Origin of the sequence: Paraperlucidibaca wandonensis (assembly GCF_042677145.1) — a bacterium.
GTDB lineage: Bacteria > Pseudomonadota > Gammaproteobacteria > Pseudomonadales > Moraxellaceae > Perlucidibaca > Perlucidibaca wandonensis.
In genome coordinates this window covers 1,035,090-1,149,847 of record NZ_JBHTIT010000001.1, presented here as the reverse complement: position 1 = coordinate 1,149,847, position 114,758 = coordinate 1,035,090, and the positions used below count along the sequence as shown (strand labels likewise).

Sequence of the window (114,758 nt, the reverse complement as noted above, 5' to 3'; positions counted from 1 at the left end):
GTGGTCGACACCAACTCCAACCCAATCGGCATTGACTATGTCATTCCCGGTAACGACGACGCTATCCGCGCCATCACACTGTATGTCAGCTCAATGGCTGACGCCATCATCGAAGGCCGCGACTATGCCTCGACACAAGGCGGTCGTGAAGCCGATGGTTTTGTTGAAGTCGCCGCTGCTGAGTAATTGTTTGACGAATTAGGGGGATAAACCATGGCAGTTGTTACCGCCAGTTTGGTGAAAGAACTACGTGAGCGTACCGGTCTTGGCATGATGGAGTGCAAAAAAGCACTGCAAGAAGCCGATGCCGATATTGAGCTAGCTATTGATAACCTGCGTAAATCAGGCCAAGCCAAAGCTGCTAAGAAAGCCGGCAATATTGCTGCGGAAGGTGCCATTATTTTGGCCGCCGACGGCAATACCGCTATCGCTTTAGAAGTGAACTGTCAGACTGACTTTGTTGCTCGCGATGCTAGCTTCACAGCATTTGCCAACAAAGTGGCTGGCATTGCACTGGCTGCTCGTGAAACCAATGCTGAGAAAATCGCAGCATTGGCTTTCGATGGCATGAGCGTTGAAGAAGCGCGCGTGTTGTTGGTGCAAAAGCTCGGTGAAAACATCCAAGTTCGTCGTGCCGAAATCGTTGAAGGCGCAGCCTTGGCGACTTATGTGCACGGCCTGAAAATTGGTGTCATCGTGGCTTTCAACAAAGCCGACGACGAAATCAGCAAGCAAGTGGCGATGCACGTTGCCGCTAGCAATCCATTAGTGATTAACGCTGAAGACATCCCAGCCGAAGTGCTCGCGAAGGAGCAAGAAATTGCTGCTGCTAAAGCCGCTGAGTCTGGTAAGCCTGCCAACATCGTTGAAAAAATGGTGGAAGGCACGCTGAAGAAATTCAAAGGTGAAGTGTCATTGACTGAGCAAGCCTTTGTCATCGATCCCGATCAGAAAGTTGGCGCCGTATTGGCCAAAGCTGGTTTGACCGTGACACGTTTTATTCGCTTAGAAGTAGGTGAAGGCATTGAGAAGAAAGAGGTCGACTTTGCTGCTGAGGTCGCCGCTACTCAAGCCGCTGCTGCAGCTGCTAAGTAAGTAACTCGTCAGTGATATGAAAAAGGCCCCTCTTTGGGGCCTTTTTTTGCGGTAAACTCTGCGCCACTTAATGCGCATTGCGCGATTTCATTACCGAGGTTTATTCACTATGACTGACCATCGTTTGGCCCACAAACGCATTTTGCTCAAGCTCTCAGGTGAGGCCTTAGCAGGCGGCGCCGAAGTGGGAATCGATCCTAAAGTACTGAAGCGTATGGCTTTGGAGATTGGTCAGTTAGTCGGTATTGGTGTGCAAGTCGGCATTGTGGTTGGCGGCGGTAATTTATTCCGCGGTTCAGAGCTGCAGCAAGCTGGCCTTGATCGCGTCGCTGGCGATCATATGGGCATGCTGGCAACTGTGATGAACGGTATCGCTATGCGCGACGCGCTAGAGCGCAATAACATCAAAACTCGCCTGATGTCGGCGATCCCCATGAGCGGCGTTGTTGACCATTACGATCGCCGTGCTGCCGTGCGCCATTTGCATGGTGGCGATGTCTGTATCTTTGTCGCCGGCACAGGCAATCCATTCTTTACAACCGATACCGCTGCTTGTTTGCGCGGCATTGAAATCACCGCTGATATCGTGATTAAAGCCACTAAAGTGGATGGTATTTACGATGCTGATCCGGTGAAATTTCCGGATGCAGTGAAGTACGACACACTGACTTTCGATGAAGTCTTATCTAAACAGCTTGGCGTCATGGACTTGACGGCTATTTGCTTATGCCGTGATCACAATATGCCGCTACGCGTTTTCAATATGAATAAACCAGGTGCTTTGCTCAATCTCGTTGTCGGTGAGCATGAAGGCACTCTGGTGACTCGTTGAGTAGGAGCTCCCCATGTTAGAAGATCTTAAAAAGGACTGCGCAGTTCGTATGCGTAAGTCGCTCGATGCATTAGAGCAAGCGTTTAGCCGTGTGCGCACCGGCCGTGCCCATCCCTCGATGCTGAAAGACGTCATGGTGCCTTACTACGGCACTGATACGCCGCTGATGCAGGTAGCTAACGTCAATGTTGATGACGCACGCACACTCATCGTGCAGCCTTACGAGCGCACCATGGTGGCGGCCATCGATAAAGCCATTCGCAACTCAAACCTGGGCTTAAACCCAGTCACTGCCGATGTTATTCGCGTGCCGCTGCCTGCGCTTACCGAGCAGACACGTAAAGACATGCAAAAGCTCGCGCGCAATGAAACTGAAGGCGCCCGAATCGCCATTCGTAACATTCGCCGTGATGTCTTAGCCGATATCAAAGAGCTGCAGAAAGAGAAAGAAATTTCTGAAGATGATGAGCGCCGCTCCAGCGAAGAAGTTCAGAAAATCACCGATAAAAGCGTGGCGGAGGCCGACCGAATGTTGGCCGACAAAGAAGCTGAGTTGATGCAGGTATAAGTCATGACAGCCTCGACTCCTGCCGAGACTGTGGCGCCAGATGCAGCCACTGCAACGAGCTTGCCCCGCCATATTGCCATCATCATGGATGGCAATAATCGCTGGGCTAAGCTGCGTGAGTTACCAGGTAATGAAGGTCACCGCGCTGGTGAGCTGGCATTGCGCCAAGTAGTTGAATTGGCAGCAAAAGTTCCTGTTGACGTGCTCACTGTTTTTGCTTTTTCTAGCGAAAACTGGCGTCGTCCACCCGATGAAGTTGCTGCTCTGATGCAGCTATTTTTATTTGCTCTCGATGCTCGTGTGCAAGAACTTGATCGTGCGCGTATTCGCCTGCGCTTTATTGGCGATCGCTCCGCGTTTTCCAGTGAGCTGCAGGCCGGCATGCAGGTTGCGGAGGCAAAAACGGCACATCACACGCGCATGACACTGATCATTGCGGTGAACTATGGTGGCCAATGGGATATGGCGCAGGCTGCTCAGCGCCTTGCCGCACAAGTAGAAAAAGGTGAGCTGAAAGCCGCAGATATCACGCCTGAGCGTTTAGCTGGGATGGTGGAGATGTCTGATTTGCCGCCAGTAGATTTGCTAATTCGCACTGGTGGCGAGTTGCGTATCAGTAATTTTGTGTTGTGGCAGGCAGCCTACGCCGAGCTGCATTTTAGCGATGCGCTATGGCCAGACTTTGGCCATAAGCATTTGCAAGCTGCACTGGAAGATTATGCCCAGCGCCAGCGCCGATTTGGCCGAACATCAGAACAAATAGAGGCCTTACATGCTTAAAGAACGTGTGATCACCGCCCTGATACTACTGCCGATTGTTTTATGGTGTGTTTTTGGTGGCGTTATTGGTGCCTTCCCAGTATTTGCCACCGTATTGGTACTTATTGCGGCATACGAGTGGACGGCCTTAATGCGCCTGACCTCATACGCTCAGCGCTTCGCTTTTATAGCAGTGGTAGCCTTTGGTTTAGCTTATTTTCAGCACCAGGGCTTCAACACCAATACAGGTCTGCTGATGGTGGCAGCTACGCTAGGGTGGTTGATCGCTTTGGGCTGGGTAATGCGTTATCCAACACAAGCTGAGCAGTGGGACACACCAGCGCGTTTGAGCATTATTGGTCTGTTTTTATTGCTGCCGACATGGGCTGGTTTAGTGGCTTTACACGCGCAATCACCATGGTGGTTGATGTATGTGCTGCTGCTGGTGTGGGGCGCTGATACCGGTGCGTATTTTGCCGGCCGACGCTTTGGTCGCGTTAAGCTCGCGCCCAATGTTAGTCCTGCAAAAACCCGTGAGGGCTTATACGGTGGCCTAGTTTTAACTAGTTTGATTATCGCCGGCGTGACTGCGTATTTATCTTTAGATGTGATGCGCTCAGTGCTGTTTATGAGCATTTCCTTATTGACGGTATTGGCGTCGGTGCTGGGAGACTTGTTTGAATCCATGGCCAAGCGCCGTGCGGGCATTAAAGACTCCGGTAAAATCTTCCCCGGCCATGGCGGTGCGCTGGATCGCATCGACTCCATTACCGCAGCCGCCCCAGTGTTTATGGCAGGTTGGTGGTTGGCGGGTGGCTTCTAATTCATGCCCCATTTGCCTAAGCAAAAACAGCAATCGCAACAGCAGCAGTCAATTACGCTATTAGGTGCAACTGGCTCTATTGGTCAGAGCACGCTCGATGTGTTGGCGCGTCATCCCGAGCGATACCGCGTTTATGCCCTTACGGCGCACCGGCAAATTGATGCTTTAGCGGCGCTTTGTGAGCGTTGGCAACCGATGGTTGCCGTCGTTGGCAGCGAGGCGGATACGCAGCGCTTGCGTGACATGCTGAAAGGCTCAGCACCAAGCACTGAAGTTCGCTTTGGTGCAGATGCCTTGGCTGAAGTAGCCCAAACAGAAGAAGTCGACACCGTAATGGCAGCGATAGTTGGTGCTGCAGGCCTATTGCCAACCTTGGCGGCCGTGCGTGCTGGAAAGCGTGTGTTGTTAGCCAATAAAGAAGCCTTGGTAATGTCCGGCGCGATCTTTATGGAGGCCGTGACTGAGCATGGCGCGACCTTGCTGCCCATCGACTCCGAGCACAATGCCATTTTTCAATGTTTACCCAACGGCACGCCGGTCAGTCTTGCAGAATCAGGTATTGAATCACTAATTTTAACGGCATCCGGCGGGCCATTTTTAAATGCCAGCGCTGAGCAACTTGCACAAGTCACGCCTGCACAGGCTGTGAAACATCCCAATTGGGCGATGGGCCAGAAAATATCTGTAGATTCAGCAACTTTGATGAATAAAGGCTTGGAGCTAATCGAGGCATGCTGGTTATTTTCGGCAAAGCCTGAGCAGGTCGAAGTAGTGGTGCATCCGCAAAGTGTGATCCACTCCATGGTGCGCTATGCCGATGGTTCTGTATTGGCGCAGATGGGCCAGCCCGATATGCGTACCCCGATTGCGCATGCCTTGGCATGGCCTGAGCGCATGCACTCAGGTGTTGCACCACTAGACTTTACTCGCCTCGGCGATCTCAGCTTCATGGCGCCAGACACTGAGCGTTTCCCTTGTTTGCGCTTGGCGCGTGAGGCGATAGCTGCTGGCGGCACCTGGCCCTGCGTTTTAAATGCCGCTAATGAAGTTGCCGTCGCTGCATTTTTAGCAGGCGAGTTGGTCTTTCAAGACATTGCCGTAGTAATTGAGTCAGTCATGCAGCAAATGCCCGTGCGGCCGGCTAGCGAATTAGCTACTATCCTGTCTGCCGATCAAGAAGCCCGCGCACGCGCGACCAAATATATTGCGTCGCTGCCAGATCACCCACGCGACTAAACGAGGACAAACAGATGTCATTTCTTACTATTGTTCTCGCCGGCATCCTAGTTCTAGGGCCACTCATTGCGATTCATGAGTTTGGCCACTTTTGGGTTGCTCGCCGGTGTGGTGTGCAAGTACTCACATTTTCAATTGGTTTTGGCCCCGCGTTGTGGCGTCGTACCGCTAAGGACGGCGTTGAGTATCGACTATCGATGATCCCGTTGGGCGGCTATGTGCGCATGCTCGATGAGCGTGAAGGTGATGTGCCTGATGCGCTAAAGCCGCGCGCGTTTAATCGTCAGTCGGTATGGGCGCGTATGGCCATTGTTGCCGCTGGCCCAGCTATTAACCTATTACTTGCTGTCGTGCTGTATTGGTTCCTATTCATGCAAGGCGATGGCGGTCTGCGTCCCATCGTGGGCCGCGTATTGCCCGATAGCCCAGCAGCCATGGCCGGCATGCAGCCTGGCGACGAGCTAATGCGCATTGGTGAGCGCTCAGTGAATAACTGGGAGTCATCAACTTATGCGCTTATCGACCATATGGGCGAGTCCGGAAAATTAAGTCTTGAGGTACGCCCAAGCGGTGCCACTAGCACGCAAGAGCGCACACTCACGCTGAATAAATATTTATCTGGCGCAGATGCTGACCCGTATCGCGAGCTCGGCATGCTGCCATGGACGCCGGTAATGCCACCGATTATTGGTGTGGTGCAAGAAGGTAGTCCCGCCGATCGCGCCGGTCTGCAAGCGCAAGACCGCATTTTGCGTATCGATGGCCAGGCCATTGCGCAATGGGCTGAGATTGTTGAGTCCATTGTTGCCAGCCCCGATAAAGCCATGACCTGGGACTTGGTTCGCGACGGTGAAACCATCGTCTTAACCGTGACTCCCGAGCTTGATCGCTCCGCGATGAATGGCTCGCGTGGCCGTTTGGGCGTCGGTGTAGCAGAGGCGCCAGTCGATATTCCAGCCAGTTATCGTCGCAATGCCAACCTAGGTCCAGTTGACGCGTTATTTGCTTCGTTAAACAAAACTGGGCACTTGATTAGCTTGTCGCTATCGTCATTGGGCAAAATGGTTACGGGACTGATTGGTATTGATGCCTTGAGTGGGCCGATTACCATTGTTAAAGTCGCAGGCCAAACTGCAGATATTGGCTGGCAAGCCATGCTCGGTTTTATGGCATTGCTGAGCGTGAGCTTAGGGGTGTTAAATTTACTGCCTATTCCCGTATTGGACGGGGGGCATTTACTGTATTACGCCATCGAGGCTGTCTGGCGCCGTCCGTTACCGGAGGCTGTGCAACAGTTTGGTTTGCGTGTTGGGGTCGCCATCATGGGTAGTGTCATGCTGCTGGCCATTTTAAACGACATACGCCGCTTGTTTTGACGGGAAATACTGAGTGATCAATCCGCTTCGGCCATCGTGGCCCGCTTTTGCTTTATTACCTTTGGCCGCTGCCTTGATCAGTGCCCCTGTCCATGCCGAAAGCTTTGTCATCAAAGACATTCGACTAGAAGGCTTGGGTCGCTTATCAGCCGCTAGTGTCTATGCCTTGCTGCCGGTTTCCAGCGGCAGCATGCTGACCGATGAACGTGGCGCTGACTCCGTGCGTGCGCTGTTTGCATCTGGTCAGTTTGAAGATGTGCAAGTGCTGCGCGATGGCAACGACATGATTGTGCGTGTGGTTGAGCGCCCTAGCATTTCCAGCATTGAGCTCAAAGGTAACCAGTCGATCGGCAAAGACGATCTCATCAAAGGCTTAAAGTCGATTGGTTTGGGCGAGGGCGAGGTTTACAAACGCGCCGCACTTGATCAGGTCAAGCTAGAATTACAGCGCCAATATGCAGCTCAAGGCCGCTATGGTGCCGTTGTTACTGCCACAGCCAAGCCATTGCCGCGTAACCGTGTTGCCGTAACCATCGACATCAAAGAAGGTGACACTGCGCGTATTAAGCGTATTAGTGTTAACGGCAATGATGTGTTTGATGATGCCGAGCTGCTCAAGCAACTGCAGCTTCAGTCCAGCCATCTGCTGTCATTTATTTATGGCGATGATAAGTACTCGCGCGAAAAGCTTAGTGCCGACTTAGAAACTCTGCGTAGCTACTATCTCGATCGTGGTTACTTGCGCTTCAATGTGGCCTCAACACAGGTCAGTTTGTCGCCCGATAAAGATCAGGTCTACATTGATATCAACGTAAAAGAAGGCGACTTATATAAAGTCGGCGACGTGCGATTGGCCGGTGAATTCCCCGTGCCTGAAAGCGAATTAAAGCCGTTATTGCTGACTCAGCCTGGTCAAACGTACTCACAAAAAATTGTCACTCTAACTAGCGATATCATCAATCGTCGTTTAGGTCGTGAAGGCTATTTATTTGCCGATGTACAAGGCGTTCCTGAGCTTGATGACGCCACCAAAACCGCTAAATTGGTCTACTACATCAATCCCAATCGCGTGATGTCGGTACGTCGCATCAACTTTACCGGCAACTTAAAAACCGATGACCAAGTGTTACGCCGCGAGATGCGTCAATTTGAAGGTGCGCAAGCATCGGGTGAGAAAATTGACCTATCGAAAGTGCGTTTAGAGCGCTTGGGCTTCTTTGGTGAAGTGAAAAGTGAAAACGTCCGTGTGCCAGGCACAACCGACCAAGTCGACGTCAATGTTGCCGTGGTTGAGCAGCCATCGGGCTCGATTTCAGCCAGCGTTGGTTATTCGCAAAACGCCGGTGTGGTGTTCGGTGCCAGCGTAAGTCAGACCAACTTTTTGGGTACAGGTAACCGTGTATCCATTGGTTTGAACCGCTCGGATATTCGCGACTCCTATAACTTTTCCTATTTAAATCCGTACTACACGCCTGAAGGCATTAGCCGCGGTTTCAACGTGTATTTGCGCCAAACTAAGTTCGATAACTTGAACATTAGCAACTACGCCACTGACTCGATGGGCGGCAATATCAGCTTTAGCTATCCCATTGATGAAACTGAGACCATCAGCTTCTCAGCGGGTTACGACATCACTGATGTGAAAATCGGCATCCAGCCATCGGAAGTGGTCTATAACTTCGATCAGAAAAACGGCAGCAGCTTAAGCACCTACTTAGGCAGTGCTTCCTGGCAGCGCAATACGCTCAACCGTGGTGTCTTCCCAACTGCTGGCGGATCGCAAACGGTCGCTTTGGAAATGGGCTTGCCGGGTAGTGATGTTGGCTTTTATAAGCTGACCTATAACGCACAGCGCTATATTCCTGTCACGGGCCGTTGGGTTGGTCGCGCCTTCACTCGTCTAGGTTATGGTGATGGCATTGGTGGTGGTGATGACCTGCCGTTCTATCGCAACTTCTTTGGTGGTGGCTTCGGTTCAGTGCGTGGTTATCGCGATAACTCCATGGGGCCAAAAAGTCGTTTGCTGAATACTCTTACGAATCCGCCAACATTGATAAATGGCGCAGTGGCAGAGTCGATTGGCGGCAATGTGCAAATTGAAGCAGGCATGGAGCTTATTTTCCCAACGCCATTTATGGAAGATAACAACAAGGTTCGTACCTTGGCATTCTTCGATGCAGGTAATATTTTCGATACTAAGCTGCAAGGGTTCGCAGGTGAAGACTACAAGCCATCACTCAGCAATATGCGCTACAGCGTTGGTTTAGGGCTGTCGTGGATTACGCCTATCGGGCCGCTAACATTTGCTATCGCTCAGCCACTTAGCGAAAAAGAGGGCGACGATACGCAAATGTTCCAATTTTCTCTCGGACAAGGATTCTAAGCTTAATGAAAAAACTATTAGCCAGCGTCGTGTTGGGCGCCACGTTGTTTTCAGCCCTACCAGCTTTGGCCGCCGACGGCACCAAGATCGCCATGCTTGATCGTGAGGCTGCACTTTTAGCGTCGAATGCCGCTCGTACCGCCCAAGAAAAGCTAAATGCTGAGATGAAGCCACAGCGTGATCGTCTTGATGCTTTGCGTAATGACATTAAAGCCATGGAACAACGCTTTCAAAAAGAAAGCGCAACCATGTCCGAGAGCAATAAAAAAGCGCTGCGTGATCAAGCAGATAAGAAGGCTCAGGAGTTCAATACGCTGATCCAGCAAGTGCAAGAGCGTACTCAGCAAGCGCAACAGGATTTACTTAAGCGCCTGCTGCCAAACTTAGAAGGTATTTTGGATGATCTGCGTAAAGCAGGCGACTATGACATCATTCTTGATCGTCGTTCGGCGGTCTACGTCGCGCCTGAGTTAGATCTAACTAAGCGTGTGGTTGATCGTTTAAACGCGGGTAAATAAGCCATGACTGCTGCCGACATCAGTTTAGGTGAGCTGGCAGCAGCAGTCGGTGCTGAGCTGCGCGGCGACCCCGAACAGCGTGTGAGCGCCATGAATACTTTGGCGGCTGCGCAAGGCCACGAGCTTGCCTTTTTAGCCAACCCAAAATACCGCAATCAGCTTATGTCGACTAATGCCGGCGCGGTCTTATTGCGCCCCGATGATTTGGGCGACTTCACAGGAAATGCCTTACTACTGGCTAACCCCTACTTAGCTTTCGCGACCTTGTCACATCGCTTTGATCGCACGCCTAAGCCCGCCACAGGCATTCATGCCAGCGCTGTTGTGGCTGAAACTGCCGTGCTCGGAGAGGGCGTTAGCATTGCCGCGCAAGTAGTCATCGGCGAGGGTGTACGCATCGGTGCCGGCAGCATTGTGGAAGCTGGCAGCGTTATTCATGATCGTGTGGTGCTGGGTGAGGGCTGCCGTATTCGCAGTCGAGTTGTTATTTACCACGACTGCCGCTTAGGCAATCGCGTACAAATTCATAGCGGTGCAGTCATCGGTGGCGACGGTTTTGGCTTTGCTAATGAGCGCGGTCACTGGCGTAAAATTGCCCAGCTTGGTGCTGTCGTCATACACGACGATGTCGATATTGGCGCCAATACCACTGTCGATCGTGGCGCATTGGAAGACACCGAGATTCATACCGGCGCGATCATCGATAACCAAGTGCAAATTGCCCATAATGTGGTGATTGGCGCGCATACGGCGATTGCTGCTTGTTGCGGAATTTCTGGCAGCACAGAAATTGGCGCGCACTGCATTTTAGCCGGCGGCGTTGGTGTGGTGGGACATATTAAAATTTGTGATGGCGTACAAATCACCGGTATGACCATGGTGACAAAGTCGATTACTGAGCCGGGATCATATTCATCAGGCACGGCTTTTGATCGCACAGAATCTTGGAAAAAAATGGCGGTGCGCCTGCGACGACTAGATGATCTTGTCACGCGCGTGCAGCGATTAGAAAAAGCCCGCGACTAAGAATGGTCGTTGTGTGGCTTTAGGTTCATCCTAGGCCGCTCGGAGAGAAAATATGTTAGATATTCAGCAGGTTATGCATTATTTGCCGCAGCGCTACCCGTTCTTGTTTGTCGATCGCGTGACTGAGATTGAAAAAGGTAAGCGCATTGTTGGCTATAAAAACGTCACTATTAATGAGCAGTTTTTTCAGGGCCATTTCCCCGCGAAGCCGATCATGCCCGGTGTTTTGATGATTGAGGCGATGGCGCAAATTGCCGGTATTTTAGGCTTTTACACCTATGAGAAAAGCCCTGAAACCGGCCACTTATATGTCTTTGCTGGCGCCGATAATGTGCGCTTTAAGCGTCAAGTCGTGCCGGGTGATCAGCTAGTGTTAGAGGCAGTTGCGACCGGCTCACGCCGTCATATTTATAAATTTTCGTGTCGTGCTCTAGTCGATGGTCAGCTCGCCGCGAGTGCCGACATTATCATTGCCGAGCAGACGCTATGACACAAATTCACTCGACGGCGATTGTCGATGCCAAGGCTGAGCTAGCAGATGACGTTTGCATTGGACCCTACAGCATTGTAGGCCCAGATGTAGTGATTGGTGCTGGCACTTGGGTTGGGCCACACGCAGTCATTACTGGCCCAACGGTGATTGGTCAGCGTAATCGTATTTATCAGTTCGCCTCGGTAGGCAGCGATTGCCAAGATAAGAAGTACCGTGGTGAGCCTACGCGCTTGGAAATCGGTGACGATAACGTCATTCGCGAGTCGTGCACGCTGCATCGCGGCACTATTCAAGACCAAAGCCTAACGCGCATTGGCAGCCGTAACTTGCTCATGGTCAACACCCATGTTGCCCATGATGTGATCATTGGTGACGATGGTATTTTCGCCAATAACGTCGGCATTGCCGGCCATGTCGTTATTGGCGACAACGTGATTATTGGCGGCAACTCCGGCATTCATCAGTTCTGCCGCATTGGCTCGCACGCCATGCTCGGCGGCGGCACCACTTTGTTTAAAGATATTCCTGCCTATGTCATGGCCAGCGGCAATCCCGCTGAAGCGCGTGGCATGAATTTCGAAGGCATGAAGCGCCGTGGTTGGTCATCACAAACGCTAAATGCCTTACGCAAAGCCTATAAAGCGGTGTATCGCGATGGCCTAACGCTAGAGGCCGCTTATCCAGTGCTAGAAGCTTTGGCCGTGGATGCGCCAGAAATTCAGCTGTTTATCGACACATTGCGTGAGTCCACCCGCGGCATCGCGCGTTAATACTGTTGATAAGTCTGCTGTTCTTATACGCATGAAGTGAGTGAGCTGATGAATTCGCCAGGCCCCATCTTTGGCATCGTCGCCGGTGAAGCCTCTGGCGACACGCTCGGCGCCGACCTCATTCGCGCCTTAAAAGTGCAGCATCCTAATGCGCGATTTATTGGTATTGCCGGCCCGCAAATGCTCAGTGAGGGTGCTGAAACATTAGTGCCGATGGAGCGCTTGTCGGTGATGGGCTTGGTCGAAGTATTGGGCCGCCTGCGTGAATTATTCGGCATTCGCGATCAGCTTATTGCGCATCTGCTTGAGCAAAAAATCGATGTCTTTATTGGCATTGATGCGCCTGATTTTAATTTACGCATTGCTGCCGAATTAAAAGCAAAAGGCCTGCGCACCGTGCATTACGTTAGCCCTTCGGTGTGGGCTTGGCGTCAGGGCCGTGTTCACGGCATTCGCGCCAGCGTTGATTTAATGCTGTGTTTATTGCCATTCGAAAAAGCCTTTTATGACCAACACGATGTCGATGCTGTCTTTGTCGGCCATCCACTCGCCGACTCAATGCCGCGCATTAATGACACCGCCGCTGCACAACAGCGTTTAGGCCTTACGCCTGCGCCTTATGTTGCGCTATTACCGGGCAGTCGTCGTGGTGAGGTGGCGAGTTTGTTGCCATTACTATTGGAAGCCGCGCGAGGCATCCACGCTAAGCGTCCAGACTGCGTATTTCTCATTCCTGCCATCAACGCCGAGCGCCGTGCTGATATCGATGCCTTAGTCGCAGACTATTCTGAATTAAGTATTCGTGTTTTCGATCAACGCTTAGGCGCTGGTGTTGGCCGTGAAATCATGGCCGCTGCCGATGTTGTTGCCTTGGCGTCAGGCACTGCCACGCTAGAAGCATTATTGCTAAAAAAACCAATGGTGGTGACTTATCGCCTGCATTGGCTAACCTGGCTAATTGCGCGCTTTTTGGTGCGCATACCATTCGTTAGCCTGCCGAATCTTCTGGCTGGTCGTCGCATTGTGCCCGAGCTTCTGCAAGGCCAGGCTAATCCGAAAAATATCGCTCATGAAGTATTGGCGTGGCTCAATGACCCCGTACGTGTGAGCGAGACAGCCGTTAGCTTTGAGCATTTTCATCAGCAATTAGCACGCAATGCCAGCGTTACCGGTGCGCACGCTATTACTGAGCTGCTTGCCAAGCCTGTGCGTGTGCCATGAGGCTAGTCGCCGGCGTTGATGAAGTAGGCCGTGGACCATTGGTTGGTGCAGTGGTCACGGCTGCGGTGATCCTGAACCCATTAAAACCGATAGCTGGCTTGGCAGACTCAAAAAAGCTCACCGCTGCGCGGCGTGAAGCCTTGGCCATAATCATTGAGCGCGATGCTTTGGCGTGGTCGCTTGGCCGTGCTGAGCCAATTGAGATCGATGAACTAAATATTTTACAAGCGACCATGCTAGCGATGCAGCGTGCTGTGGCGGCGCTTAGCCTTCAGCCAGACCATGTCTTGATTGATGGCAATCGCTGCCCGGTATTGCCGATGACAGCAGAAGCTATCGTTAAAGGCGATGGCACGGTGGCAGAAATCAGTGCCGCAAGCATCTTGGCGAAAGTCGCTCGCGACCGCGAGATGGCTGAATTGCACGCCACGCATCCGGGTTATGGTTTTGATCGTCACAAGGGCTACCCAACGCCTGCGCATTTGAGAGCGCTCGCTGAACTTGGCCCCTTGCCCCAGCATCGCCGCTCGTTTGCGCCGGTGCGTCAGTCTTTAGCGATGAGTGCTCCATGACCGGTTTTGTGCATTTACGCGTGCGTTCTGAGTTTTCCCTGCAAGACTCTATCGTGCGAATTCCCGCCCTAGTCTCAGCCTCATTAAAGGCCGAGATGCCGGCGGTGGCGATGGCCGACTTGATGAATGTCTACGGCTTGGTGAAGTTCTTTAAAGCCGCTCAGAAAAAAGCCATCAAGCCGATTTTCGGTGCCGATATTGTTATTCGCAATGGCGAGTCGCTGAACCTAGTGACGGCGTTAGTGATGAATCACGCCGGCTATTTAAACCTTATCGCCTTGCTGTCTGAGGCTTATATTTCAGGTCAAGAGCAAGGCCGACCAGTTCTGGCGTATAGCGAGCTCCAAGCGCGAAATAACGGCTTAATTTTTCTGCTCAGCCGCACCAGCGATGTCGGTCAGGCCTTAATCGGTAGCGATATTGCCCAAGCCGACAGGCTGCTAACAGATTGGATGACACTGTGCCCATCGCGCGTGTATTTAGAGTTGCAGCGCACCGGTCGTGAAGGCGAAGAAGATCATCTGCATGCCGCTGTGGCCTTGGCCGAACGGCGTCAGTGCCCAGTAGTGGCGACCAATGATGTGCGCTTTCTCACGCCGGAAGAATTCGAGGCACATGAGGTGCGCGTAAGCATTGCGCAAAGCTATACCCTCGACGACCCGCGCCGCCCACGTGAATACAGCTCCGAGCAATACTTCAAAAGCACGGAGCAGATGCAGGAGTTGTTTAGCGACATTCCTGAGGCTTTAGCCAACACGGTTGAGATCGCTAAGCGTTGCAGTTTGAGTTTGAGCTTAGGCAAAAATTATCTGCCAGATTTTCCGGTACCACCGGGCATGACCATGGCTGAGTATTTTTCGCAGCTCTCGCATGAGGGCCTGCAAAAGCGTCTCGATAAACTCTTCGATCGCACCCGCGCCGACATGCCGGAAATCGAGGCTGAATACAAAGCGCGACTGGAGTTTGAGCTCAACATCATTAATCAAATGGGCTTTCCCGGCTACTTTCTCATCGTCATGGATTTCATTCGTTGGGCGAAAGAAAACGGTGTGCCAGTAGGGCCAGGGCGGGGCTCTGGTGCGGGCTCATTGGTGGCGTATTCGCTATTGATTACCGACCTTGATCCGATCAAATACGACTTGTTGTTCGAGCGCTTCTTGAATCCCGAGCGGGTCTCGATGCCCGACTTCGATATCGACTTTTGCATGGAAGGCCGTGATCGCGTCATCGAATACGTGGCCAATCATTACGGTCGCCAAGCCGTGTCGCAGATTATTACCTTCGGCACCATGGCGGCAAAAGCGGTCATTCGCGATGTTGCGCGAGTACTCGGTAAGGCCTATGGTTTGGCCGATCGCATGTCGAAAATGATTCCTTTTACGCCCGGAATTTCATTGCAAGAAGCGCGTGAACAAGAGCCCATGCTGGAAGAGTTACTCAGCGTGGCTGATCTCAGCGATCACGACGACGCGCTCGAAATTTGGGAAATGGCGATTCGCCTCGAAGGCATCACGCGTGGCGTTGGTAAGCACGCCGGCGGTGTTTTGATCGCGCCGGGTAAGCTCACCGATTTCACCGCGGTCTATACCGACGACGAGGGTAAATGGGTCAGTCAATACGATAAAGACGATGTCGAGTCGGTAGGCCTAGTGAAGTTCGACTTCTTGGGTCTGCGCACGCTCACCATCATTGATTGGGCGTTAAAAGACATTAATGCCAAGCGTGCACGCCGCGGTGAGGCACCGATCGAGATCGAACGCATTCCGCTCAATGATCACGAGCCTTATAAGGTCATGTCCGAGGGTAAAACCACGGCGATATTCCAGCTCGAATCGCGCGGCATGAAGGAGTTGATTAAGAAGCTGAAGCCTTCACGCTTCGAAGACGTGGTGGCGCTGGTGGCGCTGTATCGGCCAGGGCCACTAGAGTCGGGCATGGTCGACGACTTCATTAATCGTAAGCATGGTCGTGCCGAAGTTGCTTATCCGCATCCTGAGCTTGGCCCGGTGCTGGAAAACACTTACGGCGTCATCCTTTATCAAGAGCAAGTCATGCAGATCGCTCAGGTCTTGGCAGGCTATTCGCTTGGCGGCGCGGACATGTTGCGCCGCGCCATGGGTAAGAAAAAACCCGAAGAGATGGCGAAAGAGCGCGTTAAGTTCATGGAAGGTTCGGGCGCGCGCGGTGTTGACCCTGCGCAAGCCGGTGGCATTTTTGACTTGATGGAAAAGTTCGCCGGCTATGGCTTTAACAAGTCGCACTCGGCGGCTTACGCCTTGGTGTCCTACCAAACTGCGTGGCTGAAAGTGAATTATCCGGCCGAGTTTATGGCCGCCGTGTTGTCATCTGAGATGGCCAACACCGACAAAATCGTAGTCTTCATTGAAGAGTGTCGCGCCATGGGCCTGACCATTCGCCCGCCTAGCGTCAATGAGTCGGCATTCCGCTTTGTTGCTAATGATGCCGGTGAAGTGATTTACGGCCTCGGTGCTATTCGCGGTGTCGGCGAGGGCCCAGTGGCATCGCTTTTGGCGGCACGCGAAGCTGATGGTGGCTTTAAGGATCTCTTCGATTTCTGCCGTCGTATTGATTTACGCAAGCTCAATAAGCGCGCGCTGGAGGCATTAGTTCGTGCTGGCGCGCTCGATGATCAAGGCGCAAATCGTGCTGTGATCATGGCATCGCTAGAAAATGCTGTTGCTGCTGCCGAGCAACAAGCGCGCAACGACGACTGCGGCATGGTTGACTTGTTTGGCGATGTGCTCGAAGCCGCGCCCTCCGGTGACTGGTCTGAGGCCATGGAGTGGAGCGAAGATGAGCGCTTGCAGGCCGAAAAAGAAACACTCGGGCTTTACCTCACGGGTCATCCAATTGATCAATATGAAGCTGAGCTTAGCCGCTTGGTAACTTGCCGCCTCGCTGAATTACAGCCCACGCGTCGTGGTCAAAATACGACTGTTGCTGGTTTGCTAATGGGCCATCGCATCATGAAAGGTGCTCGTGGTTCACGCGCATTTTTGACCATTGATGACCGTACGGCACGTGTTGAAGTGACTGTATTTAGTGAAGTTTTAGAGCAAGTTAGGCCGCTATTAAGCAGTGATAGCGTGCTCGTTATTGAGGGTGAAGTCTCGATGGATGAGTACGCGGGCATGCTCAAAGTCGTGGCTAAATCGATTCAACCTTTAGTCGATGCTCGTACACGCTTGAGCAAGGGCTTGGAGCTCACTGTACCCGTTGCCTTGGGTCTGCGTGGAGTTCACGACCTAACCGAATGGCTACAAACCCAGCGCCAAGCCGAGGGTGCTATGCTGCGTTTTCGTGTGCAACATCCAGCCGCGCAAGCTACATTACTGGGCAGCGAGCAGTGGCGAGTAAAACTGACCGATCCATTGCTGCGCGGTTTACGCCAGCGCCTGGGTCACGATAGTGTGCGTGTACTGTACTAAGTAGTGGGTTTGCGCGCCGCGCCGTGTCAGCTACACTCGGTGCATAGTTAATGAGAGCGTTTCATGAATCCCGATTATCTCGATTTTGAACAACCTATCGCTGAGCTTGAAGCCAAGATTGAAGGGCTAAAGCAAGTTGGCGATGGCACCAGCTTAAATATCGATGACGAGGTCGCCCGGCTGCGTAAAAAAAGCCTGGCTCTCACTGAAGATATTTTTTCCAAACTAACCTCGTGGCAAGTCTCACAGATCTCGCGTCATCCGCGCCGTCCTTACACCATGGACTATGTTCAGCGCCTATTTACCGATTTCGATGAGCTCCATGGCGACCGTAGCTTCTCCGACGATGCCGCACTGATTTGCGGTACTGCGCGCTTTATGGGCGAGCCGGTGATGATCATTGGTCATCAGAAGGGCCGCGATGTGCGCGAAAAAGTGCGCCGTAACTTTGGCATGCCGCGCCCAGAAGGCTATCGCAAAGCCTTACGCCTGATGGAAATGGCTGAGCGCTTTAGAATGCCCATCTTTACTTTTATCGACACGCCAGGCGCTTATCCTGGTATCGATGCTGAAGAGCGTGGCCAGAGTGAGGCCATCGCAAAAAATTTAGCGGTCATGTCGCGTCTGAAAACACCAATCATCTCGACTGTGATTGGTGAGGGTGGCTCCGGCGGTGCCTTGGCTATTGGTGTTTGCGACAGCTTATTGATGCTGCAATACAGCACTTACTCGGTGATTTCCCCAGAAGGCTGCGCTTCTATTCTGTGGAAAACCGCTGCAAAAGCACCTGAAGCGGCAGAGGCAATGAATCTTACGGCCTCGCGCCTACACTCATTAGGCTTTGTTGATGATTTAGTCAGTGAGCCTTTGGGTGGCGCACACCGCGACTTTGATCGCGTTGCCGATAGCCTGCGCAAAGCGCTGCTAAGCCAGCTGAAAAAGCTACGCAGCCTAGATCACGACAGCCTGCTAAATCGCCGCTACGATCGCCTGATGAGCTATGGCAATACCGAGCAGCTAGCCAGCGAATGAGCCCAGTTGCCGCGCTCGACGCGTTTTTGCGCGCGCGGCAGCTCGATGCCCCTAGCATCACGGGTCTTGTCGTAGCGCTTAGCGCCGGCCCCGACTCCTACGCTTTACTCTGCGCCGCTAAGCATGCTGCCTCAGCCTTAGACTTTCGGCTGCGCGCAGTGCATGTGCATCACGGCCTTCACCCCGATGCCGACAGCTGGGCGATGCTTGCTGAACAGCAAGCGGCGGCCTGGCAAATTCCTCTACAGATTTTGCGTGTCCAAGTGCCGGTGCAAGCTAGCATTGAGGATGCCGCACGGCGGGCACGCTACGATGCCATTGCCGCGCTTATGAGCGAGAGCGAAGCGCTGCTGCTGGCCCACCATCAGGATGACCAAGCCGAAACGCTATTGCTGCGACTGATGCGTGGTGCAGGTGTGCAGGGCTTGGCGGCTATGCGCGAGCAGAGTTTGTGGCGTAGCAGTAATACGCAGTTACCTGCGATGTTGCGCTGGCGGCCATGGCTTGGCCAATCGCGACAGGCCATCACGAGTTGGCTTAGCAGCATTAGTGAGCTACCCGTTGTAAAAGATCCTGCCAATGCCGATCCGCGCTTTGACCGCAGCTTATTACGTCATCAGCTATTGCCTCTGCTGCAACAGCGCTGGCCCGAAGCATCGCAGTTATTGGCTCGTAGCAGCCAACAAATGGCGCAGCAAGCCGATGCCTTAAATGAGCTTAGCGATGACCTTTTGCAGCAGCTCAGCGGTGATGGCAAAACTTTAGATATCCCAGCACTCAATGCGCTGAGCGAAGCCAGTCGTCAGGCGGTCATCGCGCGTTGGTTGCAGCGCAAGGGGGCGCCGGCATTACCGTATCGGTATTGGCCACGCGTGAAACTAGAGTTGCTGCAGGCACGCGCCGATGCTCAGCCGCAATTGGCTTGGGCCGGTTGGTCGCTGCGGCGTTATCGTGAGCGTTTATATCTGCGCCACGATGAGCTGATTAGCGAATTACCAGCAGCTATCAACTGGCCTAATCCGCTTGAGCCTATCGAGTGGGCAGGGCGCTTATGGTCGCTAAATGAGCTATGCCCGCATTTAAATAGAAACGACCAATTACTCGAGATGCCATGGCGTATAGCTCCGCGCGTTGGTGGTGAGCGGCTGCTGATTGACTCGAGTTGTCTTAAGGAAGCCTCTGCGCTAAAAGATCAGCAGCGCAGCGTTAGTCTGAAAAACTGGTGCCAAGAGCAGAGTATTCCGCCATGGCAGCGCGATCGCCTAATATGTATTTGGGCCGGTGAGATAGTGGTGGCGGTACACCTAATGACCGATGAAGCGTAAGTAAGCCCCATACATACTCTTGATTAGGAGCCAATACCATGACATCTGTGACAAAGGGCAGCGCCTTAGCGCTTGGCATATGCGTTGTACTGGGCCTGTCGGCCTTAGGCTATCAGCTGGCCGACGCCGCAGTATCGGTGAAAGCCATGGAGCGTACGGTGAGCGTGAAGGGCTTATCTGAGCGCGATGTTGATGCCACTACGGCGGCATGGCCGATCCGCTATCAAGTTGCTGAAAATGACCTAGATAAACTGTATTTAGACGTTGAAAAAAACCAACGCATGATCAGTGTTTTCTTGAAAAAGCATGGCTTAAGCGATGATGAAATTTCTTTGGCGCCACCAGTTATTGCCGATGCTTATGCCAATCAGTGGGGCGATAAAAGTCAGATTAAGTTTCGTTACACCGGCGAAGGCGATGTAACGGTATTCACCACCAAGGTAGATGCGGTGCGCAAAGCCATGGCGAGCTTGCTGGAATTGGGTAAGCAAGGCGTGGTGGTGTCAGTCACCAAAGAAGATATCCAGCGCGTGTTTAGCTATGAGGATTTAAGCAAAATTAAGCCAGCGATGATTGAGGAGGCAACTAAAAATGCCCGTGCAGTCGCTGAAAAATTTGCCCAAGACTCCAATAGCAAGTTGGGCAAAATCAAGTCAGCTCAGCAAGGGCAATTTAGCATCAACAACCGCGATGACAGCACGCCGCACATGAAGCGCGTGCGCGTGGTCACCACGGTTGAATATTACTTATCCGATTAAGGCTTAGCCTCGACCAAAGGCGGCTTTCAGTGGTGCGGTAACGCGACTAAGGCCGCTAGGTGCGCGCGCCGGCTTGCCATCGAACTGCAAATAGCCATCATCGATAGGCGTAAAGCGCATCAGCGGAACATCACGCAAGTAGTCTTGCACTACGCGAAATGGCGCCTTGCTGCCTTGGCGCGGCAAGTTGTCAGCTGCGCGTTGAATATAGCCTGAGCTTAAACTGCCGAGCACCGTATCTTCGGTGACCAAATTGTCATGGTCGTGAACTTCTACCGTGCGATAGCCTTTTTCATCCATATGGTTGATGAGACGGCAGACATATTCGCTGGCCAAGTCGGCTTTCAGTGTCCAAGACGCATTGGTGTAGCCAAACACCATGGCGGCATTGGGTATGCCTTCGACCAATACGCCTTTATAGGTCAAGCGTGTCTTAGCGGCCGCAGATTTATTGTCGACCTTCAAGTTCATGCCGCCGGTCATTTGCACATCGAGACCTGTCGCCGTGATGATGATATCGGCTGGAATTTCCTCGCCCGATTTCAGCAAAATGCCGTTTGTAGTGAATTTTTCAATGTGGTCGGTGGCAATGCTGGCTTTGCCTTCACGCAGAACTTTAAATAGATCGCCATTGGGCACTACGCATAGGCGCTGATCCCAAGGTTGGTAGCTGGGCGTGAAGTGCCTCATGTCGATGCCGCTACCCGCAAGCTGCTTCTTCACCATGCCTAGCAATAGGCGTTTGACTGCCGCAGGGCGTTTGCGGGAGGCCTGAAATAGCATGCGCTGTAGGCCGATATTGCGGATACGATTGAGGCGATAAACAGCCTTTTCGGGCAATACTTTTTGCAGTGCACGCGCTACTGGGTCAATGGCCGGCACCGACATAATGTAGGTCGGTGAGCGCTGCAACATGGTCACGTGAGCAGCTTTGTCGGTCATGGTTGGCAGCAAGGTGATTGCCGTGGCGCCGCTACCGATAATAACCACGCGCTTACCGCTGTAGTCGAGGTTTTCTGGCCAAAACTGTGGATGAATAATGTCGCCTTTGAAGGCTTTTTCATTGGGGAATGTTGGGCGGTAGCCCTTGTCATAGTTGTAGTAGCCGGTGCAGACCATTAAGAAGTTGGCGGTGAATTTCTCTGACTCGCCGCTTGCTTCGTCTTTGGCTTCGACAGTCCAAAGACCAGTTTTGGTCGAAAAGTTTGAGTTGATGACTTGGCGGCCATAATGAATTTTTTTATCTACGCCATACTCTTTTGCCGTATCAGTCATGTACTGCTTGATCGACGGGCCATCGGCCAATACGCGCGACTCAACCCATGGCTTGAAGCTGTAACCAAAAGTGAACATATCGGAGTCGGAGCGAATGCCGGGATAGCGAAATAAATCCCAAGTACCACCAATGGCCTGACGGCGCTCGAGTATGGCAATCGATTTAGTCGGGCAGTTGCGGCTGAAGTGGCAGGCTGCACCGATACCAGAAAGGCCGGCGCCGATGATCAAAATATCGTGATGTTGAGTGGACATTAATTAGGTCTCAGGAATTGAACTCGAGATACGCTAAAGTTTTTCCAATCAGTGGTCAATCAATTTTGACAGTGAGCACTGTAACATTTGTCAGGTTGGGGCTTTCTGGGGCGGCTGGGCGGCCGTGAAAGCCGCCCAGCACAAGGCTTAGAGCTTGCGCAAGACTAAGCTGGCATTGGTGCCACCAAAGCCAAAACTATTGCTCATGATGGTTTTTAAACCGGCATTATCAATTCGTTTTAAGGCAATTGGCAGGCCTTCAGCCTCTGGATCTAGTGTCTCAATATTGGCTGAGGCGGTGACAAAATCATTGGCGAGCATGATTAAACAGTAGATCGTTTCTTGAGCACCGGCAGCGCCCAAAGAGTGGCCAGACAGTGATTTTGTCGAGCTAATGGCGGGGGCTTTATCGCCAAAAACTGCACGAATGGCTTTGAGTTCGGCTAAATCGCCTACCGGTGTAGAAGTGCCATGGGTGTTTAGGTAATCGATAGGCGTATCGACAGTTTGCAGTGCCATATTCATGCAGCGCTCAGCACCTTCGCCGCTAGGGGCGACCATGTCATGGCCATCGGAAGTGGCGCCATAGCCAACGATTTCCGCCAAGATAGTCGCGCCACGAGCAATCGCGTGATCATAGGACTCGACGACAACCATGCCGGCACCACCAGCAATGACGAAGCCATCGCGATTGGCGTCATAGGCACGTGAGGCTTTTTCGGGAGTGTCGTTGTATTTGCTCGACATCGCGCCCATGGCATCGAACATGCACGACTCTTCCCAAGCTTCTTCTTCGCCGCCACCGGCAAATACCACGTCTTGCTTGCCGAGCTGGATGAGTTCGGCGGCATGACCAATGCAATGCGCGCTAGTCGCGCAAGCGGAAGCGATGGAGTAGTTCACGCCCTTGATTTGGAAGGCAGTGGCGAGGCAGGCCGACAATGTAGAGGACATGGTGCGTGGCACCATGTATGGGCCAATGCGCTTTACGCCTTTTTCGCGGGCGATGTCGGCGGCGGCCACTTGGTTGGTGCTTGATGCGCCACCAGAGCCTGCCACCAGACCGGTGCGGGGATTAACGATTTGCTCAGAGCTGAGGCCGGACATTTCGATGGCGCGAGTTAGTGCAACATAGCCATAGGCTGCAGCATCGCCCATAAAGCGGCGCATTTTGCGGTCAATCAAGGCATCTAGATCGAGGTCACGAATGGAGCCGCTGACTTGGCTGCGAAAGCCCATTTCGGTATATTTTTCATTGGCACGGATGCCGGAAATGCCGTTAAACAGGCTGTTTTTTACAGTTTCGGTGTCATGACCAAGGCAGGAAACAATGCCGTAGCCAGTAATGACGACGCGGCGCATAGGATGCTCCAATTAGAAGTTTTCAGTGCTGGTAAAGAGGCCAACACGCAAGTCGCTAGCAGTGTAGATTTCGCGGCCATCGAGCAATACTCGACCATCAGCGATGCCCATGACCAGCTTGCGTTCGACTACACGGCGGATATTGATCTCGTAGCGCAATACTTTTGCTGTGGGCAAAACTTGGCCGAAGAACTTCACTTCGCCAGCGCCTAAGGCTCGGCCGCGGCCAGGGTTGCCGCGCCAGCCGAGATAAAAGCCGAGTAGTTGCCACAATGCATCGAGGCCTAAGCAGCCGGGCATCACAGGGTCGGTTTCAAAGTGGCACTGAAAAAACCACAGGTCTGGATGGATATCGAGTTCGGCGATGATTTCGCCTTTGCCGTTTGTGCCGCCTTCGCGTGAGAGGTGAATGATGCGATCCATCATCAGCATATTGGGTAATGGCAGGCGGGCGTTGCCTGGCCCAAAGAGTTCCCCACGAGCGCAGGCAATAAGCTCTTCGCGGCTAAACTGGGTTTGCTGATAAACGTCGCTCATAGATTTCCTTAGGCAGTTTTTTCGTGCGCCCATGGTAGCAAGGGCATTGGGGGAGAATGCCGACCCATTAGTCTTAGAGTTGTTTCTAAATGTGTTTTTGGTTCTTTGCAAAGGCTTAACAAAGCAGCAATTTGAATGACTTAGCGGTGTAACTGGACAGGGTGGGCAGCGCAGGTATGATGGCGACCTGATACGCGTGCTGATATGGCATTAGGAGAACGTTATGTGGGTTGAACTCGGTCAATTTGCGCTGGTATTGGCAGCCATCGTGGCCTTAATTCAGGGCACCTTGCCGTGGTTGGGCATAGTACGCGGTGAGCCCCGTATTCAGGCTGTCGCACGAACAGCAGCCTATGCTCAGTTCGGCCTATTACTGTTGTCATTTATTGGCCTAACGGCAGCGTTTTTGCTGAATGACTTCAGCGTCGATTATGTTGCGCGCCAATCCAATACGCTGCTGCCATTTTGGTACAAAATTTCCGCCGTTTGGGGTGGCCACGAAGGCTCCTTATTGCTCTGGGTACTCGTGCTAGCGGGCTGGACTGCTGCTGTCGCACGCTTTTCGCAAGCACTGCCTTTGATCATGACCGCTCGTGTACTCGCCATTTTGGGCCTAATCAGCACAGCCATGATGAGCTTTGTCTTATTCACATCAAACCCATTCAACCGCCTATTTCCCGACTTCCCTATTGAGGGCAATGACCTCAATCCCTTACTGCAAGACCCCGGCTTAATCTTCCATCCACCCATGCTTTATATGGGCTATGTCGGCTTTGCAGTGCCTTTTGCTTTCGCGCTGGCGGGCTTGCTTAATGGCCGCCTTGATTCGGCGTGGGCACGTTGGTCACGGCCGTGGGCATTGGCGGCGTGGGCATTTTTAAGCGTAGGCATCGCCTTAGGTTCGTGGTGGGCATATTACGAACTCGGCTGGGGCGGCTGGTGGTTTTGGGATCCAGTTGAGAATGCTTCATTTATGCCATGGTTAGCGGGCACAGCCTTGCTGCACTCATTGGCGGTAACAGAAAAGCGCGGCGTATTTAAAGCCTGGACTGTGTTGCTGGCTATTATTGCCTTTGCTTTGAGCTTGTTGGGTACTTTCTTGGTGCGATCAGGCGTGCTGACTTCGGTGCATGCTTTCGCTTCGGACCCCTCTCGCGGCTTGTATATCTTAGCGATCTTGATTGTGGTGATTGGCAGCTCATTGGCCTTGTTTGCTTGGAAAGCGCCGAGTTTGCAAAGCGAGAGTAGGCACACCACGGTGTCGCGCGACTTTTTCTTGATGATTAACAACCTATTCCTGCTCACTGCGACCGTGACAGTTTTGCTCGGCACCTTATTTCCGCTAGTCGCAGACGCGCTAGATCTGGGCAAGCTATCGGTTGGGCCTCCGTACTTTAACTTGCTGTTTGTGCCGCTGACTTTGGTACTGATGGTGTTTATGGGCATTGGTCCGCACATCAATTGGAAGCGCGACACCTTGAGTAAGCGCCTGCTGCCCTTGTGGCGCGTGCTGATTGCCGCGGTAGTGGCGGCGATTGCGCTACCACTATTGGTCTATGGCGATCTGCCATGGCTAGTTGCACTCAGCATTGGCTTGTCGGCATGGGTCTTAGGTGCTTTATTTGAAGATGTACTGGTGAAGACGCGCCATGCCAGAACGCGTTGGCTGGGCCTAAAGAAACTCACTCCTAGCTATTGGGGCATGCAGCTGGGCCATATTGGTCTGGTCATGGTGGTTTTGGGTGTGGCAATGACCTCGCATTACAGCGTGGAAAAAGATGTGCGCTTAGCTCCCGGTGAGACACTAACTGTCGGCGATTATGTATTTCGTTTTGATGGCGTCGAAGATCATCGCGGCCCGAACTATACGGCGCAACGTGGCACCTTGGTGGTGAGCTCAGGCGCGTGGTCCGAAGTGTTGCATCCGGAGAAGCGTATCTACCGCGTGCAGCAAAGCCCGATGACTGAAGCCGCCATTACCGGCACGCTCTGGCGCGATCTTTACGTCGCTCTAGGCGAGCCGCTAGACAATGGTGCATGGGCGGTGCGTGTTTACGTGAAGCCAATGGTGCGCTGGATGTGGTTTGGCGCTTTGGTGATGGCCTTGGGCGCACTCATGTCATTGCTCGATAAACGTTATCGCCATCGTGTCAGTGCTACGCCAACGCCGCGTGCTAGCACAGGAGCGGCGACATGAAATCATCGAGTCGCTGGTTAGTTTTCGCGTTGCCATTGGCACTGTTTTTGGCTTTGGCGCTTTTGCTATTTAGCCGCAATGGCAGTGATCCTTCATTTTTGCCTTCTGCGCGCTTAGACCACGCAGTGCCGGCCTTTAACTTGCCCAGCCTTGCTGATCCCGAGCTAAAGCTTGACGAAAGCATCTTTAAAGGCAATGTCACACTGCTCAATGTGTGGGCAACATGGTGTGTTTCCTGCCTTATCGAAAATCCTGTCATGGTTGAGTTAGCAGGTCAAGGCGTGCGCATTATTGGTGTGAACTACAAAGATAATCGACAAGCAGCTCTGGCTTGGCTAAGCAATAACGGCAATGCCTTTGAGCAAGTCATTTTTGACGAAGATGGCAGCTTAGGCATCGATCTAGGTGTCTATGGCGCGCCAGAAACGTATCTAGTCGATGGCAATGGCATCATTCGTTATCGCGCAGTTGGCGTGCTCGACCCGAAGGCATGGCAAACCGAATTGAAGCCACGCTATGAGGCGCTATTAGCTGAATATGCGCAGGAGGCTAAGCCATGATTCGCTATCTATTACTCAGCCTGATGCTGATTTCTGCAGCAAGCTTTGCCTCTGTTGATGTCCGCGACTTCGATACGCCACTGCAGGAAACTCGCTACCGCGCATTGATTGATGAGCTGCGCTGCCCAAAATGCCAAAACACCAACTTAGCCGGCTCTGATGCAGGCTTAGCTGGGGACCTGAAAGACCGTGTTTATGAGCAAATTAAAGCAGGCCAAAGCGATGGCGAAATTCGTGATTATTTGATCGCGCGCTATGGCGACTTCATTACCTATAAGCCGCCTGTGCGCGCCAGCACGTTTGTGCTCTGGTTCGGTCCATTTATTCTGCTCATTGTGGCCGGTTTTACCATGTGGCGACGGACGCGCGGGGTGATTGCCAAGCCTAGGCCATTGTCGTCACAAGAGGCGGAGCAGCTGCAGCGTGTATTGTCCGGTGATCAGGAGCGTAGGTCATGATGAGTTTGGGTGCGGATCAAATGACCTTAGTGCCGATGGTGTTGGCGGCGATATTATTAGCGCTAGCCACGGCATTTTGCCTGCTCTGGCCATTACGCGGTGGTATGGCGGTGACAGGTCGTAGCGCGCAGGCCTTATCGAAGCAAATTTATCATGAGCGTTTGGCTGAGCTAAATGCCGATCACATGGCATCGCGCATCACCGCTGAGACCTATGCCGCGCTGAAGTTGGAGCTCGATCGCGGGCTATTAGCCGATAACCAACAAGTGGCAGATCAAAGTAGTCGGCCATTGAAAGTGGGTGGTTTGGCGCTGGCGTTATTGCTGATTGTTCCTGTCGCGAGTGTGGCGTTATGGCTTGGCGTATTTTTGAGCCCAGGTTTGGCGAAAGATACGCATAATGCTGAGCGCTTAGCGCCGACTATCGATAAGTTGCTGGCGGGGCAGGACATGGCGGAACAATCGCCAGATGCTAGTTTGCCGGACTTTATGCGTGCGCTGCAGCGTCGTGTCCAGGCCGATCCGCATAATGGCGAAGGCTGGCTAACTTTAGGCTTGGGCTTCATGCAAGCACGTGAGTTTGGTCCGGCAAAAGAGGCTTTGGCCCGTGCTGTGGAGCTTAGCCCTAGCGATATCCAAGTGGCGATGACCTATGTGCAAGCCAGCATCATGTCGCAGCAAGGCGCGATGGATTCTCTAGCAGCAAACTTGCTCAATGGTATTTTGCAGCGCGAGCCTGATCATCAAGGCGCCTTATTGATGCTTGGTATGGGCAGCTTGCGTGCTGGCGATAATGCCACGGCACTAGCGGTGTTAACGAAGCTACGAGCCCTGCGCGCGGCAATGCCTGCTGCTGAGGCAGATTCGGCGGCTGATCAACGCATTGCCGGCTTGATTGCAGAGGCCGGTAGCGCCGGTGAAGTCACGGCAGCCGCAGATACGCTATATCGCATCGAGGTCACGCTTGCGCCAGAATTGGCACGCGCCATACCCGCCGATGCAACCTTGTTTATTTTCGCTCGCGAACCTGCCGGTATGCCGATGCCGATTGCCGCCGTGGGGCAGCCAGTGGCGCAGTTTCCGATGTCGATTGCGCTCAATGATCGCCATAGCTTGAACTCAGCAAGACTGCTGAGTTCATTCGCGGATGTGGTTATTTCGGCGAGAATATCGACTAGTGGCGATGCCACTGGGCCCGGCTGGCAAGCAGTAGCAGTACCAGTGCAGAAAGCCAGTGATCAAATAGTGCGCCTGCGAATTAGCGAGAAAGTCGAAGCGCGATAGTCCGTTGGTCGCAGCTTGGCGGTGAAAGTCTTGTGAAAAGGCGGCTTGGGCGAGTATCCTTGCCGCCTTGAGATTGGGAGTAAAATGGATGCGTATTATTCTTTTGGGAGCGCCAGGTGCTGGTAAGGGCACGCAGGCTCAGAACATCATGAGCCGTTTTGGCATTCCGCAAATCTCCACCGGCGACATGCTACGTGCGGCGGTGAAGGCTGGCACAGAGCTTGGCATTGCCGCGAAAAAGGTTATGGATGCTGGCGGTTTGGTTTCTGATGACATCATCATTGGTTTGGTGAAAGAACGTATTAAGCAGGCCGATTGCGCGCCAGGTTTTTTGTTTGATGGTTTTCCGCGCACCATCCCGCAAGCGCAAGCAATGATTGATGCCGGCGTGTCAATTGATCATGTTGTCGAAATTCGTGTTGCCGATGAAGAAATCATCGCGCGCTTGTCAGGTCGCCGCGTGCACCCCGGTTCTGGCCGTGTTTATCATGTCATGCATAATCCGCCAAAAGTTGCGGGCAAAGATGATGAGACTGGCGAAGATCTTGTGCAGCGTCCAGATGACACTGAAGCAACAGTAGCTAAGCGCTTAGCCATCTATCATGAGCAAACACAGCCTTTGGTTGGTTTCTATCAAGCTCGTGATGGCCAAACGCCCAATGCGGCTAAATACCATTTAGTGGAAGGCGTGGGCTCAGTTGATGACATCACCAAACGTATGTTGGCAGCGTTAAGCTAAACACGTGTAGTGCTTGTAAACTAACGCCGCGCCCTGCGCGGCGTTATTGTTTCTGGCTCAGGCAGACCATTAATTATTTGGCCTGTATTATGCCCACGTGTTGTTTGAGAGAGTTGCTCATGAACTGCGTTAATGAATCTTGCTATTGCCGCGATAAAAGCCCTGCGCCGACCATCGAACGCACCAAAGTAGCGGTTATTTTGGCTAACCTCGGCACGCCAACAGCACCAACGCCGGCCGCTGTGCGCAGCTATTTACGCGAATTTTTAAGTGATAGTCGCGTGATTGAAGTGCCTCGGCTAATTTGGTTTTTTATTCTACGCCTGCTTATTTTGCCATCACGGCCAAAGCGCGTGGCCAAGGCTTATGCCAGTATTTGGACGCATGAGTCGCCGATGCGCGAGACGCTGTTGGCGCAAGTTGCGGCAGTTCAGGCGCGTGTGTCTGCTGCATTTCCCGCTCTCGATGTGCAGGTGTTGCCAGCCATGAGCTATGGCGAGCCATCATTGCGTGATGCCATGGCGCATTGCCATCAGCAGGGCATTGATCAATGGGTGGTGCTGCCATTATTTCCACAATATTCAGCAACCTCTACAGCGCCGCTGTACGACCAAATTGCGCGCTGGATTCCGCAGCAGCGGCGACTGCCATCGCTGCAAATCATCCGCGATTATCATGCTCATCCGCACTATATTCACGCGCTGACTGAGTCGATCAAAGCGCATTGGGCAGCAAATGGTCAAGCCGAAAAGCTGCTGTTTTCTTTCCATGGCATTCCTCAGCCCTATGCCGACAAAGGCGATCCATATCCCGAGCATTGCCGTGCAACCGCAGCTGCTGTGGTGCGTGAATTGGGCTTAAGCGATGAGCAATGGTGTGTGAGCTTTCAGTCGCGCTTTGGCTTGCAGGAATGGGTAAAACCTTACACCGATGCCACGCTCAAGGCCTGGGGCGAGCAATCGCTGGCCTCTGTTGATGTCATTTGCCCTGCATTCTCGGCCGATTGCTTAGAAACTTTGGAAGAGATCGCCGTAGAAAATCGGGAGTTTTTCCAGCAGGCGGGCGGTGGTCGCTACGCCTATATTGATGCGCTAAACGCCAATGAGCTGCACATCGACATGATGCAGGCGTTGTTGGCGCCGCGCTTGGCAGCGATAGAAAGTGAGCAGAGTGCTATTCCAGCTGCTTTACTTAGTTCACGCGCGACCTAATGCTTAATACCAGCATGACGCGCACGTCACTAAGCCACAGGAGCTGCGCCATGCAGGTAACGCAATGACGACCATGAGTGTTAGCCATGCACTCGGTGCTGATGGGCCTTTTGCTGAAAAAGTACCTGGCTATCAGCCGCGTGCGCCGCAGGTGGCGATGGCTCTGGCCGTAGAAAAGACACTGAAAGCGAAGTCGCAGCTCTTGGTTGAGGCCGGCACGGGTACCGGTAAGACCTTTGCATATTTAGTGCCGGCGATGCTTTCTGGGCAAAAAACCTTGGTCTCCACCGGCACGCGCAACCTGCAAGATCAGCTTTTTCATCGCGATTTACCGCAAGTGCGCACACTACTGGGCAAGCCTATTCGCACCGCGCTGCTAAAAGGCCGTAGCAACTATCTTTGCCCCTACCGCTTAGAGCAGCATTTGAGCGATGGCGAGTTAGAGAGCAAACAGGTCGTGCACGATTTGCAGCGTGTGGCGGCGTGGGCAGGCAAGACGCAAATGGGCGATATTGCTGAACTTATCGACATTGCTGAAGACTCTAGCGTCTGGCCATTGGTGACGAGTACGGCGGATAACTGTCTGGGCCAAGAGTGTCCCAAAATCGATGATTGCCCGCTGATGAAGGCGCGTGAGCAGGCGGCCGAGGCCGACATCATCGTGGTCAATCACCATTTATTTTTTGCCGATAAAGCCCTGAAAGATCGCGGCTTTGGTGAGCTATTGCCGGCGGTAGATGCGGTGATTTTTGATGAGGCGCATCAGTTGCCGGAAACGGCGGCGATGTTCTTTGGCCAGAGCCTATCGTCGCGGCAAATTAACGATTTGCTGGCTGACACCTTGCGCGAAATCTTGGCGGCTGGCGGTGATTTACGTGGCGCTAATGACTTGGTGTCGGTCATCGAGACGCGATTAGCGCATTTTCGTCTGCAGCTGGGTGAAGACTCGCGCAAGGGCGTGTGGGCCGAGGTCATTGAGCAGCCAGAGATGCCGGCCGCTATTGCGGCGGTGAACTTAAGCTTAGGCGCCTTACTCGATGCCTTAGCGGCGCTGAAAGATCGTAGCAAGGGTTTGGATAGCTGCCACCGCCGTGCCGAAGAGCTAGGCAAGGCCTTTGAAGAGCTCACCGGCGATACGCCAGACAACCAAGTGCATTGGTTCGAGACCTTCCGCAAAGGCTTTGTGCTGCAATGGACGCCGCTAGAAGTCTCGCAGCCATTTCGCGCGCTGATTGATCAAGACCCGATGGCGTGGATATTTACCTCGGCAACTTTGGCCGTGCGCGAAGATTTTCGTCATATTCGCCAGCAGCTAGGCTTGAGCGATGATATCGAGGCGATTCAGCTGCCTAGCCCTTTCGCTTATGAGCAGCAGGCCTTGTTTTATGTGCCGCGCGGCTTACCTGACACTGGCGCGATGGATTACACCAATGCTGTTTTGAGAGCTGCAGTGCCAGTGCTAAATGCCAGTCAGGGCCGCGCATTTTTTCTTTTCACCTCGCATAGAGCGCTGCGTGAAGCTGCCGAATGGCTGCCAAAGCAGCTCGACTTTACTTTTTTGGTTCAGGGCACGCAGCCGAAAGCCGAACTATTGCGCCGCTTTGCCAGCACTGAGCAGTGCGTTTTATTGGCCACGGGTGCATTTTGGGAAGGCGTTGATGTGCGCGGTCAGGCGCTATCGCTGGTTATTATTGATAAACTGCCGTTCGCCTCACCGGGTGATCCGGTGATGTCAGCTCGCCTTGATGCCTATAAATCGCGTGGCCAGAATCCATTTATGGCTTATCAGCTGCCATCGGCGATTATCAGCATGAAGCAGGGCGCAGGGCGTTTGATTCGTGATGTGCTCGATACTGGCGTGCTCATGGTCTGCGACCCGCGTTTAGTCGGTAAACCCTATGGCCAGTTGTTTTTGCAAAGCTTGCCGCCCATGCGTCGCACCCGAGAAATTGCTGTCGTGACCGAGTTTTTTGAGTTTATTAATGCCTTGGAGCCTGCGCACACATGAAGTTGCTGGCCTTAGAAACCACCACCGAATACTGTTCGGCCGCATTGCTATCGACTGAGTCTGGCGAGATGCTTTTTCGCCATCAATTTGCCCCGCGTGAGCAAACACAGCTCATCTTGCCGATGGTCGATGAGCTGCTCAGCGAGTCTGGCTGGGTGCTAAAATCACTCGATGCCATTGCCTACGCTAACGGCCCCGGCGCCTTTACTGGCGTGCGCATTGGCGCTTCCGTGGCGCAGGGCTTAGCGTTTGGCGCAGACCTTGGCATGGTCTGCATTTGCAGCTTACAAACCTTGGCGCAAGCGGCCTGGCGCGAACATGGCGTTAGCGATGTCATGGCCTGCTTCGATGCCCGCATGGGCGAGATTTACGCTGGCGTGTTTCATTGCGTCGATGGTTGGATGCAGCCAACAGTGCCGGTAGTGGTGTGCAAGCCCGATGCGCTACCTGCTGAGTGGCTCACCAGCAACATAGAGCGCGTTGGTGTCGGCAGCGGCTGGAGCAGCTATGGCGAGGTGTTATCAGCGCAAATGCCTGTCAGTCAGCAATGGCCAGATCTAGCGCCTAGCGCTGTCGATGTTGCCGGCCTAGCGGCTGAGTATCTAGCCGATAAACCGGCACTGGCGCCTGAGCAGGCCTTGCCTGTGTATTTACGCGATAATGTCTGGCGCAAATTGCCTGGTCGCGGCCTATGAGCAGCCCTAATTTTGACCATCCGCAGCAGCATACCGTCACCGTGCGTGTGTTGCCTGAACATATCGATGTCATGCGCCACACCAATAATGTTGTGTACTTACAATGGCTTGAGGATGTGGCGTGGTCGCACTCGTGTGCATTAGGCCTAGGCCCAGACGAATATGAAGCCTCCGGCCACGGCATGGTCGTACGCAAGCACGAACTGTCCTATTTATTGCCCACACACCTCGATGACGAGCTGATATTAGCCACATGGCTGACCGAGGTTGATAAACTTTCCACGCATCGCTGTTATCAGTTTATTCGTCTCAGCGATGGCCAAACGGTATTCCGTGGCAGCACCCATTTCGTTTGTGTCGATATTGCCCAAGGCCGTATTCGCCGCATGCCCAGCGCTTTTTATCAGGCCTACTCGGCCGCCGCCATTAGCACCGCACCATAGGATTTTTGATGGACTATCTACTGTATTTTCAAGCTCTACTCATGGGCATTGTCGAAGGTCTTACCGAATTTTTACCGATCTCCAGCACGGGGCATTTAATCCTTGCCGGCGAGCTGATGAACTTCTGGACTCACGATAAACGCGTAGTGTTTGAAATTTCAATTCAGCTTGGCGCTATTTTGGCCGTGTGCTGGGACTATCGTGAGCGTTTAAACCGAGTGACTCGTGGTTTCTTCAGTAAAGAGCCAGTGTCTACTCGCTTTGTGGTGAATATTTTAGTGGGCTTTTTGCCGGCGGCAGTTATTGGCTTCTTTGCAATTGGCGTGATTCGCGACTATTTATTTAGTCCTTTCGTGGTCGCTTTTATGCTGATCTTAGGTGGCGTCGTCATCCTCTGGGCTGAGCGCCGTGAGCATATTGTGCGCGTGCATGATGTCGATGATATGCGCTGGCAAGACGCGCTTAAGGTTGGCTTTGCTCAATGCTTAGCGATGGTTCCCGGCACCTCGCGTTCGGGCGCGACCATCATTGGCGGCTTGCTGGTGGGCTTGTCACGTAAAACAGCTGCTGAGTTCTCCTTTTTCTTAGCCGTACCAACCATGATTGGCGCCACGGTATATTCAGTCTTTAAACACCGTCACGAATTTATCTTGGCCGATCTTCCTGTCTTCGCCATTGGCTTTATTGCGGCATTCCTCGTCGCCGCTTGGGTGGTGAAAGCCCTGGTCGCCTTTGTCTCCACGCATGGCTTTACGGTGTTTGCTTGGTATCGCATCGGCTTCGGCCTATTCATCTTTATCAGCGCTTGGGCGGGCTGGATTAACTGGCTGTCATGAGTCTGGCGCTGTATTGCTTAACGCAGGCTCATGCCGAGCTTGCACAAGAGCAAGCACAAAGGCTGGGTGCGATATTCGTGGCTGGATGGCCTGAGCAGCCGTTGGCAGGGCGCGAGCAAAATCAGCATCGCCGACAATTATTTGCCGGACTGCAAACGCGCATTACTGAAGCAAATGATGGCAACTCTCAAGCCGATCACACAGATAGCGCCGAGTCTGTGCTTATTTATGATGAGCACGGCCTAGCACTACAAACGCTAGAAAAACCTTTACCTGGGCCTGTGCGCGTTGATTTTGCCGATGCAAGCTTGCAGCGACGCATTGCCAATGGTCATGGTGCCGGTGAGGCCGTTGCTCGCGCCTGTGGCCTGCGTAAGGGCGCCACACCTCGTGTGCTTGATGCTACTGCAGGCCTTGGTCGCGATAGCTGGATATTGGCTTCACTTGGCGCGCAAGTAGAAATGGTTGAGCGTGTGCCCTTGGTGCATGCCTTATTAGCCGATGGCCTGCGCCGCGCTCAGCAAAGTGCTCAGTTAGCAGGCACGGCTGAGCGCTTAATATTGCACGCCGATGATGCGCAGAGTGTGTTGCGCGCTAAGTTGCTACTGCCACCAGAGGCGCGCCCCGAAGTAGTGTATTTAGATCCGATGTTTCCGCATCGCGAAAAGTCCGCGAAGGTGAAAAAGGACATGTGGGCATTTCGCCATGTGGTTGGTAGTGACGAAGATGCCGATGCTTTGCTGGCATTGGCGCGAGCTGTGGCGACCAAGCGTGTGGTGGTTAAGCGTCCGCGCATTGCACCCGATCTCAATGGTGATGAACCGCACCAACGTATGCTCGGCCAAAGCAGCCGTTTCGATCTCTATACGCCAAGAGCGTTAAGCTAAGCCAGTTTCATGTGGGTAGAAAAAAGCCCCGCGGGCGGGGCTAGTTCCATGGATATGCAACTCTAAGGGATTCTCAGCACCAGACCATTATGAGTTGGCTTTTGCCGCGGCGCGTTGTTTCTTACGCTCTTTGCTGGCCTCAAGTGCGTCTAAAGCAATATTCACTTCCTCGTCGGTAATCAACGTCACCTGCAAAATGGCTTGGCGAATGCCGCTAGGCAGTACCTCCAAGGCTTCTTGCGCAAGGCCACCAAGGCGCTTATCGAACACTATCGTGCCTTGACCACAGACTTGAATGAAGCCTAATGCTTTCAGTGTGTCTAAAAAGCCCTTAAACAAGCCTTTATCGAAGAACTCAGGGGCACTGAACTCACGCACAAATGACAGGCGCTGAGCAAGTAAATGGCAAAGCTCTTCTAGCTGTTGCTGCGTTAGCTTACCGGTGCCGCGCTGGTTCAAAATCGTCACCGTCATGTGGTAACGCACCAGAGTCTGGCGCAGGCCACGGCTCAAAATATGCAAGCGAGCATATTCTTCGCTGCTGACTTTTGGTGGTGCTAGGCAGCCAGAGCGCGTGCGATTGACTAGTTTCAAGTCAATCATTGCGTCGATGTATTGCGCCACAACGTCGGCCAATTCGTCTTCATTCCAGCGTAAAAACAGCTCAGATTTTAAGAAAGGATAGACCGACTTCACGCGGCGTAGCAGCTCCTCGTCAGAGATGTCGCCACATTGCAGAAGTAGCACTGCGATCAATGAGGGCAGGGCGAACAAATGCAACGTGTTGTTGCGGAAGTACGTCATCAGCACGGCTTCTTCTTCGTGCAGATAAAGCAAGTCGCCGAGTGGATGCTTACGTCGCTGTAGGATTTTCAGCTCTTCACCGTATGCCACCATGGCCGGGCCATCGAGCTCGGTGAGGGTGACACGCTCGGTGTAAGGCACGGCAGCAAGCAGGGACTTATACAGCGCGACTTGTTCGGCGAGCTGATCTTCATCGATGGCGTGTTTCGGCGTCGATAACAGCACCAAGCTTAATAAGTTGATGGGGTTGACCACGGCACTGGCGTTAATGCCGGTGCTGATCTCAAGACCAAGCGCCATAGACGTTGGTATAAAGGCTGCTGAATCGGCAGCAGCAGGGCCATCAGCGCGCCAGTTTGGCATATGTGTGTCGAGATGCTGGTCTAGGTAGATCGGTGCGCCAAAGCTTAAATGCACACGGCCAAAGACTTTTTTTAGCTTGCGAATAGACATCACTAAAGAGAATAGATTTTCTTTCTCTTTTGGACGCCCCTGCATCTCACCAATATAGGTGCCACCTTCCATAAGTTTTTCATAGCCAATATAGGCAGGAATAAACACTAGCGGGCGCTTGTGGTCACGCAGATAGCTGCGCAAGGTCATATTGACCATGCCAAGTTTCGCCGGCAGCAGGCGTCCCGTGCGGCTACGGCCGCCTTCAACGAAATACTCCATGGGATAGCCGTGGCTTAAAATTTGGTGCAGGTATTCGTTAAACACCGCGCCATAAAGAAAGTTATCTTTGAATGTGCGGCGTAAAAAGAATGCGCCAGCGCGGCGTAGCAAGCTGCCCACCACCGGCATGTTTAAGTTCGCGCCAGCGGCGATGTGCGGCACCATATAGCCACGCGTGAAAATGGCATAGGACAGCAGCAGATAATCGATGTGGCTGCGATGGCAGGGCACATAGATAATCTCGTGATCGGCGACATGTTTTTCGATAACTTCGAAGTTGTTCACCGTGACGCCGTTATACAAGCGCGTCCACAGCCAGTTTAAAAACTTCTCAAAGAAGCGAATCACTGGATATGAGTAGTCCGAGGCAATCTCGTTGACGTAAATACGAGCCCGCGCTTCAGCAACATCGCGAGTGACATCGTGAGTTTCCATTTCTTTGGCGATGGCTGCTTGCACAACATCGGAGCCGATAATGTCGCTACGCATGGTGCGGCGGTGCGACATATCCGGGCCAATGGCGGCAGTGCGCTGGCGACGGAAGTGCACGCGTAACACGCGCGATACTTTGCGCAGGCTGCGCTCGCTACTTTGCGTGTCGTCGCAGAGTTGGCGCAGAGAAATGGGTGGGTTCATGCGCAAAATGGTTTGGCGACCATGCAAGATGATGGTGATGAACTGCTTCAATGCCGATGGCGTTGCCCATGAGTCAGCAAAGAGAATTTTTAGCCACGAGCTTTCTTTGTCGGGCGAGCGGCCCCACAAAATAGTCACTGGCACTAATTGCACATCGAGCGTTGGGTCTTCAAAGACTGCGTCCATCAATGACACTAGGCGTGGTGAATGCGCGTGACGAGGTTTTGCCAGCGGGTTGCGATGCTCTTGCGTTAGGCAAATCAATGAGTGCTTTTCGCGTAAGCCAAAGCGCCGCATCGAGCTCAATGGCCGAGGCATGCCGAGATGACTCATCTCTGCTTCTAAAACCAGCACGCTCGAGAGCAGACGGTTTTGCAAGACATAGCAAATGGGACGATTAGGGTCGATACCTAAAAGCTCGAGATCATTTGGCGAGACTTGCACGCGCACCCAGAGGTACATCAAGCTGCGGGTAATAAGTCGTAATAGGCGATCTAGACCGAGAAATCTCAGCATAATGCAGGCATCCTGTACAAAAGCTAGCGTCTAAATAAAGCAGTGACGCGTTAAAATCGAGCCTGAGTGTAACAAAAGCCGAACAAACGCACGCACGGCAATTATCATTTTGTCGAAATTGTGGCGTGGAACCGACCGAAGGAGTAAGCAATGTCTGTTGTAATGGAAGAGTTGTTATCGCTGCTGGACTTAGAAAACTTAGAAGTGAACCTGTTTCGTGGCCGCAGTCACGACTACTTTGGCCACAATGTCTTTGGCGGCCAAGTCTTAGGTCAGGCGCTAATGGCTGCTGGCCGCACGGTGGAAAACAACCTGTTGGCGCACTCGCTGCACGCTTACTTTCTCCGCCCCGGCAACCCTAAGTCACCCATCGTCTACTCAGTTGAACGTGTGCGTGATGGCCGTAGCTTCACCACACGCACGGTGAAGGCCATTCAGTTTGGTGAAATTATTTTCACCATGATGGCCTCGTTTGCCACCGAAGAGGCTGGTTTTGATCATCAATTCCCTATGCCCGATGTCGAAGGGCCTGAGGCCTTTACTAGCGAGCTTGATCTGCGCCGCATGATTGCGCCCTATGTGCCGGAAAAGCATCGCGCGTGGTTAGAACTGGAGCGCCCGATTGAGTTGCGCCCAATTGATCCTGTTAACCCGTTTGATGCACAGCCAAAAGAGCCAATGCGCGGGCATTGGATGAAGGCGCAAATGACCTTACCCGACGACCCATTTCTGCACCAATGCATGTTGGCATTTTCATCAGACTTTGCCTTGATGGGCACAGCTATGTTGCCGCATGGCGCGCATTTCATGCAGCCAGATATGCAATGCGCAAGCATCGATCACGCCATGTGGTTTCACCGTGAAGCGCGCATGGATGAATGGCTTTATTACCATATGGATGCGCCATCAGCCTCTGCAGCCAAGGGCATGAATCGTGGTTTGATTTACACCCGCGATGGCCGCTTGGTAGCCTCAACGGCGCAAGAAGGCCTACAACGCCGCCGCGCGCCTAGGCCGAAAAATGCGGAGAGTTCACCACCGATTGCCTAATGTGCTTAGCCCGCCACGAAAGCAGCGGCTTCATTCGGCTGCGCGGGCAAGCCAAGTAAAGTTCGCTTTTTCAATTGCGCTGGCTATCGCGACGTAAGTTGTAGACGTTGCTTGGTGGTGCATCGGCAGGGCGTAGAAACTCACGCAGCTCGACTTCACGCGCCCGCGTTTCACGGTAGCCCAAGGCCATTAACGCCTGCGTATAGTCGGTTTCAAAAAGTAGATAACTCAACACGTTGGAGCCGCCGCGCTTAGTCACACCCGCGCCGCGCACAAAGCTGCGAATAGCCGGTGGCAAGGAACTGGCGTATTGGCTGGCGAGCTCTTCGATACTGGCAAGCTCAGGGCTTAACACCAAATAATCCACTGGCCGTAAGCTGGTGGTGGCTTCGGCGGGCAGCTGTTTTACGGTGTTATTGATACGATGTAAGCGCTCAATATCCATCTCTAAGCTATCGGTAAACGAGCTGCTCATGATGTGCCCGATGATCTCAGCGAGGCTAGGATAGCCACTGCGCTTAAAGCGTTTTGGCTCAGGGCTTTGCATGCCAGAACCAATCACCAAAATTTTATCTGCGCCTAAGTGCAGCGCGGGACTGATGGGCGCGAGTTGACGTAATGCGCCATCGCCGTAGTATTCCTGATCGAGTTTTACCGCAGGAAATAGCATGGGAATCGAGCTTGAGGCCATTAAATGCTCAATGCTTAGGTCGCAGCGCACGCCGCGCCGCCGAGCACGCGACCAGTTATCTAAATCACTGGCACCTTGGAAAAAGCTCACTGAATCGCCGCGTGTGTAGCTACAGGCAGTAATGCAGAGCGCCCTTAAGTGACCTGCTTGGATGGCGGCGGGTAGGCGACTGAGGTCTATGGCTTCGCTGAGCAGATGGCGCAAAGGTGAGTTGTCGAGCAGTGAGACTGGCGTGCCGCGGTTAAACCAACCAAATGCTAAGTTGCAGAGCCAGCGGAAAGCGCCGCCGAGCACACCCGGCCAGTCGGTGCGATAGACCTGAGCGCTGTGAAAGCCGGCCCAGACTTCGCGTAGCGCATTTACACCTTCTTGGAAGCAGGCGGCGTGCATGGCTAAGCTCGTGGCGTTGAGCGCACCAGCAGAAGTGCCGCAAATAATTGGGAAGGGGCTGCCGCAATGGTCAGGCATCATCTCGGCAATTGCTTGTAGAGCACCGACTTGGTAAGCCGCTCGCGCACCGCCGCCAGAAAGTACTAAGGCGGTGTTTTTGCTTGTAGTGTTCGACTTATCCATGATGCCCTCCGCGGGTCATGTAGCTTTTTCTACTCTCTACTTAGAGATCGGTCGAGGCAATATTTTCTCTAGGCAAACTGTGTAGCACGAGAGTAGACCGTTTGTTACTCACACCCTATGCTTGTCGTCTACTTTTTTGCGGTTTGACTCACTAGCCCATGGCATTTTCTCTGTCTTATTCTTCGCCATTAGGCAAGTTCGCGCTAGCAAGTGCTGTTGCGGCCTTATTGGCAATGGCCTTGGCATACGATTTGCCCAATGGCGATTTAGGTGCCGAGATTTTTTGGCAGCTACGTTTTCCTCGGGTGCTCTTGGCGTTTATGGCCGGCGCTGGTTTGGCGGTGGCAGGCTTATGGCTGCAAACACTCTTTCGCCATGCCTTGGTTGAGCCTGGCTTACTCGGCGTTAGTGCCGGTGCGAGCTTGGCCGCTGTTCTGAGCTTATTGCTAGGCACGACCTATGCCTTGGTTTTGCCATTTGCCGCCTGCGTAGGCGCTGCATTGTCGCTATTAACGGTGTTAGCGATGGCTCGGCGCTATCAGTTACAAGCGGAAGCTTTGCTATTGGTTGGTATCGCACTCAATGCCGTGCTCTCAGCTGCCACTCAGCTGCTGCTAATTTTGGCTCCCGACAGCGGCCTTCGAGCTGGTAGTTTTTGGCTTATGGGCAGCTTTGCCAATGCCGAATGGCCATGGCTAGCGGCCAATGCGGTGCTCTTGCTGGTGCTTCTCGGTTGGGGGATAAAGCGCTGCACCAGCTTCGATATTTGGCTCTTGGGCGAGCGCGAGGCTGGGCATTTAGGTTTGAATGTGCGGCGCTTTCGTCGCCAAGTGATTTGGGCGAGCGCCGCCGTGGTAGCGATGGCCGTGGCGCAAACTGGCAGCATTGCCTTTATCGGCTTGATGGCACCGCATATTGCCAGTCGTCTTGTCGGTTCCATGCATCGCCAGCTGATGCCAGCAACCTTGCTCGTGGGCGGTGCACTGGCGATCTTCGCCGACACCTTGGCGCGCACTTTGATGGCGCCGCTGGAGTTGCCCGTCGGCATACTAACTGCGCTCTTTGGCGCACCATTCTTCCTGATTATTTTGCGTCAGCGGTGGCAGCGATGAGCGGCCTGAAGCTATCGCAGCAAACGCTTTTTGCCGCCAATAACACACCGGTGCTAGCGCTGCCGGAACTGAGCTTTTTGCCACAGCAATGCTGGGCGATTTTAGGCCCCAATGGTGCCGGCAAGTCGACGTTATTGCGTCATATTAGCGGCATAGACAGTGAGCAGGGCGCGGCCAATGTCTGTGCTGAGTGGCATGGCCAGCCCTTGCCAAGTTGGAATAGTCGGCGTTGGGCGCAGCAACGTAGTGTTTTGCCGCAGCATCATGGCTTGATGGCAGCGCTGTCGGTGGCGGCAATTGTGCAAATGGCGGCTTACCCTTGGGGCGGCTCGCATCCGCGCTTGGCGCATTGCCTCGATGACATTGTGCAAACCTGGGATATTACGCAGCTATTAGAGCGGCGCTGGCCAACATTATCGGGTGGTGAGCAGCAGCGCGTGATGCTAGCGCGCTCGGCCTTGCAGTTGGCTTTGGCTGAGCCAAGTGAGCCGCGTCTATGGCTGCTCGATGAGCCTTTGGCGGCCTTAGATTGGCCACATCAGCAAACGGTATTTCACGCCTGTGCGCAGATGACCGCGAGTGGCGCCACGGTATTGGCGAGCGTGCATGATATGAATGCGCCGTTCGCTTTCGCCACGCATGCGTTAGTGATGGGGCAGGGCGAGGTGCTATGGGCAGGAGAAGTTAGCGCTGATGGCTATGTGGCGGCGCTCGAGGCGGCTTTCGCGCTGCGTTTAACGCGCTTGAGCCACCCCGAGTATGCACACGGCTGGTTGGTACCGCTTAAGCCTTAGGTTTTGCCTTTGGCTTAATGGCTGGTTTCACCGCAGCTTTGCTGGCAGGCTTTGGTTTAGTCGTAGCCGCAGGCTTTGCAGCTGGAGCCGCTTTAGCTGGTGGCTTTGGCTTAGCCGCAGTCTTCGGTGCCGCTTTTACTTCAGGTTTTGCCTCAGCTTTAACAGCTGCCTTAGGAGCTGCCTTAGGTGCAGTTTTCACTGCCGGCGCAGCCTTAGGCTGAGCTTTAGCCGGTGCTAAATCAGTAATCGTGCCGGCCAAGTGTGGCTTGCCTTTACGCGCATCCGCCACCGTAAACGAAGTTTTCGTTGCACCGAGCTCATTGCTAAATGCGACTTTCGCCGGCAATAACACGGGCAGCTTAAACTGCACGCTCACCGTATAAGCTTTGGGTAAAATCGACTCCATCGCCGCCAAAGCTGCTGCTTTTGTCCACATGCCATGCGCAATAGCTTGCGGGAAGCCCAGTAACTTAGCGGTTACCGCATACAGGTGGATGGGGTTGCGATCGCCCGAGATAGCGCCATAACGACGGCCAATATCGGCTGGAACTTGCCAATAGGCATTCGCCGAACCGACTTTTTTCGCTTTCACTAAGGCGCGAGCTTCCGCCGTGCTTGGACGCTTCGTGCTGCCTGAGTCTTTGGCCACTGCTTGGCGGCGTAAATAAGTGCTAACGCCAGTCCAGACATGCTCATCGCCAACAAAAGCTTTGCTAAGCAGGTCAAAGGTCACGCCTTTGTCATGCGGCTGCAAGTTGGTGGCTGTTGTGGTGAAGCGCAGCACTTCATCGGCACGCACAGGGCGCAGCTGAGTGATGTCATTGCTGATGTGCACGAGGCCAAGCAGTGCAAATGGGAAGGCCTTGTCGGTCATCACGCGCATTTGCAGGTCGAACGTGAGCACATGCAAATAGGTCGATGGCAGGGTGTCGCGTACCGCGAAACCGCAGACACGGTTGTATTCGGTCAAATGCGCACGGTCGATGCGCACATCGCGCTGACTCACGGTGAGCGTTGGCAGTGCACCGCCTTTAGCGCTAAAGCCGTTGAGCACGGCCTTGGCGTAAAAACCTAAGGCACTTGGCGCATCCTTCATTTCAATAGCAGACATGACTCTAACCCTTAAGCGCCGATCAGGCTTTGGCCGCAAACGCGGACGATATTGCCGTTGACGCCGTTCGAGGCGGGGCTGGCATACCATGCAATGGCTTCAGCAACGTCGACTGGCAGACCGCCTTGCGACATCGAGTTCATGCGACGACCAGCTTCGCGGATGGCGAATGGAATAGCCGCAGTCATTTGCGTTTCAATAAAGCCTGGAGCCACGGCATTGATGGTCACGCCTTTGCTTTCCAGCAGCGGTTGCATGCTGTTAACCATGCCAATCACGCCGGCTTTCGAAGTTGCGTAGTTGCTCTGACCCATATTGCCGGCGATGCCGGAAATCGATGACACGCAAATGACACGGCCATTGGCACGCAAGATTTTCTTCGCAATCAATTCGTCGTTGATGCGTTCTTCCGACGATAAGTTGATGTCGATGACCATATTCCAGAGCTGATCTTTCATATTGGCCAAAGTTTTGTCACGAGTGACACCGGCGTTATGCACGATGATGTCCAAGCCTTTGTGGGCTTTTTTGCAATGCGCAGCGATAGCTTTCGGCGCATCAGCAGCAGTGATGTCCAGCGCGAGTACGGAACCATTGATGCTAGCGGCTACACGCTGCAAGTCGGCTTCTTGCTGTGGCACATCGAGGCAAATAACGTGTGCACCGTCGCGCGCCAAGGTTTGCGCAATGGCTTCACCAATGCCGCGTGAAGCGCCAGTGACCAAAGCCACTTTGCCGCTTAGTGGTTGTGCCCAGTTTGGTGTTTCACCGACGATGGCAGTGGCTTGCACGCGCACCACTTGGCCAGAAACATAAGCTGATTTTGGCGAGATAAAGAAGCGCAGTGTCGATTCCAAGTTGGCATCGGCACCTGGTGCAACATAGACCAACTGTGCGGTGCAGCCTTTTTTTACTTCTTTGCCGATGGCGCGCGTGAAGCCTTCGAGTGCGCGCTGAGCCGTGGTGTATTTGGCGTCATCGAGCAATTCAGGTGTGCGGCCAATAACAATGATGCGACCTGAGCCGCTCATTTTACGAATGACTGGGCCGAAGAAGCTGTGCAGTGCTTTTAGTTCAGCGCTGTTTTTAATACCTGAAGCATCAAACACCAAGGCTTTAAATTTCTGCGTGTCTTCGGCGCTTGGCGCATAGGCTTGAGCATTAAGGCCAACGCTGGCAGCGGCTTCTTGCACACCACTATCGGAAAAGGCGAGAGTTTCTGCGTTGATATTGCTTAGTACTTTAGCAATCGCATCAGTCAAGTCGCCGCCATTTGCAGCACCCAACAATACCGTGCCTTTTACCACTGGCGCGTTGGCATCAAAACGATCCAGCGGCATTGGGTTCGGTAGGCCAAGGTTTTTAGCTACTAACTGGCCAAAAGGGGAGTTCACAAAATCAATATAACGATCGCTCATGACGGGATTCCTCATCGATAAATGTGGCGGAGAGTGGCGTGCTGTTTGGCGCAATATGCGGTGAAACGGCAGGCGCAATAATTAGTGTGGACGCAGACTACCAAATCTCGAGGCCGCTGTATTTGCCCGCTTCTCTACTAGATGGTGTATTTCGGTCAATAGCTTGTCCGGCTTTTGTGCTAGCGTGTCGGGGTTTTCCACAGGAGTCTCAACATGACCACATTACGTAAGGTCGCCATCGTTGGCGCCAACCGCATTCCTTTTGCTCGTTCCAATAGTGTCTACGCCACAGCTTCCAATCAAGACATGCTAACTGCCGCTCTTGATGGCCTAGTTAGTCGCTGCAACCTCGACGGTCTGCGCATTGGCGAAGTCGTTGCCGGTGCCGTGCTTAAACATAGCCGTGACTTCAACTTAACTCGCGAATGCGTGCTGAGCACTAAGCTTGCGCCAGAAACAACCGCATACGACATTCAACAAGCCTGCGGTACTGGCTTGGAAGCTGCGATTTTGGTTGCTAACAAAATTGCTGTTGGCCAAATCGAATCTGGCATCGCCGGCGGCGTTGACACCACATCGGATGCGCCAATTGCGCTAAGCGAAGGCCTGCGCAGCATTTTGCTGGAAGTAAATCGTGGCAAAACCACCGGTGCCAAGCTGAAAACATTGTCGAAAATTCGCCCTAAGCATTTGATTCCTGATCTGCCACGTAACGGCGAGCCACGCACTGGTTTGGCCATGGGCGATCACGCGGCCATCACGGCAGCAGAATGGAACGTGCCACGTGCCGCGCAAGATGAGCTGGCCGTTAGCAGTCACCACAAGCTTGCCGCTGCTTATGAGCGCGGTTTCTTCGACGATCTAGTGACGCCATACCTTGGCCTCAAGCGCGACCAAAACCTGCGCCCAGATTCCAATATCGAAAAGCTGGCGACACTGAAACCATGCTTTGGTGATCGTGAAACCGGCACCATGACAGCGGCTAACTCAACACCATTGACCGATGGTGCGTCAGTAGTTTTGCTGGCCAGCGAAGCTTGGGCAAAAGAACACAATCTGCCTATTTTGGCTTATTTAGTTGATGGCGAAGTGGCTTCGGTCGACTTTGTGAACAAGAAAGAAGGCTTGCTGATGGCGCCTGCCTATGCCGTGCCACGTATGTTGGCTCGTCGTGGTTTAACGCTGCAAGATTTTGATTTCTATGAAATTCATGAAGCATTTGCATCGCAAGTGTTAGCTACATTGGCTTCATGGGAAGACCCCAAGTTCTGCAAAGAGCGCTTAGGTTTAGATGCACCTTTAGGTTCAATCGACCGCAGCAAGCTCAACGTCAATGGCTCGTCATTGGCCGCGGGTCACCCATTTGCTGCTACGGGTGGTCGTATCGTTGGCACACTGGCGAAAATCCTCAGCGAAAAAGGTAAGGGCCGAGGTTTGGTCTCGATCTGTGCCGCTGGCGGTCAAGGTGTTGTTGCTATTATCGAGCGCTAAGCATCGATAGGTATGGTGAGCTGTTTCAGATGCTTGCCATGCCGCGATTAAAAACTGCTTTTCGCAAGATGAGCAGGCATAAAAAAGCCCAGTCAAGACTGGGCTTTTTTACATCAGCAAGAACTTATTTCTTGATGTCTAAAAGTTCGACGTCAAATTTCAGCACTTGGTTAGGGCCGATTTTGCCACCAGCGCCTTGCTCGCCATAGGCAAGAGCGGCGGGGATAACAAACTCGTATTTGCTGCCAACAGTCATTAGCTGCACGCCTTCAGTCCAACCAGGAATAACTTGGTTGAGCTGGAATGTTGCTGGCTCTTTGCGGTCATAGGAGCTGTCGAAAGTTTCGCCATTGAGCAGCGTGCCTTTGTAATGCACGGTGACAGTGTCTTCAGCGGTTGGCTTAGCGCCTGTGCCGGCAGTCAACACGCGGTATTGCAAGCCGCTAGCAGTTGTTGTCACGCCTTCTTTTTTGCCATTCTCAGCTAAGAATTTTGCGCCACCAGCAACGGCCGATTTAGCTTCTTCTTCCTGCTTTTTCATGTGCTTTTCACGCAGCTTTTGCGCCACGGTGGTTTGGATTTCGCGGCGAGTTGCATCATCCATGGCCAATTCGTTTTTCGCCATTACATCATCAAGGCCTTGGGTTAGCGCGGCCATATCGAGGTCATCGCGGATAGTTTCCAAAGACTTGCCGATGTCGACGCCAACGGAGTAGCTGAATTTTTCAGTTTCGGTTTCTGGCGTGCTGCTACCGAAAGGGTTGCAAGCAGCTAGTAGTGCAGCGGCACCAAATGTAATCGCCAGCTTGGGTACTAGCTTAGAAGAACGAATCATATTGTGTCCTTTGTTCTTGGGGTAAGTGGTGGAGCGATTGAAGCGCATTGGTCTGCGTTTGTCATCGTTTCATCGGGATTTTTCTTGTAAGCGGCGCAATAAGCTGGAAGTGTCCCAGCGCCCGCCACCAAGACTTTGTACATCGGCATAGAAATCATCAATCATTTCGGTTGCTGGCAGTTGCAGGCCTAAGGCGCGAGCCTCGGCCAAAACAATAGCCAAATCTTTGCGCATCCAATCAACTGCAAAGCCGTGCTCATATTTATCGTTGAGCATGGTCTGGTAGCGATTCAGCAGCTGCCATGATGATCCTGCACCTTGGCCGATTAAGGGCATGACTTTAGCCACATCAAGGCCAGCTTGTTGCGCGAAGTGCATGCCTTCAGCCAAGCCTTCAATGACGCCTGCTACGCAGATTTGGTTGACCATCTTGGCTAATTGGCCTTGGCCGCAGCCGCCAATATGCGCTTGGGCTTTAGCGTAGGTAGCGAGCACGTCGTGCGCGCGGGCAACTGCCGCCTCGCTGCCGCCGCAGAAGATGCTCAGTTGGCCGTTTTCTGCGCCTTGTTGGCCGCCCGAAACAGGGGCATCGACCCAGTCAATGCCGTGCTCACTAACTTCCGCTGCGAGTGTGCGGGTGATTGCCGCCGACACGGTGGAATGATCAATGATGAGGCCGCCCGGCTTTAGACCAGCAGCTATGCCATCTGAGCCGCGCACGACTTCTGCAATGTCTTCATCGCGACCCACACAGGTGAGCACTATATCGGCCGCAGCCGCAGCTTCTCTGGCGCTACTGGCGCGCTGGCCATGATATTGCTCTTGCCAGGCGATGGCTTTTGCTTCGCTACGGTTCCATACAGTTACTTGATGTCCGGCGCGCTGTAAATGCCCAGCCATGGGGTAGCCCATGACACCTAGGCCGATAAAGGCGAGTGCGGCCATAAAGATGTCTCCAAAAGTAAACTGGCGATGAGACTAGCAGGGCGAATGCGGAGGCGAAAGTAAGTAGTACTTGCAAATACGAATCTATCTTATTTATACTTAGTACATCGACATGTACCGAGGGCGCCGCCCATGTATGTTTGCCTATGCCACGGAGTTACCGATCGCGCTATTACTCAAGCCGCGCGTGATGGGGTAGATACCTTTGATGCCTTGCAGCAACGCACGGGCGTATCAACGTGCTGCGGCGCTTGCCGTGAGCATGCTGAAGATGTGTTTGCCAGTGCCTGTGTCTCTGAAGCTGGTGCTACTGCCGCCACGATTACCGTTGGGCAATGGCAGCCTGCAGCGATGGCGCGTTAAGAATAATACTTACTGATTCAGCCTTTGTTTTGGAAGCTAATTAGTAGACACAAAAAAGCCGCGAATTTCGCGGCTTTTTTGTGTCGGTAAACTTAGCGTTTATCGACCGGTGTAAAGTCACGTTGTGTGTGACCCGTATAAAGTTGGCGAGGGCGGCCAATTTTATACGGCGCACTGTGCATTTCCAGCCAATGTGAAATCCAGCCGACGGTACGCGCTAGGGCGAAGATCACTGTGAACATTGAGGTAGGAATGCCAATGGCTTTCAAGATGATGCCCGAGTAGAAGTCAACGTTCGGGTACAGCTTGCGCTCAATAAAGTATGGATCGCTTAAGGCAATGCGCTCAAGCTCCATGGCCAATGCCAGTTGCGGGTCATCGATATTAAGAGCGGCTAGCACTTCGTCACAGGTCTGCTTCATGACTTTGGCGCGTGGGTCAAAGTTTTTGTAGACGCGGTGACCAAAGCCCATCAGTTTCACTTCTTTGGTTTTTACTTTTTCCATGAAGTCAGCGACGTTTTCAACGCTGCCAATTTCATCGAGCATTTTCAGTACGGCTTCGTTGGCGCCGCCGTGTGCTGGGCCCCAAAGTGCGGCGATGCCAGCAGCGATACAGGCGTAAGGATTGGCGCCTGTGGAGCCAGCCATACGCACTGTTGATGTCGACGCGTTTTGTTCATGGTCAGCATGCAAAGTAAAGATACGATCCATGGCTTTCGCCAACACTGGATTGACCTTATAGCCTTCATCAGCTGGTACGGCGAACATCATATGCAGGAAGTTTTCGGCATAGTTCAGGTCGTTGCGCGGGTACATGAACGGCTGACCAGACGAATACTTGTAGCTCATCGCAGCGATTGTTGGGATTTTCGCGATTAAACGAATAGCCGTGATTTCGCGATGTTTTGGATCATTAACGTCCAAGCCATCGTGGTAGAAGGCTGATAACGCACCCACCACGCCACACATTATTGCCATCGGATGTGCATCTCGACGGAAACCTTCAAAAAATTTGCGCAGTTGCTCGTTAACCATGGTGTGATTAGTGACAAGTTGCGTGAATTCTGCTTTTTGCTCGGCATTAGGCAGTTCGCCATTGAGCAGCAAATAGCAAACTTCTAGGTATTCAGCTTGCTCAGCGAGTTGATTGATTGGGTAACCGCGATGCAACAAAATACCTTTGTCGCCATCAATAAACGTGATCTTTGATTCACAGGCTGAAGTTGCCATGAAGCCTGGATCGTAGGTGAAGTAGCCTTTGGCTAAAATATCTTTAACATCAACAACATCTGGGCCTAATGTGCCTGATGAGATAGGTAGGTTGATGGTGTCATCACCAATGGTTAACGTCGCGGTTTTGGCCGTCATCACGGTCTCCTGAAGAGGGGTTCAGCGCTCAGCGAGGACTGCACCAGCGTCATCAAATTAAACTAACGCTCAGGGCGCAAGCATCAAGAATGGGGACAGCGTGGGAGCAGCTCTTTGCGGGTTGCGCTGTTAGCTTAAATCACGAGACAAAATTGTCAATAAATTAGCCGCTATCTTGTCAACCAATTCGACTGAAGTTGGAGTCAATCGGTGCAAATGCCCGACTTTCGTCTATAAAAATGCGTTTTTACTAGTTTGTATTACGTTCTGTGCGGGATTATACTTTCTCGCCAATCTGCTAAGCGCTCAAAAAATAAGCTAAAAATCTTGTTTTTCAAGTACTTATGCTAGAGGACATTACAAACATCAGCCACGCCCCTTAGGGCCCGACCAACAGGACGCTCTCTGTGAAAAGCAACAGACCGGTCAATCTATCGTTGGCTACTGTCATTGAAGTTAATCTTAAATCGCCAGTGGCAATCGCTTCTATCCTTCATCGCCTGTCAGGCATTTTGCTGTTTTTTGTGGTGCCGGGCTTACTTGCGCTACTGAGTTGCTCGCTGGCCTCGCCAGAAAGCTTTGCCTCGACCAAAGAATTGCTCAGCGGTGTTGCCGCTAAAGCTGTGCTCTTTGTTTCTCTGGCTGGTTTGGTCTATCACTTGCTCGCTGGTATCAAGCATTTGATTATGGACTGGGGTTTTGCTGAGACGCTGGAGGGCGGTCGTGCCTTCGCTACTTCTACATTAGTGGCCTCGGCATTTGCCATCGCCGCCGTCTTTGTATGGGTGATGTTCTAATGAAAAGTGCAACAAGCTTCTCTCGTTCGGGTCTGTCCGATTGGATCGCCCAGCGTGTCAGTGCTGTAATCTTAGCGGTCTACACCATTTGGCTATTTGGTTGGATCATTGCTCACCCAGGCCTTGACTATGAAACCTGGCATAGCTTTATGACCACCACGCCTATGCGTATTTTCACTTTGCTGGCACTACTGTCGTTTGTAGGCCACGCATGGATTGGCATGTGGACAGTCACCACCGATTACCTAACATCGATGCAGATGGGTCCGAAAGCCGATGTACTGCGCTTATTAGTGCAAATGGCCATGGCGATCGCATTGTTTGTGGTCATCGTGTGGGGCATTCAGATCATTTGGGGCAGCTAAGATCATGACAAAGATGCGTACAGTAAATTTTGATGCAGTGATCGTAGGCGGCGGCGGTGCCGGTATGCGTGCGTCACTGCAATTAGCACAATCGGGCTTCAAAACTGCCTTGATTTCGAAAGTATTCCCAACGCGTTCGCACACGGTATCGGCGCAGGGTGGTATCACTTGTGCTATCGCTTCATCCGATCCTAATGACGACTGGCGCTGGCATATGTACGACACCGTTAAAGGTGCCGACTTTATTGGTGACCAAGACTCTATCGAGTACATGTGTTCGGTTGGCCCACAAGCCGTGTTTGAGCTTGAACACATGGGTCTGCCATTTTCGCGTACCGAAGAAGGCCGTATTTATCAGCGCCCATTCGGCGGTCAGTCGAAAAACTTTGGCGAAGGTGGTCAGGCCGCGCGTACTTGCGCCGCTGCCGACCGTACCGGCCATGCGCTGTTGCACACGCTGTATCAGCAAAATTTAAAGCATAAAACCACGTTCTACATTGAATGGTTGGCGCTAGACATCGTGCGTAACCAAGATGGTGCGGTCTGCGGCGTTATCGCCATGGACATCGCCACTGGTGAGACTGTGTTCTTCAAGTCGAAAGCTACCGTGTTCGCTACTGGTGGTGCGGGCCGTATCTACTCATCGACCACTAACGCCCACATCAACACCGGCGACGGCGTTGGCATGGCGGCGCGTGCCGGCATTCCATTGCAAGACATGGAAATGTGGCAGTTCCACCCAACCGGCATCGCTGGCGCCGGTACGCTGGTGACCGAAGGTTGTCGCGGTGAGGGCGGTTACTTGCTCAATAAAGATGGCGAGCGCTTCATGGAGCGTTATGCGCCGAACGCTAAAGACTTGGCCTCGCGCGACGTTGTTGCTCGTTCCATGGCCTTGGAAATTCGTGAAGGTCGCGGTGCTGGCCCAGACGGCGAATATCTCTACCTGAAACTCGATCACTTGGGCAAAGACGTGCTGCATAGCCGTCTACCAGGCATCTGCGAGTTGGCACAAACCTTCGCACACGTCGATCCAGTGAAAGAACCAATCCCTGTGATTCCAACCTGCCATTACATGATGGGCGGTATCCCGACCAATGTGCATGGCCAGGCGTTGAGCACAGATGCTTCCGGCAAAGACTCGATCATTCCCGGCCTCTACGCTGTCGGCGAAATTGCCTGCGTATCGGTACACGGCGCCAACCGTCTCGGCGGCAACTCGCTACTCGATTTGGTGGTGTTTGGTCGCGCTGCTGGCCTGCATATCGAAGATGCATTGCGTCAAGGTATTGATCAGCGTCAGCCTAGCGAGTCCGATATTGAGCGTGCGCAATCTCGTATGGCGCGTTGGGATAGCTCAGTTAGCGGCGAATCAGTGCCTGCATTGCGCAAAGAGCTGCAAAAAACCATGCAATCGGCCTTCGGTATTTTCCGTCGTGGCGATGATATGGATACAGGTGTGGCCGCGGTTGCTGCACTGCGCGAACGTATTGCGAAAGCGCATTTGGGCGATAAGAGCAATGCTTTCAACACTGCCCGTGTTGAAGCGCTGGAACTCGATAACCTGCTAGAAACTGCGCAAGCTACTGCTTTGTCAGCACAAAATCGTACGGAGTCACGCGGTGCTCATAGCCGCGAAGATTACCCAGAGCGTGATGATGAAAACTGGCTAGTGCACTCCTTGTTCAATACCGAAACTAAAACGGTGAGCAAGCGTGCGGTGAACTTCGCGCCGAAGCAGGTGAAAACCTTCCAGCCCAAAGCTCGTACATACTAATTCAGGGGTGCATCATGCTTAAAGTCAGCATCTATCGCTATAACCCGGAAACGGATCGCGAACCATATATGAAGGACTATCAAATCGACACGCAAGGTCGTGATTTGATGGTGTTGGACGTGTTGAACTTGGTTAAAGAGCAAGACGATACCTTGGTGTATCGTCGCTCCTGCCGTGAAGGTGTGTGTGGCTCCGACGGCCTCAGCATGAACGGTAAAAATGGTTTGGCCTGCATCGTGCCAATTTCGCAAGCCACTAAAGGCGGCAATCATCTGATTGTTAAGCCTTTGCCAGGCCTGCCGGTTATTCGTGATTTGGTCGTTGATATGACCATGTTCTATAACCAGTACGACAAAGTGCAGCCATTCATTATTAATGACACGCCAGAGCCGGCGATTGAGCGTCTGCAATCGCCGGAAGATCGTGCCAAGATCGATGGTCTGTACGAATGCATTCTGTGCGCTTGCTGTACAACCAGCTGCCCATCGTTCTGGTGGAATCCTGAGAAGTTCCTCGGTCCATCGGCTTTATTACAGGCATGGCGCTTCTTGGCCGATAGCCGCGATAACGCAACAGCTGAGCGTTTAGCTAAGCTTGATGACCCATTCTCCTTATTCCGCTGCCGCGGCATCATGAACTGTGTCAGTGTTTGTCCTAAAGGACTGAACCCTACTAAAGCTATTGGTCATATCCGCAATATGCTGCTAACCGAAGGCTCATAAAGCCAACAGTTGGCGGTTCTAAAAAGGCTCTGTCGATATCCTCGGCAGAGCCTTTTTTTATTTTAATGAGTCGCGCTCGCATTTAGTCGGAATTAACTGCAATCACACTTTGGTAGTGGTTTATCCTCTCGAATATTCGCGCTAGACTGCTTCACGCGGTTTATACATAAAAGCGCTTAACATAGCGCTTATGTGTGGGTCGTAGTGCCCTAAAAGGGTGCTACGGGGACAGTCAAAGGAGGGCGGCGGTTATCCATCGTGCCAATCGCCTTGCGCACCTCCGCTTGGGAAAATCATCATGCAAGAAGGCCAGATGCTACGGCAGTTGAACTCCTCTCAACTCTCTGCCGAAAACGCCGCCTATGTTGAAGAGCTGTACGAGCAATACCTTGTAGCCCCCAATGACGTGCCGGAAGACTGGCGCAGTTATTTTGAAAAACTTCCCCGTGTCGACGGCGTAAGCATCGACACCCCGCACAAAGGCGTGCGGGAACAATTTTTACTTCTCGCTAAAAACAGTAGCCGTTCGCGCCCCGCGCCAACAGGCAGCGTCAGCAGTGGTCACGACCGACGTCAAGTGGGTGTGCTGCAGCTTATTGCCGGCTATCGTAACCGTGGTCATCAGCAAGCCAAACTCGACCCTCTCGGTCTCATGCCACGCCCAGCGGTTGCCGATTTAGATATTGCTAGCCATGGCTTATCACTCGCCGATATGGATACCGTGTTTCAGACCGGCAACCTAGCCATCGGTAAGGATGAATGCACGCTGCGTGAAATGGTCGATGCCATGAACGCGATTTATTGCGGCAGCATCGGCATTGAGTACATGCACATTGTTGATACCGTGCAAAAGCGTTGGATTCAGCAGCGCTTAGAAGGCAAGCGTGGCCAGCCCGGCTTTTCGACTGAAATCAAAAAGGATTTGCTTGAGCAAATCACCGCAGCCGAAGGTCTAGAAAAGTACTTGGGCACCAAATTTGCTGGCGCCAAACGCTTCGGCCTAGAAGGTGGCGAATCACTGATTCCCATGATCGATGAGCTGATCCAGCGCGCTGGTAGCTACAACACCAAAGAAGTCGTTATCGGCATGGCACACCGTGGCCGTCTCAACGTTTTGGTGAATATTTTAGGTAAAAAGCCAACTAATCTTTTCGATGAGTTCGCTGGTAAAACGTTTAACCAAAGTGGCTCTGGCGACGTTAAATATCACCAAGGCTACTCATCAAACGTGATGACGCCTGGTGGCGAAATGCACTTGGCATTGGCTTTTAACCCGTCGCACTTAGAGATTGTATCGCCAGTGGTTGAGGGCTCGGTGCGCGCGCGTCAAGACCGCCGTGGCGATAGAGTCGGTCGCTCTGTGCTGCCAATTAGCATCCATGGCGATGCCGCGTTTGCCGGTCAAGGCGTGGTGATGGAAACCTTCCAGATGTCGCAAACACGCGGCTATCGCACGGGCGGTACCATCCATGTCGTGATTAATAACCAAGTTGGCTTTACCACCAGTCGTATCGATGATGCGCGCTCGACTGAGTACTGCACGGGCGTGGCAAAGATGGTGCAACCACCTATTTTCCACGTCAACGGCGACGACCCAGAAGCGGTGCTGTTTGTCACGCAAATGGCTTTAGATTTCCGTATGGAGTTCCAGAAAGATGTCGTCATCGACATGTTCTGTTATCGCCGTCGTGGTCATAACGAAGCCGATGAGCCGTCTGCAACACAGCCGAAAATGTATCAAGTCATCAATAGCTTGCCGACTACTCGTGCGATTTATGCTGCGCACTTAGCTGAGCAAGGTGTGGTCAGCATTAGCGAGTCTGATGCTCTATCTGAGCGCTACAGAAAGGCATTAGAGGCTGGTAAGAGCGTCGTTAAACAGCTGGTCACTGAGCCTAATAAAAGTCTATTCGTGGACTGGACGCCGTACCTAAATCATCCCGTGGTCGATGATTGGAATACCGGTGTGCCGATGCCTAAGCTACTTGAGCTCGGTAAGCGCTTGGGGCAAGTACCCGAGGGCTTCGTGATTCAGCGCCAAGTGCAGAAAGTCGCCGATGATCGCCAGCGTATGTGGGCCGGCAACCTCGATTTAAACTGGGGTGCGGCTGAAGTAATGGCCTATGCCACATTACTCGACGACGAAACCTTGATTCGCATTACCGGACAGGACGTTGGTCGCGGTACCTTCTCACACCGTCATGCGGTTATATATAACCAAAAGGACAGCGAGCCATTTGTGCCTCTGCAGCAAATTAGCAGCATGCCACGTCGCTTTGAGCTCTATGACTCACTGCTGTCGGAAGAAGCTGTGCTGGCATTTGAGTATGGCTATGCGACCACAACGCCAAGTGCGTTGATCATTTGGGAAGCGCAGTTTGGTGACTTTGCTAACGGTGCGCAGGTCGTGATCGATCAGTTCATCTCTAGCGGTGAAACCAAATGGGAGCGTTTATGCGGCCTAACCATGCTCTTGCCGCACGGCTTTGAAGGTCAGGGCCCTGAGCATTCATCGGCTCGCCTTGAGCGCTTCTTGCAGCTGTGCGCTGAGCACAATATGCAGGTTTGCACGCCCTCGACTCCAGCGCAAATCTTCCACTTATTGCGTCGTCAAGCCGTGCGTCCGCTGCGTAAGCCACTGATTATCATGTCGCCGAAAAGCTTGCTGCGTCATAAGCTGGCCACATCGCCATTGGAGTCTTTGGAAAAAGGCCGCTTTGAAACGGTGTTGCCAGAAATCGATGCCATTGATCCTAAGCAGGTCAAGCGTGTGGTGATATGTGGCGGTAAAGTCTATTACGACATACTCGAAAAACGTCGCGAAATGGATCTTAGTGAAGTTGCAGTAGTTCGTGTCGAACAGCTCTATCCATTCCCCGATAAGCGTTTATTGGAAATCCTGGCGCCCTATAGCAATATCGAAGATGTGGTGTGGTGCCAAGAAGAGCCAATGAACCAAGGCGCGTGGTACAACACTCGTCATAACTTAGAACGTGTGGTGCGCCAGTGGCAGCCAGAGTTAAGCATTCGTTATGCTGGCCGCCCGCTATCAGCCGCCCCCGCGGTTGGATCGATGTATTTGCATGCGAAAGAACAGGCGGCATTAGTCGCTGATGCCCTGGGCGGTAAAACCGTCTAACTAACCGCCGAGTCATAAGGAAGATAACCATGAGTGTGGAAATTAAAGCCCCGATATTCCCAGAGTCTGTAGCTGATGGCACGGTGGCTACTTGGCATAAAAAGCCCGGCGAAGCGGTGAAGCGCGATGAGCTAATTGTCGATATTGAAACTGACAAAGTAGTACTGGAAGTGCTTGCACCGGCCGATGGCGTTATTAGTAATGTGCTCAAACAAGAGGGCGACACAGTCCTTTCGCAAGAAACCTTAGCAACATTTACTGAGGGCGCTGCCGCTACAACTTCAGCTCCGGAAGCAACTGCACCTCCGGAAGCAACTGCACCTACTGCCAGCACAGCAGCGACTGCATCAGCCGCTGCTGGTCCAGCTGCTCGTAAAGCAGCCGCTGAAAGTGGCGTATCGCTCGATAGCATTGAAGGCTCAGGCAAAGGCGGTCGCGTTACTAAGGCCGATGTGCAAGGCGCGAAAGCCGCTCCTGCACCAGCTGCGGCCGCTCCAGTTGCAGCTGCACCTGCTGTATCTTTAGCCGTTGGTGAGCGCGTCGAAAAGCGCGTGCCAATGACGCGTTTGCGCGCCAAAGTGGCCGAGCGCCTGCTCGAAGCTAAGCAATCTACTGCTATGTTGACGACCTTTAACGAAGTCAACATGAAGCCGATCATGGACCTACGTAAACAATACGTAGAGAAGTTTGAGAAAGTACACGGCGTGCGCTTAGGCTTTATGTCGTTCTTTGTGAAGGCCGCTGTTGAGGCGCTGAAACGCTTCCCAGCAGTCAACGCCTCCATCGATGGTCATGACATTGTTTATCACGGCTATAACGACATTGGCGTGGCGGTATCATCAGACCGCGGCTTGGTTGTGCCAGTGCTGCGTAATGCCGAATACATGAGCTTGGCAGAAGTGGAAAAAACCGTCATGGGCTTTGGTAAAAAAGCCCGTGATGGCAAGCTTTCCATGGATGACATGACCGGCGGCACCTTTACCATTTCCAATGGCGGTGTATTCGGCTCCTTGCTATCCACCCCCATTTTGAACCCGCCACAAACGGCTATCTTGGGCATGCACAAAATCCAAGATCGCCCAATGGCAGTCAATGGCCAAGTGGTTATTTTGCCGATGATGTATTTGGCAGTGTCTTATGACCATCGCTTGGTTGATGGCAAAGAGGCCGTGAGCTTCTTGGTGGCCATTAAGGAGCTGATTGAAGATCCAGCTCGTATGTTGTTGGAAATTTAAGCGGTTGTTGCAGCGAGCCGATTTGTCGGCTCAATTATTTAGAGAGAGATTATGAGTCAACGCGCAGATGTGGTCGTCATTGGTGGCGGCCCTGGTGGCTATGAAGCTGCCATTCGTGCCGCCCAACTTGGGTTATCGGTGATTTGTATTGATCGTCGCATTCACAAAGGCAAGCCAGCACTTGGCGGCACGTGTTTGAACGTCGGTTGTATTCCATCGAAGGCTTTGCTGGATAGCTCACACAAATATCATGACCTGAAGGCCGGTTACGAAAATCACGGCATCAGCACTGGTGAAGTGAAAATTGATATTGTCGCCATGTTGGCGCGCAAAGACAAAGTAGTCGACCAGCTCACAGGCGGCATTGCCGGCTTGTTGAAAGGCAATGGCATTACCTGGTTGCAGGGCAGCGGTCAGTTGCTGGCTGGTAAGCGTGTCGAGTTCACGCCACACGAAGGCGAGAAAGAAATCATCGAAGCTAGCCATGTCATTTTGGCCTCAGGCTCTAAGCCGATCGAAATTTCCGCAGCACCATTGGCCGATGGCATTGTGGTCGACTCCACTGGCGCTCTCGAGTTCAACGAAGTACCGAAGCGCTTAGGTGTTATCGGTGGTGGCGTTATCGGTCTTGAATTAGGTTCGGTATGGTCGCGCTTAGGCGCCGAAGTAGTGGTATTGGAAGCGGTTGATAAGTTCCTCACCATCGCTGATAAAGCCATCTCGAAAGAAGCCAAAAAACTGCTGACTAAGCAAGGTTTGGATATTCGTCTTGGCGCTCGCGTTACCGGTTCGGAAGTTAAAGGCTCACAAGTTACCGTGACTTATACCGATGCCAATGGCGAGCACAGCGAAATTTTCGACAAGCTGATCGTTGCCGTGGGCCGTCGTCCAGTCACTGGCGGTCTACTCAACGCCGACAGCGGCATTAACTTAGATGAGCGTGGTTTTGTTCATGTAAATGACCAATGCCGCGCTTCTGTGCCAGGCGTTTACGCCATTGGCGACTTAGTTCGTGGCCCGATGCTCGCGCACAAGGCGATGGAAGAGGGTGTGATGGTGGCGGAAATAATCGCTGGCCATCATGCACAAATCAACTATGACCTCATTATTTCAGTCATCTATACACACCCTGAAGTAGCGTGGGTTGGCTTGTCTGAAGAGCGCGCTAAGTCTGAAGGCTATGATGTTAAAGCAGGCCAATTTCCCTTCGCGGTTAATGGTCGCGCGCTAGCTGCCGACGATAGCGATGGCTTTGTGAAATTCGTCGCCTGCGCCAAAACTGACCGCCTACTTGGCATGCACGTCATCGGCCCAGGTGCTGGCGACATGATCCACCAAGGCTTAATCGCCATGGAGTTTGGTTCCAGCGTCGAAGACTTACAGCTGATGTGCTTTGCTCACCCAACCTTATCGGAAGTGGTGCATGAAGCTGCGCTGTCAGTTGATGGTCGCGCTATTCACGCGATCCAACGCAAACGCAAGTAATAGACTTATCGGGGCCGCAAGGCCCCGGTTCATTTCCGCCAGAATGACGCATTCTCGGCGGGCAAAAGCTTAGTAGTAGCCCTGCTAGGTCAAACACAACGAGTGGTGATCTCACGATGAATCTGCACGAGTATCAAGGCAAGCAACTGTTTGCCGACTATGGTCTGCCGGTATCCAAAGGCTTCGCAGCCTCAACACCGGAAGAAGCCCGCGCTGCTGCTGAGCGTATCGGTGGCGATGTTTGGGTGGTTAAAGCCCAAGTTCACGCAGGCGGTCGCGGTAAGGCCGGTGGCGTGAAATTAGTTAAGACGCTGGATGAGGTAGAGGCCTTTGCCCGCGAGCAACTAGGCACGCGTTTAGTGACTTACCAAACAGATGCCAAAGGTCAGCCGGTCTCGAAGATTCTCGTCGAAACATGCACCGACATCGATAAAGAGTTGTACTTAGGTGCAGTGGTCGATCGCGCCACACGCCGCATTGTCTTCATGGCTTCAACAGAAGGCGGTGTGGATATTGAGAAAATTGCTCACGAAACACCTGAGAAAATTCTCACTGCAGCCATTGATCCATTGGTCGGTCCACAAGCCTTCCAAGGCCGTGAGTTGGCTTACAAGCTTGGTCTAGATAGCAATCAAGTGAAGCAGTTCGTGAAGATCTTCATGGGCTTGGGAAAAATGTTCACTGATCTTGATCTGGCGCTGTTGGAAATCAACCCGCTGGTCATCACCAATGAAGGCAACTTGCACTGCTTGGACGCGAAGATCGTTATCGACTCCAACGCGCTTGGCCGTCATCCCAAACTCAAAGCCATGTACGACCCATCGCAAGATGACGAGCGTGAGCGCCGTGCCGCTGAGTGGGAGCTGAACTACGTTGCCCTCGAAGGCAATATCGGCTGCATGGTCAATGGCGCTGGTTTGGCCATGGCAACCATGGATTTGATCAAGCTCAAAGGCGGCCAGCCTGCTAACTTCTTAGATGTTGGCGGCGGTGCGACCAAAGAGCGCGTGACTGAGGCTTTCAAAATCATCTTGTCAGATGATTCAGTGGCGGCAGTTCTGGTCAATATTTTCGGCGGCATCGTTCGTTGCGACATGATTGCTGAAGGCATCATTGGCGCAGTGAAAGAAGTTGGCGTGAAAGTGCCAGTGGTGGTTCGTTTGGAAGGCAACAATGCCGACCTAGGCGCGCAAAAGCTGCGTGAAAGCGGACTCAATATTATTCCGGCCGCCTCGCTCGATGAAGCAGGCGAGCTCGTTGTTAAAGCTGTGGGAGCCTGAGCATGAGTGTTCTGATCAACAAAGATACGAAAGTGATCTGCCAAGGCTTTACTGGCTCGCAAGGCACTTTACACAGCGAGCAGTCGATTGCTTATGGCACGCAAATGGTCGGTGGTGTTACGCCTGGTAAGGGCGGCACAACGCATTTGGGTCTGCCAGTATTTGATACTGTGCGCGAAGCCGTTGAGAAAACCGGTGCTACGGCGACCGTAATTTATGTGCCAGCCGCTTTTGCTAAAGACTCGATTTTAGAAGCTGTCGATGCTGGCATTGAGCTGGTGGTGTGTATCACCGAAGGCGTGCCAACCATCGACATGCTGTTCGTGAAAGAGTACATCGTGCGTAAAGGCGGTGTGCGCTTAATCGGGCCAAACTGCCCCGGCATCATCACGCCAGGCGAATGCAAAATTGGCATCATGCCCGGTCACATTCACTTGCCAGGCAAAGTAGGCATCGTGTCGCGTTCCGGCACATTGACCTATGAAGCCGTGAAGCAGACCACTGACCTAGGCTTTGGCCAGTCAACCTGCATCGGTATTGGTGGTGATCCAATCCCAGGCATGACCTTTATCGATGCTTTGGAGCTATTCCAAAACGACCCGCAAACCGAAGCCATCATCATGGTTGGCGAGATTGGCGGTTCGGCTGAAGAAGAAGCTGCTGAGTTTATCAAAGCGCATGTTACCAAACCTGTCGCATCATACATTGCCGGTGTTACTGCACCTCCAGGCAAGCGCATGGGCCATGCCGGTGCCATCATTTCTGGTGGTAAAGGCACAGCGGATGAGAAGTTTGCTGCGCTAGAAGCTGCTGGTGTAAAAACCGTGTCGAACCCAGCGATGCTGGGTGCGGCCATTGCTGAGTTGACTGGCTGGAAATAAGCTTTAAGTCTGCAAAGCCAAAGCCCGCTTAAGCCTCATGTTTAAGCGGGCTTTTTTGTCCAAGCGGTGTTGACCCAATACCTAAACATTTATTAGATTCCTAGAGGTCACAAGGTCGTGACTTCATGGAAAAAATATAATGCATTTAATTAAAAAAATTGCTGCTGCTGCGGCACTGACGGCTAGCTTGTCGGGTTGTGTAGCAGTTGCTACGCCAACATTGGGCTTGGTATATACCAATGTTCGTGCGCCTATCATGGCCACAGAAAACGAAGCAGCCAATAAGCAGGGCACAAGCTGTGCAACCAGCCTATTGGGTCTGTTTGCTTTCGGCGATGCGTCCATTGAAAAAGCAAAGCGTAGCGCCAACATCACTAAAGTATCGTCTGTGAGCTATGACTCATTTTCGCTCTTAGGTGCTTATGGCCGCTTCTGTACGTTAGTGACTGGCTCCTAAATAATTACGGGGAGCATTTACGAGTGATTGCTTCTGAGTAAGTGCTCCTTTAGGCATGTTTGGAGAGCCCGCTTAAGCCTCATGTTTAAGCGGGCTTTTTCGTTTCTGCGCATTGAATAATCTGCGGCGTGTAATACTCACCGCCATTGCGTGACTAAGCAGTAATGATCGATTGTGTTGAGGGCGTGCATGTCTGTATTTTCTGGATTTTTTACATTATTAGCCGCCATTATTATTGGCTTGATGCTGTGGACGGGTATTGGCCAATGGTGGCTAGAGCGTGAGCATCCGCCGATTGGGCAGTTCATCACGGTAGATGGCATTCGCCTGCACTATGTCATTGCTGGGGAAGGGCCGGGCATTATTCTCGTTCATGGTGCCAGTTCAAATTTGCAGGAGTTCACTAGCAGCATATTGCCGGAGCTGGCTAAAACGCATCGCGTTATCGCCTTGGATCGCCCGGGTTATGGCCACAGCCAAGCGCCAGCGGATGACGCGTGGTTTGATCCAGCCGCTGTAGCAGACCTATTGCTGAAAGCCTCGGCAGAGTTGGGTGTGAAAAAGCCACTGGTCTTAGGTCATTCTTGGGCAGGCTCAGTGGTGATGGCGGCGATGGTGAAATTTCCTGAGCGCATTAGCGGCGGCATTTTGCTCAGCGGCGTGGCAGGGCATTGGGCAGGACCTTTGAATTGGACTTATGAGATCGGCGATAAGCCGCTCATTGGGCCATTGTTTGCTTGGACGCTGGTGTACCCGCTGGGCTCATTGGTGTTGGCGAATAACGTGCAGGAAGTGTTCACGCCTGACACCATGCCAGAGGGGCATTTAGATCGTGCCGCGGTGGCCTTGGCGTTACGACCAGCGACATTTCAGCGCAATGTGCGCGACATGAACCAACTCAACGAATATATGCAGGTGCTGAGTCCGCTCTATGATCAAGTGAAGCAGCCATTGCTGATCATCCACGGTGAGGATGATATTTTGGTGCCGTACTGGAACCATGGCCGGCGTGTATTGCCAGTGATTAAGCAGGCGAAAGTGGGGTTGCTAGCGCATACAGGCCATGCGCCACATCACACGCAAACGGCGCGGGTGGTGAAGGAGATTAATGACTTTGCCACAGGCTTGAAGTAGCCATCACGTGCAGAAACAAAAACGCCCCGATGATCGGGGCGTTTTGCTTAGGCGCTAAATTCTAGCTAAGACCTAACTCAGTGGTGGTGACCACCAGCGCCATGAACATGGCCGTGCTCTAGCTCTTCAGCCGATGCAGCGCGAACTTCAGTCACGGTGACGTCGAAGTGCAGCGTTTGGCCGGCTAATGGGTGGTTGCCATCGACGGTGACTTCTTCACCATCGACTGCTTTCACAGTGATGACCTGCATGCCTTGCGCAGTTTGCGCTTGGAATTGCATGCCAACTTCGATGTTGTCGACACCTTGGAACAGGTTGCGCGGCACAGTTTCGAGCAACTCTGGGTTCAGTTCGCCGTAGCCTTCAGCTGGTTCAACGCTGACTTTTAAGCTGTCACCAACGACTTTACCAACCAAGGCATTTTCCAAGCCTGGGATGATGTTGCTGTGGCCGTGCAAGTAGGCGAGTGGTTCGCCGCCTTTTGAGCTGTCGATGACATCGCCGGCATCGTTGGTGAGTGTGTAGTCGATGAGCGCGACGCTGTCTTGAGCAATTTGCATAAAAAACCTATGGGGTTATTGGGTGTGGGAGGCCAAATGGCTGGGCGATATGGTATCTGATTTGGCCGCGAATCAAAAATAGCGATGCCATTGCAAGCTAATAGTGCTCAATGCATCGGCGCGCCATTCGCGATTGAGGCTGAATTCAATGGCTTGATTGCGCTCATAGGACCATTGCAGGCCGCTGCGCAACTCGTGGTCTACACGCTTGGCTGGATAGGCGTAGAGATTTTTCACATCGACTAGCCAGCGCAGTTCACGGCCTGAGTCGGCAATGACACCGCCGGTGCAGCCAGAGCGTAGGCCGGTGCTTGCTTCCCAGCCATCGCTCAAAGCTGAGCCACCTTGCAGGCGACTATGCGATTGGCTATAGCACAGTGCATTGCCAACGCCCCAGCCGATACCGCCACCGCCTTCGAATGTTGTCGCAGAGTGGCGTTGGCGATCGGCGCGAGCAATATGCTCATCACTCAAGCGGCGATCAGCACCGAGGCGAACCGACCACGACAGCGGCGAGCTGAGCGCGTTTATTGGTGCTAATGAATCGATGCCAACCACGGTAAATTGCTCGATGTGCAGGCCATCATCATCGGCGCGCAAGCTGCCGCTGAGGAAGTCGATGCGGGCGCCAGCGCGATAGCCAGCCGTGCTGTCTAGCCAGTCGTGATAGGCCGGGCGAAATGCTAAAAGCGCGTAGGCTTTGTCGTCATAACCTGCGCCAATACTGACTCGGGCTGTGCCGTGGCCTTGGCTTGGGTCGTGGGCCGGTCTTTGTGCCTCGATGCGTTGATTGGGCACATTCACTGCCGCGCGTTGGGTTAGCAAGCTGCGTAGTTGCAATGGCGCGTCTGCGCTGGCCTTGTGATTAACGTGGCGTGTGTATAAATCGTCGTAGGCAACTTCCAAAGCACGAGCGCGTTGTACCGGTGCTAGCGAGGAAACATCGGCCTTGGCATCTTGGCTTAAGCGCTTTGCGGCAGCGTTAGTGGTTGAGTCATTGCGCGCGAGACTCGCCTGTAACTGAGTGCCACTGGCTGCTCGCCACGTCACACGCTTGAGTAGGTCTTTCTCTTTCAATACCGCGCGCACGGTATCGGTGGGGATGACTGCCACCGGGAACTGCGACTGTAAGTCGAGGCCTGGTCTTGCCATCTCAATGAGACCTAACAGCTCATAGCTGCAGTTGCGGCTGAGAAAGTAATACGGCGAGCTAATGCCGCGCCAATCCCAAAATACCAAGAGCATTTGCCGTACTTCGGTTGGCGTTAATGCTAGTTCGTACTCCCACAAGTCGCGGCTTTCCCAGTCGTTATATTCTTTAACTTTTTCGTAGTAGGGCAGCAATGAGTAAGCGCCAGGATAGCCGCCAGTAAGCCCTTTGATGGCAAATTCGAGGCCGTTATTGGTATTGGTTTGCGCGGAGTAGTTGATGGCGTAAGAAAGTAGGCGGGTGTCGTCACTTTGGCTGGCGGCGTCGATGCGCATCAGCGTGTGGCCAAACATCGACGATGGGTTGTTTAAATAGTCGCTGGCAAATACTAACGTCACTTGGTTGGCATCAAGGCCAGTTAGCCAGGTGTTGAGTTCGGGGCAATCGGCCTTTGGCCATTGTGCGGCGAGATCGGGACGCTGTTGGCTGAGCCAGGCGTGGCGGCCAGGATAGCGACAGGCGGACGCGGTATCGACGGCGCTGCTTGTAGTCACGCTTGGCGTAGTGGCTTTGGCAAATTCATTGGCCGTGGCTTCTAGTTCAGCCAATGCGTTATTGGAGCCATTTGGGCTAAGAAAAAAGCCATCGAAACTGACGGCACTAGAGTAGTTGTCTGAGCGCGGGTTCTCATCGCGCAATAAAGATCGCCAGTAAGGCGATTGCGCCAGCTCAGCTAAGGCCGGGCGCTGTGCGGCTTCAGTTAAAGCGAGTGCTGAGCTCGCAAAGCTAGGCATGGCAATCGAGCAGGCCATCAATGCACTGGCATAGATGCCGACATATTGCCGCCATTCGCGATTCAAAATAAAAGAACCCCGCCGAAGCAGGGTTCCTTGTTTTGCATGACTCTTTACACCGCTTGAGTTCACGCTTTTACGTAGCCTACCAAGGTGCTGTCAGCAGCCATGACATTGTTCAGTGCGTCTAGCACTTGGCCAGCAGTAACATTTTCAGGAGCGAAAATGGTGCCGAAGTTGTCGCGAGCTGCTTGGAAAAATGCAGGCTTGTCGGTTTCTGGCACGCCCATCAGGTCTGCCAGCACGTTTAGGCTTTCGCCTTGGCCAACAGACATATCACGCGCTAATTTTTCGATGTTGGAACCGGTGTACATGCTCAAGCGTACGCGTGAGCTAATGACGCCGCTTTGTTGGCAGCCCAAGGTGCCGGTGGAGATACCAAAAGTTTGGTTGCCCAATGTGCCGTTAGTGGTTGCTGCCAACACTTTAGGAACTAAGCCAGATTGACCAGCCCACAAGATTGTACCAATACCGCAACCTACATCTTGATCTGCTGATGCGACGGTGCTCATGCTAGCCAATAAGGCCACTGCGAGTAGTTGCTTTTTCATGAAAAAACCCTCGTTCATTGAGAAGACGCCTGCTAGAGCTGAAGCCCAGCGACGCGTTCGAGTGTACCCCGATTGGCGAAAAACAAAACCTGACGCGTGCCCGTTTTATAGACAAACGGTTGTTTTAAGTGAGCTATCTAGGCTTGTGCTTCAGGCTAGCGATATTTCTACCCTTGAGATTTATCAAAACGACCTCATATACAAACTATTCGCCATGAGCGTGAAAACTTCCTGCACTAAACCTATTTGCAATAAGGAGCTGCTATGACTACCGCCGCCGACCAATCTGCTGCTGACAAACCTGCCGCCGATAAAAAAGAAACCCGTGGCTTTGAGGCCGAAGTCTCGAAACTGCTGCATTTAATGATCCACTCGATGTACTCCAATCCCGAAATCTTCCTGCGCGAATTGGTCTCTAACGCCTCTGATGCCGCCGATAAATTACGCTTTGAAGCGCTCTCTAGACCTGAGCTACTTGGCGATGATAGCGAGCTAGGCATTTGGATTAGTGTTGACCCTGAAGCGAAAACACTGACTTTGCGTGATAACGGTATTGGCATGAGCCGCGATGAAGTCGTGCAAAACCTCGGCACCATTGCGCGCTCTGGCACTAGCGATTTCATCAAAAATCTCAGTGGCGATGAAAAGAAAGATAGTCAGCTCATTGGTCAATTTGGTGTTGGTTTCTACTCAGCCTTCGTTGCCGCCGATCGAGTGGTGCTAACGACACGTCGCGCCGGTGCAGCAGCGACTGAGGCCGTGCGCTGGGAGTCGGAAGGCACTGGTGAATTCACGGTAGAAAACTTCGAACAAGCTGAGCGCGGCACCACCATCACCTTGCATTTGCGCGAGTCGGCTCAGGAGTTTGCTGAGGCATTCCGTGTCCGCAGCATCATCAATAAATACGCTGAGCACATTGCGCTGCCGGTGCACTTGCTGCAAAAAGCTGAGGAAGAAGGCGAGGCCGATAGCTGGGAAGTTGTGAACCAAGCGAAAGCGCTATGGACACGCCCACGTTCGGAAGTTAGCGACGAGGATTATCAGGCCTTCTACAAGCATGTCGGCCATGACTTTGAAAACCCACTGAGCTGGAGCCACAACAAGGTTGAGGGCAAGCTCGAATACACCTCGCTGTTGTTTGTGCCTGGTCGCGCACCATTTGACCTGTATCAGCGCGATGGCGCGCGCGGCCTCAAGCTCTATGTGCAGCGCGTGTTTATTCGCGATGACGCTGAGCAGTTTTTGCCGCTTTACCTGCGCTTCATTAAAGGCATCGTTGATTCCAATGACTTGCCGCTAAACGTTTCGCGTGAACTGCTGCAATCATCCGATATTATCGACTCGATGAAGTCTGCCCTAACCAAGCGCAGCCTAGATATGCTGAGCAAACTCGCAGGCGATCCAGAACAGTATGAGAAGTTCTACACCGCCTTTGGCCAAGTACTGAAAGAAGGCTTAGCCGAAGACTTTGCTAACAAAGACAAAATTGCCGGCCTACTGCGCTTCGCCTCGAGCACTACGGGCGAAGGCAAAGCTGAAGTTTCACTAGCCGACTACATCGGCCGCATGAAAGAAGCGCAAGACACGATTTACTACGTTACCGCCGAGAACTACGTCACCGCCGCCAACAGCCCGCACCTCGAATTGTTCCGCAAAAAAGACGTGGAAGTGTTGCTGCTCACCGATCGTATCGACGAGTGGATGATGAGCTATTTGACCGAGTTCGATGGCAAGAAATTCCAGCACATCGGCAAAGGCGAAGTGGATTTAAGTGCGATTGCTGGCGAGAGTGCCGAGCCTGAAGTGACTGAGGAGCAAAGCAAGCAAGCCGAAGCATTGGTTGAGCGCCTACAAAAAGCCTTGAGCGAGCGTGTGAAAAGCGTGCGCACCACCACGCGCCTGAGCGAGTCGCCAACTTGCTTGGTGCTAGATGCCTTCGATCCTGGTTTCCAAATGCGCCAGCTGATGGAAGCTGCTGGTCAGAAAATGCCGGAAGTGAAGCCAATTTTGGAGATCAACCCAAGCCATAGCCTGATTAGTCGTTTGGCTGAAGAAGGTGATGACGCACGCTTTGCCGACCTAGCGATGGTCTTGCTAGACCAAGCAGCATTGGCTGAAGGCGCTCAACTCGATGATCCAGCCGCCTATGTGCGCCGTGTACAGCGACTTTTACAGTCTTAACTGATCAGTTTCTGACGGATCGTCCGACAGAAATCGGTTTTCATGAAAAGGGCATGGGTATACTCGCCATGCCCTTTTTTTATGTACAGTGCGTTTCCAAGGGCGTCTTTTGAGGATTTTATATGTCGACGCTTAGAGTCGCCGTTTTAGGTGGTGGCAGTTTTGGCACCGTGATCGCTAACCTTGCAGCGAGCAACGGCCATACCACTACACTCTGGTTGCGTGACCCAGAACAACTTGCCGATATGCGCGCAAGCCACGAAAACAACCGCTACTTACCAGGCTTTTCACTTTGCCCAGAATTGCAATTTAGCGATGACCTACTGACAACCGTAGGCAACGCAGATTTAATCTTTGTCTCTATTCCCAGCAAAGCCTTTCGCTCAGTCATTACCGCCGCCAAACCAGCACTACGTCCAGATCATATGCTTGTAAGCACCACCAAAGGTGTGGAAAAAGGCAGCTTCGCTTTAATGAGCGAGATCTTGCGTGAAGCCTCAGGCCTTGAGCGCATTGGTGTTATTAGCGGGCCAAACCTAGCCAAAGAAATCATGGCTAAGCAGATTGCCGGCACGGTGGCCGCTAGTCATGATGAAGGCTTGCGCGACGCCGTGCATCAAGCGCTGTCATGTCCATACTTCCGCGTCTTCGCCAATACCGATGTTTATGGCGTCGAGCTTAGCGGTGCATTGAAAAATATCTATGCCGTGGCCTCAGGCATTGCTGCTGCGCATAAGCTTGGTGAAAACACTCGCGCTATGCTGCTCACACGTTCATTGGCTGAGATGAGCCGATTTGCCGTGCATTTAGGCGCTAACCCGCTAACGTTCTTAGGTTTGGCGGGCGTTGGTGATTTGCTCGCAACCTGCTCGTCATCATTGAGCCGTAACTACCAAGTTGGTTTTGCCATTGGTTCTGGTCAAAACATTGAAGAGATAGTCGAAGACCTTGAGCAGACTGCCGAGGGCATCAACACCATCCATATGGTCAAGCACAAGGCCGATGAGATGGAGATTCGCATGCCGATAGTTAGTGGTCTCTACGAAATCATTTACAACGGCAAAAGCCTCTACGACGTGGTGTTAGCGATGATGCTGGCGAGCCAAAGCAGCGATGTTGAATTTGTCCTGCCTAAGCCCGGCGAGCATTAAGCATGCGCCTATATTTACTACGCCATGCCGACGCCGCTTTCGAGGCTGAGCGCGATGAGCTTCGGCCTTTAACCGAGCGCGGTTGGGCACAGGCACAAAATGTCGCGGATTGGTTGTGTAGCCAAGTTAGTGGTCAGGTGCGCATTGCAACCAGCCCTTTATTGCGCGCACAGCAAACGGCGTCGGTGGTGAGTCAGGCATTGGGTTTGGAGCCAGCCTTACAAGTGCCAGAACTAACGCCAGATGGTGATCCATTGCGCGCTGAAACTGCGCTGTCGCTGCTAGCAGGCGAAGGTGTTGAAGACTTTATCGTGGTCAGTCACATGCCATTAATTGCCAGCTTATATGCCTGGATTGCTGAAGGCACACTGACCACCGGTGATGCCTACGATTTAGCGGAAGTGCGCGTGCTCGCGCTGGATATTATTGCGCCAGGCCTAGGCCAAGTGGATGGCTGTTACCGCCCTGAAATAGCTGAAGCTTCGGGCGATTTACGCAGCTTTATGACACGCTTTACCGGCGATAAGTGAGGCAAGGGCAATGATTTTTATAGCGATGTTATTTACGGCAGTACTATCGAGTGCACTGACACTATGGGTTGCGCGCTGGTGGTTGATGAATCAGGGGCAGGCTACGTGGTCGCGTGAAATTGATGCCTTGCATGAGTCATTGGCACGCACGGTGGAGATTCGCGTTAAGCGCGCGATGATCGAGAGCTTGGCTGAAACTCGGCAAGATGAAGACTTACGCGAAACCACATGGAAGGCTGCGCGCTCTGGTGGTGAGCTGATTAACGAAAGCATGAAGTCGTGGTTGAAGCGCCGCAAGGTGCCTAGCGAATAAAGCGCATTAAAGGCGCGCTATTTGCGCCAAGTCCGACTCGCGACTAACGCCACCGCCAAGGCAATTGCCATTAACTCTGCCTGACCTATGCCGCCAAGCCTTACGCTGAGGTCTTCGCCGGGCAGCAAAGTGGCGAGTAGCGCCAGCAGCACAAAAGCCATGCTCAACATATCCCAGCGTTTTTGCTTAGCCCACGCGGCTTCGCGTTCGGCCCAGGCCTTTTCTTGCTCAGCTAATGCGGTTTTTAGGCCCTGAATCTCGCTTAGCGCTTCGCGTAACATGCCCGGCATCGGCATGAGATCGCTAAGCCAGCTTGGGTCATGGCGACGAATTTTCTGCCACAACTCGGTAACGTTTAAGTGCTCACGCAGCCAGCGCGCAAATACGCTGCGCACATTGGTTTCTTGCAGGAGATCGACCAGCCAATTAACCGCTTCGCTATCGCCCCAAAGGCGGATACGCCCAGGGTTATCGAGGCGTTGTTGACCGGTGAGGACACCAAGTAGCGAGAGTAATGAGCCATTGATGCGGACACTGGCGCGACCGGGGCTACGGCTGCTGATTTCGATGCCATGGGCGGTGAAGAGTAAATAGGCGGTTAGCGCGGGATCGTTAGATTTAACGCGCACAACTAAGCCCTCGCGTGACAATACTTGGGCGCGGGTGAGCTCATCGTGTTCGATGCAGGCGTTTAGCAGGCTTTCAACCACACCTAAGCCGAGCTCGGCCATTAGGCTAGGCGCTAAATCGCGCTCTGTGCTGTCATTGTCGCTAGCATGGTCGAAGGAATTGTTATTATCAGTCATTGCCAGCCTCGGGCGCCGCCGTGTGCTCCGGCGTCTGTGTATACTGCGCGATTATCCGACCAATTCTGCGCGATTTTTCGGTCTAATGCTTCCCATTTTCACAGGAAATAGATGAACGACTGGCTCACCGCATGGCTCGAACAGCCACAAGCCTATACCTACCTAGCCATTCCCGTGGTGGCGGCGCTGGTTGGTTGGTTGACGAACTGGCTAGCGTTAGCGATGACCTTCAAGCCCATCGAGTTTGTTGGCTTTCGCCCATTACGCCTCGGTTGGCAGGGTATTGTGCCAGCAAAGTCGGGCAAGATGGCGGGTATCGTCGTCGATAACGCCTTGGCTAAATTGGCGGATTTATCTGAGCTATTTCAGGCCATGGAGCCGGAGAAAATAGCTGAGCACATCGCTAAGAGTATTGATGAGCGCATCGAAGATTATATCGATGAAGTGATGCGCGAAAACCACGCCGTGCTCTGGGAGCGTGTGCCACTGATGGTGCGCCGTCGCGTTTATGCGCGCACACGGCGTCAACTACCCGAGGTCATGGACAATATTGTCGAAGACATGGCGGCGAACATCGAGCAATTAGTCGACTTGCGCGACATGGTCGTGCGCATGATGCGTGCCAATAAAGCCCTAGTGGTGCGAGTATTCACCGAAGTGGGCGCCAATGAGCTGCGCTTCGTGGTGCGCTCGGGCGCCTACTTTGGCTTTCTTTTCGGTCTGCTTGAGCTAGGTATTTACCTTTATTATCCCGAACCATGGCTGTTGCCCTTGTTTGGCTTTGTGGTCGGCTACCTAACCAACTGGCTGGCGCTAAACCTGATTTTTCGCCCAGTTGAGCCGATTAGCTGGGGGCCGCTGCATTTGCATGGCCTATTTATGCGCCGTAAATCCGAAGTTGCCGATAAACTCTCGGCGCTGACCACGGCGGAAATTATTAATTTACGCAATCTCATGGTCGAAGTGCTCACAGGCCCGCAAGCTGGCAAGACGCGCGCCATTGTGAAGCGGCATTTGCGGCCCTTGCTAGACTCATCGGTGATTCGTGCGGCCTTGCAGCTGGCCATGGGTGCCGAGGCTTATATTGATCTGAAAAACACGGTGACTGACCGCGCAGTGGCGATGTCGCTAGACTCGATTACCGAGGCGAGCTTTTCTGATGAGCGCTCGCAAGTGATCGATCGCGTGTTTAGCGGGCGCTTAAAGGCCATGAGCAATAGCGCCTTCCAAGACTTGCTGCGTCCAGCCTTTAAAGAAGATGAATGGGTCTTGATCGGCCTTGGCGCCTTACTCGGTGGTGTAGCAGGAATGCTGCAATGGCTCTTGATGGTTGGTCTATAAAAGCCGCACACTATGGCCTGAATTGAGGTATTTATGACTAATGATGCAAAACAGGCCGCGCGCGGTCGACTGAAATTATCCCCTGCAAAAGACTTACGTAAATACACCCAGCAAATTTGGCTGGCGGGCTTAGGTGCGTTTTCACGCGCAGAAGAAGAGGGCGGTAAGCTTTTTGACAACCTCGTGCAGATCGGCGAAGAGTTGGAGCACAAAACCCGCGACTTGGCCGACAACGCCGCTGAAGAGATCAAAGATAAAGTCATTGAGAAGGCCAGCGACACGCGCGAGAAAGTTGAGCGTGTGATCGACGAGCGCCTAAGTAGCACCTTGTCGCGCTTGGGTATTCCCAACCAAAAAGACATCGAAACGCTAACTCAACGCATGGATGATTTGACGCGCGTCATCGAGCAGCTCGCTGTGCAGCTGTCGAAGAAAAAATAGCGCCCAGACAGTGTTGACAGCTAGTGGCGGCCTCTTTAGAATTCGCCACCACACAGAGACAGCATGTCTCGCGCGGGTGTAGCTCAGCTGGTAGAGCGCGACCTTGCCAAGGTCGAGGTCACGAGTTCGAGCCTCGTTACCCGCTCCAAATTTCAGAACCCCTATGCTTCGCGGCTTAGGGGTTTTGTCGTTTCAGGGGCTAGTTTTTCACTTGTGAGCAGACCCCTCTGGCCGTTACCATTGGCGCCTTATTTATACCGTCCGTGCCCCAGTGGAGAGCCGCATGATCGTTGGTAGCTTAGTAGCTTTAGTCACCCCCATGAAAATCGATGGTTCGGTAGATTGGACTGCGCTCAAACACTTAGTCGAATGGCATATCGCCGAAGGCACGCACGGTATCGTTGCTGTTGGTACGACCGGTGAAGCTCCAACGTTGTCGGTTGAGGATCATTTGAGCGTTATCCGCACGGTCATTGAAGTCGCGGCTGGTCGGGTCTCTGTTATTGCCGGAACCGGCGCTAACGCCACGGCTGAGGCCATTGTGCTGACGCGCGAAGCTGCAAAACTTGGTGCAGATGCTGCCTTGCTAGCGACGCCGTATTACAACAAGCCTACTCAAGAAGGTCTGTATCTGCATTACAAAGCAGTGGCGGAAGCAGTTGATATTCCTCAGATTCTTTATAATGTGCCGGGCCGTACTGGCGTTGATATGCTCAATGCCACTGTGGCGCGCTTGCTCGGCGTGCGTAATATTGTTGGCATTAAAGATGCCACGGGTAATCTCGAGCGCGGGCGTGAGCTGATTGGCTTATTGGGCGCGGGCATGGCGGTATACTCAGGCGATGACGCCACGGCTATTGATCTAATTTTAGCGGGCGCTAAAGGCAATATTTCTGTAACGGCCAATGTTGCGCCGAAAGTTATGGCTCAAGCTTGTGAGGCTGCATTGATTGGTGATGCTGCTCGTGCCCATGCCGAGAACGATAAAATCAAACCACTGCATACGGCGCTGTTTGTCGAAGCAAACCCTATCCCTGTGAAATGGGCTCTAGCTGAAATGGGTCGTATCGAACTGGGTACGCGCCTGCCACTCACTGTGTTATCGCCAGCGGCTAGACCTGCTGTGCGCGCCGCTTTAGTGGCATCTGGAGTGCTGTCATGAAACGTTTTGTGTGTGTGTTGCTAGCAGTGTCGGTTTTGCCCGCGTGCAGCAGCTTTTTTCGTGACCGCAGCTTGGCCTATGTCGATGCTAAGTCGTCGCCGCCATTAGTTATTCCTGGCGATGTATCTACGCGCCCAATCACGCCGTTATATCCTATTCCTCGTGTTGCGGCGGAGCCGATTAAAGCGCCTGCTGAAGCACCATTTCCCCCTGAGATGAAAGCTCGCGTAAACGTTGAACTTGCTGCATTGCCAGATGCTCCCGGCCGTACGCCAGTAAAGTTCGGCACCGATGGCAACGGCGTGCCTGAGCTGCGTGTGGTTGGCCCGCGCGAACGCGTTTGGGATGAGCTTGGCCGCACTTTGAAAGCCATCGATGTGAAAATCAAAGATCGTAATCAGTCGCTGGGCATCGTCTACGTCACCATTAGTGATCAGGATTATCAGCTGCGTATGATCCGTGCCACTGAAGCCTATGTGATTAGCGTGCAACGCGATGACGAGACTCTGGCACCGGTTGCCTTGTCGCGTAATTTGCTCGGCACCTTACAAGTTCGTTGGCCTTAATTTTAGCTGTAGCGGCGGAGAGCCTCATGGAAAAACGCGATTTGTTATACACCGGCAAAGCTAAATCAGTTTATGCCACCGACGACGCTGATCACGTGGTGATTTTATATCGCAACGATACTTCTGCTTTCGATGGCAAGCGTATTGAGCAGCTCGACCGCAAGGGCATGGTGAACAATCGCTTCAATGCTTTCATCATGGATAAGCTATCCGCAGCTGGCATTGCCACTCATCATGAAAAATTGCTGTCGCCTACCGAGTCTTTGGTGAAGCGCTTAGAGATGATTCCTGTTGAATGCGTGGTGCGTAACTTTGCCGCTGGCAGCCTAGTTCGTCGCTTAGGCGTGACAGAAGGGCAGGCTTTAAACCCGCCAACCTTCGAGCTATTTTTGAAGAATGACGCACTTGGCGACCCCATGGTGAATGTCTCGCATTGCGCTACTTTTGGCTGGGCTACAGCCGATCAGCTTGCCGCAATGCAAACCCTGACCTTGAAAATCAACACCGTGCTATCGGAGCTTTTTGACGCCGCAGGCATGCTACTCGTCGATTTTAAGCTCGAGTTTGGTCTATTTCATGGTGAAATCGTTTTGGGCGATGAGTTCTCGCCAGACGGTTGCCGCTTGTGGGATAAAGACACGAAGAAGAAGCTCGACAAAGATCGCTTCCGCCAAGGCTTAGGTGGTGTGATCGAGGCATACGAAGAAGTCGCCGCGCGTTTGGGCGTAATTATCGAATAATGTGAGTCCGCGTCTGACTCGCAGACAATAAGAGGTGAGTGATGACGCAAATAAAAACCCCTGTTCGATTAGTTGTATTGGCCGTATTAGTGAGCAGCCTCAGCGGCTGCTTCCTCACCAAGCTGGTCACCATGCCAATGCGTGTAGGTGGCTCACTGCTTTCGGTGGTCGGCGCCGTAGTGTCTGTTGTGCCGGTCGTGGGCGATAGTGTTGATGAGGCGCTAGAAGCGGCTGACGCAGGTATTGATACAGCTGCAGATGCTGTCGATAAAGTACCCATTTAAACGCCTTTGGGCTTGAGTTTTCCGGTCGCTTCCGCTACATTTCGCGTCCTTCGGAGAAGTGGCAGAGTGGTTGAATGCACCAGACTCGAAATCTGGCATACGGTTCGCCCGTATCGAGGGTTCAAATCCCTCCTTCTCCTCCAAATGAGTTACCTAAAGCCCGCCTAAACAGCGGGTTTTAGCGTTTCTGGGATTAGCTTTCCTTTTCGCTTTTCTCATCACACGGCGGCTTGTCAGAAACTTAAACAAACAAGCATTCACTTTAAGCCTGCAAGAAATTTTGCTTGCCAAAATTAAAGGCTGTTTGGTAAAAGCTAGCTGTAGCTTTCGCAGGGAATGCGGCCGCACACCACTTTCGCCAGTCTATTGGCATGGATGTGCCAACCACCTTCTTCGCAGTGACTTTAAGGGTGGGCCTTTCTCATTGCGGCAATACATCATTTGAACTTAACCGGCGCACTAGACACTTATATTTTGAAGTGCCTTGAGGGCTTTCGATCGTAAGTGTTCTTGGCCTTTAACCAAGAACTCAGCCTAAGAGTAATGTTAGTAATGTCATGCGATAGCTGTCATACGGGCTTAGCAATCGGTTATTTATACTAAGGGTGTAATTGCATTAGCTAAACGAAAGCCTTAGTTCTAATAATTAGCCTGGTGTTCGGATCACGTGAACAAAGGAATGTTTTCGGTTAGATGCTTTTACGTCCGGCGGCTAACCATTGAATTCACAGGACGTGAGGATGGAAGATGAAAAGAGCACTACTCGCGACAGCTGTAACCTTATCGCTATTATCTGGCTGCGCATCTGTACCCATGGCATCACCTGAAACAACCGCTAATATGGTTGACTTCAAGAAGCCAACAGAGGGTTTCTCAGGGGTTTATATATTTCGCAAAAACTCTCTCGCTGGTGCCGGACTTAAAAAGGATATTTGGATTGATAAAGAGTGCATTGGTGAGTCGGCCAAAGGCGTTTTCTTTTACAAGGAAGTAGAGGGGGACATGAAGCACACAATTTCAACTGAATCTGAGTTTTCACCCAACGACCTAACGATTAACACAAAAGCGGGCAATCTGTACTTTGTGAAGCAGTACATTAAGTTAGGCGTATTCGTTGGTGGTGCTGGACTTGAGCAATACAACTTTGCCGATGGCAAAAAAGAAGTATCTAAGCTAAAAATGGCTAAATTGGGACACTGTAGTTCGACTAGGTAATGGGTGTGGTGCCGTAGAGAGCGCACTGCTTAGTAAGGCTTTCTGGCGGCACCAGACTACACCATTAGGTTTTAGCCATGCCTTCAGTTATGAGTCGGACGCAGGCTTCGCCATAGGATGTGAGTACACTGGTATTGTCTGGGTCGGCCAACAGGCGAAACATGCCGGCCATGATTATGCCGACAATGGCGTGGCCGGTGTTGGTGGTATCTAAGTCCGATCGCAAAAAACCATGCTTCACGCCATTAGCTAAATATTCGGCGGTGAGCTGGCCACCGGTGTTAATTAAAGCAAAGACGCGTTGCGTCATGTCAGCATCAATCGATGTGGCTTCAAGCAAAACCAAGCGCAGCATTTTAGGATTAGCGTATGCAAATTCGCTAAATCGTTGGGCAATGCGCTGGCATTGCTCGCGATACTCAGCGAGTGTTTGCACTGCATTCGGCGCATTTTCAGCGGCGAGCAGGGCAATTAATTGCATCGCCGTATCGTTAATCACATGCTCCAAAATATCGCGCTTATTGTCGAAATAGCGATAAAACGTGCCATGCCCAATACCTAAGCGCTGCGCAATATCAGCGATAGCCGTTTGGTGATAGCCACGGTCGGAAAACTCAATAAATGCCGCCTGCAGAATATCTGCTCGTAATTGCAGGCGATTGCGTTCGGCTCGAGATAGGGGCTTGTCTTCAGTCATGGAGGAATCTTAGCTGAGGCAGGGGGTAGTTGACGATAGCAGATTATATTGACGATTTATTCATTAAGTGACATTGTGTTCCGATAATGGCTAGTCAGTCACAAACTATAGGTGTTGCATGAGTGTCAGCATAAAAATGCACGAAGTCATTGTTGTTGGTGGCGGCTTTGCCGGTATAGGTGCCGTTATAAAACTGCGAGAAGCAGGCATAAATGATGTGCTGCTGCTCGAAAAGGCCGATGAACTAGGCGGTGTTTGGCGTGAAAATACGTATCCGGGATGTGCTTGCGATGTGCCATCTGCGTTGTATTCGTTTTCATTTGCACCAAACCCATTGTGGAGCCGAGTATTTGCGGGCCAAGCTGAAATTAAGGCTTATTTACAAGGCGTAGCAGAGTCTTATCGCGTGTTACCGATGGTGAAGTTTCAGCACGAAGTCATCACGGCGGCATGGTCAGACACGGACGCATGCTGGCATTTACAAACAAATCACGGCGAATTTCATGCGCGCTTTGTCATCATGGCTGGTGGTCCTATGCACGAACCCGTGCTGCCAAATGTGCCGGGCTTAAGTGAGTTTTCCGGTGATGTGTTTCACTCATCGCGCTGGCGCCACGATATCGATTTGAACAATAAACGAGTTGCTGTGATTGGCACGGGCGCGTCTGCCATTCAGTTTGTTCCAGCGATTCAGCCGACTGTTGGCAAGCTCACGGTATTTCAGCGCACGCCGCATTGGGTTTTACCGAAAATGGACCAAGCTTTGCCAGGCATTGTTCAGCGCCTATTTAAGCGCTTGCCGTTGGCTCAGCTCGCTGTCCGTGGCGCCGTTTTTGGCATATTTGAAACGCTCAATGGCGGCATGCAAAACATCGCCGCGATGAAGCAGTTTCAGCGTCTAGCGAAGTTTAATTTACATCGCGCAGTCAAAGATCCGATGCTACGTAGTCGCCTGACTCCGCAATACACCATTGGCTGCAAGCGTGTTTTGCAGTCGAACGACTGGTATCCAGCATTGGTTCAGCCCAATGTGGATGTGGTCAGTAGTGCATTGGCTAAAGTGACAGGTAATACGCTAGTTGCCGCCGATGGCAGCACTTATGAAGCAGATGTCATCATTTTAGGCACTGGCTTTGAGATTGCTGAGCCACCGATTGCCAAGCGTGTATTTAATCGTTATGGCCAGCGAATGTCAGATGTTTGGCAAGGCAGTCCCGAAGGCTATATGGGGACAATGGTGGCCGACTGTCCCAACGCCTTTCTCATGTTTGGTCCCAATATCGCAGTGAGTTCATCGGCGTTTCTGATTATCGAAGCGCAGCTGGCCTATGTCGTGGATGCTATTGAGAAGGCGCGAGAGTTGAATCTTCGTAGCATAGAAACGGATCCGCTTCGCGTTGCTGATTTCAATGCTCGAGTGCAGTCGGCTCTCGAAGATTCTGTGTGGAATCGCGGAGGTTGCACTAGCTACTTTATTGACCGTAATGGCCGTAATAGTACGGTATGGCCATGGAGTACGCTGGAGATGAAGCGCCAGCTGAGTCAGTTTAATTTAGATGAATATCGAGTTACCCGCGCTTAATAATGAACTTTTGGAGCTAGTACCATGACATCACCTCGTAATGCTTTAGTTGGAAAAGTCATCGCCATTACGGGCGGCGCGCGCGGCATCGGGCTAGCTATCGCCGAGGCATTAACAGCGCAGGGCGCTAGAGTTAGTATCGGCGATATTGATCTGGAGCTGGCGCAGCGCGAGGCTAAGCGTATAGGGGCTCATGCTGGACGTTTGGATGTGCGTGAGCGTGAGTCTTTTGCGCAATTTATTGCTGAAACGGAAGCGGCACTGGGCTCGCTGTATGGGCTTATTAACAACGCAGGCATCATGCCAATGGGTTATTTTTTGGATGAAGATCCAGCGTTAGCCGATGCGCAAATCGATATTAATTTCCGTGGTGTGATCCATGGCATGCAAGTGGCCTTGCCGAAGCTCTTGGAGCGCCAGAGTGGGCATATTGTCAATATTGCGTCACTAGCGGGTCGCTTTGCTTTACCGGGCTCGGCGATTTATTGCGGTACTAAGTTTGCGGTAGTGGGCATGACTGAGTCGGTGGCAGGAGAGTATCGCGACAGTGGCGTTGAGTTCACCTGCATCATGCCTTCTAAAGTACTGACTGAGCTTACAGCGGGTACCGATAAGGCGGCGAGCATCATCCCTGCTGTTACACCAGAGCAGGTGGCAGATGCCGTAGTTGCGTCACTTATCAAGCCACGCCTGATGGTTGCTGTGCCTGATTATTTACAAGTGGCTCATCGCGCCTACACCTTAATTCCGAGTTGGCTACAACTGCGTGGGCGGCGTCTCATTGACGATACTCGTATTCTTAATGAGCTCGATCATGAGGCGCACGCGGGGTATGAGCAGCGTATCAATTTACTTAAACGAAAAAGCAAAGTGAGTAAGGTTGGATGAACGTATCAGCGGCGGTTGCATCAACATTAGTCAAGGCTGCATTAAGAGCCAGCTTTAAACTGCCAAGTCGCTTGCCGATACCGCTCACGCTGTTGCGTTCAGCAATGGAGGGTGGTGCGGCGCTCTTTCGCGTGCACCCAGATGTAGCTATCGAGGCCGCGACATTAGCCGGAGTGTCGGTGGAGTACATCACACCGTTGCAGGCTGATCGCGTGCTGCTGCATTTTCATGGCGGTGCTTTTTTTGCAGGGTCAGCGAATACCCATCGTGCGCTGGGAAGTGAAATAGCCGTTCGTGCGCAGTCTAAAGTGGTCATGGTCAACTATCGCCGCGCGCCTGAGTATGCCTATCCGGCTGCCATGGTCGACGGTTTAGCTTGCTATCAAGCTTTGCTTGATGCGGGTTGGCTTCCTAGCCAAATTAGTTTTGGTGGCGATTCTGGTGGCTGCGCAATTATCTTATCGATGGCACAGACATTACGCGATCGCTCACAAGCGTTGCCTGCCGCACTACTGATGATTTCGCCATATGTTGATATTACTTTGAGCTTGCCATCGGTCACCCAGATGGCAGGGCGCGACCCCATGGTGACAGCGCATGCATTGCGTCGTGGCGGAGATAGCTATCGCGGCGATATTTCTGCTAGCGACCCTCGTGTATCGCCATTATTTGGCAGTTTACGTAACTTGCCACCGATGTTGGTGCAAGCTGGTAGCGAGGAAATTTTGCTGGATGATGCGCGGCGCCTAGCGCGATATGCGAGCGAGGCTGGGGTTGAGGCGCAATGCCACATTTATCCTGGCATGTGGCATAACTTCCAAATGTTTAGTGCATTCATTGAAGATGCCAACCTAGCACTGGATGAGATTGCTGCATTTATTCGGTCGCACTAAAAACTCTCAGATGCTACTTCGTCACTTGCTGGCGATACTCATTCGGTGAGACCTGAAACCAGCGTTTGAATGCGCGACGAAAGTTCGCGTTGTCGTGGTAGTTCAGTAGGGCGGCGATGGCATCAATAGAGATGTCGCTATTGCGCAAATAGCTGCTGGCTTGCTGCGCCAAGATCCTATCTCGTACTTGCCGATAAGCCGTACCTTCTTGCTCTAGTCGCCGAGCGAGCGTGCGCTTACTCATAAATAAAGTGGCGGCGGCGTCTTCTTCACTGAGCGTGCCTAATGGGTGTGACAGCATCATTTTTTGCACTTGGTAAGTGAAGCTGTGCTTTTGCGAGTTCAGTTGCGCGAGCATTTTTTCGCACTGCTGCATGGCCAGGGCATAGCTGTCGTGGTTGGCTGATGCATTGGGAATATGACAGGCCGCCATGGGGATTTTTACGCGCAAGTGAGGCGCTGAAAACTCATAGCTGCCGGCTAAATAGTCCGCATAGTGTTCGACGTAGGCGGGCTGCTTATGCATAAAGCTGAGGTGTGCTTCTGTTAATGGCCGCCCGATAATAAATTCTGCGCATTCGAAAAATACCACTGCGCAGGTTTCCGATAGTGCGCGATGCACTTCAGGGCTGAGCTCGGCATCAAAGTAGATATGGCACTCTAGCCAAGATGCGCTGCTGTCTAACGTGAGCCGCGCAAAGCTTATGCGTGTTGGCAAAAATGCTTGAAACGCCTTTAGCGCCATGAGCAGATTGGGGCTACTGCTCGCTAAAAAGCCCATGGCGCCATGAGTTGATGGCGTTAGGCGCTTGCCCAGACGTAAACCAAAAGCTTCATGCTCCGAGAGTTGTAAGCCATTTTCGAGAATTTGAATTTGCTGGCGACTGGTTAGGAGTGTGTCTTCCTGCATAAGTTGCTCACCGCTGAGTTGCGTGAACTTCAGCAGTTTGGGTAGGTCGCGCACTTGTAGCTCTAACTCGCGGCCAATTAAGCGTGAATAGTTGGATGGAATATTTGGCGTATCCATGTCTTGTGCTTTGCTCGTGTGGAGGTTTATGAAGCGCAGCTCTAGGCCGCTTATTTGGCACAAATTGTCTTGAAATGACCCTGTGTTGTCAAGAAATGACCTCACGCACTGCGGCAGATCCACCTAATCTGAGATTTCTAAGTGTACGCGTGGATTTTCTGCAGCAGCGGCATCACGCCAGATGCAGTCATTATTATCGGAGATGAACTCATGGGTAGCATTACGTTTGTTGAGCATGATGGAACACAGCATGAAGTAGAACTTGAGACAGGTAAGTCGCTCATGCAGATAGCCATGGACAATGGCGTGCCCGGCATCGATGCCGACTGCGGCGGCGCCTGCGCTTGCGGCACTTGCCACGTCATCGTGGATGCTAAATGGATTGGGGCAACCGGTAGCGCTAGCGCCGATGAGTTGCAAATGCTCGATATGACGCCAGAAAAGGCCGTCACCTCGCGCCTTTCCTGTCAGATCCAGGTGTCCGATGCCATGGCCGGCATGGTCCTGCATCTTCCTGAATATCAAATGTAAATCACCTTACGTATTGCTAGGAAAAAACTATGACGCTTATAACCTCAGTCATCGATAGAGCAAGTGCCCTCGTGCCAATTCACTTACAAGTGAAGGGCATGCACCTATTTCAGAAAGCCAAAAAGCGCGTCACCAACGCGAAGGGTTTCCCTGATTTTGTGGAAACGCCGATTCCCGATGTGTCGACACTAGCGCTCGAAGATATTGATCTAAGCAACCCGTTTTTATACAAGCAAGATCGCTGGCAGTCTTATTACAAGCGCCTGCGTGATGAAGCGCCTGTGCATTTCCAGAAGAAAAGCGCATTTGGCCCATTTTGGTCGGTGATGCGTTATGAAGACATTTTATTCGTCGATAAAAACCATGAGTTGTTCTCTTCTGAGCCGGTAATTTTGCTGGGTGATGCACCGGAGGGGCTAGAGGTTGAAATGTTTATTGCCATGGATCCGCCTAAGCATGACTTGCAGCGGCAGGCCGTTCAGGGCGTAGTGGCACCGAAAAACCTGAAAGAAATGGAAGCTTTAATTCGCACCCGTACTCAGGATGTTTTGGATAACTTGCCGGTTGGTGTGCCCTTTGATTGGGTTGAGGAAGTATCTGTTGAACTGACTGCACGCATGCTCGCAACTTTGTTTGACTTCCCTTATGAGCGTCGCCGTAAATTAGTCTATTGGTCAGACTTAGCCGCTGGCAGCCCTGAGACAACTGGCGGTCCTGCAGATATGGACGAGACCTTTATTGGTGTTGCCGATATGGCCAAACAGTTTTCAGAGCTTTGGCATGCCAAGGCAGCCATAAAAGCTGCGGGTGGCGAGGGTGGTTTCGACTTGATCAGCCTGCTGCAATCCAACGAAGCAACTAAAGATTTGGTGCGTCGCCCGATGGAGTTTATTGGCAACCTCGCGCTGCTCATTGTTGGTGGTAACGACACCACACGAAACTCCATGACCGGTGGCATTTTAGGCATGAATCGCTTCCCCGATGAGTTTGCCAAGCTGAAAGCTGACCACAGTCTTATCCCCAATATGGTTTCGGAAATTATTCGCTGGCAAACTCCGCTGGCTTATATGCGCCGCGTCGCGACACAGGATGTTTTGCTGAATGGTCAGCTAATCAAGAAGGGCGATAAAGTCCTCATGTGGTATGCCTCTGGCAACCGCGATGAGCGCATGATCGAGCGCCCAGATGACTTCATCATCGATAGAAAAAATGCACGTAGTCATCTGTCATTTGGTTTTGGGATACATCGCTGCATGGGCAACCGTTTGGCTGAAATGCAGATTCGCATCCTTTGGGAAGAATTGTTGGCACGCTTCGACGATATCAAAATGCTATCTGAACCCGAGCGCGTGCAGTCTAACTTTGTCCGTGGTTACTCGAAGATGATGGTCACGCTGACCGCGAAAAAATAAGGCAGGCCATCATGAAAAAAACAGCCCTTGTTATTGGTGCCAGTCATGCTGGCGCGCAAGTAGTCACTAGCCTGCGCCAAGAGGGCTGGGATGGCGATATCGTGCTGATAGGGGAGGAGCCGCATCTGCCCTATCATCGGCCGCCGCTGTCGAAGACGTTTTTGGCAGGCGATAAAACCACTGCCGAGTTGGCGATTCGTCCAATATCATTTTATGAAAAAAATGATATTCAGTTTCGCCAAGGCCGTGTAACGGCGATCGATAGGCAGCACCAAACCATCACCTTGTGTGATGGCGCAGAGTTGGCCTATGACAAGTTGGCTCTGTGCATGGGTGCTCGCGTGAGACGAGTTGAGTTGCCCGGTAGCGAGCTCAAAGGTGTGCATTACCTGCGCAATATTGCCGATGTCGAAGGCATTCAAGCCGAGCTGGCTCAGGCCAAAACTGCCGTGATTATTGGCGGTGGCTATATTGGTTTAGAGACCGCGGCATCGCTGCGTAAACAAGGCCTGCAGGTGGTTGTGCTGGAGATGGCTGAGCGCATTTTGCAGCGTGTCACCGCGCCTGAGTTGTCGGCATTTTACGCCCGCGTGCACGGCGAAGAAGGTGTGCAAATTCATACCGGTGTATCGGTTATGAGCTTGCTTGGCGATGGCCGAGTGGAAGGTGTGCTGTGCGGCAACGGCGCTATTTTTCCTGCCGATATCGTGGTCGTTGGCGTTGGTGTTATCGCGAATGTTGCGCTTGCGGAAGCGGCTGACATTGCCGTGGAAAACGGTATTATTGTCGATGAGTTTTGCCGCACCAATGATCCATCGATAGTTGCTGCTGGCGACTGCGCCAATCATTTCAACCGAATCTATCAGCGCCGCATGCGCCTTGAGTCTGTGCCCAATGCCGGTGAGCAAGGCAAAGTGGCCGCAGCAACGATGTGTGGGTTGAGCAAAGAGCACAAAAACCTGCCGTGGTTTTGGTCTGATCAATATGATCTAAAGCTGCAAATTGCCGGCCTTAGCCTAGGCTACGATCAGCTAGTCATTCGCGGAGATAAAGAGACTGGCCGAAGCTTCGCCGCGTTTTACTTTCAGGCAGGCAAGTTGATTGCCGCCGACTGCGTGAATAGGCCACAAGAGTTTATGCTCAGTAAGCGAGTGATTGCCGAGGGTCTTGCGCTGGATGTCGCACGCTTGGTCGATGACGGTGTTGCGGTTAAGGAGTTGCTGGCGGGTGTTGTTGTCGCGGCTGGGTACTGACAAGTTAACTTGCTGGTTGAGATAACTTGTCGATCAACACATACAAACGACATCGCTTTCATCCCAGCATCACCAGCTGTGCGGTATGGGCCTACTATCGCTTCAGCCTGAGCTTTCGTGACATCGAAGATCTACTGGCTGAGAAGGGCATCTCTGTCAGTTATGAAGCGATCTGACTGTGGTGTATAAAATTCGGACCTGCCTATGCCCGCAATCATGGCGGCGAACCACGAACGATAGTCACTGATAAGTTGGCAAGCTATAAGGTTGCTCAGCGCGAGCTAATGCCAACTGCTCATCACAATACTGCGATGTACGCGAATAACAGAACTGAACAATCGCATGAGTCGACGCGATTTCGGGAGCGAGGCATGAGGCGTTTCAAGTCGCCGAGCCAAGCTCAACGATTCCTAACGAATCATGCAGCAGTATCTAATCTATTTAATTTAGGCAGACATTTAACATCAGCAAGCCATTATCGACGCAGTAGGACAGCCGCGTTTGCTACGTGGAGATTGGTGGTCGCGTAGAAATGTGAAGGGCAACTATTGCTGAGTTCAAAGATTAACTTGTTGGTGCTTAGCGCTGTGAGTCCAAGACTTCATTTTGAGTGATAACTTCCTGCGCCTTAAGATAGCTTTCAATCAAAAGTTGGTACGGTGGGAACACTGCGCTGTATGCCTCGGCCCACTGCTGTGCATCATCACGATGCCATGTTTTCTGAATTTCAGAGCAGACGGCTGCAGTATCCATTGGGATAACACCTGCCTGTACGATGCGGGCAAGAGTGATTTCTTGCGCCATTTTTGAGTACGTGCCGGAGGCATCGATGACTGCAAATACTCTATATCCATCATAAATTGCACTGATGCTCGGAAATGCCATGCATACGCTGGTAATCGTGCCAGCGATAATGAGCGTGCCTCGACCCGTGGCCTTCACGGCGGCAACAAAATCAGGGCTATCCCAAGCGTTTATTTCACCTTTGCGTGCGACATATTGAGCATGCGGTGCAAACTTATGCACTTCGGGAATCAATGGGCCGTTGGGGCCTTGCGGTACTGAAGCAGTGGTGATGACTGGAATATTGGCTAGTGTTGCAACTTTTGCCAGTGTGGTGACATTGCTGCGTAGCTCAGTCATCGGCATATCTTTCACGGTCTGAAATAAGCCGCTTTGGTGGTCGATGAGTAGCATGACCGCATCGTTGGCATCGATTGTCGGCTGACGTCCGTTGAAGTTTGCTACGTTATTGGAGAATGTGATGCTCATGGTTTCGTCTCGAAAAGGCTATATGTGCGAGGAATGAGGCAGTAACAATGCGAAAACTATGGAGGGCTAGACTTAGCTAAGAAGCATGAAAGTAGCTCCTAATCAGGCTAAAGCAGCGACGTCCTTGTCGCTTTTTGTTTTCGTTACTTGCCGCTTGTTAGCGTGGTGTAGCTGGTAATCAAATTACGATAGTCAGGGATGTGATTGGAAAACAGCGCACCTAAACCTTCAATATCGTTGCGCCAGTCACGGTGTAGCTCACAAGCGGCACCAAACCATGTCATCAACTGCACGCCTGCTGCTTCCATGCGACGCCATGCCGAATCGCGAGTCATTTCATTAAATGTACCGGATGCATCGGTTATGACGAAAACGTCATAACCTGCCTCAATCGCCGATAGGGCGGGAAATGCAACACAAACTTCAGTCACAACGCCGGCAATAATCAGCTGCTTCTTGCCTGTAGCCTTCACTGCTTTTAGAAAGTCTTCGTTGTCCCAAGCGTTGATTTGCCCTGGGCGTGCAATATAGGGCGCATCAGGAAATATCTCTTTCAGTTCTGGCACTAACGGACCGTTCGGGCCAGTCTCAAAACTTGTGGTGAGAATAGTAGGCAGCTGGAAGTACTTAGCTAAGTCAGCTAGGGCTAACACATTATTCTTAAATTTGTCAGGATCGATATCGCGTACGAGTGAAAGCAGGCCGGTTTGGTGGTCGACTAGTAAGACTGCTGCATCTTCTTTATTTAACCGCACATAGGGTTTGCTCATGATCGTGGCTCCTTGTTATTTAACGTCAAAACTCTCGGTAACGAACCGTCAGTTTCATTGATTATCAATGCTACGAAAGCAATGCAATGCGAGACGATCCTATGACTTTGGCTAGTACTGTAAAAGTACCTTTAATGCGAACACGGTGTTCTGATTTGCAGAACGCAAATCATGATATGTTCGCTTAAGCACATATTGACCACTGACATAGCCACGCCTTAACGCCGTAATACAGAGCACGAATATGCGATTTAGACTCGATTATATTGAAACGTTTATCACTGTTATGGAGGCCGGAAGCCTAAGTGCAGCTGGTCTACGTATGGACTTGTCTAAATCAGTCATAAGTAAGCGAATTAGCGATTTAGAAAATAGTCTTAATACACAGTTGTTAAGTCGCTCAACGCGCGGCGTGCATGCCACTGATAAAGGCCAAGAGTTTTATGCCCGAGCGCGGCAATTAGTGCAGCAGTTGGATGATGTCGTTGAAGCTACACTTGATGACAATGCATCGCTCAGTGGCCAGATTAAAATTGCAGCACCGATGTCGTTTGGCACCATGCATCTAGGCGCGATGCTTTTTGATTTCCTCAAGCTGCACCCTAGCTTAGAGCTCGCACTCACACTCGATGATAAAAAAATCGATATCGAGGGTAGCGGCTTTGATATCGCGATCCGAGTAACACAAATGAAAGACTCCACACTAATCGCGCGCAAACTGGCGCTGAGTAAGCGAGTAGTGTGTTGCAGTCCAAGCTATTCCGCGATGCACGGGTTACCTATCTCAGTCGATGATCTTAGTAATCACAAATGCATTGGTTACACAAATCTCTACTCAGGCCAGCTTTGGCAGTTTGAACCACTGGAGCAGGCGGGACAGGTACGTTCGATTCCTTTGAAAGCACACTATGTTTTTAACAATGGCGAAAGTATGCGTGATGCCGCCATTGCTGGCCTTGGGCTATGCCTTATTCCCTTGTTTATTGCTAGTGAGGCATTGGCGGATGGGCGCTTAATTAATGCTATGCCTAATGATTCACCAACGGTAGATACTATCTACGCAATGTATCCACAATGCCGCCATCAACCACGCAAAGTGCGTGCAGTTATAGATTACTTAGCCGCTAAATTTGCCGGCATATCAGCTTGGGAGGCATCTTGCCAATAGGTGAGTGCTTAAAGTGGTACTGACAAGTTAACTTGTCAGTACCTTATTTTTTAAGTGCTTGTCAGTAAGGCAAATAGTAGGCGACTATTCGGTCACAGCCCTTTGGGCTAAAGAGGATAATAAAAATGACAGCATTCTTAGGCAAAGTATCTGCAATATCTTCCAGCTTGGCGGCTATTCTGCCAATTCGGCGTGACCTCAGATTCAATCTTCCCGCGGATAGAGTGCTGGATTGGCACCCTGCGGGCGGCCCTGGCTTCGCTGCTTTTTTAAACACGTTCTCGCTTTTTTTGCCAGTTGGTGAGCGCTTCTTTATTGATAGTGTGCGCGAGTATCGCGATCAGATTCATGACCCCGAACTGAAAAAAGCCATTACCGCGTTTATTGGGCAAGAAGCCATGCATGGTCGCGAACACGAAGAGATGAATGATGCACTCTTCGCTGTCGTACCGATTGCACCAAAAATTGAGCGCTTTGTGAAAAATGCACTGGATACTCTCGGCAAGTATTTTGGTAAAGAAATGTCGCTGAGTGGCACGATTGCGCTGGAGCACTTTACTGCGCTATTGGCCGATAGCATCTTGCGTGAGCCACGCCTAATGGCGGGTGCGGAGCCGCACTATGCCGCGCTGTGGCGGTGGCATGCATTAGAAGAGACTGAGCATAAAGCCGTGGCTTTCGACACATGGACAGCAGTTATGGGTCGTGGCCCACGTGCTTACGCGATGCGAGCGACAGGCATGGTTTTGGCGACTGCCATCTTCTGGTTAATTATGATGCCGGCACTGTTAGCGGTGCTGAGAAGTGGTGGGCATCTGACTGATTTGAAATCGATGCGAAAGCTGCTTAAGTTCACTATGGGTGAATACGGCATAATTCGTATACAACTTCGCGATTATATTGATTACTTCCGCCCAAGCTTCCATCCATGGGATCACGATAACCGTAAGTACTTGCTGCAAATCGATGATTTTTTGGCAGAGCAGGAGCGCTTAGGCTACTGACAAGTTAACTCGCCGATTGAGATAGTTTGTCGATGAACACATACAAACGATATCGCTTTCATTCCAGCATCATCAGCTATGCGGTATGGGTCTATTATCGCTTCAACTTGAGCTTTTGTGATATCGAAGACTTGCTGGCAGAAAAGGGCATCTCTGTCAGTTATGAATCGATCCGTTTATGGTGCATTAAGTTTGGACCTGCATACGCTCGCAAGCTCAAGCAAAGACATGGTGGGTTCGGCGAGCCGTCGATCAAGATGGTGAAGTGGTCGATGTTTATGCTCAGAGTAGGCGCAATGGTGAGGCGGCAAAGCAATTCTTTAAGCGCTTGTTGCATAATCATGGCGGTGAGCCACGAATGATAGTCACTGATAAGTTGGCAAGCTACAAAATTGCGCAACGCGAGCTAATGCCGACTGTTCATCACAATACAGCTAAAACAGGGCAGAGCAATCGCATGAGTTGACGCGATTTCGAGAGCGAGGCATGAGGTGTTTCAAGTCGCCGAGCCAAGCTCAGCTATTTCTTACGAATCATGCAGCAGTATCTAATCTATTCAACCTTGGAAGGCATCTAACTTCAGCAAGCCATTATCGCCGTATTAGGACAGCAGTGTTTGCAACGTGGAGAACGATGATTGCGTAGCGATGTTCAGGTCAACTATTGCTGAGTGTAGAAGTTAACTTGTCAGTACCGTGCTGGGCTATAACTGCACGACCGATGTAATCGATAGGCTGTGCAAATATTTTGGCTGCCAAGTATCTGACTTGATGGAGCACATCAGCGAGTGATGGCTCTTAAGGCCCTAAGCTAGAGCCTGAAATTAGTGATATTTGCCTTTAATAACAAATAGTTGTGCGGGAAATTGGCGTCAAAATTTGGGGTAGGGGTCAAAAACGAGTGTTTTCTGATCATATCCATTGTCGAAAATCAGTGACCCCTACTTTTTGAGTCTGAATTTTGGTCTCAGAATGGTCTCGATTTGGTCCCTGTAGAGTTTTATGGCTTCTAGCCGCTCTGTTTTTCAAACCCCAGAAAGCACAAAACCCGCTAGGCGCAAGGCTTAGCGGGTTTCGGTATTTGGTAGACACTAGCAGACTCGAACTGCTGACCCCTACCATGTCAAGGTAGTGCTCTAACCAACTGAGCTAAGCGTCTAATGTGGCGCGCATGATACCCAAGGTGGAGGTTACTGACAACACATCTGATAGGGGATTGGCGAAAATTTCGGCAAATGGTGTAACGTGAGAAATAGTTAGACAAAAGTTAACCGAATAAAACGAAATTATTTGCTGCGCTTACAACTTGGTGGTTGCAAGCGCAGCATGCTTACAGCCATTCTCGGTTAGTTGTGCTCATTCGAGTTTAAAGCCACCGTTGGTGTAATTATGATTCAGTTTCTGACAGGTCGGAATCACATAGCGTTGTCGCTTGCCAAGGTCAACCCGTTGCTCTCCGCAACGCTGTTGTTGCTCATCAGCTTTTTACTAGCAGTAATGACCGGTCAGAAAGTTTTAGAGTCAAACATCGAGCTTAGTCAGTCGCGCTTAACCGACTCATCGCAGCAGTTTAAAACCTTGCTGAAAGAACGTTTAGAGATTTACGAGCGAGGTCTCATTGGGTTTCGCGGCGCCATGCATGCCTCTGGTGGTAATATTTATAATCGAAGAGAGTTTCAAGGCTATGTGCAAGAGCTAGATATGCATCGCACATTTCCTGGAGCGCATGGGTTTGGATTTATCAGGCGAGTTCCAAAAGAAAGTGAGAAAAGCTTCATTTCAAGCTTTACTCAGGAGTGGGACACTGAGTATGAAATAAATCAAATATCTGAGCATGATGATGATAAATGGATTATTGAGAGGTTAGAACCACTAGAAGGTAATGAGAAAGCGATTGGCTTAGATATAGCATCGGAATATCGCAGATACGAAGCAATTAGAACTGCAATTGAAACTAATAAGCCTGCGCTAACGCCACCAATCACTCTGCAGCAAGCAAAAGACAAGCCTAATATGGGCTTTTTGCTCGTTATGCCAATTCGCTCGAGTAAAAAGCCATTCGATATTATTGGGCTTACCTATTTGCCACTTTTGATAGATGAGGTTTTGTCTGGTTATGTTATGAGCAGCGGTGAGTTTATTGTTAGGTTATCTGATATATCTAGAAATAAAGATGCTAAGTATTTTTATACAAATGAATCTGCTGATGACAAGGTGGCTGACGATTTATATCAGGTTATGGATGTTAATGTTTATGGAAGGCAGTGGCGAATTGAGTTAAATGCGACAGAATTATTTGTTAAACGTTTAGGTCTTGCATCTCCCATTAGTTCGGGCGTGCGAGTTTTTACAGTTGGAATACTAGCGACACTGCTGCTATATATTTCACTTTTATATATTCGTCGACAAGCTTATGCACTTAATCAAAGAACTCATGAATTGGATCGAGCAAGACGTGACTTACAAACAGTTTTTGATGCGGTTCCATCCATAATAGGATATTGGGATTGTGATTTGCGCAATCGCATGGCTAATAGGTCTTATTTAGCATGGTTCGGCCATGATCCAGAGGTAATGGCTGGCATGCAAATGCATAAAGTTATTGGTGATGAGCTATATAAAAAAAATGAGCATTATATAATCGGTGTGTTACAAGGTGAAGCTCAATCATTTGAGTCACGTTTTAAAGACCCTAATGGTCGATCTATTGCATCATCAGTCAACTATATTCCAGACTTTGTCGACGGTGAACAAAAAGGATTTTATGTTATTGGCCATGATATAACGGACTTTAAAGATAGTCAGCATAGATTAGAGCAGGTTTTACGTGAAAACGAAGTTTTGCTAAGCACTTTAAATCAACAGCTTTTATATTCAGTTACAGACTCTAAGGGTGTAATTATTGAGGTTAACGATAATTTTTGTGGAATTAGTGGTTATTTACGTGAAGAGTTAATTGGTAATACGCATAAAATAATTAACTCTGGAGAACATGATAGAAAGTTTTGGCAAGATGTTTGGCGTAACATAGCACTAGGTCACGCATGGCATGGAGAAGTGTGCAATCGTTCTAAGAGTGGTGATTTATATTGGGTAGATACAGTTATAGCGCCATTTATTGGTGCTGATGGTAAGGTCGAGCGCTATGTGTCTATGCGTACAGACGTAACTGCACGCCATCAACTTGATATTAACCTGCGTGATGCAAAGTTAGCCGCTGAGGAGGCTAATCAAGCAAAAAGTGAATTTCTTGCTAATATGAGCCATGAAATAAGAACACCAATGAACGGAATTTTAGGCTTTGGCTATTTACTTAAGCGCCAAGCAATGTCTCCTGCAGCTTTAAGCATGGTGCAAAAAATTCAAAGCGCGAGTCAATCACTGCTGGGAATTATTGATGATATTTTAGACTTCTCTAAAATTGAGGCCGGCCATTTATCATTAGATGAGTCACCTTTTGATCTATGCGAGGTGATTGATCAATTGGCGAGCTTAATGTCTGGCTCGGTTTCAGATAAGTCAATCGATCTGATTATAGATTCGCCACCAAACAACACGAGATATTTAATTGGAGATATGGTTCGCCTAACTCAAATTTTAAGAAATCTGGTTAGCAATGCTCTCAAATTTACTTACTTAGGTGAAGTTTCTGTTGCGATTGATGTGGTGTCGAAAAGCACTGTAAATAACTCTGTAGTTTTAAAGTTCACAATCAAAGATACTGGAATAGGTATTAGTTCTGATAAACTTGAAAACATTTTCAACTCCTTTAGTCAAGGTGATACTACAATTACTCGTCGATTCGGAGGTACTGGCCTGGGACTAACTATTAGTCAAAGTTTGGCCATGCTAATGGGAGGAAATATCTCTGTTTCCAGTATTGAGGGAGGCGGCAGTGAGTTTGTTTTGACTGTGCCATTCCTCCTTGACACTGAGAGCATGTTTACGAAAAATAAAGACTTGAGTTTAAGAGCACTTTTTGGCTGTGATGAGCGTAGCGGCGAGAACTTTACAAAAATGGCAGCCAGTTTAGGCTGGCAAGCTGATGTTGTTACAAGTGCAGCCGCTATGCTGCAGGCCGTTCAAGGTAATGCTAATTACGATATTATTTTAGCCGACTGGCAACTGCCAGATGATAATGGTTTAAATGCTTTAACAAAAATGCTAAAACTTGCAAAAAATGTAAACCCGCCTGTTACTTTGGTAACTGTGACGCCGCAATCCACTGATACTCTGCATATGCATGACGCTAGTGAAAAGATTGATTCAATTATTATTAAGCCTATTACTTGCTCTGCTTTGCAAAATGCAGTTTTAAATGTACTTAATTACCGTGCTCATCCAGAGCTTGGGCTGACTCATTTAGGCGAGAAGCTGTCTGGTATTCGTATTTTATTGGCAGATGATAGCCAGCTTAACTTAGAAGTGGCTGAGCATATTCTACGTAATGAGAGTGCATTAGTGACTACAGTGAACAATGGCCAGATGGCTGTTGATTTACTTGAGCAGCGGGCTAGTGATTTTGATATTGTTTTAATGGATATTCAAATGCCCGTAATGGATGGTTTTACGGCGACACGCGTCATTCGCGAGAAATTAAGTATTCGTGAGCTACCTATTATTGCTTTAACCGCAGGCGCTCTGAGTACGCAAAAGCAGCTTGCGCTTGATGCCGGTATGAATGACTTTGTTACCAAGCCTTTTGTGGTCGATGATTTAGTCGCTATCGTGAAAAGAGTGGCCGCAAAAAGCCTAGTAGTAACATCCACTCAGGTACTTACAGGGAGTGCCGCTACTGTTATTTCAGCGCAAGAGCTGGAAGCCGGCGATGAGTGGCAAGAGATTATGGGGCGCTTTCGTTCCCGCTTCTTTGAAGAGCGCGTGCCGGCATTCCGCGACGCCTATAGTGCGCTTATCGATAATAGCGAAGGCGATTGGCAAGATGACTTAAAGTTTCTGATACATAAGCTTGCTGGTGAGGCCGGCTTTGTTGGCTTCACCGAGATTAGTGAGTTGTCGAAACGTATTGAGCAATGTTGGGACTTAAACGGCCTGAATGATGAGGTGCGCGAGTTGCTGCAAGAGCTATCATTCAACCTAGATAATGCGGCTTAGCTAGGTTGAGTAAAGCTCTCGATTAGGCGCTCGATGGCTTCTGAAACTATGCGCCGAGGTGCGGCCAAATTTACTCGCATAAAGCCGCGACCAGCTTCGCCAAAAAATACGCCGGCGCTTAAGCCCAGCTTGGCTTTTTCGACAAAGTGCCTTTGTAGTGCTTGATCATCTAGGCCTGTGTGGCGGCAATCTAACCACAGTAAGTAGGTGCCTTCTGCAGCAATGCCCTGAGGTGCCTGTGGGTGCTCGGCGAGTCGCGCTACGACTTCATCGTGAGTGATTTTGACATAGTTAAGCAAGGCGGCGAGCCAGTCGTGGCCATGCCCGTAGGCGGCTTCGGTGGCTACCATCGACAAAGGGTTATTCACATGGATGGCGAGCTTGGCGTATTGCGCCTTAATGGCTTCTCGCTGAGCGATTTCTGGTGCCACTAACCAAGCCAGACCAAGGCCAGGCATATTAAAGGTTTTGCTTGGCGCCATTGCGGTTATTACACGCTTTTCTGCACCTGGTAGTGTCGCAAGTACGGTGTGTGGCACAAACGTGAGGTCGGCGTGGATCTCATCGGAAATGATTATGAGGTCGTGGCGCTCGGCAACATCGAGTAGTCGCGCTAATTCGCTGCGTGTCCAAACACGGCCAACGGGGTTGTGCGGCGAGCAAAACAGCAGCATTTTTGCTTTTTTCGCGCATAGCTCAAGGCCATCCCAGTCGATTTCGTAATGCAAAGTTTGTGCGGGTGCGTTGAGGTATTCGGCGCCTTTATCGACGCTCTGACTTTGATCACGATGCGTGATGAGCAGAGGATTAAGAATGAGCTCGCGCTGATTATCGCTGACGGCTTTAAACAGCGGTGGATATACTGGAGGCATGACGATGATGCCATCGCCAGTTTTCGTGAGCGCATTCACCGCAGCGTAAAGCACGGGCACCACGCCGGGCGAGAGCAATATTTCATCTTGGTTTGGGTGCCAGTCGTAGCGCTCGGCTACCCAGCGCTGCAGATTACTGAATAAGTGCTCGGGCACCATGCTGTAGCCGTAAATCGGGTGCATGGCGCGCTTTTGGATGGCCTCGCTAACGCAGGCTGGCGCGGCAAAATCCATGTCGGCGACCCAGAGCGGAGTTATGTCATCGCTACCAAATAGCCGTTTACGTGCATCGTATTTTTCGCTGCCAGTGCCGCTTCGATCTAACTCTTCGTCGAAATTGAAACTCATCGCACACGTACCCAAAAGCTCGCCTCACTGACACTGTGCTGAAATTTCCGGCGTGTTTCGCGAATCACAAAAGGCACATCCATAGGCTCGCGCAGCGGTTCAAAATGCGCGCTTAAATGATCATGCAGCGCATCGAGGGTGGTGTAGGTTTCGCCATCTTTCTTGAAACCACCTAGCCAATCTTCGCGCGGCGTATGTTCTGCGAGCCATGTGTAGGGCGAGGTAATCATCAGCACGCCGCCGATATTTAAGCGCTCATGCACCTGCGCAATAAACTGTGCGGGGTCATAAAGCCGGTCGATCAAGTTGGCTGCCAATATGAAGTCATAGCCAGTGAAATTAGGCTTTAAGTTGCAGGCGTCGCCTTGGCTAAAGCGGACTTTATTTGCCGACTCGCTCAGACCTAACTCATCTAGCGTGCGAGTTTTATAGCTGATCAATTCACCTTCATCGACCAAGGTGTAGCGTACGCTGCCGCTAGTGGCGAGATTGGCAGCGAGATCGATAAAGCGGGCCGAGAAGTCGATGCCGCTTACCTGGTCAAAGGCGCGGGCGAGCTCAAAGCTTGAGCGCCCAGTGGCGCAGCCAAGATCTAGTGCGCTGCGCATTGGGCGGCCAGCACAGGCCTCAATGGCGATATCTGCTAATGCTTTAGGGAAGTTATCGACCCCGAAAAATGTATCGCCGTAATGAAACTCGGCGTATTCGGCGAGTTGGCGGTCGGTTTCATAATATTGCGGGGTCACGGTGGGCTCCTGTGAGCTCTGCACATAGCGAAAGCCGGCGTGCTGGAAAAAGTGGCGGCGAAAAGCGTAGCGCGCGCTGCGGCGAGATTCATTGCCGCAGGATATCCATGAGCCACCCATCATTAGGTTGTGGCGATCATCGAAGGTAGGCGTGGTGAAGTCGTCGTAAATGGCGTGAACATCGAAGCCAGGAAAAGGATAGGTCGGGGTTTGCGTCCACTGCCAAACATTGCCCGAAACATCGTAAAAGTCGCCGTGAGCAAACTGGTTAATTGGGCACGAAGAGGCGAAGTGATCGAGATGAATATTGGCATTGGCTGCCGTGCGCGCCGGTGTTTCTTTACGCCCGCAAGCATCGGCTAAGCGATGCCATTGATCTTCGGTCGGCAGGCTAATGCACTGGCCAGTACTTGCGCTTAGCCATCGGCAAAATGCTTCAGCTTCTAAGCAGTTGACCTCAACTGGCCAATCCCACGGCATGGCAAACTCTTCAGTCATCAAGCGTAGGCGATAGCCGTGTGAGTCTTTACGCCAGAAAGTTGCTTGTGTGGCACCGCTGAATTCGCGCCAATGCCAACCTTCATCGCTCCAATAGTCTTTGTTGAGATAGCCGTCCGCCTCTACAAAGGCCAAATACTCTTGGTTGCTGACTAAAAATTCGCTGGCCTCAAACGCCTCGACACTTGCCTGGTGATGACCGTATTCGTTATCCCAACCGTAGTAATGATCACTTCGAGTTTTGCCTAGCTCTACAGTGCCAGCGCTAACGGTTAATAAGCGGTTGTTCGGCGCGACGCCGTGTTGACGGCAAGGAGCCCAAGTCGCTTGCGGGCGTACCAAATGCAAATCATGTTGGCGTATGAGTACCGACGAGGTTTCTAAGTGAATTCGTTCGTGTTCAACACCCATGATAATTGCCCACCACGGGTGATCCCAAGTGATAGGGCCGGTGAGCGGCATGGTGTCGATGACGTGCAGCACTGCTTTGCGAACTTGGCGGCGATATTCAGCTACTTCAGCAACTGTCGGCCAGTCGTAATGGGCTTCGTCTAAGTCATCCCAACTCATTTCATCGACGCCAACGGCAAACAGCGACTCAAAGTGGGCATTAACGCGTGTGTCAATTAACCGCGCCAACAAAAACTTATTAATGAAAAATGTGGCGGTATGGCCGAAGTAGAAAATGAGCGGATGGCGCAGGCTAATGGACTTGCGGTAATAGGCCTCATCGCAAGCTAGCGTGTCGAACAGGCGCTCATACAGCGTAAAAGTGCTATCGAAATAAAAACGTATCTGCTCGCGCAATGACGCTAAGTCGGGGTTATCTAGGGCGGGTGTACGCGCACAAAGATGAGAAAAAGTTCCGGCGCTCATGCGATAGGTCCTTAGCAATTTTGAAGCAGACTAGCAGCTGAAAAGCCACAAGTGTCCTCTACAAGGCTAAGGTTAACGCAAGAGTGTGAGCGTCTCTTAGCTTTTTGTGCTGCTCGAGTCTGCATTAGGTCCGAGGTCGGGTTTATTCATAATCAACGCCCAGACGCTAATCATTAGTAAAACTAGGGTGAGGGCAGAGGCTAGGCTATTCATGATATGTGCTCGCTATACTGTGTATATGGACAGTATAGCGAGTCAGTTGGTGGTAACAAGTGGATTTGCAGTTACTGGTCGGATGATCAGTGGTATTGCTAGGTGGTTAATGCGGGCTCCTATTACTTATGTGGGTTCGTTAAAACGTTTGCCTTCAATCGGCTCCGCGATTAATGCCCAAATATTAAACAGCAGCAGTGTTGCTAGGCTTAACCCGGTCAAAACAGTCATGTGATGCTCCCTGCTCTGTGGCGACACACTGACTCTTGCATGAAGGCTTGCACTTGGCCAAAAACAAATCGTGCTATGGGCGCCTGTAGATTCATCGAGAGAAAGCACTGCTTAAGCATCAGCCGCTTGCGTTTGCCTGCTGGCGTGACTCGAATTTGATAGATGCTTTGGCTATATGAGCGCGTATTGCCTTAGCGATAACACATAAAAAAGCCCTGACTATGCAGGGCTAAGTGCTTGCTAAATCGATAGATAGTTGCGACTACTAAGTCCACCTAAGTGGCCAGTAACAAGCCTTACCGTTGGTCAGCCGACTAAGACGTTTGACTTGAGGCTTATCGCTCACGAGCGATAAAAATCACCTACATGTTCATTTTTCTTAAAGCGCTTATAGGTCCACTGATACTGCTCTGGAGCAATCGCGACTAAGGTTTCCATGGAACGATTCATGGCTGCAGCCGCGCTGGCAAGGTCGTCGTCATGCACGGCAGGGTCGGCGGGCAAGATATAGAGGTCAAAGCCATGGCCATCATTGCGGCGGATGCAGCCCATCACAATAACGCGGCATTTTGTGCGCTGAATCAACTTTGGCACCATCACGCCAGTCCAAGTTGAGGTGCCGAAAAATGGCGCGAAGATCCCGCCATTATCGTTAGGTGTGTGGTCCGGCAAAATCGCCGTGAAACCACCTTTGCGTAACGCCTTAAAGGTGGCGCGCACACCGCTGTCGTCAGTGGGCACAATGTTAGCGCGTAAGCGACTGCGCGCCTCCCAAACTAAAGCATCTACCCCTGGCTGTTTGCCCGGCTTGTACATGATGGTTGGAGCCGTGTGTTCATTGACCCAAGCGTTCATAAATTCCCATGTGCCCCAGTGCGGCACGATGCACATCACGCCATCGCCGGAGTTTATTGACTCCAAAAAAAGTTCGCGGCCATGCACATCGCGGATTTGCTTATAGCTGTACTCCGGTGGCATGCCCCAGGTTTTGGCAAACTCCAACGCAGTCATGGCAGTGCTGACAATACTGGCTTTAGTTGTGTGCTGGTGCCATTGCCGGCTTTGCTTGGGATGCGCGCGTTCGATATTGCGTAAGACCGTGCGGTAAACGCCGGTGTGCGGAAAGGCGGCGACAAATTGGCCAATCAGCTGCCCTATGCGTTGCAGCATTGGCAAGGGCAGTTTCGCCAGCCATTTTAATGCAACCATCGATATACGATCTTTGAAGTCTAGATCTGGGGGCGCTAGCGGTGGGGTATTCATATTGCGGCTACTAAATAAAAGTGGCGCCAAGCATAGACGATGATTTGCCGTGCTCCAAGATAGTGCCGCTTTCGCTATACTGCAGGCCACTTGATTTTGATGATAGCTAGCTCATGAGTTCTGATTTTCTTCAGCCCGTACGTGATTTTCTCGGCGCGGCCACTACCGATGCCTGGGTGCAGGCTGCCGTAGCCGATCTACCGACACTGCTGCAAGACCATGCTAATTGTGAAAAAAAGGCCGCAAGCACGGCGCTGAATATGCTGTTTCGTTACAACGATCGCGAGCAGTTACAAACCGAGCTGACGCAATTGGCGCGCGAAGAGCTACTGCACTATGAGCAAGTACGAGAGCTCATGGCTAAGCGTGGCATCAGCTATCGACCATTGTCAGCGAGCCGCTATGCCAACGGTATGCGCCAGCATGTGCGCACTTACGAGCCTGCGCATTTGGTCGACCTAATGATTATTGGAGCTTTTGTCGAAGCGCGCTCTTGCGAGCGTTTTGCGGCAGTAGCGGAGTATCTCGACGATGAGCTTAAGCGCTTCTATAGCTTTTTGTTGCGCTCTGAGGCGCGGCATTTCACTCATTATTTAGGCTTGGCGCAATGCTATAGCAGTGAGCCTATCGCTGAGCGCGTGGCATTTTTCCGCGAAGTGGAGGCTGAATTGATTTCTACGCCCGATGTTGAGATGCGCTTTCACAGTGGCGTGCCGCAAATTCAAGTGCAATCTCAAACGCGAGCACAAGCATGACGCCGTGGCGCTGCCCGCTCTGCGCAGCAGCATCAATAAGGGCAGCGAACACAGTGCCTGATGCTGCCATTGGCGAGCAAGACTCTGAGCCGTTAGAGGTCACTGAGTCGACTCATGAGCTGCGTTTGGAAAGCACTTCGCCAACTAGTAAAAGTTATCGTTGTGAGGCTGGGCATTGCTTTGATATTGCGCGTGAGGGCTATGTCAATTTACTGCCAGTGCAGCAGAAAAAATCACTATCGCCCGGCGATACCATAGAAAGTCTCCAGGCTCGGCGGCGCTTTTTAGATGGCGGATTTTATCAGCCGCTGCGTGATGCCCTGACTGAAGTCATTACGCCGTGCCAAACACTAATTGACCTCGGCTGTGGTGAGGGCTATTACACCGCAGCATTAAACGATGTTGCCTGCGAAGTTATCGCGCTCGATATTGCTAAACCGGCGATACGCATGGCGGCGAAAACGTATCCGGCGCTGCGCTGTGCGGTGGCAAGTGTCGCCGCCGTACCGCTAGCCGATGCCAGTGCCGATGCCATCACCAGTATTTTTGCGCCAGTCCCGCTTGCTGAGATGCTACGTTTGCTGAGGCCGGGCGGGCAGGTGGTCATTGTCACGCCAGCGCCTGCGCATTTATTTAGCTATCGCCAAGCCTTGTTTGAGCAAGTTCATGACCATGAGCCAAGCAAGTTTGCTGAGGCCGCGAGTGAGCACTTTCAGGTCGTGTTGCAGAAGGAAGTGCGCTACGACATCAGCCTTGATCAAGCCGCTATCAATGACTTGTTGTTGATGACGCCTTACGCATGGAAAGCTAACCCTGTACGCCTGAGTGCGGTTGCGCAGTTGCAAAGTTTACACACAGAGGCCGCTTTTAGCGTGTTAGTGTTGAGCAAACCAATGTTGGATTTAGGCGGCGCGTGAGCTATTGGCGCTAGATTTATCGCCGCTATGGCGGTTATGGATGACGAATGAATGGGGCGTAAACGGTGAAGATGGGAAAAAAAATCAGTTACGCTGAATTCGGCCACAATTTTATTCATCAAGTGGTCACGGCACGGCGTATTGGTACCGAAATTGAGGCAGCGTTGGAGTCGACCATGGCTGGCTCCATTCGCAAGCTGCCCGCTGAGCTTTTTGTTGTTTCCTATGTTTTTGAATTAAAAGATATTCGTGTAGACCCAGATCTTGAGAAGTTGCCAGAAATCAGCTTTTTGCTAGCGATTCAGGGCAATCTAAAGCTTGATGTTGAGATTTTTGGCTTGAGTTTGCGCTATGCGCTCGATGTCACCATTACGGTTAATATTGATGTTGAAACTTATGAGCCAGTGCTGCTGCGTATGGTGCCGCATTTGGTCACCAGCAAAAGTGTCAGCATTGTACTCGTTGGTGAAAACCCACCCAGCGAAGTGCTGGATAAAATGAAATTAGTACATCCTGTAGTGCGCGATCAAATCGTCAAAGAAGTGAATGCACGCATTCAAGATGAAGCGATTCAGTCGCTATGCACGATCGATGTATTGGCAGTTGTAGAGACAGCACGTGGACCTGCGGGTAAGCCCGAAGGCGATATTTTCCCGATGCAAGACCCTGCTGAAGATGTCCATAATTTGTTGGACTTGCGGCCGCCAAAAGGCGTTTAAAAGCGAAAGTCTTCTAAATGAATACCACTGTCGTTAGCCCAGGCAATCACGGCTTGGCCTTCAGCTTCGCGCCAATCGCCTAAGACAAAACGTGTCGCTTCCCGGCCATCGGCTAGTAAGTGAGGATGTTGTTGCGGGCGGTGCGTATGGCCATGCACAAGTGTCAGCACATTTGCTTCCGTGAGCACGCGCACGACTTCATCTGCATTCACATCCATGATGTTTTCGGGCTTATTGCTGTTGGCCGCTTGGCTTTGCATACGCCAAAACTCAGCTAATTGCATGCGTTGGTCCAACGGCTGCGAAAGTATGCCTTGCTGCCATGCCTCGCTGCGCGCTTGCGCCCGAAACGCCATGTAAGCGCTGTCATCTAAGCAGAGCTGGTCGCCGTGCATGAGCAGCACAGGCGTGCCATGCAAGTCGATGACCTCGTGTTCAGCCATTAGTCGGCCACCGACACGTGCGCTAAATGCTTCGCTGCCAGCAGGGCCAGCATCCATTAAGAAGTCGCGGTTGCCGTGGCAAAATAACAACTCCACGCCACGTGCGGTAAGACGCTTAAAGGCAACCTCTATGGCGCTCAGTGTGGGCGAGGCAAAATCATCGCCTACCCACACTTCAAATAAGTCGCCAAGCACGATGACTCGATGGCAGTTAGCCGGCAGCGTATCAAGCAAATGCATAAAGCCTGCGTTGACGCGCGTGAGGTCGGCACTGATGTGCACATCGGAGACCAGCAGTGTTTGGCTCATGGCTTATTCAGCGATGATTTCAGCAGACTCGATCACCACGCCATCGCGCGGTACGTCTTGGTGGCCACCGGCATTGCCTGTGGGCACGCCTTTGATTTTATTAACCACTTCCATGCCTTCGGAAACTTTACCAAACACGGCGTAGCCCCAACCTTGTGGGTTTTTGCCGCTGTGGTTTAAGAAACCGTTGTTACCAACGTTGATGAAAAACTGTGCCGACGCTGAGTGTGGATCCATGGTGCGTGCCATGGCGACAGTGCCGATCTCGTTGGTGAGGCCGTTGTCGGCTTCGTTTTGAATCGGTGCATTGGTAGGCTTTTGCTTCATCTTGTCATCGAAACCACCGCCTTGGACCATGAAACCGTCGATGACGCGATGGAAAATCGTGCCGTTGTAGTGACCACTTTTTACGTATTCAGCAAAATTAGCCACAGTTTTTGGGGCTTTTTCGGCATTGAGTTCTAAGACAATACGGCCGTAGTTCGTGTTAAGCGCAACCTTCATGCGAGTGCTCCAAATGATTAGCGGCGGCAAACGCGCCTTATTGGTTGAGTGGCTGATGAGCCGCGGGGTAGACTCCCTTCTTTAATTTTGCCAGTCAGACCATGCTAGAAGCCAGCGATTTTATCCGAACCCGTATATCCGACGACTTATCCAGCGGTAAAACCACTCAATTGGTCACGCGATTTCCTCCAGAACCCAACGGCTACCTACATATTGGTCATGCGAAGTCGATTTGTCTGAATTTTGGTGTTGCGCAGGAAGCTGGAGGTGTTTGTAACCTACGCTTCGACGACACCAACCCCGAAAAGGAATCTCAAGAGTATATCGATGCGATTTCGCGTGATGTGCAGTGGCTTGGTTTTCAATGGGCCGGCGATATTCAGTATGCCTCGAGCTACTTTGATCAGCTTTATGCCTTTGCTGAGCAGCTGATCGAGCAGGGCGATGCTTACATCGACTCGCAAACACCTGAGCAGATCCGCGAAGGCCGTGGCACGCTCACGCAAGCAGGCACTAACTCGCCGTATCGTGATCGACCTGTCTCGGAGAGCTTGGACCTGTTCCGGCGCATGAAGGCAGCTGAGTTTGCCGACGGAGCTCATATTTTGCGTGCGCGCATTGATATGGCATCGGGTAACTTCAATCTGCGTGATCCAATTCTCTATCGCATCCGCCATCAGCATCACCACCAAACTGGCGATACCTGGTGCATATACCCGATGTACGACTTTACGCATCCTATTTCCGATGCGCTCGAAGGTGTTACGCATTCGCTCTGCACCTTGGAGTTTGAGGCGCATCGCCCACTGTATGACTGGCTGCTCAATAAACTGCCGCAATTGCCACATCCGCAGCAAATCGAGTTCGCCCGCCTGAATCTGAACTACACGGTGACCAGCAAGCGTAAGCTCAAACAATTGGTTGACGAGCAGTTGGTTGGTGGCTGGGATGATCCGCGCCTGCCTACGATTTCTGGCCTGCGTCGTCGCGGCTGCCCGCCGGCGGCGCTACGTAATTTCTGCGAGCGCGTTGGCATTAGCAAAAGCGATGGCGTGGTGGATATGGCCATGCTCGAGTTTTGCATGCGCGACGAACTAGAGCTCAGCGCACCGCGTGCGATGGCCGTGCTCAAACCCTTGAAAGTGACGTTGACCAATTTGCCAGCTGATCATCTGGAGATTTTGCGTGCTAGCCGCCACCCCAATGTCGACATGGGCGAACGCGAGATTCCGTTTACTCACGAGATTTTTCTCGATCGCAGCGATTTTGAAGAAGTGCCGCCGAAAGGCTTTAAGCGTCTAATTCCCGGCGGTGAAGTGCGTCTGCGCAATGCCTACATCATTCGTTGTGATGACGTAGTGAAGGATGCCGATGGCGTGGTGGTTGAGCTCAAATGCTCGGTCGATCTCGCCACATTAGGTGTGAATCCGACTGACCGCAAAGTCAAAGGTGTAGTGCACTGGGTCTCGGCCAGCCATTCGCTGCCGGCAGAAGTGCGCGTCTATGACCGTCTGTTTATTGATGCCATGCCGGATCGTAGCGAAGTCGATTATCGCGAGCTGATGAACCCAGAGTCGCTGGTGGTCTACGCCGATGCCCGCGTTGAGCCATCATTGGCGAGTGCGGAGCCAGAGCAGGCACATCAGTTTGAGCGTGAAGGCTATTTCTGCTTAGACAATCGCGATGCCAGTGCTGAGCATTTGGTGTTTAACCGCACCGTGAGCCTGCGCGACACCTGGGGTAAAGCCAAGTGAGTCTATTGCCAGCCGCCACCAACCTCGTTCTGCACAACTCTGAGCTGCGCCGTAAGCAGCCGTTTGTGCCACGCACGCCGGGCGAAGTCAGCCTCTATGTTTGCGGCATGACGGTGTATGACTACTGCCATATCGGTCATGCGCGGGTCATGGTGTCGTTTGACATCATCACGCGCTGGTTGCGTCACTTGGGCTTTAAAGTCACTTATGTGCGCAATATCACCGACATCGACGACAAAATCATTCGTCGCGCGCAAGAAAACGGCGAGGGCATAGATGCGCTCACCGCTCGCTTTATCGCCGCGATGGACGATGACGCTGCCGCACTCGGCACACTGGCGCCGACGCTAGAGCCGAAAGCCACCGATCATGTCGATGACATCTTGAACATGATCACCAAGCTGGTCGATAAGGGCCACGCCTATCCGGCAAAAAATGGCGATGTCTATTTCGATGTCTCGAGCTTCCCGCGCTATGGCCGCTTGTCGAACAAAAAGCTCGATGATTTGCAGGCTGGTGCCCGCGTTGAGGTCGACGAGCTGAAATCTGACCCAATGGATTTTGTTTTGTGGAAAGCAGTTAAGCCAGGCGAGCCATCATGGCTTTCGCCTTGGGGCGAGGGCCGTCCGGGCTGGCATATCGAATGTTCAGCGATGTCGACTTGCTGCTTAGGTTCGGGCTTTGACATTCATGGCGGCGGCGGCGATTTATTGTTTCCACACCATGAAAATGAGATTGCACAATCTGAAGCCGCCACTGGTGAGACCTATGTGAATGCGTGGATGCACGTGGGCTTTGTGCAAGTAAATGCGGAGAAAATGTCGAAGTCCTTAAACAACTTCTTCACCATCCGCGAAGTCTTAAAAGACTATCACCCGGAAGTGCTGCGCTACTTTATTGCCGCTAGTCATTACCGCAGCCCGCTAAATTACTCTGATGCGGCGTTGGATCAATCTAAACAGGCACTAGAGCGCTTCTACGCCACGCTAGGGGCTTTTGTCGATGCCACGCAGGGCGAGCCAGCGACAGCGGCTGAGTTCGAAGCACGCTTCAGCAGCGCCATGAACGATGATTTCAATACGCCAGAAGCATTGGCGGTGTTGTATGAGCTAGTTCGCGAAGCTAACCGCTGCGATAAAGCTGGCGATCGTGCGGCGGCAAGCGAGTTTGCCAACTTGCTCAAGCGTTTGGGCGGCATCCTTGGCTTGTTGCAATATGAGCCTGAAGCCTTCCGCCAGGCGGGTGCCGGCGATGCAGCATTTGTGGCTGAAGTTGAAGCCTTGGTGGCGGAAATCACTGAGGTGCGGGCGGCGAAAAACTTTCAACGCTCTGATGAATTACGCGAGCAGCTCAGCGGTATGGGTGTGGCGGTAGAGTTTAGTCGGGAGGGTGTGCGTTGGCGTAAGGCCAGCGATTGATCGCCCCGTACTAGGAGAAAATCGTAGTGCCGCGTTATGATGCGGCCTGCGGCGTATCCACGCTACCGGTCACTACCCGCCGCCATTTATGGACATACTGCTGATTCTGTTGTTAATCACCTTTAATGGTGTTTTTGCACTTTCCGAAATTTCGATTGTGTCTTCCCGTCGCATCCGCCTGCAACACATGGCTGAAGCTGGCGATAAAGGCGCACAGGCCGCGCTGAAACTGGCCGAGCAACCCACATTTTTCCTCTCCACCGTGCAGATTGGCATCACGCTAATCGGTGTCATGAGCGGTGCCTTTGGCGAGAGCGCTATTTCTGATCGGCTGCGGCCAATCTTTGAAGGTATGCCGCTGATCGCGCCTTACGCCAGTGTCTTAGCAACGGCATGTATGGTCATTTCCATCACATACTTTTCTTTGATCATCGGTGAGTTAGTACCGAAGCGCTTGGCTATGCAGTCGCCTGAACGTATTGCGCGAATCATTGGGCCATTCATGCGTGGCGTGTTGTTTATCACGCATCCGGCCGTGCGTTTTTTAAGCTGGTCGACCGAGCTGGTGCTGGATTTGCTGCGCGTAAAGCGTGTCGATGATCCGCCGGTGACAGAAGAGGAAATTAAGGTCTTGATGGCTGAGGGTGCGCAGGCGGGCATTTTCGATCATAGCGAGCGTGAGCTAGTCGCCAATGTTTTCCGCATGGATGACTGGAATCTCGGCTTAATCATGACGCCGCGCCCAGATATCACCTGGCTTGATCTGGCTGATAGCTTGGAAGAGCAAAAAGCCTTAATCGCGCAAACACCGTATAACCATTTGCCGGTGTGTCGCGATGGCCGTGGCAACTATATTGGCGTAGTGTCGTTGCCACAGCTGCTGCAGCACAACCTGCAGGGCGGCGGCTGGGATATTGAGCTACTGGCCAAGCCTGGTATTTTCGCGCCCGTGGGCATGACGCCAATGGCTTTGCTGGAGCTGCTGCGTAAACGTCGCCAGCACATGGCGCTGGTGGTCGATGAGTATGGTGATATCCAAGGCCTAGTCACGCTGACCGATGTCTTGGAAGCGATGGTTGGTGAGTTGCCCTCTGAGGCGAGCTCACGTGACCCAGATGTAGTGACGCGCGAAGATGGCACATGGTTGTTAGATGGCGCCTTGTCTATCGAACGCTTTCGCGATTTATTCCCGCTTGAGGCCGAAGAGCTTGAAGCTAGCCGCGATTTTCAAACGCTGGCGGGCTTAGTTTTATTTGAAGTCGGCGGTATTCCGCAAACCGGCGATGTATTGACCTGGCAAGGTCTGCGCTTAGAGGTTGTCGATATGGACGGTATGCGCATCGATAAGTTATTGGTGAGCCGACCGACTCCACCAGCCTTAATTTAACTGCCTGATGCAGGCAAAACGGAGACTGCAATGACGAAACCTTATGATGTGATCGTATTTGGCGCCACCAGTTTTGTCGGCAAAATTCTCAGCCGTTATTTGGCCAGTCAGCCTGCGGGCACCTTGCGCTGGGCCATGGCTGCACGCTCGCAAACTAAGCTCGATGAGCTTAGTGGCGAGCTAGGTGTCGATGTATCTCTGCTAATCGCCGATGCTAGTGATGAAGCCTCGCTACAAGCCTTATGTGCGCAAACTGAAGTGATTATTTCGACTGTTGGCCCATACGCGCTTTATGGCGAACCATTGGTGCGGGCCTGTGTTGAAACGGGCACGGATTATTGCGATCTGACGGGCGAAATTCAGTGGGCTAGCCGCATGATCAAGCGTTATGGCGAGGCGGCGAAAGTTAGCGGTGCGCGCATTGTGCATTGTTGTGGTTTCGACTCAATACCATCAGATCTTGGCGTGCACTTTTTGCAGCAAGAGGCACAAAGCAGCTTGGGTGAGCCCTGTAATTCGGTGAAAATGCGCGTCTGGAAAATACGCGGTGGTGCTTCTGGCGGCACGGTGGCGAGTTTGATGAATGCAGTGAAAGAGGCCAAGGCTGACCCTGCTGTGCGTCGTGAAATGACCGATCCCTATGCTATTTGCCCAGCTGACGACTATAAGCGCGTGCGCCAACCTAATGTGCAAGGTGTGCAGTTCGATGCCGACTTTAAGCGTTGGGTTGGACCTTTCGTGATGGCCACCGTGAACACGCGTGTGGTGCATCGCAGCCACGCCTTGCAAGGCCATCCTTGGGGTGAGGGTTTTACCTACGACGAGGCCATGTGCACCGGCGTTGGCGCTAAAGGCGCAATCACAGCAGGTGTTGTTGCGGCAGGTATTGCCGGTGTGATGATCGGCTCTGCATTTTCGCCCACGCGTGCGCTATTAGGCAAAGTTCTGCCTTCGCCAGGCGAGGGCCCAAGCCCTGATGAACAAGAAAATGGCTTCTATGATTTGCGCTTTATTGGCCGCACGGCATCAGGTAAATCATTGTCGGTGAAGGTCTTTGGTGATCGTGATCCAGGCTATGGTTCGACCGGCAAGATGCTGGCTCAAGCGGCAATGTGTCTGGCTTTTGATACGCCAAAAACAGAGTTTGAGGGTGGTTTTTGGACACCGGCGAGTTTGTTTGGTGAGCGTTTGATTTCGCGTTTAACGGCACATGCGGGATTGCGTTTTGAGCGTATTGCTTAAGCGTTTTTGCTGTAAATAGTGCGTAATAAAAAGGCCTCTTAAAAGAGGCCTTTTTTGTTTCTGAGCCTGTCTGAGGCTAGCCGCTTAGTAGCCGATTCAGCTTGCTTGGCGTTCTGCCGCCGTCACTGATTGCTCAATCAGCGTAGCAATAGTCATCGGGCCAACACCGCCTGGCACTGGCGTGATGGCACTAACGCGACCATGCAGCGGTGCTAGCTCAATATCGCCAACACCACCGGGATGGTAGCCAGCGTCAACTACAACTGCGCCATCTTTAATCCATTCGGCTTTAATGAACTCAGGCCGTCCAACTGCACCAACGACAATATCAGCTTGCTTGATTAGAGCAGGAAGATCGCGAGTCTTCGAATGGCAAATGGTGACGGTGGCATCGGCACCAAGTAACATCATTGCCATTGGCTTGCCCAAAATAGCACTGCGGCCAACCACCACAGCATGCTTGCCAGCGAGCTCGATGTCATAAGCCTTTAGCAGCGTCATAATGCCGGCAGGCGTAGCGGAGCCATAGGCGCGTTCGCCCATGCTCATGCGGCCGAAACCTAAGCAGGTAACGCCATCGACGTCTTTTTCTAGCGCGATAGCATCGAAGCAGGCGCGCTCATCAATTTGCTCGGGTACTGGATGTTGCAGCAAAATACCGTGCACATCGAGGTTGGCATTGAGTGCCTGAATTTCGGCCAAGAGCTGCTCTGTCGTGGTTTCACTAGGCAAGGTGCGGCGAATAGAGTCCATGCCAACACGCTTGCAGGCATTGCCCTTCATCTTTACGTAGGTCTCGGATGCGGGGTCATCGCCGACTAAAATAGTCGCCAAAATCGGCGTGCGACCGGTGTCTTCGCGCAGACGAGTGACGCGCTCAAGTAACTGCGCCTCCATTTTCAATGATAAGGCTTTGCCATCGAGCACTAAAGTAGGCGAATTTGCTGACATTGAAACTCCGACAGGGCAACTCTGCTGCCACGTAGCAAGGGAAAAACGATGGTGCGCATTGTCTCATGCGCAACGCCGTTTCGACCAGAGTAGAGCACCTAAGCTACTGGGTAAAACTAGAGCCCAGCAGCGTCTATCGCGGCCATAAAATCTTGTGGCTCAGGCCGAAGACGGTAATTTTCGGTTAGGTCGCTATAGATTATTTCACCACCAGCCTTGCTAATAATCACTGTTGGCATCGGCACATCGGAGTCATAGCCTAAGGCTTGTAAGCCGGCGGGCAGGCCACCCTCGGCTAAAATGCCAAGCTTTCGCGCTGCAGCGTTATTGGTATCAGAGTAAAACTCCATAGGCACTTTAAATTGCTTGGCGAGTTGCTGCGTGTTGCTTTCTGGCTGAGGGCTAACTAAGCAAACTCGCACGCCGCGCGCGGCTAGGGCTTGATAGTCATGGGCGACTTCTTGAATTTGCGCCATGCACAAGGGACACCAGTTGCCACGAAAGAATAGCCAGAGCGTGGTGCCTTTGCTCAGGTCTTTGCTGCTGACATTTTTGCCTTGAGCATCGATTAAATCGAAGCTTGGTAATTGTTGTCCTGCTGCTAAGGTTGCAGTGTCTCGGTTACTAAAGCGCGAATACCAACGAATATAGATAACTGGGCCAATGACGCCATTAAGCAGGGCGGTGATTAGAGCCCAAGGCTGATTTGGCGCCAAGGTGACGGAGATGCAAGCGGCGATAAGCCCGAGTAAGGGCATCCAGCGCAGGTCTTCACCGGTGCGTGCAACCGGTGCCAAAAACAGCCGCATAAAAAATGCGCCAGGCACGATGGAGGCAATCGCCAGGCCCATCCACGCGGTGGTTGGGCCTTCAACGGCAATGCGAAATGCCGAGTAGAAAATGCCAGCAACGAGCATGGTCATATAGAGCGAAATAAACACAGATTTTAGGCGATTCATACAGCGACTCCCGAGATGATGAGTGACAGTGTAACGAAACAAATCTATGCATTGTGTAGCGATTGGTCGAGCAATGATCATTTGTAATATTTGCGAGGTAGCAAGCTGATTTAGCTCTATGTTATTGATAGCGCATGGCTAAAATAATCGTTATTGCACAACTCAAAGGCGGTGTAGGTAAATCTACATTGGCTACTAATCTAGCAGCTTATCTGGCACAAAATTTTCGTGTCGGGCTAATCGATGCAGATTTACCGCAAGGCACAAGTTCACAATGGGCAGCTTTACGGGATGACCCTAATATTATCGTTTTAGGCTGCGAGAGTGCTGCGCAAGTGGCAGCAGCAGCTGAGCAACTAGATGGTCAATGTGACGTTATCGTGATGGATTTGCCGCCACGCAGTGTTAAGTTTTTACGCGAAGCGATGGCCATTAGCGACTTACTTTTACTGCCGCTAACGGCTTCGGCGCCAGATATTTGGGCCACTGAGTCAGTGATGGAGTTAGTGAAGGAATGCAAGAAAACTAACTCGCGATTAACTACTCGTTTAGTTTGGAATAGGCTGCGTGCTACTCGCGCAACGGCAGATTTTCTCGACGGCACGGCAAAGGCTTTACGTGCGAAAGAGCTAAGTTCGCACTTGAGTCTTCGCACTGCCTATGTCGAGTGCATTGGTCGTGGCCTGTATGTAGAGGAATGGCATGATCCGCGCGCAAAGGCAGAGTGCCGTGTACTGCTGAAGCAGGTGATGAAGCAGATTAAATTGAAAGAACCTGATTTCTCCGCAGGTTAGACATCTTTGGTTTCGCGACTGTTTCTACCCTGAGCATCAACTAAGTTAAAGCTTGGTAATGGTTTGATGGTGACCTGAGATCCTCATGGAATATCTATATGAACAACTTTAAGCAAGATGCCTACAGCGCTGATTCAGCCGTCTCTTCAGTGCGCGCTGACTTTAGTTTGCGTGAGGTCTGCTTTGCCGCAGATGCGCAATGGCTGGACTCACCAAGTGGTGGCGTGGTGCGGCGCGTACTTGATCGCATTGGAGCGGAAGTGGCTCGTGCGACTAGTGTGGTGCGCTATACACCAGGCGCACAGTTCCCCACCCATATACATGGCGGCGGTGAAGAAATTTTCGTGCTTGAAGGTATTTTTTCTGATGAGCAAGGTGATTACCCCGCTGGCAGTTATTTGCGAAATCCACCGGGCAGTTCACACGCACCGTTTTCGCGTGAGGGCTGCACTTTATTGGTGAAGCTGTGGCAGTTTACGGAGGCTGATTCGCAGTCACTTAGGCTTAACACGCGCGAAATACCTTGGCGGCAAGGCATGGTCGAGGGCTTAACGGTAATGCCTCTGCACAGTGCTGATGGTGTCGATACGGCGTTAGTGAAGTGGGCGCCAAATACGCATTTTAATCCGCACACGCATCCAGGTGGTGAGGAAATTTTCGTGCTCGACGGCGTATTTAGCGATGAGCAGGGCGACTATCCCGCAGGCAGCTGGTTACGCAACCCGCGCTGGAGTCGCCACCAGCCATTCACGCGAGCAGAAGGCGCGTTGATTTATGTCAAAGTTGGGCACTTGGATGCACCGATGGTGGCGCTGCCAAGCTAGCTCACGGCAGCACATACATGCCAATTAATACGCAATGGCAGGCGGCGCCAGCGGCGACAAATACATGCCAAATCGCATGCGTATAACGCACTTGCTTAGCAGCATAAAAGCCTGCACCCACGGTAAAGCAGAGGCCTCCGGCGATCAGCAGCCAAAAACCCGGTCGTGCCAAGCTCGCCCACAGCTCATTAATCAATGCTAGTGAGATCCAGCCCATCAGCAAATAGGTGATGAGTGAGAGCTTTTTAAAGCGATGGATGAGAAATATTTTGAACAAGATGCCGGCAAAGGCTAATGCCCAAATCACCACTAGCATGATTTGAGCGTATGCGCTGTGCGCTAACGTGATGGTCAGTAGCGGCGTATAAGTGCCGGCAATGAGCAGATAAATAGCGCAATGATCTAGGCGCTTTAGTGCGGCCTTGCTCGGTGCGTGAGTGATGCTGTGGTACAGCGTAGAGCTGAGAAATAGCAGGATGAGACTAGCGCCATAGATGGCCACACCGGCGAGTTGGCCAGTGCTCAGCGTGGGCATGCCTTTCACCAGCAAGAGCGTGGTGGCGACAATGGCAGCGGCCATGCTAAGGCCGTGGCTCAGAGCATTGGCGATTTCTTCAGCAACGCCATAAGGCGCGGCAGCATTAGTATGTTTATTGGCTGACATGAGTAGAGGCTCTGTGCGAAGAGCCTCTACTTTATCGCATTGCCTTAGCGATCGGCACGCAATCTATTGGTCCATTCTGCGAGAGCAACCAACTGCTCACGCATGAGTTTTTCAGTCATGGCATCGGTGAGTTTGCCATCGGCATCGAAACGCTCATGTGCGCTGCCGATCATGATTTCTGGGCGGTTGAGCACATGGGCATTGATGAAGATTAACGATTGGCGCAAATGGTATTGCGCACGCACTCCGCCCATCACGCCCATACTGGCGCTCATGATGGCCACTGGTTTGCCATTGAGCGGCTGGTCTGGCATGCGCGATAGCCAATCGATGGCATCTTTCAATACGCCAGGTATCGAGTAGTTATATTCTGGTGTGGCAATCAGTACGGCATCGGCGGCGCGCACTTGCGCATCGAGCGTTTGCACGGCAGCTGGGATTTCCGTGTCGCGTAGGTCTTGGTCGTAGTGCGGCAGGCCATGCAGATCGGCATGCGTAAAGCTCATGCCTTCAGGTGCTAGTGCTTCGGCTGTGCGCAAGGCCATGCTATTGAAAGAAGCCTTACGCAGGCTGCCTGAAATGGTGAGTACTTTAATTGCTTTCATGTCTGCTTCCTTTATGGGAGTTATTAATCACAGTTGGCCAAAGCGGCCGTGGTTAAAATCATCAATCGCTTGATTAATTTCTTGGCGAGTGTTCATCACAAACGGGCCATAACCCTCGATGTTCTCGTTCAGCGGCTCGCCGCTAAGCACGAGCACTTTGCTATCGCTTAATGCTTCAAGGCTAAAATCGCCGCCATTGTGCGCAAACACTACGGTGTGATCGGTGCCAATAGCGTGCTCGCGATTGACCATGACCTCACCTTTCAGCACGACCACGATCAAGCTGTGGCCATCGCTGACGGAGAAGTCCTGAGCGCCACCGGGCTGTAACGACAAATCCCAAACATTGATCGGCGAATAGGTGAGTGCGGGGCCTGCATTGCCGGTGTAATCACCAGCAATAACTCGCAAAGAGCCGTGATCTAGCGCCACTGTTGGAATTTTTTTCGCGCCGATGCCTTGATATCGCGGCGGCGTCATTTTGTCTTTTGCTGGCAAATTTACCCAGAGTTGCGCCATCTCCATGGTGCCACCGGTTTCGCTGAAGCGCGGGCTGTGAAACTCCTCATGCAAAATGCCGGAAGCGGCGGTCATCCACTGCACATCGCCAGGATAAATGGTGTCGGAAAAGCCAGCCGAGTCACGATGCGAGACTTCGCCATCATAAACAATGGTGACGGTCTCAAAGCCGCGATGTGGATGTACGCCGACACCGCGAGGTTTATCGCTGGGTGTAAATTCTGCAGGACCGGCGTGGTCTAGCAGTAGAAATGGGCTGATATCGTTGTCGTGCATGCCATAGCTAAACAGTGAACGCACAGGAAAACCATCGCCGACCCAGTGTTGACGAGGTGGTGCATAAACGCCTTTGATTTGCTTCATGACCTTGCTCCTCTTTTTGTTGATACGTACAGAGTTGATGTGCACAGGTTATATCTGGAACAATATGGTGCAAAGATGCTATATAAAGACATAGCGTTGCATGTATGGAACGATGAATGCGTGATTTAAACGATATGCAGTACTTTGCAGCGGTGGCCAGACATAAAGGTTTTGCTGCCGCGAGCCGAGTTATTGATGTGCCGAAAGCGACATTGAGTCGGCGAGTGGCTGCTTTAGAGGCGCGTTTGCAGGTGCAGTTATTGCATCGCGGCAGTCGCCTATTTCAACTGACAGAGCTTGGTCAGGCCTATTATCGGCACTGCCAAGCCATGTTAGTGGAGGCTGACGCCGCCGATGAACAGGTCGCAAGGCTGCAGGCTGAGCCGCGTGGCACCTTGCGCTTAAGCTGCCCGCCGGCATTGATGAATAATGAGTTTGCTGAGCTTATCGCGGCGTTTATGGCGGCTTATCCGCGCGTTAATGTGCATGC

Annotated in this window: 103 protein-coding genes, 3 tRNA genes and 4 pseudogenes (2 of these 110 cut by a window edge); 81 read left to right on the top strand and 29 right to left on the bottom strand. The window is 52.0% G+C overall.

Going from position 1 to position 114,758, the window contains the following annotated elements; genetic code table 11:
- The 19 genes from rpsB to ACFQ0F_RS05260 form a co-directional block, all read left to right on the top strand.
- Nucleotides 1–186 carry the final stretch of a 30S ribosomal protein S2 gene (rpsB, locus tag ACFQ0F_RS05350; RefSeq protein WP_340676427.1) on the top strand. The gene continues 555 nt to the left of window position 1, outside the view, so the window shows 186 of its 741 coding nt (coding positions 556–741); its start codon lies off the left edge, out of view; its stop codon occupies nt 184–186.
- 27 nt (nt 187–213) lie between these two features.
- Nucleotides 214–1,095: a translation elongation factor Ts gene (tsf, locus tag ACFQ0F_RS05345; protein WP_340676428.1), complete on the top strand. Its 882-nt coding sequence runs from the start codon at nt 214–216 to the stop codon at nt 1,093–1,095.
- A 109-nt stretch (nt 1,096–1,204) separates the two neighbouring features.
- Entirely contained in the window at nt 1,205–1,927 is a 723-nt protein-coding gene (gene pyrH / locus ACFQ0F_RS05340; protein WP_340676429.1) for a UMP kinase, read from the top strand.
- Between the two features lie 13 nt (nt 1,928–1,940).
- On the top strand, nt 1,941–2,495 hold the full coding sequence (frr, locus tag ACFQ0F_RS05335; protein ID WP_340676430.1) for a ribosome recycling factor: 555 nt from the start codon (nt 1,941–1,943) through the stop codon (nt 2,493–2,495).
- Between the two features lie 3 nt (nt 2,496–2,498).
- A complete protein-coding gene (gene uppS, locus ACFQ0F_RS05330) occupies nt 2,499–3,275 on the top strand; it encodes a polyprenyl diphosphate synthase (protein WP_340676431.1) in 777 nt (258 codons plus the stop codon).
- On the top strand, nt 3,268–4,077 hold the full coding sequence (locus ACFQ0F_RS05325) for a phosphatidate cytidylyltransferase (RefSeq protein WP_340676432.1): 810 nt from the start codon (nt 3,268–3,270) through the stop codon (nt 4,075–4,077). The genes uppS and ACFQ0F_RS05325 overlap by 8 nt, the downstream gene beginning before the upstream one ends.
- Nucleotides 4,078–4,080: 3 nt before the next feature.
- A complete protein-coding gene (ispC, locus tag ACFQ0F_RS05320; protein WP_379069830.1) occupies nt 4,081–5,313 on the top strand; it encodes a 1-deoxy-D-xylulose-5-phosphate reductoisomerase in 1,233 nt (410 codons plus the stop codon).
- Between the two features lie 14 nt (nt 5,314–5,327).
- The gene (gene rseP / locus ACFQ0F_RS05315) at nt 5,328–6,689 is read left to right on the top strand and encodes an RIP metalloprotease RseP (protein ID WP_340676434.1); all 1,362 of its coding nucleotides are present in this window, start codon (nt 5,328–5,330) and stop codon (nt 6,687–6,689) included.
- Between the two features lie 13 nt (nt 6,690–6,702).
- Nucleotides 6,703–9,072 carry an outer membrane protein assembly factor BamA gene (gene bamA / locus ACFQ0F_RS05310; protein ID WP_379069826.1) on the top strand — a complete coding sequence of 790 codons (2,370 nt, stop codon included), beginning with the start codon at nt 6,703–6,705 and terminating at the stop codon, nt 9,070–9,072.
- Between the two features lie 5 nt (nt 9,073–9,077).
- On the top strand, nt 9,078–9,590 hold the full coding sequence (locus tag ACFQ0F_RS05305; protein ID WP_340676436.1) for an OmpH family outer membrane protein: 513 nt from the start codon (nt 9,078–9,080) through the stop codon (nt 9,588–9,590).
- A 3-nt stretch (nt 9,591–9,593) separates the two neighbouring features.
- Complete coding sequence (lpxD, locus tag ACFQ0F_RS05300) at nt 9,594–10,616, top strand: UDP-3-O-(3-hydroxymyristoyl)glucosamine N-acyltransferase (protein WP_379069822.1); 1,023 nt, start codon at nt 9,594–9,596, stop codon at nt 10,614–10,616.
- Between the two features lie 52 nt (nt 10,617–10,668).
- The gene (gene fabZ / locus ACFQ0F_RS05295; protein ID WP_340676438.1) at nt 10,669–11,106 is read left to right on the top strand and encodes a 3-hydroxyacyl-ACP dehydratase FabZ; all 438 of its coding nucleotides are present in this window, start codon (nt 10,669–10,671) and stop codon (nt 11,104–11,106) included.
- Nucleotides 11,103–11,879, top strand: coding sequence for an acyl-ACP--UDP-N-acetylglucosamine O-acyltransferase (lpxA, locus tag ACFQ0F_RS05290; RefSeq protein ID WP_379069819.1), 777 nt, complete (start codon nt 11,103–11,105; stop codon nt 11,877–11,879). Before fabZ ends, lpxA begins: the two co-directional genes overlap by 4 nt.
- 48 nt (nt 11,880–11,927) lie before the next feature.
- Nucleotides 11,928–13,100, top strand: a complete 1,173-nt coding sequence (lpxB, locus tag ACFQ0F_RS05285; protein ID WP_340676440.1) for a lipid-A-disaccharide synthase — start codon at nt 11,928–11,930, stop codon at nt 13,098–13,100.
- On the top strand, nt 13,097–13,672 hold the full coding sequence (gene rnhB / locus ACFQ0F_RS05280; protein ID WP_379069815.1) for a ribonuclease HII: 576 nt from the start codon (nt 13,097–13,099) through the stop codon (nt 13,670–13,672). Before lpxB ends, rnhB begins: the two co-directional genes overlap by 4 nt.
- On the top strand, nt 13,669–17,121 hold the full coding sequence (gene dnaE / locus ACFQ0F_RS05275; RefSeq protein ID WP_379069812.1) for a DNA polymerase III subunit alpha: 3,453 nt from the start codon (nt 13,669–13,671) through the stop codon (nt 17,119–17,121). The genes rnhB and dnaE overlap by 4 nt, the downstream gene beginning before the upstream one ends.
- Nucleotides 17,122–17,184: 63 nt before the next feature.
- On the top strand, nt 17,185–18,153 hold the full coding sequence (locus ACFQ0F_RS05270) for an acetyl-CoA carboxylase carboxyltransferase subunit alpha (protein WP_340676443.1): 969 nt from the start codon (nt 17,185–17,187) through the stop codon (nt 18,151–18,153).
- The gene (gene tilS / locus ACFQ0F_RS05265; protein ID WP_379069809.1) at nt 18,150–19,478 is read left to right on the top strand and encodes a tRNA lysidine(34) synthetase TilS; all 1,329 of its coding nucleotides are present in this window, start codon (nt 18,150–18,152) and stop codon (nt 19,476–19,478) included. The genes ACFQ0F_RS05270 and tilS overlap by 4 nt, the downstream gene beginning before the upstream one ends.
- A gap of 38 nt (nt 19,479–19,516) precedes the next feature.
- Nucleotides 19,517–20,236: an SIMPL domain-containing protein gene (locus tag ACFQ0F_RS05260; RefSeq protein WP_379069806.1), complete on the top strand. Its 720-nt coding sequence runs from the start codon at nt 19,517–19,519 to the stop codon at nt 20,234–20,236.
- A 3-nt stretch (nt 20,237–20,239) separates the two neighbouring features.
- Here the strand turns inward: ACFQ0F_RS05260 and ACFQ0F_RS05255 are convergent, their stop codons facing one another.
- The 3 genes from ACFQ0F_RS05255 to fabA form a co-directional block, all read right to left on the bottom strand.
- Nucleotides 20,240–21,766, bottom strand: coding sequence for a flavin-containing monooxygenase (locus ACFQ0F_RS05255; RefSeq protein WP_379069803.1), 1,527 nt, complete (start codon nt 21,764–21,766; stop codon nt 20,240–20,242).
- Nucleotides 21,767–21,913: 147 nt separating this feature from the next.
- Nucleotides 21,914–23,128 carry a beta-ketoacyl-ACP synthase I gene (gene fabB / locus ACFQ0F_RS05250; protein WP_340676447.1) on the bottom strand — a complete coding sequence of 405 codons (1,215 nt, stop codon included), beginning with the start codon at nt 23,126–23,128 and terminating at the stop codon, nt 21,914–21,916.
- Nucleotides 23,129–23,140: 12 nt separating this feature from the next.
- Nucleotides 23,141–23,665: a 3-hydroxyacyl-[acyl-carrier-protein] dehydratase FabA gene (fabA, locus tag ACFQ0F_RS05245; protein WP_340676448.1), complete on the bottom strand. Its 525-nt coding sequence runs from the start codon at nt 23,663–23,665 to the stop codon at nt 23,141–23,143.
- A gap of 223 nt (nt 23,666–23,888) precedes the next feature.
- Here fabA and ACFQ0F_RS05240 point away from each other — a divergent pair, with 223 nt between their 5' ends.
- The 11 genes from ACFQ0F_RS05240 (at nt 23,889) to ACFQ0F_RS05190 (ending at nt 34,982) form a co-directional block, all read left to right on the top strand.
- Nucleotides 23,889–25,862 (top strand): heme lyase CcmF/NrfE family subunit, encoded by a 1,974-nt coding sequence (locus ACFQ0F_RS05240; protein ID WP_340676449.1) that lies wholly within the window; start codon nt 23,889–23,891, stop codon nt 25,860–25,862.
- Nucleotides 25,859–26,422 carry a DsbE family thiol:disulfide interchange protein gene (locus ACFQ0F_RS05235; protein WP_340676450.1) on the top strand — a complete coding sequence of 188 codons (564 nt, stop codon included), beginning with the start codon at nt 25,859–25,861 and terminating at the stop codon, nt 26,420–26,422. The genes ACFQ0F_RS05240 and ACFQ0F_RS05235 overlap by 4 nt, the downstream gene beginning before the upstream one ends.
- The gene (locus ACFQ0F_RS05230; protein ID WP_340676451.1) at nt 26,419–26,880 is read left to right on the top strand and encodes a cytochrome c-type biogenesis protein; all 462 of its coding nucleotides are present in this window, start codon (nt 26,419–26,421) and stop codon (nt 26,878–26,880) included. Before ACFQ0F_RS05235 ends, ACFQ0F_RS05230 begins: the two co-directional genes overlap by 4 nt.
- Nucleotides 26,877–28,163, top strand: coding sequence for a c-type cytochrome biogenesis protein CcmI (gene ccmI / locus ACFQ0F_RS05225; protein WP_379069793.1), 1,287 nt, complete (start codon nt 26,877–26,879; stop codon nt 28,161–28,163). The genes ACFQ0F_RS05230 and ccmI overlap by 4 nt, the downstream gene beginning before the upstream one ends.
- An 88-nt stretch (nt 28,164–28,251) precedes the next feature.
- Complete coding sequence (adk, locus tag ACFQ0F_RS05220) at nt 28,252–28,902, top strand: adenylate kinase (protein WP_379069790.1); 651 nt, start codon at nt 28,252–28,254, stop codon at nt 28,900–28,902.
- A gap of 119 nt (nt 28,903–29,021) precedes the next feature.
- The gene (gene hemH / locus ACFQ0F_RS05215) at nt 29,022–30,113 is read left to right on the top strand and encodes a ferrochelatase (RefSeq protein ID WP_379069787.1); all 1,092 of its coding nucleotides are present in this window, start codon (nt 29,022–29,024) and stop codon (nt 30,111–30,113) included.
- A gap of 64 nt (nt 30,114–30,177) precedes the next feature.
- Nucleotides 30,178–32,121: an ATP-dependent DNA helicase gene (locus ACFQ0F_RS05210; protein WP_379069784.1), complete on the top strand. Its 1,944-nt coding sequence runs from the start codon at nt 30,178–30,180 to the stop codon at nt 32,119–32,121.
- Nucleotides 32,118–32,816, top strand: a complete 699-nt coding sequence (tsaB, locus tag ACFQ0F_RS05205; protein WP_379069781.1) for a tRNA (adenosine(37)-N6)-threonylcarbamoyltransferase complex dimerization subunit type 1 TsaB — start codon at nt 32,118–32,120, stop codon at nt 32,814–32,816. Before ACFQ0F_RS05210 ends, tsaB begins: the two co-directional genes overlap by 4 nt.
- Nucleotides 32,813–33,259, top strand: coding sequence for an acyl-CoA thioesterase (locus ACFQ0F_RS05200; protein ID WP_379069778.1), 447 nt, complete (start codon nt 32,813–32,815; stop codon nt 33,257–33,259). Before tsaB ends, ACFQ0F_RS05200 begins: the two co-directional genes overlap by 4 nt.
- 8 nt (nt 33,260–33,267) lie before the next feature.
- Nucleotides 33,268–34,095, top strand: a complete 828-nt coding sequence (locus ACFQ0F_RS05195) for an undecaprenyl-diphosphate phosphatase (protein ID WP_340676458.1) — start codon at nt 33,268–33,270, stop codon at nt 34,093–34,095.
- A complete protein-coding gene (locus tag ACFQ0F_RS05190; protein WP_340676459.1) occupies nt 34,092–34,982 on the top strand; it encodes a class I SAM-dependent methyltransferase in 891 nt (296 codons plus the stop codon). The genes ACFQ0F_RS05195 and ACFQ0F_RS05190 overlap by 4 nt, the downstream gene beginning before the upstream one ends.
- Nucleotides 34,983–35,069: 87 nt before the next feature.
- Here the strand turns inward: ACFQ0F_RS05190 and plsB are convergent, their stop codons facing one another.
- The gene (gene plsB, locus ACFQ0F_RS05185) at nt 35,070–37,613 is read right to left on the bottom strand and encodes a glycerol-3-phosphate 1-O-acyltransferase PlsB (RefSeq protein WP_379069774.1); all 2,544 of its coding nucleotides are present in this window, start codon (nt 37,611–37,613) and stop codon (nt 35,070–35,072) included.
- Between the two features lie 150 nt (nt 37,614–37,763).
- On the opposite strand from plsB, the gene ACFQ0F_RS05180 reads away from it, so the two are divergent.
- Complete coding sequence (locus ACFQ0F_RS05180) at nt 37,764–38,663, top strand: acyl-CoA thioesterase (RefSeq protein WP_379069771.1); 900 nt, start codon at nt 37,764–37,766, stop codon at nt 38,661–38,663.
- Between the two features lie 70 nt (nt 38,664–38,733).
- Here the strand turns inward: ACFQ0F_RS05180 and ACFQ0F_RS05175 are convergent, their stop codons facing one another.
- Entirely contained in the window at nt 38,734–39,927 is a 1,194-nt protein-coding gene (locus ACFQ0F_RS05175; protein WP_340676462.1) for a patatin-like phospholipase family protein, read from the bottom strand.
- Between the two features lie 158 nt (nt 39,928–40,085).
- On the opposite strand from ACFQ0F_RS05175, the gene ACFQ0F_RS05170 reads away from it, so the two are divergent.
- Complete coding sequence (locus ACFQ0F_RS05170) at nt 40,086–41,039, top strand: FecCD family ABC transporter permease (protein ID WP_340676463.1); 954 nt, start codon at nt 40,086–40,088, stop codon at nt 41,037–41,039.
- On the top strand, nt 41,036–41,833 hold the full coding sequence (locus ACFQ0F_RS05165) for an ATP-binding cassette domain-containing protein (RefSeq protein ID WP_340676464.1): 798 nt from the start codon (nt 41,036–41,038) through the stop codon (nt 41,831–41,833). Before ACFQ0F_RS05170 ends, ACFQ0F_RS05165 begins: the two co-directional genes overlap by 4 nt.
- Here the strand turns inward: ACFQ0F_RS05165 and ACFQ0F_RS05160 are convergent.
- Both ACFQ0F_RS05160 and ACFQ0F_RS05155 read right to left on the bottom strand, forming a co-directional pair.
- The gene (locus ACFQ0F_RS05160; protein WP_379069766.1) at nt 41,823–42,944 is read right to left on the bottom strand and encodes a MaoC family dehydratase; all 1,122 of its coding nucleotides are present in this window, start codon (nt 42,942–42,944) and stop codon (nt 41,823–41,825) included. The two genes, ACFQ0F_RS05165 and ACFQ0F_RS05160, sit on opposite strands and share 11 nt — an antisense overlap.
- A gap of 11 nt (nt 42,945–42,955) precedes the next feature.
- A complete protein-coding gene (locus ACFQ0F_RS05155; protein ID WP_379069763.1) occupies nt 42,956–44,362 on the bottom strand; it encodes a 3-oxoacyl-ACP reductase in 1,407 nt (468 codons plus the stop codon).
- A 219-nt stretch (nt 44,363–44,581) separates the two neighbouring features.
- Between ACFQ0F_RS05155 and ACFQ0F_RS05150 the strand changes: the two are divergent.
- A pseudogene (locus ACFQ0F_RS05150) lies at nt 44,582–45,853 on the top strand (acetyl-CoA C-acetyltransferase); the annotation flags it as partial.
- Between the two features lie 124 nt (nt 45,854–45,977).
- Here the strand turns inward: ACFQ0F_RS05150 and ACFQ0F_RS05145 are convergent.
- Nucleotides 45,978–46,688 (bottom strand): FKBP-type peptidyl-prolyl cis-trans isomerase, encoded by a 711-nt coding sequence (locus tag ACFQ0F_RS05145; protein ID WP_340676467.1) that lies wholly within the window; start codon nt 46,686–46,688, stop codon nt 45,978–45,980.
- Nucleotides 46,689–46,757: 69 nt separating this feature from the next.
- Nucleotides 46,758–47,639: an NAD(P)-dependent oxidoreductase gene (locus ACFQ0F_RS05140; RefSeq protein WP_340676507.1), complete on the bottom strand. Its 882-nt coding sequence runs from the start codon at nt 47,637–47,639 to the stop codon at nt 46,758–46,760.
- A 126-nt stretch (nt 47,640–47,765) separates the two neighbouring features.
- Here ACFQ0F_RS05140 and ACFQ0F_RS05135 point away from each other — a divergent pair, with 126 nt between their 5' ends.
- Nucleotides 47,766–47,996 carry a (2Fe-2S)-binding protein gene (locus tag ACFQ0F_RS05135; protein WP_340676468.1) on the top strand — a complete coding sequence of 77 codons (231 nt, stop codon included), beginning with the start codon at nt 47,766–47,768 and terminating at the stop codon, nt 47,994–47,996.
- Between the two features lie 92 nt (nt 47,997–48,088).
- Here the strand turns inward: ACFQ0F_RS05135 and gltA are convergent, their stop codons facing one another.
- Complete coding sequence (gene gltA, locus ACFQ0F_RS05130) at nt 48,089–49,366, bottom strand: citrate synthase (RefSeq protein ID WP_340676469.1); 1,278 nt, start codon at nt 49,364–49,366, stop codon at nt 48,089–48,091.
- A gap of 407 nt (nt 49,367–49,773) precedes the next feature.
- On the opposite strand from gltA, the gene sdhC reads away from it, so the two are divergent.
- The 11 genes from sdhC (at nt 49,774) to ACFQ0F_RS05075 (ending at nt 62,638) form a co-directional block, all read left to right on the top strand.
- Nucleotides 49,774–50,163, top strand: coding sequence for a succinate dehydrogenase, cytochrome b556 subunit (gene sdhC / locus ACFQ0F_RS05125; protein WP_340676470.1), 390 nt, complete (start codon nt 49,774–49,776; stop codon nt 50,161–50,163).
- On the top strand, nt 50,163–50,528 hold the full coding sequence (gene sdhD, locus ACFQ0F_RS05120) for a succinate dehydrogenase, hydrophobic membrane anchor protein (RefSeq protein WP_340676471.1): 366 nt from the start codon (nt 50,163–50,165) through the stop codon (nt 50,526–50,528). Before sdhC ends, sdhD begins: the two co-directional genes overlap by 1 nt.
- Nucleotides 50,529–50,532: 4 nt before the next feature.
- Nucleotides 50,533–52,305 (top strand): succinate dehydrogenase flavoprotein subunit, encoded by a 1,773-nt coding sequence (gene sdhA, locus ACFQ0F_RS05115; protein WP_379069758.1) that lies wholly within the window; start codon nt 50,533–50,535, stop codon nt 52,303–52,305.
- Between the two features lie 14 nt (nt 52,306–52,319).
- Nucleotides 52,320–53,027: a succinate dehydrogenase iron-sulfur subunit gene (locus tag ACFQ0F_RS05110; RefSeq protein ID WP_340676473.1), complete on the top strand. Its 708-nt coding sequence runs from the start codon at nt 52,320–52,322 to the stop codon at nt 53,025–53,027.
- A gap of 313 nt (nt 53,028–53,340) precedes the next feature.
- Complete coding sequence (locus tag ACFQ0F_RS05105) at nt 53,341–56,166, top strand: 2-oxoglutarate dehydrogenase E1 component (RefSeq protein ID WP_379072110.1); 2,826 nt, start codon at nt 53,341–53,343, stop codon at nt 56,164–56,166.
- 29 nt (nt 56,167–56,195) lie between these two features.
- Nucleotides 56,196–57,401: a 2-oxoglutarate dehydrogenase complex dihydrolipoyllysine-residue succinyltransferase gene (gene odhB / locus ACFQ0F_RS05100; RefSeq protein ID WP_379069755.1), complete on the top strand. Its 1,206-nt coding sequence runs from the start codon at nt 56,196–56,198 to the stop codon at nt 57,399–57,401.
- A 51-nt stretch (nt 57,402–57,452) separates the two neighbouring features.
- Nucleotides 57,453–58,886, top strand: coding sequence for a dihydrolipoyl dehydrogenase (lpdA, locus tag ACFQ0F_RS05095; RefSeq protein WP_379069752.1), 1,434 nt, complete (start codon nt 57,453–57,455; stop codon nt 58,884–58,886).
- Between the two features lie 116 nt (nt 58,887–59,002).
- Entirely contained in the window at nt 59,003–60,166 is a 1,164-nt protein-coding gene (sucC, locus tag ACFQ0F_RS05090) for an ADP-forming succinate--CoA ligase subunit beta (protein ID WP_340676477.1), read from the top strand.
- Between the two features lie 2 nt (nt 60,167–60,168).
- Complete coding sequence (sucD, locus tag ACFQ0F_RS05085) at nt 60,169–61,047, top strand: succinate--CoA ligase subunit alpha (protein ID WP_340676478.1); 879 nt, start codon at nt 60,169–60,171, stop codon at nt 61,045–61,047.
- Between the two features lie 139 nt (nt 61,048–61,186).
- Nucleotides 61,187–61,504 (top strand): TRL-like family protein, encoded by a 318-nt coding sequence (locus tag ACFQ0F_RS05080; protein ID WP_340676479.1) that lies wholly within the window; start codon nt 61,187–61,189, stop codon nt 61,502–61,504.
- Between the two features lie 189 nt (nt 61,505–61,693).
- A complete protein-coding gene (locus ACFQ0F_RS05075; protein ID WP_379069747.1) occupies nt 61,694–62,638 on the top strand; it encodes an alpha/beta fold hydrolase in 945 nt (314 codons plus the stop codon).
- A gap of 77 nt (nt 62,639–62,715) precedes the next feature.
- Here the strand turns inward: ACFQ0F_RS05075 and ACFQ0F_RS05070 are convergent, their stop codons facing one another.
- The 3 genes from ACFQ0F_RS05070 to ACFQ0F_RS05060 form a co-directional block, all read right to left on the bottom strand.
- Nucleotides 62,716–63,198, bottom strand: coding sequence for an FKBP-type peptidyl-prolyl cis-trans isomerase (locus ACFQ0F_RS05070; RefSeq protein WP_340676481.1), 483 nt, complete (start codon nt 63,196–63,198; stop codon nt 62,716–62,718).
- 72 nt (nt 63,199–63,270) lie between these two features.
- Nucleotides 63,271–65,208, bottom strand: coding sequence for an Lnb N-terminal periplasmic domain-containing protein (locus tag ACFQ0F_RS05065; protein ID WP_379069744.1), 1,938 nt, complete (start codon nt 65,206–65,208; stop codon nt 63,271–63,273).
- A gap of 62 nt (nt 65,209–65,270) precedes the next feature.
- Nucleotides 65,271–65,753 carry a DUF3015 family protein gene (locus ACFQ0F_RS05060; protein WP_340676483.1) on the bottom strand — a complete coding sequence of 161 codons (483 nt, stop codon included), beginning with the start codon at nt 65,751–65,753 and terminating at the stop codon, nt 65,271–65,273.
- A 264-nt stretch (nt 65,754–66,017) separates the two neighbouring features.
- Between ACFQ0F_RS05060 and htpG the strand changes: the two genes are divergently transcribed.
- The 4 genes from htpG (at nt 66,018) to ACFQ0F_RS05040 (ending at nt 69,928) form a co-directional block, all read left to right on the top strand.
- Nucleotides 66,018–67,934, top strand: coding sequence for a molecular chaperone HtpG (htpG, locus tag ACFQ0F_RS05055; protein ID WP_379069741.1), 1,917 nt, complete (start codon nt 66,018–66,020; stop codon nt 67,932–67,934).
- A gap of 122 nt (nt 67,935–68,056) precedes the next feature.
- Nucleotides 68,057–69,085 carry an NAD(P)H-dependent glycerol-3-phosphate dehydrogenase gene (locus tag ACFQ0F_RS05050; protein ID WP_340676485.1) on the top strand — a complete coding sequence of 343 codons (1,029 nt, stop codon included), beginning with the start codon at nt 68,057–68,059 and terminating at the stop codon, nt 69,083–69,085.
- Between the two features lie 2 nt (nt 69,086–69,087).
- Nucleotides 69,088–69,615 (top strand): phosphohistidine phosphatase SixA, encoded by a 528-nt coding sequence (sixA, locus tag ACFQ0F_RS05045; RefSeq protein WP_340676486.1) that lies wholly within the window; start codon nt 69,088–69,090, stop codon nt 69,613–69,615.
- 10 nt (nt 69,616–69,625) lie between these two features.
- Nucleotides 69,626–69,928, top strand: a complete 303-nt coding sequence (locus tag ACFQ0F_RS05040) for a hypothetical protein (RefSeq protein WP_340676487.1) — start codon at nt 69,626–69,628, stop codon at nt 69,926–69,928.
- A 17-nt stretch (nt 69,929–69,945) separates the two neighbouring features.
- Here the strand turns inward: ACFQ0F_RS05040 and ACFQ0F_RS05035 are convergent, their stop codons facing one another.
- A complete protein-coding gene (locus ACFQ0F_RS05035; protein ID WP_379069736.1) occupies nt 69,946–70,734 on the bottom strand; it encodes an SCP2 sterol-binding domain-containing protein in 789 nt (262 codons plus the stop codon).
- Nucleotides 70,735–70,845: 111 nt separating this feature from the next.
- On the opposite strand from ACFQ0F_RS05035, the gene ACFQ0F_RS05030 reads away from it, so the two are divergent.
- The 9 genes from ACFQ0F_RS05030 (at nt 70,846) to ACFQ0F_RS04990 (ending at nt 76,483) form a co-directional block, all read left to right on the top strand.
- On the top strand, nt 70,846–72,075 hold the full coding sequence (locus tag ACFQ0F_RS05030) for a hypothetical protein (protein WP_340676489.1): 1,230 nt from the start codon (nt 70,846–70,848) through the stop codon (nt 72,073–72,075).
- Between the two features lie 33 nt (nt 72,076–72,108).
- A complete protein-coding gene (locus tag ACFQ0F_RS05025; RefSeq protein ID WP_340676490.1) occupies nt 72,109–72,516 on the top strand; it encodes a phasin family protein in 408 nt (135 codons plus the stop codon).
- Between the two features lie 72 nt (nt 72,517–72,588).
- Nucleotides 72,589–72,664 (top strand) — tRNA-Gly (locus tag ACFQ0F_RS05020).
- A 135-nt stretch (nt 72,665–72,799) separates the two neighbouring features.
- Nucleotides 72,800–73,678, top strand: a complete 879-nt coding sequence (gene dapA, locus ACFQ0F_RS05015; RefSeq protein ID WP_379069732.1) for a 4-hydroxy-tetrahydrodipicolinate synthase — start codon at nt 72,800–72,802, stop codon at nt 73,676–73,678.
- The gene (gene bamC / locus ACFQ0F_RS05010) at nt 73,675–74,244 is read left to right on the top strand and encodes an outer membrane protein assembly factor BamC (protein WP_379069729.1); all 570 of its coding nucleotides are present in this window, start codon (nt 73,675–73,677) and stop codon (nt 74,242–74,244) included. The genes dapA and bamC overlap by 4 nt, the downstream gene beginning before the upstream one ends.
- Nucleotides 74,245–74,270: 26 nt before the next feature.
- On the top strand, nt 74,271–74,984 hold the full coding sequence (gene purC, locus ACFQ0F_RS05005) for a phosphoribosylaminoimidazolesuccinocarboxamide synthase (RefSeq protein WP_379069726.1): 714 nt from the start codon (nt 74,271–74,273) through the stop codon (nt 74,982–74,984).
- 41 nt (nt 74,985–75,025) lie between these two features.
- On the top strand, nt 75,026–75,268 hold the full coding sequence (locus tag ACFQ0F_RS05000) for a DUF6726 family protein (protein WP_379069724.1): 243 nt from the start codon (nt 75,026–75,028) through the stop codon (nt 75,266–75,268).
- A 52-nt stretch (nt 75,269–75,320) separates the two neighbouring features.
- Nucleotides 75,321–75,411: transfer RNA gene (locus tag ACFQ0F_RS04995), tRNA-Ser, on the top strand.
- 604 nt (nt 75,412–76,015) lie between these two features.
- Nucleotides 76,016–76,483 (top strand): DUF2846 domain-containing protein, encoded by a 468-nt coding sequence (locus ACFQ0F_RS04990; protein WP_379069722.1) that lies wholly within the window; start codon nt 76,016–76,018, stop codon nt 76,481–76,483.
- Nucleotides 76,484–76,547: 64 nt separating this feature from the next.
- On the opposite strand, the gene ACFQ0F_RS04985 is transcribed toward ACFQ0F_RS04990, so the two are convergent.
- Nucleotides 76,548–77,180, bottom strand: a complete 633-nt coding sequence (locus ACFQ0F_RS04985) for a TetR/AcrR family transcriptional regulator (RefSeq protein WP_379069719.1) — start codon at nt 77,178–77,180, stop codon at nt 76,548–76,550.
- 118 nt (nt 77,181–77,298) lie between these two features.
- Between ACFQ0F_RS04985 and ACFQ0F_RS04980 the strand changes: the two genes are divergently transcribed.
- From ACFQ0F_RS04980 to ACFQ0F_RS04970, 3 genes are read left to right on the top strand one after another with little or no spacing between them, the layout of a single operon-like run.
- Entirely contained in the window at nt 77,299–78,762 is a 1,464-nt protein-coding gene (locus ACFQ0F_RS04980; protein ID WP_379069716.1) for a flavin-containing monooxygenase, read from the top strand.
- A gap of 24 nt (nt 78,763–78,786) precedes the next feature.
- Nucleotides 78,787–79,650: an SDR family oxidoreductase gene (locus ACFQ0F_RS04975; RefSeq protein WP_379069713.1), complete on the top strand. Its 864-nt coding sequence runs from the start codon at nt 78,787–78,789 to the stop codon at nt 79,648–79,650.
- Nucleotides 79,647–80,543 carry an alpha/beta hydrolase gene (locus ACFQ0F_RS04970; RefSeq protein WP_379069710.1) on the top strand — a complete coding sequence of 299 codons (897 nt, stop codon included), beginning with the start codon at nt 79,647–79,649 and terminating at the stop codon, nt 80,541–80,543. Before ACFQ0F_RS04975 ends, ACFQ0F_RS04970 begins: the two co-directional genes overlap by 4 nt.
- 13 nt (nt 80,544–80,556) lie before the next feature.
- Here the strand turns inward: ACFQ0F_RS04970 and ACFQ0F_RS04965 are convergent, their stop codons facing one another.
- Nucleotides 80,557–81,570 (bottom strand): AraC family transcriptional regulator, encoded by a 1,014-nt coding sequence (locus tag ACFQ0F_RS04965; protein WP_379069707.1) that lies wholly within the window; start codon nt 81,568–81,570, stop codon nt 80,557–80,559.
- Nucleotides 81,571–81,711: 141 nt separating this feature from the next.
- Between ACFQ0F_RS04965 and ACFQ0F_RS04960 the strand changes: the two genes are divergently transcribed.
- The 4 genes and pseudogenes from ACFQ0F_RS04960 (at nt 81,712) to ACFQ0F_RS04945 (ending at nt 85,296) form a co-directional block, all read left to right on the top strand.
- Nucleotides 81,712–82,101, top strand: coding sequence for a 2Fe-2S iron-sulfur cluster-binding protein (locus ACFQ0F_RS04960; protein WP_449304926.1), 390 nt, complete (start codon nt 81,712–81,714; stop codon nt 82,099–82,101).
- A 29-nt stretch (nt 82,102–82,130) separates the two neighbouring features.
- Entirely contained in the window at nt 82,131–83,513 is a 1,383-nt protein-coding gene (locus ACFQ0F_RS04955) for a cytochrome P450 (protein ID WP_379069704.1), read from the top strand.
- 11 nt (nt 83,514–83,524) lie between these two features.
- A complete protein-coding gene (locus ACFQ0F_RS04950) occupies nt 83,525–84,766 on the top strand; it encodes an NAD(P)/FAD-dependent oxidoreductase (protein ID WP_379069701.1) in 1,242 nt (413 codons plus the stop codon).
- A gap of 26 nt (nt 84,767–84,792) precedes the next feature.
- Nucleotides 84,793–85,296, top strand: a pseudogene (locus ACFQ0F_RS04945) (IS6 family transposase).
- 49 nt (nt 85,297–85,345) lie between these two features.
- On the opposite strand, the gene ACFQ0F_RS04940 reads toward ACFQ0F_RS04945, so the two are convergent.
- A complete protein-coding gene (locus ACFQ0F_RS04940; RefSeq protein WP_379069698.1) occupies nt 85,346–86,038 on the bottom strand; it encodes an isochorismatase family protein in 693 nt (230 codons plus the stop codon).
- Nucleotides 86,039–86,181: 143 nt separating this feature from the next.
- Nucleotides 86,182–86,808 (bottom strand): isochorismate family cysteine hydrolase YcaC, encoded by a 627-nt coding sequence (ycaC, locus tag ACFQ0F_RS04935; protein WP_379069695.1) that lies wholly within the window; start codon nt 86,806–86,808, stop codon nt 86,182–86,184.
- A gap of 244 nt (nt 86,809–87,052) precedes the next feature.
- Between ycaC and ACFQ0F_RS04930 the strand changes: the two genes are divergently transcribed.
- The 4 genes and pseudogenes from ACFQ0F_RS04930 to ACFQ0F_RS04915 all read left to right on the top strand — a co-directional run bounded on the left by ACFQ0F_RS04930 (nt 87,053) and on the right by ACFQ0F_RS04915 (nt 89,771).
- Complete coding sequence (locus ACFQ0F_RS04930; RefSeq protein ID WP_379069692.1) at nt 87,053–87,976, top strand: LysR family transcriptional regulator; 924 nt, start codon at nt 87,053–87,055, stop codon at nt 87,974–87,976.
- Between the two features lie 125 nt (nt 87,977–88,101).
- The gene (locus tag ACFQ0F_RS04925; protein WP_379069690.1) at nt 88,102–88,980 is read left to right on the top strand and encodes a metal-dependent hydrolase; all 879 of its coding nucleotides are present in this window, start codon (nt 88,102–88,104) and stop codon (nt 88,978–88,980) included.
- Between the two features lie 26 nt (nt 88,981–89,006).
- Nucleotides 89,007–89,625, top strand: a pseudogene (locus ACFQ0F_RS04920) (IS6 family transposase).
- A gap of 50 nt (nt 89,626–89,675) precedes the next feature.
- Nucleotides 89,676–89,771 carry a helix-turn-helix domain-containing protein gene (locus ACFQ0F_RS04915; RefSeq protein WP_379069688.1) on the top strand — a complete coding sequence of 32 codons (96 nt, stop codon included), beginning with the start codon at nt 89,676–89,678 and terminating at the stop codon, nt 89,769–89,771.
- A gap of 290 nt (nt 89,772–90,061) precedes the next feature.
- Here ACFQ0F_RS04915 and ACFQ0F_RS04910 read toward each other — a convergent pair.
- Nucleotides 90,062–90,138 (bottom strand) — tRNA-Val (locus ACFQ0F_RS04910).
- 230 nt (nt 90,139–90,368) lie between these two features.
- On the opposite strand from ACFQ0F_RS04910, the gene ACFQ0F_RS04905 reads away from it, so the two are divergent.
- Nucleotides 90,369–94,094: a CHASE domain-containing protein gene (locus ACFQ0F_RS04905; protein WP_379069685.1), complete on the top strand. Its 3,726-nt coding sequence runs from the start codon at nt 90,369–90,371 to the stop codon at nt 94,092–94,094.
- Here the strand turns inward: ACFQ0F_RS04905 and ACFQ0F_RS04900 are convergent.
- From ACFQ0F_RS04900 to ACFQ0F_RS04890, 3 genes are all read right to left on the bottom strand, one after another.
- Nucleotides 94,091–95,314, bottom strand: coding sequence for a MalY/PatB family protein (locus ACFQ0F_RS04900; RefSeq protein ID WP_379069683.1), 1,224 nt, complete (start codon nt 95,312–95,314; stop codon nt 94,091–94,093). The genes ACFQ0F_RS04905 and ACFQ0F_RS04900 overlap by 4 nt on opposite strands.
- Nucleotides 95,311–97,434: a 5-histidylcysteine sulfoxide synthase gene (ovoA, locus tag ACFQ0F_RS04895; protein ID WP_379069680.1), complete on the bottom strand. Its 2,124-nt coding sequence runs from the start codon at nt 97,432–97,434 to the stop codon at nt 95,311–95,313. Before ovoA ends, ACFQ0F_RS04900 begins: the two co-directional genes overlap by 4 nt.
- A gap of 786 nt (nt 97,435–98,220) precedes the next feature.
- Nucleotides 98,221–99,141: a lysophospholipid acyltransferase family protein gene (locus ACFQ0F_RS04890; protein ID WP_340674474.1), complete on the bottom strand. Its 921-nt coding sequence runs from the start codon at nt 99,139–99,141 to the stop codon at nt 98,221–98,223.
- A 113-nt stretch (nt 99,142–99,254) separates the two neighbouring features.
- Between ACFQ0F_RS04890 and miaE the strand changes: the two genes are divergently transcribed.
- The 3 genes from miaE to ACFQ0F_RS04875 all read left to right on the top strand — a co-directional run bounded on the left by miaE (nt 99,255) and on the right by ACFQ0F_RS04875 (nt 101,532).
- Entirely contained in the window at nt 99,255–99,896 is a 642-nt protein-coding gene (miaE, locus tag ACFQ0F_RS04885) for a tRNA-(ms[2]io[6]A)-hydroxylase (RefSeq protein ID WP_379069677.1), read from the top strand.
- Complete coding sequence (locus tag ACFQ0F_RS04880; RefSeq protein WP_379069673.1) at nt 99,893–100,813, top strand: putative RNA methyltransferase; 921 nt, start codon at nt 99,893–99,895, stop codon at nt 100,811–100,813. The genes miaE and ACFQ0F_RS04880 overlap by 4 nt, the downstream gene beginning before the upstream one ends.
- A gap of 65 nt (nt 100,814–100,878) precedes the next feature.
- Nucleotides 100,879–101,532, top strand: coding sequence for a hypothetical protein (locus ACFQ0F_RS04875; RefSeq protein WP_340674471.1), 654 nt, complete (start codon nt 100,879–100,881; stop codon nt 101,530–101,532).
- On the opposite strand, the gene ACFQ0F_RS04870 is transcribed toward ACFQ0F_RS04875, so the two are convergent.
- Both ACFQ0F_RS04870 and ACFQ0F_RS04865 read right to left on the bottom strand, forming a co-directional pair.
- On the bottom strand, nt 101,529–102,284 hold the full coding sequence (locus ACFQ0F_RS04870) for a UDP-2,3-diacylglucosamine diphosphatase (protein ID WP_340674470.1): 756 nt from the start codon (nt 102,282–102,284) through the stop codon (nt 101,529–101,531). The genes ACFQ0F_RS04875 and ACFQ0F_RS04870 overlap by 4 nt on opposite strands.
- Nucleotides 102,285–102,287: 3 nt before the next feature.
- Nucleotides 102,288–102,788, bottom strand: coding sequence for a peptidylprolyl isomerase (locus ACFQ0F_RS04865; RefSeq protein WP_340674469.1), 501 nt, complete (start codon nt 102,786–102,788; stop codon nt 102,288–102,290).
- 89 nt (nt 102,789–102,877) lie between these two features.
- On the opposite strand from ACFQ0F_RS04865, the pseudogene ACFQ0F_RS04860 reads away from it, so the two are divergent.
- The 4 genes and pseudogenes from ACFQ0F_RS04860 to ACFQ0F_RS04845 form a co-directional block, all read left to right on the top strand.
- Nucleotides 102,878–104,542 (top strand): annotated as a pseudogene (locus ACFQ0F_RS04860) (glutamine--tRNA ligase/YqeY domain fusion protein); the annotation flags it as partial.
- A gap of 5 nt (nt 104,543–104,547) precedes the next feature.
- Entirely contained in the window at nt 104,548–105,960 is a 1,413-nt protein-coding gene (gene cysS, locus ACFQ0F_RS04855; RefSeq protein ID WP_340674476.1) for a cysteine--tRNA ligase, read from the top strand.
- Between the two features lie 88 nt (nt 105,961–106,048).
- Nucleotides 106,049–107,347, top strand: a complete 1,299-nt coding sequence (locus ACFQ0F_RS04850; protein ID WP_340674468.1) for a hemolysin family protein — start codon at nt 106,049–106,051, stop codon at nt 107,345–107,347.
- A gap of 30 nt (nt 107,348–107,377) precedes the next feature.
- Complete coding sequence (locus tag ACFQ0F_RS04845; RefSeq protein WP_379069668.1) at nt 107,378–108,589, top strand: saccharopine dehydrogenase family protein; 1,212 nt, start codon at nt 107,378–107,380, stop codon at nt 108,587–108,589.
- A 96-nt stretch (nt 108,590–108,685) separates the two neighbouring features.
- Here the strand turns inward: ACFQ0F_RS04845 and folD are convergent, their stop codons facing one another.
- Both folD and ACFQ0F_RS04835 read right to left on the bottom strand, forming a co-directional pair.
- Nucleotides 108,686–109,540, bottom strand: coding sequence for a bifunctional methylenetetrahydrofolate dehydrogenase/methenyltetrahydrofolate cyclohydrolase FolD (folD, locus tag ACFQ0F_RS04840; protein WP_379069665.1), 855 nt, complete (start codon nt 109,538–109,540; stop codon nt 108,686–108,688).
- A 116-nt stretch (nt 109,541–109,656) separates the two neighbouring features.
- Nucleotides 109,657–110,499 (bottom strand): peroxiredoxin family protein, encoded by an 843-nt coding sequence (locus tag ACFQ0F_RS04835; RefSeq protein ID WP_379069662.1) that lies wholly within the window; start codon nt 110,497–110,499, stop codon nt 109,657–109,659.
- 134 nt (nt 110,500–110,633) lie between these two features.
- Here ACFQ0F_RS04835 and ACFQ0F_RS04830 point away from each other — a divergent pair, with 134 nt between their 5' ends.
- Both ACFQ0F_RS04830 and ACFQ0F_RS04825 read left to right on the top strand, forming a co-directional pair.
- A complete protein-coding gene (locus tag ACFQ0F_RS04830; RefSeq protein WP_340675387.1) occupies nt 110,634–111,293 on the top strand; it encodes a ParA family protein in 660 nt (219 codons plus the stop codon).
- A 98-nt stretch (nt 111,294–111,391) separates the two neighbouring features.
- Nucleotides 111,392–112,117, top strand: coding sequence for a cupin domain-containing protein (locus ACFQ0F_RS04825; protein ID WP_379069657.1), 726 nt, complete (start codon nt 111,392–111,394; stop codon nt 112,115–112,117).
- Between the two features lies 1 nt (nt 112,118).
- Here ACFQ0F_RS04825 and trhA read toward each other — a convergent pair whose 3' ends face one another.
- The 3 genes from trhA to ACFQ0F_RS04810 are packed head-to-tail and all read right to left on the bottom strand — an operon-like array spanning nt 112,119 to nt 114,268.
- On the bottom strand, nt 112,119–112,781 hold the full coding sequence (trhA, locus tag ACFQ0F_RS04820) for a PAQR family membrane homeostasis protein TrhA (RefSeq protein ID WP_340675385.1): 663 nt from the start codon (nt 112,779–112,781) through the stop codon (nt 112,119–112,121).
- 44 nt (nt 112,782–112,825) lie between these two features.
- A complete protein-coding gene (locus tag ACFQ0F_RS04815; protein ID WP_379069654.1) occupies nt 112,826–113,386 on the bottom strand; it encodes an NADPH-dependent FMN reductase in 561 nt (186 codons plus the stop codon).
- 27 nt (nt 113,387–113,413) lie between these two features.
- A complete protein-coding gene (locus ACFQ0F_RS04810; RefSeq protein WP_379069651.1) occupies nt 113,414–114,268 on the bottom strand; it encodes a pirin family protein in 855 nt (284 codons plus the stop codon).
- A 116-nt stretch (nt 114,269–114,384) separates the two neighbouring features.
- Between ACFQ0F_RS04810 and ACFQ0F_RS04805 the strand changes: the two genes are divergently transcribed.
- Nucleotides 114,385–114,758, top strand: partial view of a LysR substrate-binding domain-containing protein gene (locus ACFQ0F_RS04805; protein ID WP_379069648.1) — the beginning only. It continues 580 nt past the right edge of the window; only the first 374 of its 954 coding nucleotides appear in the window; the start codon lies at nt 114,385–114,387; its stop codon lies off the right edge, out of view.

Bases quoted from the DNA above. Each gene is read 5' to 3' on its own strand.
- tsf (WP_340676428.1), top strand. From the start codon at position 214: ATGGCAGTTGTTACCGCCAGTTTGGTGAAAGAACTACGTGAGCGTACC.
- pyrH (WP_340676429.1), top strand. From the start codon at position 1,205: ATGACTGACCATCGTTTGGCCCACAAACGCATTTTGCTCAAGCTCTCA.
- frr (WP_340676430.1), top strand. From the start codon at position 1,941: ATGTTAGAAGATCTTAAAAAGGACTGCGCAGTTCGTATGCGTAAGTCG.
- uppS (WP_340676431.1), top strand. From the start codon at position 2,499: ATGACAGCCTCGACTCCTGCCGAGACTGTGGCGCCAGATGCAGCCACT.
- ACFQ0F_RS05325 (WP_340676432.1), top strand. From the start codon at position 3,268: ATGCTTAAAGAACGTGTGATCACCGCCCTGATACTACTGCCGATTGTT.
- ispC (WP_379069830.1), top strand. From the start codon at position 4,081: ATGCCCCATTTGCCTAAGCAAAAACAGCAATCGCAACAGCAGCAGTCA.
- rseP (WP_340676434.1), top strand. From the start codon at position 5,328: ATGTCATTTCTTACTATTGTTCTCGCCGGCATCCTAGTTCTAGGGCCA.
- ACFQ0F_RS05305 (WP_340676436.1), top strand. From the start codon at position 9,078: ATGAAAAAACTATTAGCCAGCGTCGTGTTGGGCGCCACGTTGTTTTCA.
- lpxD (WP_379069822.1), top strand. From the start codon at position 9,594: ATGACTGCTGCCGACATCAGTTTAGGTGAGCTGGCAGCAGCAGTCGGT.
- fabZ (WP_340676438.1), top strand. From the start codon at position 10,669: ATGTTAGATATTCAGCAGGTTATGCATTATTTGCCGCAGCGCTACCCG.
- lpxA (WP_379069819.1), top strand. From the start codon at position 11,103: ATGACACAAATTCACTCGACGGCGATTGTCGATGCCAAGGCTGAGCTA.
- lpxB (WP_340676440.1), top strand. From the start codon at position 11,928: ATGAATTCGCCAGGCCCCATCTTTGGCATCGTCGCCGGTGAAGCCTCT.
- rnhB (WP_379069815.1), top strand. From the start codon at position 13,097: ATGAGGCTAGTCGCCGGCGTTGATGAAGTAGGCCGTGGACCATTGGTT.
- dnaE (WP_379069812.1), top strand. From the start codon at position 13,669: ATGACCGGTTTTGTGCATTTACGCGTGCGTTCTGAGTTTTCCCTGCAA.
- ACFQ0F_RS05270 (WP_340676443.1), top strand. From the start codon at position 17,185: ATGAATCCCGATTATCTCGATTTTGAACAACCTATCGCTGAGCTTGAA.
- tilS (WP_379069809.1), top strand. From the start codon at position 18,150: ATGAGCCCAGTTGCCGCGCTCGACGCGTTTTTGCGCGCGCGGCAGCTC.
- ACFQ0F_RS05260 (WP_379069806.1), top strand. From the start codon at position 19,517: ATGACATCTGTGACAAAGGGCAGCGCCTTAGCGCTTGGCATATGCGTT.
- ACFQ0F_RS05255 (WP_379069803.1), bottom strand. From the start codon at position 21,766: ATGTCCACTCAACATCACGATATTTTGATCATCGGCGCCGGCCTTTCT.
- fabB (WP_340676447.1), bottom strand. From the start codon at position 23,128: ATGCGCCGCGTCGTCATTACTGGCTACGGCATTGTTTCCTGCCTTGGT.
- fabA (WP_340676448.1), bottom strand. From the start codon at position 23,665: ATGAGCGACGTTTATCAGCAAACCCAGTTTAGCCGCGAAGAGCTTATT.
- ACFQ0F_RS05240 (WP_340676449.1), top strand. From the start codon at position 23,889: ATGTGGGTTGAACTCGGTCAATTTGCGCTGGTATTGGCAGCCATCGTG.
- ACFQ0F_RS05235 (WP_340676450.1), top strand. From the start codon at position 25,859: ATGAAATCATCGAGTCGCTGGTTAGTTTTCGCGTTGCCATTGGCACTG.
- ACFQ0F_RS05230 (WP_340676451.1), top strand. From the start codon at position 26,419: ATGATTCGCTATCTATTACTCAGCCTGATGCTGATTTCTGCAGCAAGC.
- ccmI (WP_379069793.1), top strand. From the start codon at position 26,877: ATGATGAGTTTGGGTGCGGATCAAATGACCTTAGTGCCGATGGTGTTG.
- adk (WP_379069790.1), top strand. From the start codon at position 28,252: ATGCGTATTATTCTTTTGGGAGCGCCAGGTGCTGGTAAGGGCACGCAG.
- hemH (WP_379069787.1), top strand. From the start codon at position 29,022: ATGAACTGCGTTAATGAATCTTGCTATTGCCGCGATAAAAGCCCTGCG.
- ACFQ0F_RS05210 (WP_379069784.1), top strand. From the start codon at position 30,178: ATGACGACCATGAGTGTTAGCCATGCACTCGGTGCTGATGGGCCTTTT.
- tsaB (WP_379069781.1), top strand. From the start codon at position 32,118: ATGAAGTTGCTGGCCTTAGAAACCACCACCGAATACTGTTCGGCCGCA.
- ACFQ0F_RS05200 (WP_379069778.1), top strand. From the start codon at position 32,813: ATGAGCAGCCCTAATTTTGACCATCCGCAGCAGCATACCGTCACCGTG.
- ACFQ0F_RS05195 (WP_340676458.1), top strand. From the start codon at position 33,268: ATGGACTATCTACTGTATTTTCAAGCTCTACTCATGGGCATTGTCGAA.
- ACFQ0F_RS05190 (WP_340676459.1), top strand. From the start codon at position 34,092: ATGAGTCTGGCGCTGTATTGCTTAACGCAGGCTCATGCCGAGCTTGCA.
- plsB (WP_379069774.1), bottom strand. From the start codon at position 37,613: ATGCTGAGATTTCTCGGTCTAGATCGCCTATTACGACTTATTACCCGC.
- ACFQ0F_RS05180 (WP_379069771.1), top strand. From the start codon at position 37,764: ATGTCTGTTGTAATGGAAGAGTTGTTATCGCTGCTGGACTTAGAAAAC.
- ACFQ0F_RS05175 (WP_340676462.1), bottom strand. From the start codon at position 39,927: ATGGATAAGTCGAACACTACAAGCAAAAACACCGCCTTAGTACTTTCT.
- ACFQ0F_RS05170 (WP_340676463.1), top strand. From the start codon at position 40,086: ATGGCATTTTCTCTGTCTTATTCTTCGCCATTAGGCAAGTTCGCGCTA.
- ACFQ0F_RS05165 (WP_340676464.1), top strand. From the start codon at position 41,036: ATGAGCGGCCTGAAGCTATCGCAGCAAACGCTTTTTGCCGCCAATAAC.
- ACFQ0F_RS05160 (WP_379069766.1), bottom strand. From the start codon at position 42,944: ATGTCTGCTATTGAAATGAAGGATGCGCCAAGTGCCTTAGGTTTTTAC.
- ACFQ0F_RS05155 (WP_379069763.1), bottom strand. From the start codon at position 44,362: ATGAGCGATCGTTATATTGATTTTGTGAACTCCCCTTTTGGCCAGTTA.
- ACFQ0F_RS05145 (WP_340676467.1), bottom strand. From the start codon at position 46,688: ATGATTCGTTCTTCTAAGCTAGTACCCAAGCTGGCGATTACATTTGGT.
- ACFQ0F_RS05135 (WP_340676468.1), top strand. From the start codon at position 47,766: ATGTATGTTTGCCTATGCCACGGAGTTACCGATCGCGCTATTACTCAA.
- gltA (WP_340676469.1), bottom strand. From the start codon at position 49,366: ATGACGGCCAAAACCGCGACGTTAACCATTGGTGATGACACCATCAAC.
- sdhD (WP_340676471.1), top strand. From the start codon at position 50,163: ATGAAAAGTGCAACAAGCTTCTCTCGTTCGGGTCTGTCCGATTGGATC.
- sdhA (WP_379069758.1), top strand. From the start codon at position 50,533: ATGACAAAGATGCGTACAGTAAATTTTGATGCAGTGATCGTAGGCGGC.
- ACFQ0F_RS05110 (WP_340676473.1), top strand. From the start codon at position 52,320: ATGCTTAAAGTCAGCATCTATCGCTATAACCCGGAAACGGATCGCGAA.
- ACFQ0F_RS05105 (WP_379072110.1), top strand. From the start codon at position 53,341: ATGCTACGGCAGTTGAACTCCTCTCAACTCTCTGCCGAAAACGCCGCC.
- odhB (WP_379069755.1), top strand. From the start codon at position 56,196: ATGAGTGTGGAAATTAAAGCCCCGATATTCCCAGAGTCTGTAGCTGAT.
- lpdA (WP_379069752.1), top strand. From the start codon at position 57,453: ATGAGTCAACGCGCAGATGTGGTCGTCATTGGTGGCGGCCCTGGTGGC.
- sucC (WP_340676477.1), top strand. From the start codon at position 59,003: ATGAATCTGCACGAGTATCAAGGCAAGCAACTGTTTGCCGACTATGGT.
- sucD (WP_340676478.1), top strand. From the start codon at position 60,169: ATGAGTGTTCTGATCAACAAAGATACGAAAGTGATCTGCCAAGGCTTT.
- ACFQ0F_RS05080 (WP_340676479.1), top strand. From the start codon at position 61,187: ATGCATTTAATTAAAAAAATTGCTGCTGCTGCGGCACTGACGGCTAGC.
- ACFQ0F_RS05075 (WP_379069747.1), top strand. From the start codon at position 61,694: ATGTCTGTATTTTCTGGATTTTTTACATTATTAGCCGCCATTATTATT.
- ACFQ0F_RS05070 (WP_340676481.1), bottom strand. From the start codon at position 63,198: ATGCAAATTGCTCAAGACAGCGTCGCGCTCATCGACTACACACTCACC.
- ACFQ0F_RS05060 (WP_340676483.1), bottom strand. From the start codon at position 65,753: ATGAAAAAGCAACTACTCGCAGTGGCCTTATTGGCTAGCATGAGCACC.
- htpG (WP_379069741.1), top strand. From the start codon at position 66,018: ATGACTACCGCCGCCGACCAATCTGCTGCTGACAAACCTGCCGCCGAT.
- ACFQ0F_RS05050 (WP_340676485.1), top strand. From the start codon at position 68,057: ATGTCGACGCTTAGAGTCGCCGTTTTAGGTGGTGGCAGTTTTGGCACC.
- sixA (WP_340676486.1), top strand. From the start codon at position 69,088: ATGCGCCTATATTTACTACGCCATGCCGACGCCGCTTTCGAGGCTGAG.
- ACFQ0F_RS05040 (WP_340676487.1), top strand. From the start codon at position 69,626: ATGATTTTTATAGCGATGTTATTTACGGCAGTACTATCGAGTGCACTG.
- ACFQ0F_RS05035 (WP_379069736.1), bottom strand. From the start codon at position 70,734: ATGACTGATAATAACAATTCCTTCGACCATGCTAGCGACAATGACAGC.
- ACFQ0F_RS05030 (WP_340676489.1), top strand. From the start codon at position 70,846: ATGAACGACTGGCTCACCGCATGGCTCGAACAGCCACAAGCCTATACC.
- ACFQ0F_RS05025 (WP_340676490.1), top strand. From the start codon at position 72,109: ATGACTAATGATGCAAAACAGGCCGCGCGCGGTCGACTGAAATTATCC.
- dapA (WP_379069732.1), top strand. From the start codon at position 72,800: ATGATCGTTGGTAGCTTAGTAGCTTTAGTCACCCCCATGAAAATCGAT.
- bamC (WP_379069729.1), top strand. From the start codon at position 73,675: ATGAAACGTTTTGTGTGTGTGTTGCTAGCAGTGTCGGTTTTGCCCGCG.
- purC (WP_379069726.1), top strand. From the start codon at position 74,271: ATGGAAAAACGCGATTTGTTATACACCGGCAAAGCTAAATCAGTTTAT.
- ACFQ0F_RS05000 (WP_379069724.1), top strand. From the start codon at position 75,026: ATGACGCAAATAAAAACCCCTGTTCGATTAGTTGTATTGGCCGTATTA.
- ACFQ0F_RS04990 (WP_379069722.1), top strand. From the start codon at position 76,016: ATGAAAAGAGCACTACTCGCGACAGCTGTAACCTTATCGCTATTATCT.
- ACFQ0F_RS04985 (WP_379069719.1), bottom strand. From the start codon at position 77,180: ATGACTGAAGACAAGCCCCTATCTCGAGCCGAACGCAATCGCCTGCAA.
- ACFQ0F_RS04980 (WP_379069716.1), top strand. From the start codon at position 77,299: ATGAGTGTCAGCATAAAAATGCACGAAGTCATTGTTGTTGGTGGCGGC.
- ACFQ0F_RS04975 (WP_379069713.1), top strand. From the start codon at position 78,787: ATGACATCACCTCGTAATGCTTTAGTTGGAAAAGTCATCGCCATTACG.
- ACFQ0F_RS04970 (WP_379069710.1), top strand. From the start codon at position 79,647: ATGAACGTATCAGCGGCGGTTGCATCAACATTAGTCAAGGCTGCATTA.
- ACFQ0F_RS04965 (WP_379069707.1), bottom strand. From the start codon at position 81,570: ATGGATACGCCAAATATTCCATCCAACTATTCACGCTTAATTGGCCGC.
- ACFQ0F_RS04955 (WP_379069704.1), top strand. From the start codon at position 82,131: ATGACGCTTATAACCTCAGTCATCGATAGAGCAAGTGCCCTCGTGCCA.
- ACFQ0F_RS04950 (WP_379069701.1), top strand. From the start codon at position 83,525: ATGAAAAAAACAGCCCTTGTTATTGGTGCCAGTCATGCTGGCGCGCAA.
- ACFQ0F_RS04940 (WP_379069698.1), bottom strand. From the start codon at position 86,038: ATGAGCATCACATTCTCCAATAACGTAGCAAACTTCAACGGACGTCAG.
- ycaC (WP_379069695.1), bottom strand. From the start codon at position 86,808: ATGAGCAAACCCTATGTGCGGTTAAATAAAGAAGATGCAGCAGTCTTA.
- ACFQ0F_RS04930 (WP_379069692.1), top strand. From the start codon at position 87,053: ATGCGATTTAGACTCGATTATATTGAAACGTTTATCACTGTTATGGAG.
- ACFQ0F_RS04925 (WP_379069690.1), top strand. From the start codon at position 88,102: ATGACAGCATTCTTAGGCAAAGTATCTGCAATATCTTCCAGCTTGGCG.
- ACFQ0F_RS04905 (WP_379069685.1), top strand. From the start codon at position 90,369: ATGATTCAGTTTCTGACAGGTCGGAATCACATAGCGTTGTCGCTTGCC.
- ACFQ0F_RS04900 (WP_379069683.1), bottom strand. From the start codon at position 95,314: ATGAGTTTCAATTTCGACGAAGAGTTAGATCGAAGCGGCACTGGCAGC.
- ovoA (WP_379069680.1), bottom strand. From the start codon at position 97,434: ATGAGCGCCGGAACTTTTTCTCATCTTTGTGCGCGTACACCCGCCCTA.
- ACFQ0F_RS04890 (WP_340674474.1), bottom strand. From the start codon at position 99,141: ATGAATACCCCACCGCTAGCGCCCCCAGATCTAGACTTCAAAGATCGT.
- miaE (WP_379069677.1), top strand. From the start codon at position 99,255: ATGAGTTCTGATTTTCTTCAGCCCGTACGTGATTTTCTCGGCGCGGCC.
- ACFQ0F_RS04880 (WP_379069673.1), top strand. From the start codon at position 99,893: ATGACGCCGTGGCGCTGCCCGCTCTGCGCAGCAGCATCAATAAGGGCA.
- ACFQ0F_RS04870 (WP_340674470.1), bottom strand. From the start codon at position 102,284: ATGAGCCAAACACTGCTGGTCTCCGATGTGCACATCAGTGCCGACCTC.
- ACFQ0F_RS04865 (WP_340674469.1), bottom strand. From the start codon at position 102,788: ATGAAGGTTGCGCTTAACACGAACTACGGCCGTATTGTCTTAGAACTC.
- ACFQ0F_RS04850 (WP_340674468.1), top strand. From the start codon at position 106,049: ATGGACATACTGCTGATTCTGTTGTTAATCACCTTTAATGGTGTTTTT.
- ACFQ0F_RS04845 (WP_379069668.1), top strand. From the start codon at position 107,378: ATGACGAAACCTTATGATGTGATCGTATTTGGCGCCACCAGTTTTGTC.
- folD (WP_379069665.1), bottom strand. From the start codon at position 109,540: ATGTCAGCAAATTCGCCTACTTTAGTGCTCGATGGCAAAGCCTTATCA.
- ACFQ0F_RS04835 (WP_379069662.1), bottom strand. From the start codon at position 110,499: ATGAATCGCCTAAAATCTGTGTTTATTTCGCTCTATATGACCATGCTC.
- ACFQ0F_RS04830 (WP_340675387.1), top strand. From the start codon at position 110,634: ATGGCTAAAATAATCGTTATTGCACAACTCAAAGGCGGTGTAGGTAAA.
- ACFQ0F_RS04825 (WP_379069657.1), top strand. From the start codon at position 111,392: ATGAACAACTTTAAGCAAGATGCCTACAGCGCTGATTCAGCCGTCTCT.
- trhA (WP_340675385.1), bottom strand. From the start codon at position 112,781: ATGTCAGCCAATAAACATACTAATGCTGCCGCGCCTTATGGCGTTGCT.
- ACFQ0F_RS04815 (WP_379069654.1), bottom strand. From the start codon at position 113,386: ATGAAAGCAATTAAAGTACTCACCATTTCAGGCAGCCTGCGTAAGGCT.
- ACFQ0F_RS04810 (WP_379069651.1), bottom strand. From the start codon at position 114,268: ATGAAGCAAATCAAAGGCGTTTATGCACCACCTCGTCAACACTGGGTC.